107 protein-coding genes, 1 tRNA gene and 1 riboswitch (1 of these 109 running past the window's edge) are annotated in these 115,343 nt (G+C 42.1%); of the genes, 16 read left to right on the forward strand and 92 right to left on the reverse strand.

Annotated features, from left to right (window positions below; all coding sequences use genetic code 11):
- From miaA to ACYQ3Q_RS02010, 12 genes are all read right to left on the reverse strand, one after another.
- Nucleotides 1-363 carry the start of a tRNA (adenosine(37)-N6)-dimethylallyltransferase MiaA gene (miaA, locus tag ACYQ3Q_RS01955; protein WP_459926985.1) on the reverse strand. Its footprint begins 579 nt before the window's first position, so the window shows 363 of its 942 coding nt (coding positions 1-363); its start codon is at nt 361-363; its stop codon lies off the left edge, out of view.
- 14 nt (nt 364-377) lie between these two features.
- Complete coding sequence (locus ACYQ3Q_RS01960) at nt 378-1,175, reverse strand: class I SAM-dependent methyltransferase (protein WP_459926986.1); 798 nt, start codon at nt 1,173-1,175, stop codon at nt 378-380.
- A gap of 91 nt (nt 1,176-1,266) precedes the next feature.
- Nucleotides 1,267-3,249, reverse strand: a complete 1,983-nt coding sequence (mutL, locus tag ACYQ3Q_RS01965) for a DNA mismatch repair endonuclease MutL (RefSeq protein WP_459926987.1) — start codon at nt 3,247-3,249, stop codon at nt 1,267-1,269.
- Nucleotides 3,246-4,580, reverse strand: coding sequence for a histone deacetylase family protein (locus tag ACYQ3Q_RS01970; RefSeq protein WP_459926988.1), 1,335 nt, complete (start codon nt 4,578-4,580; stop codon nt 3,246-3,248). Before ACYQ3Q_RS01970 ends, mutL begins: the two co-directional genes overlap by 4 nt.
- The gene (locus ACYQ3Q_RS01975; protein ID WP_459926989.1) at nt 4,577-6,244 is read right to left on the reverse strand and encodes a hydantoinase/oxoprolinase family protein; all 1,668 of its coding nucleotides are present in this window, start codon (nt 6,242-6,244) and stop codon (nt 4,577-4,579) included. Before ACYQ3Q_RS01975 ends, ACYQ3Q_RS01970 begins: the two co-directional genes overlap by 4 nt.
- 190 nt (nt 6,245-6,434) lie before the next feature.
- Nucleotides 6,435-8,987, reverse strand: coding sequence for a DNA mismatch repair protein MutS (mutS, locus tag ACYQ3Q_RS01980; RefSeq protein ID WP_459926990.1), 2,553 nt, complete (start codon nt 8,985-8,987; stop codon nt 6,435-6,437).
- A 129-nt stretch (nt 8,988-9,116) separates the two neighbouring features.
- Nucleotides 9,117-9,545 (reverse strand): YlbF/YmcA family competence regulator, encoded by a 429-nt coding sequence (locus ACYQ3Q_RS01985; RefSeq protein WP_459926991.1) that lies wholly within the window; start codon nt 9,543-9,545, stop codon nt 9,117-9,119.
- Between the two features lie 75 nt (nt 9,546-9,620).
- Nucleotides 9,621-10,952 carry a tRNA (N6-isopentenyl adenosine(37)-C2)-methylthiotransferase MiaB gene (gene miaB / locus ACYQ3Q_RS01990; protein WP_459926992.1) on the reverse strand — a complete coding sequence of 444 codons (1,332 nt, stop codon included), beginning with the start codon at nt 10,950-10,952 and terminating at the stop codon, nt 9,621-9,623.
- Nucleotides 10,953-11,099: 147 nt separating this feature from the next.
- The gene (locus ACYQ3Q_RS01995; RefSeq protein ID WP_459926993.1) at nt 11,100-12,356 is read right to left on the reverse strand and encodes a D-alanyl-D-alanine carboxypeptidase family protein; all 1,257 of its coding nucleotides are present in this window, start codon (nt 12,354-12,356) and stop codon (nt 11,100-11,102) included.
- Between the two features lie 25 nt (nt 12,357-12,381).
- Complete coding sequence (locus ACYQ3Q_RS02000) at nt 12,382-13,227, reverse strand: DegV family protein (protein ID WP_459926994.1); 846 nt, start codon at nt 13,225-13,227, stop codon at nt 12,382-12,384.
- Nucleotides 13,228-13,391: 164 nt separating this feature from the next.
- Nucleotides 13,392-13,514, reverse strand: a complete 123-nt coding sequence (locus ACYQ3Q_RS02005) for a hypothetical protein (RefSeq protein ID WP_459926995.1) — start codon at nt 13,512-13,514, stop codon at nt 13,392-13,394.
- A gap of 60 nt (nt 13,515-13,574) precedes the next feature.
- Complete coding sequence (locus ACYQ3Q_RS02010) at nt 13,575-14,006, reverse strand: acyl-CoA thioesterase (RefSeq protein WP_459926996.1); 432 nt, start codon at nt 14,004-14,006, stop codon at nt 13,575-13,577.
- A 158-nt stretch (nt 14,007-14,164) separates the two neighbouring features.
- On the opposite strand from ACYQ3Q_RS02010, the gene ACYQ3Q_RS02015 reads away from it, so the two are divergent.
- Together ACYQ3Q_RS02015 and ACYQ3Q_RS02020 are read left to right on the forward strand one after the other, a co-directional pair.
- On the forward strand, nt 14,165-14,359 hold the full coding sequence (locus tag ACYQ3Q_RS02015; RefSeq protein ID WP_459926997.1) for a DUF896 domain-containing protein: 195 nt from the start codon (nt 14,165-14,167) through the stop codon (nt 14,357-14,359).
- Between the two features lie 105 nt (nt 14,360-14,464).
- On the forward strand, nt 14,465-14,752 hold the full coding sequence (locus ACYQ3Q_RS02020) for a hypothetical protein (RefSeq protein ID WP_034142229.1): 288 nt from the start codon (nt 14,465-14,467) through the stop codon (nt 14,750-14,752).
- A gap of 224 nt (nt 14,753-14,976) precedes the next feature.
- Here ACYQ3Q_RS02020 and ACYQ3Q_RS02025 read toward each other — a convergent pair whose 3' ends face one another.
- From ACYQ3Q_RS02025 to ACYQ3Q_RS02055, 7 genes are all read right to left on the reverse strand, one after another.
- Nucleotides 14,977-15,729, reverse strand: a complete 753-nt coding sequence (locus ACYQ3Q_RS02025) for a DeoR/GlpR family DNA-binding transcription regulator (protein ID WP_459926998.1) — start codon at nt 15,727-15,729, stop codon at nt 14,977-14,979.
- A 24-nt stretch (nt 15,730-15,753) separates the two neighbouring features.
- Complete coding sequence (pyk, locus tag ACYQ3Q_RS02030) at nt 15,754-17,487, reverse strand: pyruvate kinase (protein ID WP_459926999.1); 1,734 nt, start codon at nt 17,485-17,487, stop codon at nt 15,754-15,756.
- An 18-nt stretch (nt 17,488-17,505) separates the two neighbouring features.
- Nucleotides 17,506-18,516, reverse strand: a complete 1,011-nt coding sequence (gene gap / locus ACYQ3Q_RS02035; RefSeq protein WP_034142226.1) for a type I glyceraldehyde-3-phosphate dehydrogenase — start codon at nt 18,514-18,516, stop codon at nt 17,506-17,508.
- 218 nt (nt 18,517-18,734) lie between these two features.
- Nucleotides 18,735-19,883, reverse strand: coding sequence for a PRK06851 family protein (locus ACYQ3Q_RS02040; protein WP_459927000.1), 1,149 nt, complete (start codon nt 19,881-19,883; stop codon nt 18,735-18,737).
- A 189-nt stretch (nt 19,884-20,072) separates the two neighbouring features.
- Entirely contained in the window at nt 20,073-22,121 is a 2,049-nt protein-coding gene (locus ACYQ3Q_RS02045; protein WP_459927001.1) for a heterodisulfide reductase-related iron-sulfur binding cluster, read from the reverse strand.
- Nucleotides 22,122-22,182: 61 nt separating this feature from the next.
- Complete coding sequence (locus ACYQ3Q_RS02050; protein ID WP_459927002.1) at nt 22,183-23,172, reverse strand: electron transfer flavoprotein subunit alpha/FixB family protein; 990 nt, start codon at nt 23,170-23,172, stop codon at nt 22,183-22,185.
- Nucleotides 23,173-23,186: 14 nt separating this feature from the next.
- On the reverse strand, nt 23,187-23,960 hold the full coding sequence (locus ACYQ3Q_RS02055; protein WP_459927003.1) for an electron transfer flavoprotein subunit beta/FixA family protein: 774 nt from the start codon (nt 23,958-23,960) through the stop codon (nt 23,187-23,189).
- Between the two features lie 977 nt (nt 23,961-24,937).
- On the opposite strand from ACYQ3Q_RS02055, the gene ACYQ3Q_RS02060 reads away from it, so the two are divergent.
- The gene (locus tag ACYQ3Q_RS02060) at nt 24,938-25,600 is read left to right on the forward strand and encodes a Crp/Fnr family transcriptional regulator (protein WP_459927187.1); all 663 of its coding nucleotides are present in this window, start codon (nt 24,938-24,940) and stop codon (nt 25,598-25,600) included.
- Nucleotides 25,601-25,644: 44 nt separating this feature from the next.
- Here the strand turns inward: ACYQ3Q_RS02060 and ACYQ3Q_RS02065 are convergent, their stop codons facing one another.
- The 7 genes from ACYQ3Q_RS02065 to ACYQ3Q_RS02095 all read right to left on the reverse strand — a co-directional run bounded on the left by ACYQ3Q_RS02065 (nt 25,645) and on the right by ACYQ3Q_RS02095 (nt 31,757).
- On the reverse strand, nt 25,645-26,238 hold the full coding sequence (locus ACYQ3Q_RS02065) for a 4Fe-4S dicluster domain-containing protein (protein ID WP_459927004.1): 594 nt from the start codon (nt 26,236-26,238) through the stop codon (nt 25,645-25,647).
- A 246-nt stretch (nt 26,239-26,484) separates the two neighbouring features.
- A complete protein-coding gene (gene phoU, locus ACYQ3Q_RS02070) occupies nt 26,485-27,144 on the reverse strand; it encodes a phosphate signaling complex protein PhoU (protein WP_459927005.1) in 660 nt (219 codons plus the stop codon).
- Between the two features lie 115 nt (nt 27,145-27,259).
- Entirely contained in the window at nt 27,260-28,012 is a 753-nt protein-coding gene (gene pstB / locus ACYQ3Q_RS02075) for a phosphate ABC transporter ATP-binding protein PstB (RefSeq protein WP_459927006.1), read from the reverse strand.
- A 30-nt stretch (nt 28,013-28,042) separates the two neighbouring features.
- Nucleotides 28,043-28,888 carry a phosphate ABC transporter permease PstA gene (pstA, locus tag ACYQ3Q_RS02080; protein WP_459927007.1) on the reverse strand — a complete coding sequence of 282 codons (846 nt, stop codon included), beginning with the start codon at nt 28,886-28,888 and terminating at the stop codon, nt 28,043-28,045.
- Complete coding sequence (gene pstC, locus ACYQ3Q_RS02085; protein ID WP_459927008.1) at nt 28,885-29,766, reverse strand: phosphate ABC transporter permease subunit PstC; 882 nt, start codon at nt 29,764-29,766, stop codon at nt 28,885-28,887. The genes pstA and pstC overlap by 4 nt, the downstream gene beginning before the upstream one ends.
- 318 nt (nt 29,767-30,084) lie before the next feature.
- The gene (locus ACYQ3Q_RS02090; RefSeq protein ID WP_459927009.1) at nt 30,085-30,957 is read right to left on the reverse strand and encodes a phosphate ABC transporter substrate-binding protein; all 873 of its coding nucleotides are present in this window, start codon (nt 30,955-30,957) and stop codon (nt 30,085-30,087) included.
- A gap of 107 nt (nt 30,958-31,064) precedes the next feature.
- Nucleotides 31,065-31,757 carry a response regulator transcription factor gene (locus tag ACYQ3Q_RS02095; RefSeq protein ID WP_459927010.1) on the reverse strand — a complete coding sequence of 231 codons (693 nt, stop codon included), beginning with the start codon at nt 31,755-31,757 and terminating at the stop codon, nt 31,065-31,067.
- 261 nt (nt 31,758-32,018) lie between these two features.
- Here ACYQ3Q_RS02095 and ACYQ3Q_RS02100 point away from each other — a divergent pair, with 261 nt between their 5' ends.
- Nucleotides 32,019-32,777: a methyl-accepting chemotaxis protein gene (locus tag ACYQ3Q_RS02100; RefSeq protein ID WP_459927011.1), complete on the forward strand. Its 759-nt coding sequence runs from the start codon at nt 32,019-32,021 to the stop codon at nt 32,775-32,777.
- Nucleotides 32,778-32,820: 43 nt separating this feature from the next.
- On the opposite strand, the gene pepV is transcribed toward ACYQ3Q_RS02100, so the two are convergent.
- The 11 genes from pepV to trxB form a co-directional block, all read right to left on the reverse strand.
- The gene (gene pepV / locus ACYQ3Q_RS02105; protein WP_459927012.1) at nt 32,821-34,224 is read right to left on the reverse strand and encodes a dipeptidase PepV; all 1,404 of its coding nucleotides are present in this window, start codon (nt 34,222-34,224) and stop codon (nt 32,821-32,823) included.
- A gap of 169 nt (nt 34,225-34,393) precedes the next feature.
- Entirely contained in the window at nt 34,394-36,400 is a 2,007-nt protein-coding gene (locus ACYQ3Q_RS02110) for a penicillin-binding protein (RefSeq protein ID WP_459927013.1), read from the reverse strand.
- Nucleotides 36,401-36,754: 354 nt separating this feature from the next.
- Nucleotides 36,755-37,696 carry a rhomboid family intramembrane serine protease gene (locus tag ACYQ3Q_RS02115; protein ID WP_459927014.1) on the reverse strand — a complete coding sequence of 314 codons (942 nt, stop codon included), beginning with the start codon at nt 37,694-37,696 and terminating at the stop codon, nt 36,755-36,757.
- Nucleotides 37,697-37,712: 16 nt separating this feature from the next.
- Nucleotides 37,713-38,456 carry a nickel pincer cofactor biosynthesis protein LarC gene (larC, locus tag ACYQ3Q_RS02120; protein ID WP_459927015.1) on the reverse strand — a complete coding sequence of 248 codons (744 nt, stop codon included), beginning with the start codon at nt 38,454-38,456 and terminating at the stop codon, nt 37,713-37,715.
- A gap of 18 nt (nt 38,457-38,474) precedes the next feature.
- Nucleotides 38,475-39,230, reverse strand: coding sequence for a nickel pincer cofactor biosynthesis protein LarB (gene larB, locus ACYQ3Q_RS02125; RefSeq protein ID WP_459927016.1), 756 nt, complete (start codon nt 39,228-39,230; stop codon nt 38,475-38,477).
- Nucleotides 39,227-40,054 (reverse strand): ATP-dependent sacrificial sulfur transferase LarE, encoded by an 828-nt coding sequence (gene larE / locus ACYQ3Q_RS02130; RefSeq protein ID WP_459927017.1) that lies wholly within the window; start codon nt 40,052-40,054, stop codon nt 39,227-39,229. The genes larB and larE overlap by 4 nt, the downstream gene beginning before the upstream one ends.
- A gap of 184 nt (nt 40,055-40,238) precedes the next feature.
- Nucleotides 40,239-40,520 (reverse strand): ferredoxin family protein, encoded by a 282-nt coding sequence (locus ACYQ3Q_RS02135; RefSeq protein ID WP_034142187.1) that lies wholly within the window; start codon nt 40,518-40,520, stop codon nt 40,239-40,241.
- Nucleotides 40,517-41,809, reverse strand: a complete 1,293-nt coding sequence (locus ACYQ3Q_RS02140; RefSeq protein ID WP_459927018.1) for an FAD-dependent oxidoreductase — start codon at nt 41,807-41,809, stop codon at nt 40,517-40,519. Before ACYQ3Q_RS02140 ends, ACYQ3Q_RS02135 begins: the two co-directional genes overlap by 4 nt.
- Before the next feature lie 12 nt (nt 41,810-41,821).
- Nucleotides 41,822-43,159 (reverse strand): FAD-binding protein, encoded by a 1,338-nt coding sequence (locus tag ACYQ3Q_RS02145; RefSeq protein WP_459927019.1) that lies wholly within the window; start codon nt 43,157-43,159, stop codon nt 41,822-41,824.
- Nucleotides 43,159-43,992 (reverse strand): electron transfer flavoprotein subunit beta/FixA family protein, encoded by an 834-nt coding sequence (locus ACYQ3Q_RS02150; RefSeq protein WP_459927020.1) that lies wholly within the window; start codon nt 43,990-43,992, stop codon nt 43,159-43,161. The genes ACYQ3Q_RS02145 and ACYQ3Q_RS02150 overlap by 1 nt, the downstream gene beginning before the upstream one ends.
- A 147-nt stretch (nt 43,993-44,139) precedes the next feature.
- Complete coding sequence (gene trxB / locus ACYQ3Q_RS02155; RefSeq protein ID WP_459927021.1) at nt 44,140-45,057, reverse strand: thioredoxin-disulfide reductase; 918 nt, start codon at nt 45,055-45,057, stop codon at nt 44,140-44,142.
- A gap of 246 nt (nt 45,058-45,303) precedes the next feature.
- On the opposite strand from trxB, the gene ACYQ3Q_RS02160 reads away from it, so the two are divergent.
- Nucleotides 45,304-48,060 carry a UPF0182 family membrane protein gene (locus tag ACYQ3Q_RS02160; protein WP_459927022.1) on the forward strand — a complete coding sequence of 919 codons (2,757 nt, stop codon included), beginning with the start codon at nt 45,304-45,306 and terminating at the stop codon, nt 48,058-48,060.
- A 264-nt stretch (nt 48,061-48,324) separates the two neighbouring features.
- Here the strand turns inward: ACYQ3Q_RS02160 and ACYQ3Q_RS02165 are convergent, their stop codons facing one another.
- The 8 genes from ACYQ3Q_RS02165 to ACYQ3Q_RS02200 all read right to left on the reverse strand — a co-directional run bounded on the left by ACYQ3Q_RS02165 (nt 48,325) and on the right by ACYQ3Q_RS02200 (nt 55,371).
- Nucleotides 48,325-49,587 (reverse strand): hypothetical protein, encoded by a 1,263-nt coding sequence (locus tag ACYQ3Q_RS02165; protein ID WP_459927023.1) that lies wholly within the window; start codon nt 49,585-49,587, stop codon nt 48,325-48,327.
- Between the two features lie 69 nt (nt 49,588-49,656).
- The gene (locus ACYQ3Q_RS02170; protein ID WP_459927024.1) at nt 49,657-50,622 is read right to left on the reverse strand and encodes a phosphodiester glycosidase family protein; all 966 of its coding nucleotides are present in this window, start codon (nt 50,620-50,622) and stop codon (nt 49,657-49,659) included.
- Nucleotides 50,623-50,986: 364 nt separating this feature from the next.
- Nucleotides 50,987-51,412: an OsmC family protein gene (locus ACYQ3Q_RS02175; RefSeq protein WP_459927025.1), complete on the reverse strand. Its 426-nt coding sequence runs from the start codon at nt 51,410-51,412 to the stop codon at nt 50,987-50,989.
- A gap of 141 nt (nt 51,413-51,553) precedes the next feature.
- On the reverse strand, nt 51,554-52,207 hold the full coding sequence (locus tag ACYQ3Q_RS02180; RefSeq protein WP_459927026.1) for a hypothetical protein: 654 nt from the start codon (nt 52,205-52,207) through the stop codon (nt 51,554-51,556).
- Between the two features lie 185 nt (nt 52,208-52,392).
- Nucleotides 52,393-52,674 (reverse strand): hypothetical protein, encoded by a 282-nt coding sequence (locus tag ACYQ3Q_RS02185; protein ID WP_459927027.1) that lies wholly within the window; start codon nt 52,672-52,674, stop codon nt 52,393-52,395.
- Nucleotides 52,675-52,966: 292 nt separating this feature from the next.
- Nucleotides 52,967-53,545: a hypothetical protein gene (locus tag ACYQ3Q_RS02190; protein ID WP_459927028.1), complete on the reverse strand. Its 579-nt coding sequence runs from the start codon at nt 53,543-53,545 to the stop codon at nt 52,967-52,969.
- Nucleotides 53,546-53,747: 202 nt separating this feature from the next.
- Nucleotides 53,748-54,563 (reverse strand): ATP-binding protein, encoded by an 816-nt coding sequence (locus ACYQ3Q_RS02195; protein WP_459927029.1) that lies wholly within the window; start codon nt 54,561-54,563, stop codon nt 53,748-53,750.
- Between the two features lie 43 nt (nt 54,564-54,606).
- Entirely contained in the window at nt 54,607-55,371 is a 765-nt protein-coding gene (locus ACYQ3Q_RS02200; protein ID WP_459927030.1) for a DnaD domain-containing protein, read from the reverse strand.
- Between the two features lie 222 nt (nt 55,372-55,593).
- On the opposite strand from ACYQ3Q_RS02200, the gene ACYQ3Q_RS02205 reads away from it, so the two are divergent.
- Nucleotides 55,594-56,184 (forward strand): HD domain-containing protein, encoded by a 591-nt coding sequence (locus ACYQ3Q_RS02205; protein WP_459927031.1) that lies wholly within the window; start codon nt 55,594-55,596, stop codon nt 56,182-56,184.
- A 13-nt stretch (nt 56,185-56,197) separates the two neighbouring features.
- Here the strand turns inward: ACYQ3Q_RS02205 and ACYQ3Q_RS02210 are convergent, their stop codons facing one another.
- From ACYQ3Q_RS02210 to ACYQ3Q_RS02270, 13 genes are all read right to left on the reverse strand, one after another.
- Entirely contained in the window at nt 56,198-57,931 is a 1,734-nt protein-coding gene (locus ACYQ3Q_RS02210; RefSeq protein WP_459927032.1) for an MBL fold metallo-hydrolase, read from the reverse strand.
- A 208-nt stretch (nt 57,932-58,139) separates the two neighbouring features.
- Nucleotides 58,140-58,778: a response regulator gene (locus ACYQ3Q_RS02215; protein WP_034145863.1), complete on the reverse strand. Its 639-nt coding sequence runs from the start codon at nt 58,776-58,778 to the stop codon at nt 58,140-58,142.
- Nucleotides 58,753-59,916 carry a sensor histidine kinase gene (locus tag ACYQ3Q_RS02220; RefSeq protein WP_459927033.1) on the reverse strand — a complete coding sequence of 388 codons (1,164 nt, stop codon included), beginning with the start codon at nt 59,914-59,916 and terminating at the stop codon, nt 58,753-58,755. The genes ACYQ3Q_RS02215 and ACYQ3Q_RS02220 overlap by 26 nt, the downstream gene beginning before the upstream one ends.
- 117 nt (nt 59,917-60,033) lie before the next feature.
- Complete coding sequence (locus ACYQ3Q_RS02225; RefSeq protein WP_459927034.1) at nt 60,034-60,921, reverse strand: hypothetical protein; 888 nt, start codon at nt 60,919-60,921, stop codon at nt 60,034-60,036.
- 203 nt (nt 60,922-61,124) lie between these two features.
- A complete protein-coding gene (locus ACYQ3Q_RS02230; RefSeq protein WP_034145865.1) occupies nt 61,125-61,919 on the reverse strand; it encodes a methyltetrahydrofolate cobalamin methyltransferase in 795 nt (264 codons plus the stop codon).
- 120 nt (nt 61,920-62,039) lie between these two features.
- Complete coding sequence (locus ACYQ3Q_RS02235) at nt 62,040-63,002, reverse strand: acetyl-CoA decarbonylase/synthase complex subunit delta (RefSeq protein WP_459927035.1); 963 nt, start codon at nt 63,000-63,002, stop codon at nt 62,040-62,042.
- 15 nt (nt 63,003-63,017) lie between these two features.
- A complete protein-coding gene (locus ACYQ3Q_RS02240) occupies nt 63,018-63,779 on the reverse strand; it encodes an ATP-binding protein (protein ID WP_459927036.1) in 762 nt (253 codons plus the stop codon).
- A gap of 21 nt (nt 63,780-63,800) precedes the next feature.
- The gene (locus ACYQ3Q_RS02245; protein WP_459927037.1) at nt 63,801-65,711 is read right to left on the reverse strand and encodes an ASKHA domain-containing protein; all 1,911 of its coding nucleotides are present in this window, start codon (nt 65,709-65,711) and stop codon (nt 63,801-63,803) included.
- A gap of 105 nt (nt 65,712-65,816) precedes the next feature.
- Nucleotides 65,817-67,142, reverse strand: a complete 1,326-nt coding sequence (gene acsC / locus ACYQ3Q_RS02250) for an acetyl-CoA decarbonylase/synthase complex subunit gamma (protein ID WP_459927038.1) — start codon at nt 67,140-67,142, stop codon at nt 65,817-65,819.
- Nucleotides 67,143-67,236: 94 nt separating this feature from the next.
- The gene (acsB, locus tag ACYQ3Q_RS02255; protein ID WP_459927039.1) at nt 67,237-69,417 is read right to left on the reverse strand and encodes an acetyl-CoA decarbonylase/synthase complex subunit alpha/beta; all 2,181 of its coding nucleotides are present in this window, start codon (nt 69,415-69,417) and stop codon (nt 67,237-67,239) included.
- Nucleotides 69,418-69,433: 16 nt separating this feature from the next.
- Nucleotides 69,434-71,452, reverse strand: coding sequence for an anaerobic carbon-monoxide dehydrogenase catalytic subunit (gene cooS, locus ACYQ3Q_RS02260; RefSeq protein ID WP_459927040.1), 2,019 nt, complete (start codon nt 71,450-71,452; stop codon nt 69,434-69,436).
- 70 nt (nt 71,453-71,522) lie between these two features.
- Complete coding sequence (locus tag ACYQ3Q_RS02265) at nt 71,523-72,287, reverse strand: ATP-binding protein (protein ID WP_459927188.1); 765 nt, start codon at nt 72,285-72,287, stop codon at nt 71,523-71,525.
- Nucleotides 72,288-72,765: 478 nt separating this feature from the next.
- On the reverse strand, nt 72,766-73,623 hold the full coding sequence (locus tag ACYQ3Q_RS02270; RefSeq protein ID WP_459927041.1) for a DegV family protein: 858 nt from the start codon (nt 73,621-73,623) through the stop codon (nt 72,766-72,768).
- 397 nt (nt 73,624-74,020) lie between these two features.
- On the opposite strand from ACYQ3Q_RS02270, the gene ACYQ3Q_RS02275 reads away from it, so the two are divergent.
- The 7 genes from ACYQ3Q_RS02275 (at nt 74,021) to ACYQ3Q_RS02305 (ending at nt 79,480) form a co-directional block, all read left to right on the forward strand.
- Nucleotides 74,021-74,097, forward strand: a tRNA-Pro gene (locus tag ACYQ3Q_RS02275).
- A gap of 184 nt (nt 74,098-74,281) precedes the next feature.
- Nucleotides 74,282-74,824, forward strand: a complete 543-nt coding sequence (locus tag ACYQ3Q_RS02280) for a GNAT family N-acetyltransferase (protein ID WP_459927042.1) — start codon at nt 74,282-74,284, stop codon at nt 74,822-74,824.
- 53 nt (nt 74,825-74,877) lie between these two features.
- Nucleotides 74,878-74,992: riboswitch (FMN riboswitch) on the forward strand.
- A 132-nt stretch (nt 74,993-75,124) separates the two neighbouring features.
- Entirely contained in the window at nt 75,125-76,249 is a 1,125-nt protein-coding gene (ribD, locus tag ACYQ3Q_RS02285) for a bifunctional diaminohydroxyphosphoribosylaminopyrimidine deaminase/5-amino-6-(5-phosphoribosylamino)uracil reductase RibD (protein ID WP_459927043.1), read from the forward strand.
- Between the two features lie 47 nt (nt 76,250-76,296).
- Entirely contained in the window at nt 76,297-76,950 is a 654-nt protein-coding gene (locus ACYQ3Q_RS02290) for a riboflavin synthase (protein WP_459927044.1), read from the forward strand.
- Nucleotides 76,951-76,993: 43 nt separating this feature from the next.
- Nucleotides 76,994-78,196, forward strand: coding sequence for a bifunctional 3,4-dihydroxy-2-butanone-4-phosphate synthase/GTP cyclohydrolase II (locus ACYQ3Q_RS02295; RefSeq protein ID WP_459927045.1), 1,203 nt, complete (start codon nt 76,994-76,996; stop codon nt 78,194-78,196).
- 54 nt (nt 78,197-78,250) lie between these two features.
- Nucleotides 78,251-78,712: a 6,7-dimethyl-8-ribityllumazine synthase gene (gene ribH / locus ACYQ3Q_RS02300; protein WP_034145876.1), complete on the forward strand. Its 462-nt coding sequence runs from the start codon at nt 78,251-78,253 to the stop codon at nt 78,710-78,712.
- Between the two features lie 147 nt (nt 78,713-78,859).
- Nucleotides 78,860-79,480, forward strand: coding sequence for a sigma-70 family RNA polymerase sigma factor (locus ACYQ3Q_RS02305; RefSeq protein ID WP_459927046.1), 621 nt, complete (start codon nt 78,860-78,862; stop codon nt 79,478-79,480).
- Nucleotides 79,481-79,577: 97 nt separating this feature from the next.
- On the opposite strand, the gene ACYQ3Q_RS02310 is transcribed toward ACYQ3Q_RS02305, so the two are convergent.
- Nucleotides 79,578-79,775 (reverse strand): spore coat protein, encoded by a 198-nt coding sequence (locus ACYQ3Q_RS02310; RefSeq protein ID WP_459927047.1) that lies wholly within the window; start codon nt 79,773-79,775, stop codon nt 79,578-79,580.
- Between the two features lie 16 nt (nt 79,776-79,791).
- Nucleotides 79,792-80,001, reverse strand: a complete 210-nt coding sequence (locus tag ACYQ3Q_RS02315; RefSeq protein WP_459927048.1) for a hypothetical protein — start codon at nt 79,999-80,001, stop codon at nt 79,792-79,794.
- A gap of 206 nt (nt 80,002-80,207) precedes the next feature.
- Here ACYQ3Q_RS02315 and ACYQ3Q_RS02320 point away from each other — a divergent pair, with 206 nt between their 5' ends.
- A complete protein-coding gene (locus ACYQ3Q_RS02320) occupies nt 80,208-80,732 on the forward strand; it encodes a DivIVA domain-containing protein (RefSeq protein WP_459927049.1) in 525 nt (174 codons plus the stop codon).
- A 223-nt stretch (nt 80,733-80,955) separates the two neighbouring features.
- Here ACYQ3Q_RS02320 and clpB read toward each other — a convergent pair whose 3' ends face one another.
- From clpB to ACYQ3Q_RS02350, 6 genes are all read right to left on the reverse strand, one after another.
- Complete coding sequence (clpB, locus tag ACYQ3Q_RS02325; protein WP_459927050.1) at nt 80,956-83,550, reverse strand: ATP-dependent chaperone ClpB; 2,595 nt, start codon at nt 83,548-83,550, stop codon at nt 80,956-80,958.
- A gap of 41 nt (nt 83,551-83,591) precedes the next feature.
- Nucleotides 83,592-84,581, reverse strand: coding sequence for a DnaJ C-terminal domain-containing protein (locus ACYQ3Q_RS02330; RefSeq protein ID WP_459927051.1), 990 nt, complete (start codon nt 84,579-84,581; stop codon nt 83,592-83,594).
- Nucleotides 84,582-84,877: 296 nt separating this feature from the next.
- Nucleotides 84,878-85,807 carry a diacylglycerol/lipid kinase family protein gene (locus tag ACYQ3Q_RS02335; protein WP_459927052.1) on the reverse strand — a complete coding sequence of 310 codons (930 nt, stop codon included), beginning with the start codon at nt 85,805-85,807 and terminating at the stop codon, nt 84,878-84,880.
- Nucleotides 85,808-85,949: 142 nt separating this feature from the next.
- Complete coding sequence (locus tag ACYQ3Q_RS02340) at nt 85,950-86,828, reverse strand: DegV family protein (RefSeq protein ID WP_459927189.1); 879 nt, start codon at nt 86,826-86,828, stop codon at nt 85,950-85,952.
- 83 nt (nt 86,829-86,911) lie between these two features.
- Nucleotides 86,912-87,493 carry a flavodoxin family protein gene (locus ACYQ3Q_RS02345; protein WP_459927053.1) on the reverse strand — a complete coding sequence of 194 codons (582 nt, stop codon included), beginning with the start codon at nt 87,491-87,493 and terminating at the stop codon, nt 86,912-86,914.
- A gap of 471 nt (nt 87,494-87,964) precedes the next feature.
- Nucleotides 87,965-88,780 carry a GNAT family N-acetyltransferase gene (locus ACYQ3Q_RS02350; protein WP_459927054.1) on the reverse strand — a complete coding sequence of 272 codons (816 nt, stop codon included), beginning with the start codon at nt 88,778-88,780 and terminating at the stop codon, nt 87,965-87,967.
- 169 nt (nt 88,781-88,949) lie between these two features.
- Here ACYQ3Q_RS02350 and ACYQ3Q_RS02355 point away from each other — a divergent pair, with 169 nt between their 5' ends.
- Nucleotides 88,950-90,275, forward strand: coding sequence for a M18 family aminopeptidase (locus ACYQ3Q_RS02355; protein WP_459927055.1), 1,326 nt, complete (start codon nt 88,950-88,952; stop codon nt 90,273-90,275).
- A gap of 1 nt (nt 90,276) precedes the next feature.
- Here the strand turns inward: ACYQ3Q_RS02355 and ACYQ3Q_RS02360 are convergent, their stop codons facing one another.
- The 11 genes from ACYQ3Q_RS02360 to ACYQ3Q_RS02410 form a co-directional block, all read right to left on the reverse strand.
- Entirely contained in the window at nt 90,277-90,645 is a 369-nt protein-coding gene (locus tag ACYQ3Q_RS02360; protein ID WP_459927056.1) for a DUF192 domain-containing protein, read from the reverse strand.
- 80 nt (nt 90,646-90,725) lie between these two features.
- Nucleotides 90,726-91,637: a type II secretion system F family protein gene (locus tag ACYQ3Q_RS02365; protein WP_459927057.1), complete on the reverse strand. Its 912-nt coding sequence runs from the start codon at nt 91,635-91,637 to the stop codon at nt 90,726-90,728.
- 28 nt (nt 91,638-91,665) lie between these two features.
- Nucleotides 91,666-92,625 carry a type II secretion system F family protein gene (locus tag ACYQ3Q_RS02370; RefSeq protein ID WP_459927058.1) on the reverse strand — a complete coding sequence of 320 codons (960 nt, stop codon included), beginning with the start codon at nt 92,623-92,625 and terminating at the stop codon, nt 91,666-91,668.
- A 34-nt stretch (nt 92,626-92,659) separates the two neighbouring features.
- Complete coding sequence (locus ACYQ3Q_RS02375; protein WP_459927059.1) at nt 92,660-94,012, reverse strand: TadA family conjugal transfer-associated ATPase; 1,353 nt, start codon at nt 94,010-94,012, stop codon at nt 92,660-92,662.
- 14 nt (nt 94,013-94,026) lie between these two features.
- Nucleotides 94,027-95,268, reverse strand: a complete 1,242-nt coding sequence (locus ACYQ3Q_RS02380) for a CpaE/TadZ family protein (RefSeq protein WP_459927060.1) — start codon at nt 95,266-95,268, stop codon at nt 94,027-94,029.
- 11 nt (nt 95,269-95,279) lie between these two features.
- Nucleotides 95,280-96,038 (reverse strand): Flp pilus assembly protein CpaB, encoded by a 759-nt coding sequence (gene cpaB / locus ACYQ3Q_RS02385; RefSeq protein ID WP_459927061.1) that lies wholly within the window; start codon nt 96,036-96,038, stop codon nt 95,280-95,282.
- Nucleotides 96,039-96,126: 88 nt separating this feature from the next.
- A complete protein-coding gene (locus ACYQ3Q_RS02390) occupies nt 96,127-97,167 on the reverse strand; it encodes a pilus assembly protein TadG-related protein (protein WP_459927062.1) in 1,041 nt (346 codons plus the stop codon).
- 42 nt (nt 97,168-97,209) lie between these two features.
- On the reverse strand, nt 97,210-97,605 hold the full coding sequence (locus tag ACYQ3Q_RS02395; RefSeq protein WP_459927063.1) for a TadE/TadG family type IV pilus assembly protein: 396 nt from the start codon (nt 97,603-97,605) through the stop codon (nt 97,210-97,212).
- Entirely contained in the window at nt 97,602-98,123 is a 522-nt protein-coding gene (locus tag ACYQ3Q_RS02400) for an A24 family peptidase (RefSeq protein WP_459927064.1), read from the reverse strand. Before ACYQ3Q_RS02400 ends, ACYQ3Q_RS02395 begins: the two co-directional genes overlap by 4 nt.
- A 129-nt stretch (nt 98,124-98,252) precedes the next feature.
- The gene (locus ACYQ3Q_RS02405; protein WP_459927065.1) at nt 98,253-98,429 is read right to left on the reverse strand and encodes a Flp family type IVb pilin; all 177 of its coding nucleotides are present in this window, start codon (nt 98,427-98,429) and stop codon (nt 98,253-98,255) included.
- A gap of 311 nt (nt 98,430-98,740) precedes the next feature.
- Complete coding sequence (locus tag ACYQ3Q_RS02410) at nt 98,741-98,977, reverse strand: hypothetical protein (protein ID WP_459927066.1); 237 nt, start codon at nt 98,975-98,977, stop codon at nt 98,741-98,743.
- A 298-nt stretch (nt 98,978-99,275) separates the two neighbouring features.
- Here ACYQ3Q_RS02410 and ACYQ3Q_RS02415 point away from each other — a divergent pair, with 298 nt between their 5' ends.
- Complete coding sequence (locus ACYQ3Q_RS02415; protein WP_291300832.1) at nt 99,276-99,584, forward strand: zinc-ribbon domain containing protein; 309 nt, start codon at nt 99,276-99,278, stop codon at nt 99,582-99,584.
- Between the two features lie 70 nt (nt 99,585-99,654).
- On the opposite strand, the gene ACYQ3Q_RS02420 is transcribed toward ACYQ3Q_RS02415, so the two are convergent.
- From ACYQ3Q_RS02420 to ACYQ3Q_RS02490, 15 genes are all read right to left on the reverse strand, one after another.
- On the reverse strand, nt 99,655-100,515 hold the full coding sequence (locus ACYQ3Q_RS02420; protein ID WP_459927067.1) for a nitrilase-related carbon-nitrogen hydrolase: 861 nt from the start codon (nt 100,513-100,515) through the stop codon (nt 99,655-99,657).
- A gap of 28 nt (nt 100,516-100,543) precedes the next feature.
- Complete coding sequence (locus ACYQ3Q_RS02425) at nt 100,544-101,494, reverse strand: LysR family transcriptional regulator (RefSeq protein WP_459927068.1); 951 nt, start codon at nt 101,492-101,494, stop codon at nt 100,544-100,546.
- Nucleotides 101,495-101,873: 379 nt separating this feature from the next.
- Nucleotides 101,874-103,379 (reverse strand): cobyrinic acid a,c-diamide synthase CobB, encoded by a 1,506-nt coding sequence (locus tag ACYQ3Q_RS02430; RefSeq protein WP_459927190.1) that lies wholly within the window; start codon nt 103,377-103,379, stop codon nt 101,874-101,876.
- Between the two features lie 255 nt (nt 103,380-103,634).
- Nucleotides 103,635-103,856: a hypothetical protein gene (locus ACYQ3Q_RS02435; protein ID WP_034142385.1), complete on the reverse strand. Its 222-nt coding sequence runs from the start codon at nt 103,854-103,856 to the stop codon at nt 103,635-103,637.
- A 34-nt stretch (nt 103,857-103,890) separates the two neighbouring features.
- The gene (gene dsrB, locus ACYQ3Q_RS02440) at nt 103,891-104,949 is read right to left on the reverse strand and encodes a dissimilatory-type sulfite reductase subunit beta (protein ID WP_459927069.1); all 1,059 of its coding nucleotides are present in this window, start codon (nt 104,947-104,949) and stop codon (nt 103,891-103,893) included.
- Nucleotides 104,950-104,988: 39 nt separating this feature from the next.
- Nucleotides 104,989-106,212: a dissimilatory-type sulfite reductase subunit alpha gene (gene dsrA / locus ACYQ3Q_RS02445; RefSeq protein ID WP_459927070.1), complete on the reverse strand. Its 1,224-nt coding sequence runs from the start codon at nt 106,210-106,212 to the stop codon at nt 104,989-104,991.
- Nucleotides 106,213-106,246: 34 nt separating this feature from the next.
- Nucleotides 106,247-106,435 carry a ferredoxin family protein gene (locus tag ACYQ3Q_RS02450; protein WP_034142382.1) on the reverse strand — a complete coding sequence of 63 codons (189 nt, stop codon included), beginning with the start codon at nt 106,433-106,435 and terminating at the stop codon, nt 106,247-106,249.
- A 204-nt stretch (nt 106,436-106,639) separates the two neighbouring features.
- A complete protein-coding gene (locus tag ACYQ3Q_RS02455; protein ID WP_459927191.1) occupies nt 106,640-108,133 on the reverse strand; it encodes an FAD-dependent oxidoreductase in 1,494 nt (497 codons plus the stop codon).
- A 29-nt stretch (nt 108,134-108,162) separates the two neighbouring features.
- Entirely contained in the window at nt 108,163-108,327 is a 165-nt protein-coding gene (locus tag ACYQ3Q_RS02460) for a hypothetical protein (RefSeq protein ID WP_459927071.1), read from the reverse strand.
- 160 nt (nt 108,328-108,487) lie between these two features.
- On the reverse strand, nt 108,488-110,101 hold the full coding sequence (locus ACYQ3Q_RS02465; protein ID WP_459927072.1) for a (Fe-S)-binding protein: 1,614 nt from the start codon (nt 110,099-110,101) through the stop codon (nt 108,488-108,490).
- 57 nt (nt 110,102-110,158) lie between these two features.
- Nucleotides 110,159-111,046 (reverse strand): respiratory nitrate reductase subunit gamma, encoded by an 888-nt coding sequence (locus ACYQ3Q_RS02470; protein WP_459927073.1) that lies wholly within the window; start codon nt 111,044-111,046, stop codon nt 110,159-110,161.
- An 807-nt stretch (nt 111,047-111,853) separates the two neighbouring features.
- Nucleotides 111,854-113,017, reverse strand: a complete 1,164-nt coding sequence (locus ACYQ3Q_RS02475; protein ID WP_459927074.1) for a THUMP domain-containing class I SAM-dependent RNA methyltransferase — start codon at nt 113,015-113,017, stop codon at nt 111,854-111,856.
- A 146-nt stretch (nt 113,018-113,163) separates the two neighbouring features.
- Nucleotides 113,164-113,886, reverse strand: coding sequence for a DUF2786 domain-containing protein (locus ACYQ3Q_RS02480; RefSeq protein ID WP_459927075.1), 723 nt, complete (start codon nt 113,884-113,886; stop codon nt 113,164-113,166).
- A gap of 20 nt (nt 113,887-113,906) precedes the next feature.
- The gene (locus ACYQ3Q_RS02485) at nt 113,907-114,206 is read right to left on the reverse strand and encodes a hypothetical protein (RefSeq protein WP_459927076.1); all 300 of its coding nucleotides are present in this window, start codon (nt 114,204-114,206) and stop codon (nt 113,907-113,909) included.
- A gap of 77 nt (nt 114,207-114,283) precedes the next feature.
- Nucleotides 114,284-115,045 carry an alpha/beta fold hydrolase gene (locus ACYQ3Q_RS02490; RefSeq protein WP_459927077.1) on the reverse strand — a complete coding sequence of 254 codons (762 nt, stop codon included), beginning with the start codon at nt 115,043-115,045 and terminating at the stop codon, nt 114,284-114,286.
- Nucleotides 115,046-115,343 lie beyond the last annotated feature (298 nt).

Consider the following 115,343-nt stretch of genomic DNA (forward strand, 5'->3'; position numbering starts at 1 on the left):
AATTTCCTCTGAGCCGTGTTGCGAAAAATCATAGGGATCTAATAAGGAACGAATATAAAGTCCTGTTCCACCGACAACAATTGGAATATGGCCCCGTCCCCTAATCTCGGCGATCAACGAGGTTGCCTGGGATTTAAACTGAGCAGCCGTAAAAGGTTCCGTGGGATCTAAACAATCAATCAGATGATGAGGGACAAGCTGAAGCTCTTCTGTAGTCGGTTTTGCTGAACCGATATCTAATTTCTGATAGACCTGGACGGAATCTCCAGAGATTATTTCTCCACCGATCGTTTGGGCAAGTGCTATACCCAGTGCGGTCTTACCAACGCCAGTCGGACCGATAATTACTACAAGTGGATACACTTAAGCTACCTCCATTATACTAGAATGACACCATAATCGACTGGACTGTACTGGCCTCCGAGTAATATCTCAAAACCAAGGCGTTGGAACTCTGAACTATTTTTCCGTTCCTTTAAGACAACCCTTTTCCGAGCGATTCGGCAAGCCTCATAAATTGCCTTATGGTCGAGTGGTTTATGGTCAGACCATTGGTGTAAGGGTTGGATTGATTTTGATTGTTGGAGAGTCTGTCTGAACATGGGATCAAAATATACGATATCGACTGAACTTGTGGGTATTCGTCTTAAGAACTCGATGTGATCTCCCCAGGAAATTTGAATTCTATGTGAAGCTTCTGCTAAAGTAGCCCAAGCGACTTGTTTTTCTTCATTTTTTGAATTTGTAATAAGTTCATTAATATGGCTTAAACCATCTTGTACCATAGCAGCTAAAACCGGGGATTGTTCAAAAGCAAGGACCTTTCCAGTTTCACCAACAGCCCATGCTGCAATCAAGGCATCCGATCCTAAACCAAGAGTAGCATCGATCAAGGAGTCACCAGCGATAATTTTTGTCGCTTCAAGAAACCGATCTGACTCACCTCGCCGAAGATTAATCAGACGAATCAGGGCCATGCTGGGATGAAAGGCTAGCCGTTCTGTTCCATTTATCAAGAAAACACCACGTCGAGTGATGGCTAGTTCTGGAAATCTCTCTTCCCCTCTCGGTGTTGTGGTCCAGGTACATCCGGGTTGTTGAAGAAACCAATCAAGTCTCTTTTGGAGTTTCGAATCTGAATGCGTTATTTTAATATGGATGGGGAGTTCATTCACTAGCTAAAAGCCCTCCCTTGTAAACTTTCATAAAAGTGCGTCTTCTTACGCTTAGTATGTCCTTGTTACTACGCACACAAACTTCCCAACGTTAAGTGCGATAAAAACGTCTTTCCAACTCCGCACGGGACATTTTAACCATGGTAGGGCGACCATGGGGGCAGGTATAAGGATTCTGAGTTTGATAAAGTCGTGCAATCAGTTGTTCCATTTCCAGCAAGGATAGTGAGTCTTGGGCTTTGATGGATTCTTTGCAAGCCAAAAGATAGATCCACTCTTCCAATAGTTTGTTTAAGTTGGGTGCTGTGTTCCTCAACAACACTTCTTCGATAAACTCACGCAGCAGCTTGTCAGGTTGAGATATTCCAGTCTGGACCGGTACACCTCGTAATAAGTAGGTACGGGAGCCAAATTGTTCTAACACAAATCCCATTTCATTAAGAATCCATAAATGCTCTAAGAGAACCTGTTCTTCCTGGAGCGTAAACTCCATGGGAAGTGGTATAAGAAGTGACTGACTTGCTTGTTCTGCTTGTTTGAACTCCTTTAATAATCGTTCATAGTTGATCCGTTCGTGAGCTGCATGTTGATCAATCATAAAGAGAGTTTCACCATCAGTTGCCAAGATATAGGTATTGAAAAGCTGAGCTAAAGGCCAGATTTGAGAGAGAATATCTGGGGTGTTTTGCTCAGATATGTTAGAACCCGTATTCTTAACAACACTAGGCATTTGCGGCGGAAGGGTACCGAAGAATTTTGCTTGATCAAAGACTAGGGGTTTCTGAGGGCGAGTCTCGGGGTGATTCTCAGGTTGAGAATCGGATTGAGTATTGGTTTGAGCATTAGGTCGACTTTCCTTTGCATTTGTTGACAAAGGTTCGGCTATCTCACTGATTTGCAACGCTACATTAGGGGTTGGTGTCGAGGTTGACATAGAGGTTGACCTAGGGGTTGACATCTGAGTGCCCTTTGGGGTTGCCTGGGTTCTTATAGCAATGGAGCTAGTTGCATTTGTTGCTGAAACATCCATTCTAGGTGGGAGCGAAAAGGTAGATCTGGTCGTCTCAAAGGTCGGCAAGGGCTTACTATTTATGAGAGTTCGATAAACAGCCTGACTGATAAAATGGGTTAAGGCTTGTTCATTCTTGAACCGGACATCCATTTTTGTGGGATGGACATTCACATCATAATCTGATGGCGGAACACGCAGGTGTAGCACTACTATGGGGTGAAGCTTAGCCGGAATCAGGGTGTGATACCCTTCCTGCAAAGCACGGCTTAAAAACGACGAACGTATACTTCGTCCGTTAATCATAAAAACTTGAGTTTGCTTAGAAGTTCGGACCAGATTCGGTGGACTGATAAAGCCTTCCAAGCACCACTCTTCGTGTTGTGCACTGATTGATATAAGTTGCCGCGCGATAGTATGCCCGAAGATAGATCCAATCGTTTCACGTAACTGACCACGCCCCGAGGTTTGCAAAACAACTTGCTGCGGGTGAGTCAGAGAAAATGCAATCTCTGGGTGCGCCAGCGCGATGCGCCCGATCGAATCACTAATCAGCCCAAATTCCGTCGGGGTAGATTTTAAAAATTTCAATCTCGCTGGAGTATTATAAAACAAATCTCGAACTGTTACTGAGGTTCCAACCGGGCACCCTACTTCTTTAAACTCCCCTTCTTCTCCACCTTTGAGTGTTAGGCTCAATCCGGCAACTTCGTCAGCAGGACGTGTGGAAATTTCCATATTAGAAACCGAGGCAATGCTCGGTAAAGCTTCCCCTCTGAACCCGAGGGTTCGCAAATGATCGAGATCTCCAATTTGAGTGATCTTACTCGTCGCATGACGAATGACAGCTAACGGTAAATCCGAAATCGCGATTCCGCAGCCATCATCCTGCACTCGAATTAAAGGAACACCATTCCCCTCAATGGTTATGTCAATGTGTTTGGCCCCTGCGTCTATAGCGTTTTCTACCAATTCCTTAACCACAGAGGCTGGTCGTTCAACCACCTCTCCAGCAGCGATTTGGTTAGCAGAGTGTGTATCCAGAATATGAATCACCGGTGTCAAAATTCGTTCAGTCCTTCCTTACTATCCCAAACAACTAGTTTGTCATGAAGCTGATTCTGCAGGAGTCCGCTTCTGATTTTCTCGCTAGGCCTATGCGTGTGCTCCCAAAGGTCATAACCCGCTTGCTCGCACTCTGGGCAGGCTTGAAACGGAATTCTGACTAAAATAGATGTATGGGGAGCGCGCCGACTTTCTATAAAGACTGTACCAGCACAATGATTACATTGTCGGATGTAATCCTGGCGGGTTTCTTGGAACCCTTCTGTATCATAGTAAATTGAATTGGGAATATTGATCCAATTTCCTCTCGGGAAGGTGGGTTTGTTTTGAACACTGAACTTAGGTTGAACCGCTTGATGCTGTTTTTTAAGAGCTTCAAAATATGGCTTCAAATCTGCCCACGCTAAAGTGGGGCGAGTAAGCTTCTGGGGTTCTCGAACATGATGATAATCTTCTCCAGCGAGGGCCAGTAAAATGGCCAGGTTAAGATAAGGAAGAGCTCCTTCGATGGAATATCCACCTTCCAGAACTGCCAAATCCGGTTGAAGAAGTTCCGTAATCCGACCATATCCCCCTGCCGTTAGATTCATTGAGGCGAGTGGATCTGTAAAATGATTGTCCTGACCCGCCGAATTAATGATCAGCTCAGGAGCAAAGGCTTGCAGACGCGGGAGCACCCAATTTTCCATTACATAATGATAGCCTTCATCTCCCGTTCCAGGCGGTAGTGGAATGTTTAGAGTCTGATCCCAGGCATTGGGACCCCCTTTTTCATAGACAAAGCCACTGCCTGGAAAAAGTGTACGTCCATCTTGATGGATAGAAATAAATAGAACATTCGGATCGTGATAAAAAATATCTTGAGTTCCGTCTCCATGATGGACATCCGTATCTACAATCGCAATCTTTTTTACACCATACTTGGCCCTTAAATGGTTGACCAGGATTGCCTCGTTATTCAGGGTGCAAAAGCCACGGTTCCCCCAAACGGTCGCTCCTGAATGATGTCCTGGTGGACGTGCCAAGACGAACCCATTAGAAATTTCGCCACGCATCCGTGATTCGCCTAATAAAATGGCGCTTCCCGCAGCAATTAGATGGGCATCTAAGGAGTCCGTATGCGCCTGTGGGTTGGGGAATAAGGCTTGAGCCCGTAACCCCTGATGCAAAGATGCCACACGGGGTGAAAACTGTTTAATTTGGGGTAAGTCAAGAACCCCCTCTTCGAACAGTTGCTCTTGGGTGTAGAGGAGGCGTTCTTCACGTTCAGGATGGGAGTCTCCTAACGACCAATCAAAGGCTGGAAAAAACAGAATTCCGGTTCGTTTCATAGTATTACCCTCCCGATTACACCAGCCCGCTGATGAGCGGCCCCATGAACGATTTGGCCCACGGTACGATAATTTTGAACAATAGGGAAGAAATCAAAGGGCTCTTTTTCTACAGCATAAGTATCTATGCCATACTCCTGCACTTGCCGTTGCACAAGGGTATCCAAAAACTCCTCCACTTCTTTGTGAGGTCGAAGTGAGCCTGTCCATTTACCCTGTTCTCCAGTCTCTTCCACGCGGTATTGCTTCATATAGGTATCAAGATGGAGAGTGCAATCAAAGGTAGGTCTTGCCATAGCTGTACCAAGAGCATTGGAGATTTCTGCGCGATAGCCAAGCTTTACTGGAGTTCCCAGACGTTCTCCTAAGGCAGTCGAAATTCCTCGAGCAGCTCCGCCGGTGACTAAGGTGTGGAAGACATGGTTTTCCTGCGGATGGAGAACCTCCCACACTTTATAGGCTGGTTCTTCTTGCCACTCTCGTTTTAGAGAATCCACAGCCTCAGAGATTCTTTCCACAACTTGAGCAAGAATGGCACTGGCCAGCTCCTTCAGCAACTGAGGGGTTCGACCTTCTGGTGGTAAAATTGAGGCCAGACCTTCTTCAGCTAGTTGGAGATTACCATAATCTATCAGCCCCAGATACCGCATGGCATCCGTCGGAGTAGGTACATTCCCTCCTAGACAAAACGCAGGACCGAGGCGATAACTTTCGAGAACAAACCCTTGATCGGTAGCACGAACGACAGAGTCTCCCCCTACCGGAATGGAGCGAACGGATAAGGAGCGGACCAGTGTTGTGAAGGATCCAATTTGAGCTCCTTTAGAACTAAGTAAAGGCACTCCTGCTAAAACAAGACCCATATCTGTGGTTGTTCCGCCAATATCAACGACAATGGACGACTCCACAGCGTCGATTTGGGTTAGAGCTGACAGAACACTGGCAGCGGGCCCAGAATAGATGGAATCGATCGGGCGAATCTTAGCAAGTGGTAAGCATCCGCCATCGGCCTTTAAGATAAAAATGGGGGCCTGAATTTTTCGTGCAGCAACAGCGGTTTGTAATTGTTGGGCAAATTGGTGATAGAGATCCGACACTCCTAAATTGAGATAGGTTGTCAAACTTCGTCGATAGAAATTTGCTTGACCCCACTCATGTCCTAGAGCAATACGTAAAGATGGGTTAATTTGCTTTAGATAACTAGCAAGTAATTCCTCGTGAAGATAGTTCCGATGGGAGAATTTCCCTACTATGGCTACGCGGGTTGGCTTCTCGAGTAGGTCTGGCGATAGCAGTTTCTCCCATTCCTTCTGGTTAGGGGATTCAATTTCTCTGCCTCGAAAATCCATTTCTCCTGAGAGCTCCAGATAGTTTACCGGCCAGGGAAGAGCATCCATTCTCATCCCCTTGCCAGAAAACAGCATTAAGTTAACAGAGGGAATTTGATCTTGGAGAATGGCATTCGTTACAAGAGTTGTACTGACTGTGATGCGGTCAAGCTCCTGTCCCTCTCTAATAGCTAACTTATCAAAAGCTTCCATAAGAGTATCTACTAAATTTTCTGATTGGGTGGGTACCTTGGCTGTTTGTTGGATACGACCATTGGCTATCAACACTGCGTCAGTGTAAGTTCCCCCCACATCGATACCTACTTGAATAGGCATGGTTACACCCCCCTTTATCGAGGTTCGATGAACGATGCTCGAGGTTCGATCTTTAAACCCTAACATCCTATGACGAACCGACGAACTTTAACTTTTAACTATAACTTAACCTTAATCTTGGACTCTGTCCACTAACATGAATTTATTCCAACTAAGAATTCGAACCTCGAACCTCGCGCTTCGCACCTCGCTAAATTGCTTCAGAGGATTGAATGCGCTCCTGTAGGTCAAAGAGATATTGAAGTGCTTGGCGAGCCGTCATGTCTTCTAAGTGGATTTGTTTAATTTCTTGTAAAAGCGGATGAGTTTGTGGAACGTCAAACAGTGTAAATTGGGTCATAACTTGGGTCGGAGCAGAGCTTGCGTGTACTGGCTCGGATGATTCTAATTCCTTGAGCAAGGTCTTGGCACGTTTTAGTAGTTCTTGAGGGAGACCTGCCAAGCGCGCCACTTGAATACCATAACTACGATCTGCGCGACCTGGCAGAATTTTATGTAAAAAGACAATGTCTTCTCCCTGTTCCTTCACCCCAACATGAAGATTAAATAGCCCGGAAAAATCATCCTGTAACTGCGTCATTTCATGGTAATGGGTGGCAAAGAGGGTTTTGGGGTTAAACTCAGGCTGTTGAACTAAATACTCAGCCACGGCCCAGGCGATACTTAGTCCATCATAGGTGGCTGTCCCTCGTCCGATTTCGTCTAAGATAATTAAGCTTTTTGCAGTGGCATATTTCAAAATATGCGCTACCTCTTGCATCTCAACCATAAACGTACTTTGGCCAGCCGCTAAGTCATCTGAAGCACCTACTCGTGTAAAGATCCGGTCTACTTGAGAGATGATGGCCTTTTGGGCCGGTACGAAGGATCCGATTTGGGCCATCAAAACGATTAAGGCGACTTGGCGCATGTAAGTCGATTTTCCGGCCATATTGGGTCCTGTAATCAGCGCTAAATGGTGGTTCTGGGAAATAAGCGTGTCATTGGGGACAAATTTGCCTGGTTCGAGCATGACTTCCACAACAGGGTGACGACCTTCAGTGATATGAATCTCCCCATCATTAGTGATCTGAGGACGGACATAGTGATTGCGAATAGCGACTTCAGCCAAACTGACCAAGACATCCATCTCCGCTAAAACTTGAGCGATAGTCAGAATCTGCTTGGTATTTTTTCGAACACTCTCTCGAAGGACTAAAAAAAGCTCATACTCTAGTTCTTTAAGTTTATCATCAGCGCCTAGAATTTTTTGTTCATATTCTTTGAGTTCAGGAGTAATGAAACGCTCAGCATTGGAAAGAGTCTGTTTACGTTGATAGTCTGAAGGAATAAGGTGGGCATTGGCATGGGTAATCTCGATGAAATAACCAAACACTTTGTTATACCCGATCTTTAAAGAGCGAATCCCCGTACGTTCACGTTCGAAGCTCTCGAGTTTGGCAACCCATTCTTTTCCACCTGTCGAAATACTGCGTAATTCGTCCACCTCTTGGGAATACCCTGTTTTAATAATATTCCCATCCCGAATCGATAAGGGAGGAACAGGATTAAGCGCCTCTTGCAGGGTTGTGACGAAGGTCTCAAAGCCCTCCAATTGAGGAGCCTTGATTTTCAGAGTCTCAGCAGTGCTCGCCATCAGGAGTGTTCGTATTTCAGGAAGCAACGCTAAAGTTTGGGTTAAGGATAACAAGTCCTTGGCATTGGCGGTTCCGTAAGAAACCTTCCCTATCAGACGTTCGAGATCATAGACCTTGGAAAAAAGCTTCAACAAATCTTTGCGCAGAAAAGAGTCCGAGGCTAATTCATCTACCGCGTTGAGGCGCCGCTCTATATCATCCTTCAATAGCAATGGCTTATCAATCCAATGCTTCAGAAGTCTACCGCCGAAGGCGGTCTGAGTGGAGTCAAGAACAGACAGTAGAGTTCCTTTTCGCCCTGCCCCTCGGAGGGATTCTGTAAGTTCCAGGTTGCGACGTGTCCACTGGTCTAAAAACATCCACTGCTCGGAACGGAAAGTTTTTATTTCAACGATATGGCTAGGATCAACGCCGGGCATTGTTTCCAATATGTAAGTCCATAAACTAGCGGCAGCACAGGCTGCAACCGGAAATTCTTGCAAGAGAGTCTGTTGACCTTCAAAATGATGACTTAAATCGCGACTATAAAATGTATTACGATCCCGCAGACTACAAAAATACCCTGTCCAAAGCTTAGGTTTTTTAATTAGCTCAGGCGGAAGTAGGACTTCTGCTGGATTTATCCGAGAAACTTCCGCAAGCAACACATCGAGCTCAGGGGTTTGAAAAATTGTAAATTCTCCCGTGGATAGATCAAGAAAGGCTAGTCCCCAGTCCTGCTCGTGAAATACACTGGCTAGATAATGATTAGAGCGTTCTGCAAGGGATTCAGTAAGGGTTCCTGGCGAGACTATCCGGATAATGTCACGCTTGACGATGCCTTTAGAATTTTTTGCGTCTTCTACTTGTTCACAAATAGCCACCTTGTGACCGGCTTTGACGAGCTTTGATAAATAATTATCGAGAGCATGATAAGGAACGCCACACATGGCGATACGTTTCCCATCCCCTGCATCTCGGCCAGTTAAAGCGATTTGTAAGATAGGCGCAGCAAGCTCTGCATCGTCTCCGAACATTTCGTAAAAATCACCTAACCGATAAAAGAGAATTGTATCGGGTGTTTTGGCTTTAATTCCACGATATTGTCGCATCATAGGGGTGGTCATACCATGTCTTCTCCCTTTTAAAAGTTTGTTGACTAATGATTCTGCTACTCAGAGACGATAAATCCTAAAAGGGAAGAGCTACTGATTTAGCTCTTCCCTTTCGATCTCGATTCTGCGGTATTTTCAAAATTAATTCCCGCAGCCGCAGCCTCCGCCGCTGCCACACCCTCCTGGTTCGCATCCGCCTGGAGCACAACCATCATCTCCACAGGAACAGCCATCAGAAGAACCTGCTATAGCTCCGGCAAGAATAGCATTAACACCATCTAACATTTCGGTAAACTTGTCTTGTGCTTTCATGTACGCGGCGATAGCGAGATTCGCTTCTACCTTAGCTTCAATTTCATCGACCGCATTTTTATCAATTTCAGTAGGCTCAGTGCCGCCTTGTTGTACCTCCATAAAGCGTTCTTGAGCTTTCTGTAATTCTGCAATCAATTCTTGGGCTGAAACATCAGCAGCCATTGCATCCTCTGCACTGTGTAATTCGGCGAGCTCGGAGCTACGAGCGATGGCATCTGCCAAGAGCCGGGCATTTTCAATAATTTCGTTTGTCATTGTATGACACCTCCGCATAATACATTCTACATAGGACAGAAGATTCCTGCTTCAATCGCAAAGTTAAACAGAATTCTACTTAGATCTTTCAATTTCTCCGGTAAGTGTCCAAGATCCGGCGTCTAGTATCTTCACGTTTACCAAAGACCCGATGAGTTCTGGCTGACCATTAAAAACGGCCAGTTCGTAGCCGCGGGTTCGTCCAGTTAAACGCTCAGGATTTGTCCTACTTGGACCTTCCACCAAAACTTCATAGGTTTTTCCAATCATTTTTTGCCGCCATACCAGACTCTGCTGGTTTTGCACGCTCATCAACTTCTGTAAACGTCGCTTTTTAACATCTAGAGCAATTTGATTCTCCATTTCGGCAGCAAGCGTACCAGAACGTTTGGAATACATGAAGGTAAAGGCATGACTATAATGAACTAAATTCATGATTTCCAGAGTTTGCTCGAAGTCTTCTTCCGATTCGCCGGGAAACCCAACGATTACATCTGTTGTAATCCTAGCCTGGGGAAGGAGTTCATAGATTTTTTCTACTCGGCTTATATAGTATTCCCTAGTATATTTCCGATTCATGCGCTGGAGTATGAAATTACTACCGGATTGAATCGGTAAATGGAAGTGCTCACATAATTTCTGACCCTGAGCAACAGTTTCAATCAGCTTATCCGACAAATCCTTGGGATGTGAGGTAATAAAGCGTATCCGTAACAAGTCTGGAATTTGATCTACATCCTTAAGCAAGTCTGCGAAGTCATAGGCGGGAGAAAATTCTTTACCATAGGAGTTTACGTTTTGTCCTAGTAAGGTGACTTCGCGACAACCACTGTCCACAAGGTCTTTAATTTCTTGAATGATTTCCTCAGGTTTGCGACTCCGTTCCCTGCCTCGCACATGTGGAACAATGCAATATGAACAGAAGTTATCGCATCCGTACATAATATTAACGTTCGCTTGAAGTTTACCTTTCTCAGCGAGCGGAGTAGATTCCAGGGTTAATTTGGGTTCAGTCCAAACTTCGGCGACTTTTCCTCCTTGTTCTACCTGATGTAAGAGATCCGAAAAATTGTGTAAATTATGAGTCCCAGTCCAAATATCTATAAACGGTGCTCGTTTACGCAAGCGTTCCACGGCACCCGGTTGTTGAACCATACAGCCACTAATTGCAATTTTAAGACGGGGGTTTCTTTCCTTTAATTTCTTAAGCTCTCCTATTTTGCCGAGTATTCTATTTTCTGCGCTCTCCCTTACGCAACAGGTATTTATGATCACTAAATCTGCATTTTCAAGTTCTTCGGAACTCTGATAGCCTTCTTGCCTAGTAATTTCCGTCAAGGTTTCAGCATCACGTTCAGACATTTGGCAACCATAGGCAATGGTAACTACCTTCTTACCCTTTTCCAAGTTAGTCAACTCCTAAATCATACCTTTCTTGTTATAATCATATTATATAGTTTTTTTACTGAACGGACAATTTTTAGTAAATTCTGTCTCACGATAACAAAAGCATTAGACATCAAATCTAATGCTTCTATCACTAATTTATAGATCCTAACTTGACTCTCTTCGTTTCAAAAGACGTGCCTGTCTTTTCAAATAACGAGAGGCGTTTCTTTTATGATTGATAAAAACAAAAATGCCTACGATCACAATCGCTCCAAAAAACCAAGTTGTTTGAAACGAACGCACGGTCTGATATGGCATTTTTGGTTGAACTGCCCGAGAGGTTTTCAAAGGAAATGTGTCTAAATGCGTAATACCATCTAAAACTGCAACTTGAGCAACGACTTGTCCTTCTTCTACTGAGGATAATGTACCCAAATTTAAAGGGGATACACGAAGATCTAACGTTTTCTGCTGTTCGTCAAGTTTCTGGGTAATATAGAGAGGACGGTCAAGAATGAGGTCAACGGATTCACTATCAACCGTAATGGATGCAATTGCGGCACCTTTAGGTTTATAAACTATAGTTTCAAATTGAGTAAATCCATATTCAAACATGTTTTCCATATCTGTGTAGATTTCTTTTCCTGGAGATTTGAGAATTACACCGATTAATTGACGTCCATCCTTGGAAGCTGATGCCACAAGACAATTTTGGGCAGCAGCCGTATATCCCAATTTGATGCCATCAACAGCTTCATCCATCCATAATAGTTTGTTTTGATTGACCAAAAGTGAAGGCACATTTTCCTTTGAGCGAGAAATGGTTTTTGACTTAGTACGGACATACTCGGCGAAGATAGGATTTTGATAAGCGACACGGGCTATAAGGGCAAGATCATGTGCTGTGGTGATATGTCCTTGCTCTGTTAAACCACTCGGATTACTAAAATGCGTTTGATGAGCTCCAATTTCCTGAGCACGCTGATTCATCATTTCAACGAAGCGCGGTAGGTCACTACCGATATGCTCAGCAATAGTTACTGCAGCATCATTGGCTGAGTTTAACAGTGTAGCATGGAGAAGGTCCTGTAAAGATAGTTTTTCCCCTGGTTCCAGGTATATCCGTGTGCCATATACAAGCTTATTATTTAACATAGTAGGACTTGCTGTCACAATGTCATTCAAATTACCACGTTCAATAGCTAATAATCCAGTCATAATCTTGGTTGTGCTGGCAGGTGCAAGAGGCTTATCAGGGTTTTTCATAAAGAGCGTTTCTCCTGATAATACATCAATCAAATAAGCCCCTTCTCCCTGAACTATTGGCAAAGTACCCTTTGAAGATGACGAACCTAAGGCAATTATCGGGGTATAGCTGAACATCAAAAATAAGGCTAGCAAGAAAGCTGCGATGGATTTCAACTAAGTTTCTCTCCTATTCTGTGTTTTAACGTTGATAAAAAAGTGCCAGTGTACCTGGACCCGTGTGGCTTCCAACGACACAGCCCACTTCACTGATTATGACATCCTTTACTTTGAAGTGCTGATGGATTTCATTGGCTAAGATCTGAGCATCTTCATAACATGTTGAATGTGATATTCCAATCACTTGCTGTTCGGGGAACGTGATTTCATGTTCCATAACTTCGACTAATTTTTTAATTGCGGCACGACGAGTACGGACTTTAGCATAAGGTTCTATCTTGCCATCTGGGGTAAAATGCAAAACGGGCTTGACATCAAGCAATCCACCTATAAACCCAGCCGTTCTGCTGACTCTTCCCCCTTTAACGAGGTAGTCTAGCACGTCTAGGGTAAAAACATAACGCATTTTTTGGCGGAATGCAAGTATTTTTTCTTCCGCTTCCTCCCAGGAAGTTACGGAAGATAGAGTTTTTTGGGCAAATAAAGCAAGCAATCCATACCCAAATGATGCACCCAGGCTATCGATAATATGCACTCGCTCAGGAGCAGACGTCATTTTGCGTACCATATGAGCCGTCGAAACAGTTGCACTCAAGCCTGATGAAAGATGAATAGCGACCACTTCGTATCCAGCGGATAAGGCCTTTTCATATTCTTCCAATAGGTTGTTAGGATTTGGCTGGGATGTTTTAGGTAATTCCTTAAACTCGTCAAATTGCGCATAAAACTCTTTGTTGAAAAGGTTAACCCCTTCCAGAAAGGTCTTGCCATCAATAGTTACGGGCATTGGTACAGTAACGATCCCTGCAGAGACTGCCATGTTGAAGGGGATATCCGACGAGCTGTCTACTATCACTTTGAAGGACATAAAAAACCTCCTTCTCAATAAAACTCCTAAATTCTGTAATGTATAAGTATTCTCGGTCAACAAGAATTATCCTGCATGAAGTTAGACAAAAAATAAATGCCCATCAATATTGATGGGCATACTTGATCATCATTAAATTCTCTTTATATAAGTATACGTTTTTTCTACGCTAATAATTTTTGGATAATTGCATGTTGTCCAAGAGAAGCCATCAAGGTTGGAAGTTCTTGGTTCTGTACGACCCTGTAATTAACTTCTTCTCCTTCAATCCACGTAACTAAATACATAGAATCCCTTCTCTCTTTGTACTTTGTATACATGATAACATACCACAAAGAGTAATGCAATCAGTTTTGGCAGATCCTTGCTTGGTTTTCCAGCACGTTTTCTAAACTTTTCCATATTCCATAGTTACGTACATCTGTAGCGCGACCTGCCTTGTTAATAAATACATGGACCGTCTTTCCTTCTGCCATCAAAGTTTCTTCATGGAAAACTCGATAAGAAAATGTTACTCTTCTAGAAGTCATCTGTTCTATCTCAGTAACAATAATCAACTCATCGTCATAGCGTGTTGGTTTTCGATAGCGGCAACTGGCTTCTACGACAGCTAATCCTATACCCTGTTCCTCAAACTTAGTATAAGGTAGATTTAATTCCCGGAACAATTCTGTTCTTCCAACCTCAAACCAAATAAGGTAATTTGAATGATAGACAATCCCCATTTGATCAGTTTCAGCATAACGAACTCTTAAGTGTGTTTTGGAAAGCAATCCCATTTAAAAATCCTCCTAGGTATCTTATATAAAGCAAATAGTATTTTGGCATATTATAGCACTCTTGGCTTAGTATAGGAATTATTTGAATTATTTTCGAAGCATGTTATAATGCAAAAAATGATAACCTTTACTATGGTAAGATGAAAGGAGATTCTTAATTGAGTACTTCACCTATCAATATAATTATTGAGCGTATCAACGAACTATCAAAAAAGAAGCGCGCCACTAGTTTAGAAGAGTGGGAACGCGCCGAGCAGGAAGCATTGCGACAGGAATATTTATCATTTATTCGTGATCAAGTTAAAGATACCTTAAGTAATGTTAAATTTACAGAGGATTCTCCCGTACAGTAGTCAGTTTTGTCACCAGCCAAAGAAGATGTATTTGTTTAGACTATTAGGCAAATAATATCATTAGATTAGTAGTCTGATGATTATTATTAAAAGGAGGAGATCCTTTTGCCTGAACGTATTTTGAAGTATGGAGGAGTAAAATTCCGCAATCTTGTTCCCCCTGTTAAGATTAATCGGTTTGTCAATCAATTACCTCGTTTCAAACGAGACTCTCTCTTCGAAATTGCGAACGAATTAGAAGGAGCGGGTTTAATAGAGGTTTTTAATGACCGTGCCCATAGTACTATCGATAAAGATACTATTGACAATCAAATGACTAATACCGGAAATTTTGATCACGAACTCCAAGGCTTTAAAAGACATACTAAGGACACTTTAAATCTACCTAAATAGTAGCATACTTTAAATCTATCTAAATAATAGCTAAACTACAACTCTAATTCTGCATAGATAAACGCGTATAGTCGACCGTGGTCGGCTATACGCGTTTTAGTGTATCTGATTTCCAGACCTCTACATCCTAAGTAAGGGTTATAGGGTTACTTATGTGTCAGAAGTCTCGATGTCAGCTTAGCTGAAAAGTGTAGCTGATAGAATTATCGGTTTAGACACAACTATTAGGCAAGTAAAACATTAACACCTAAAAGAGTAAGCTCTTCCTTGTCCGATGTCGATAGTCCAGAGTCTGTTACGAGTGTATGAACACTGTCCCAATGGGCAAAGGTATGATAACGAACTTGCCCTATCTTGGCACTATGGGCAACAAGAATAACGTCTTTTGCTACTTTAAGCATCGTTTGTTTGACTTCAGATTCTAACATGTTCGCCGTCGATAACCCTCGTGCGACATTTACGCCGGTTGCTCCTAAAAACAGTTTATCAGCATTGAAGCCCTCTAAAACCGCTCGGGTCATAGGACCGACCAGAGCGAAGGTATTTGTGCGAACTTCTCCGCCTGTCATAAGGACTGTAATCTCTTCTCGATTACCTAGAACACTAGCAATTGGTAGAGAATTGGTGATTACAGTACATTTTGTGTGTATAGCCTGGGCAACGGCTAGAGTCGTCGTCCCAGCGTCCAGAATAATGGAATCTCCTTCATTAATCAAGGTTGCAGCTAATTGACCTATTCTAGCCTTTTCTCGCTCAGCCTCTCCCATGCTCATCATCAACAAAGTATCCATTGGGGTAATCGGAGGATAAATCGCTCGTCCGTGTTGGCGTTGAATTAAACCCAACGCAGCAAGGTTCTTGAGATCTCGACGAATGGTCATTTCAGATACTTTTAACCGCTGTGCTAATTCTGTAACGGTTAAATTTCCATGTTCTTGAAGTAAGAAATGAATCTCATCCTGCCTTTCAGAACTCACGAATTCCCTCCTCTCACTATTATTTTATAGAATACTAATCGAGCCTTCATACATCATTCCGGATAAGGAGTCGACCGTCAAAGTCTGACCATCGATAACCTTAGAAAAAGCGTCAAAAGCTCCTACAATTGCCGGAATTCCATATTGTAACGCTGCAATAGCAGCGTGTGATGTCAAACCACCCTCAACAACGACCAAGGCTCCAGCTCGAGCAATGAGTGGAACAAACCTTGCATCAGTAGTTTCTGCAATTAGAATATCTCCATCATTAAAATCGTCTCGCTCTGGATTCCGCACTTTGCGTGCGATACCGGAATAGGACTTACGTCCAATACCTGTCCCTTTAGCCAAAATATTGCCCATGATCTGTACTTTGATCATATTTGTGGAGCCTACTTTACCAATCGGAACGCCGGCTGTAATGACTACCACATCCCCCGCATTAATGATCTTCTTGTTGAGGGATGTATTGACAGCTACAGACAACATTTCGTCCGTTCCTGTGCTTTGTGGGACAATAAGAGGTTGAACACCCCATTGCAGGGATAGCTGCCTGGCGGTTGTTTCAAAGGGCGTCGCGGCAACAATTAAAGCGCTGGGGCGGTACTTAGAAATCATTCGCGCAGTCAAGCCTGAGTGGGTTGGGGTCAGAATTGCAGCGGCTTGGAGGTCATTGGCAATCGTATAACTGGCAAAACTAATGGCCTCAGCGACATTAATTTGGGGTTGTCGAATAGCTTGTCGGTCTGAACAGATCTGTTCGGTTCTCTGAGCTATCTTATCCATCATCTGAACTGCTTCCACTGGGAAAAGCCCTGCTGCAGTTTCACCGGATAACATAATGGCATCAGTTCCATCTAGAATTGCATTAGCAACATCACTAGCCTCAGCCCTAGTGGGTCTCGGCTGACGAATCATCGAATCTAACATCTGGGTTGCGACAATAACGGGTTTACCTAGTAAATTACACTTACGGATCATTTCCTTCTGTCTGATCGGAACTTCTTCAACCCGTATCTCAACCCCCAGGTCTCCGCGGGCAACCATGAGACCATCCGCGACTTCAAGAATCGTATCCAGATTGTTGATCCCTTCTTGACTTTCAATCTTGGCAATGATGTGCACATTAGCTTCCATTTCCTCAACAACCCTGCGCACATCCAAAATATTGATTGCTCTACGTGTAAAAGACGCTGCAATAAAGTCTATCCCTTGGGAGATTCCAAAGCGTATGTCTTCAATATCTCTTTCCGTTACTGCAGGTAGATCAATCAGCGCGCCTGGCGCATTAACCCCTTTTTGAGACTTAAGAATTCCACCATTTCGAACCGTTGTGCGAATGATTTTATGATCAATCGAGGTGACTTCTAAATCGATTTGTCCATCATCAATCAGAATATGAGTACCTGGGTTGATTTTTCTCCATAAATCAGTATAAGTAATTCCAACACGTTGCTGGTCACCTAGACTCAGATCTGTATCCAATAAGAATTCAGATCCATTTTCAAGAGTAATACCCCCCTCAGGAACTTTACCAGTCCGTACTTCCGGCCCTTTAGTATCGAGAAGAATGCCCAGATGCTTCCCGATCCTAGCAGCTTCCTCTCTCAAAATCTTGATCCTACGACCATGTTCTTCGTGGGTTCCATGTGAAAAATTCAGACGAGCTACATCCATCCCTGCAGTTAGAAGAGCTTGAACCTTTTCCCGAGATTCACTTGCCGGACCGATGGTACAGACGATTTTAGTTCTCCTCATGGTGCATTACCTCCAAGCCTACAAGCCTTTATTTACAATGAGCTTCACTAGATCCACAATGCGGTTAGAGTAGCCACTCTCATTATCATACCAAGCTAAGACCTTAACCATGCGATCCCCCATCATCATCGTCGATAAGCCATCGACGATTGAACTGGCCGGATTACCGTTAAAATCAATGGAGACTAGCGGTAATTCGCAAAATTCCAAGATTCCTTTTAAAGGACCCTCAGCAGCTTGACGTAAAGCAGCATTGACTTCTTCTTTGGTTGTAGGTTTAGTCAAGTTTGCCACAAAGTCAACTAAAGAGACATTAGGCGTTGGAACTCGAACGGCTAAGCCATTCATTTTACCTTCTAATTCAGGTAGAACAAGAGTAACTGCTTTGGCTGCACCAGTGGTTGTTGGTATCATGGATTGGTATGCAGCTCTGGATCTACGCCAATCTGAATGTTCAAGGTCTAAAATGCGTTGGTCATTGGTGACTGAGTGAGTGGTAGTCATCATCCCTTGTTCAATTCCAAACTTGTCAAGTAAGACTTTGGCTACAGGAGCGAGGCAGTTCGTAGTACAGGATGCATTAGAAATAATATGGTGCTTCTGGGCATCATATTTATCTTCATTGACCCCTAACACGATTGTGATATCTTCATTCTTTGCTGGTGCAGATATAATAACCTTTTTGGCTCCAGCCGTAAGATGTTGAGCAGCAGCGTCACGTTTTGTAAAACGTCCGGTTGACTCGATGACGATATCTACGCCAAGTTTACTCCAAGGTAAATCTTGGGGATTTCTCTCTGCTAAAATCTCAATGCGTTTACCATCAATAATCATGGTCCTTCCATCGATTTCAACCGAATTCGGAAGAATTCCATGAACTGAATCGTACTTGAACAAATGTGCTAGTAAATCTGGGCTTCCTAAATCATTAATAGCTACCACTTCAAAAGGAACAGATTGTTTTAGTGCTGCCCGTAGTGTAAGTCGACCAATTCTACCGAAACCATTAATTGCTACCTTTAAACTCATTTGTTGACCTCCTCATATAATCCGGCCTTTAAATCCGGTTCGTGCATTAAACAATGCTTATATTATCACTATTCTGTGCAAATAAACAAATTCCTGCTGATAAAATGTTTAGATACACAAGAATTTAGTTTTAATAGATTTATAGTACCCTAAATTCAGAAAAACTTGCAAGGCATCTGCTTTGCAAGTTTTTAAAGGTGCTTTTCGTCTAGTCACCATCAGGTGAGATCTTGCGGTTTGGAACTCTCTTTGTGAACTGCAATTGCTGGTTCATCTTGGTAGGCTAAAATTCTTTCAAGGACAGATTTATACTTCTCTTCAATTCCCAAAAAGTTCATAGCAGGCACATAATAAGTTTCTAGTAAATCATGGGTTGCTTTGGCTTTTTTAGAATGACCTAAGGCTCGTGCTATATGTTGGTTTACTCGGATTCGACAATCCGTTATCTCCTCTCCACACTCCTTCATAAACTGATCACCATTTAGGCTCTGCTCAAAATCTAACGTAATAATATTACCACTATAATTTGAAGTGTAGGCATAGGGCTCTGAGTTAATCACCAAAGCAATTCGAAGATCCGGAAGAATGATCAAATCGAGTTGCTCAGGATTAAGGGTATTATGATAGTATTCAACATCTAAGCCAAAGGTTATGGCCCGTTCGGCAATTCTAGCCAGGAATGTAGACTTACCTGTTCCTGGCTGACCAATTAAGGTGTAGAGCGTTTCCGTACCCTTAACTAAGGTGTCTATATACTCAGTTTTCCCTTGCGGCGTGTGGGCCCAGGCAAACAGATGTCGTTGATTTCCAGCATTTTTGGGCGTTATTTTAAACATCTCTCGCTCTATTTTTAAAGTCAGCAGATTAATTTGATTCCAATTCTGGTAAGACGATATATAATACTTCCACTCATCTAAGGCAATCTTGGCTTCTTTTAAGGCAAAGTAGGCTCTTTGAAAATAGCTTGATACTTTTAGATTGCAGTTTTTGATTTCCTCTCTAGACTGTTTCAACATTTCTTCATTCCAATAATCCCCAAGGTTAATGATTTCATCGACAGCACCTGGGTTTTTAGGATCGACAACATGGGGGGCAGTTCCATCTAAGAGGGCAATGTTAAGTTGGGGAATGACAATCCCGTCGATTGAGCCGTTATCAGAGGAGCAACAGTGGTATTCAAGGTCGTAACCTTGTTCTAGCATAGTTTGGCCAATTTTCTTCATAAAGGATGATTTACCGACTCCCGGTCCCCCTTTTATTACGAAAATATGATTTGCATTTTGTTGAATCATGTATTGATAGTATGAGTAGAATCCTTGAGAAGTAACTGCTCCGGGAAACATCTTTTTGATATGTGCACTGGACATGTTGAATTCTCCTTTCACATTAAAGCGTCTGCAAACCATTTTTATTCAGATGATCAGGTTTTAGTTCCTTATTTTTAAAAATAAATTTCGGATCTTCACCCTAAGACAGCCCAGCGAGGCGCATAAGAAAGACCCACTGATCAAGGATCAGTGGGTCTTTCTCTAGTCATTTACAGCGTTTGTCTTATATCACAGCGATTTTTCTAAAATTTCAGCAATATCTAAGGCCTTGAGCTGTTCGCCAGCTTCACGAGCAGCAATTCCATCGACGATCATGGTGAGACAGAACGGACAGGCAGTACCGACATAATCAGTTTTCACAGCGATTGCTTCATCTGTGCGCATCTCATTAATCCGTTGTCCTTCATGTTCTTCAAGCCACATTCTTCCACCACCAGCACCGCAGCAGAAACTCTTTTCACCGGTGTGTTTCATCTCCTTGATTTCTAAGCCAACTGCTTTAAGCAATTCACGAGGTTGTTCGTAAATCTCGTTGTAGCGGCCTAAATAACAAGAATCATGATAGGTGACCGATTTATTGTCTCCTTTTGAGAGCTTTAGCTTGCCTGATTTAACGAGATCTAAGAGGAATACAGTATGGTGAATGACTTCGAAGTCTCCGCCCAATTGAGGGTATTCGTTTTTCAAGAAATTGTAGCAATGTGGACATTGAGTAATGATTTTTTTGACCCCATAGCCTTTCATCACTTCGATATTTTCGGTGGCTAAGGAATAGAATAAATACTCATTACCTAGTTTACGAGCAGAGTCACCGCAACATTTTTCTTCATTGCCTAGAATTGCAAAACGAACACCTGCAGCTTGAAGTAATTTTACAAGGGCAGCGGATACTTTTTGATTACGAGCATCAAAAGCTCCGGAGCAACCAGGCCAATATAAATATTCTACTTCAGGGTCCTCTTCATAGGTTTTTACACCGAGACCTGTGAGGAAATCGGCCCGAGTACTCCAGCCAATACCCCAAGGGTTACCATTATTCTCCATGTTTTTGAATGCCAATTGAGCCTCTGATGGGAAGCGTGTTTCCATCAGAACGAGATTACGGCGCATATCGATGGTCTTATCGACATGTTCCACAAAAACAGGACATTGTTGTTCGCAAGAGCGACAGGTCGTACAGGCCCATAGGTCTTCTTCAGGAATCACTTCGCCAATCAGAGCCCTACCAGTCCACTCTTCGGACTCATCCGCATCGCTAGCCGCAGCGGCTTCCTGCCCCTCTACTGCACCTGCTACAGCTACCTTTTTCAGAGGTAAAAGAGCCTCTCCGGTTTCCTCCATAAGAACACGCATATCCTGAATAATCCCTTTAGGATTTAAGTGCTTTCCACTCAAGTAGGCAGGACAGTTATCTTGACACCGACCGCACCGTAAACAGGCATCTGTGTTAAATAACGTTTTCCAAGAAAATTCTCGCAACTGACTTTTTCCAAAGGTTTCTAAACTCTCATCTTCAAAATCGATAGGATCTGGGATACCAATCGGTCCACGTTTGCGGAAGAACTGGTTGAGCGGTCCAAGCAAGACGTGGAAAAGCTTGGAGTATGGGAAATAAGCTATGAAAGCCATCGCAAGGGCGAGATGGAACCACCACAGAAATACGTGTAAGGACAAGAGTTGGGCTTCATTGAACATTGCTTTGAGGGGAATGGCCATCCACTGTCCAACAAAGGCATATCCTGCCCAAGGATCTGGTAATACGGCAATACGTGCTCCTTGAATGACAAAACCCGTGACTAAAATCGCGAAGAGTAACGCGAGGGTTATAGCATCGTCAGCTTTATTGTCTAAGCGATCTGGTCTCTCGATGTAGCGACGGTAAGCTGCGATAAGGATTCCAATCACAGCCAAGAGCCCAAACAAGTTAGCAGTTACTTTAATGAAAAGATAAAGCCAACCGTTAAAAATCATTAAGGCAAAGTCTGCTTGGAGGGTTATAATGGCGGTAGCAAAGGCTAGAAATAAAAAGCCGAAGAAAATGGTCGCATGCATTAAGCCTGGATAGGGATCTTTAAATATTCGTTTGTGAGCAAAGGTATAGACTAAAACGTCCTTAACTCCTGCTCCGATATCCTTCCATCGATTCTCGGGTTGGCCTAATTTCCAAAGCTGGAGTCGTTTATAGACACCGTAGCCAAAGATTATGAGTGCAACGATAAAAAACAAATAAAGCCAATGCTCTCCTTCAACATTCCAATACACTTGACGTGTTGCCATTCTTCCCTCTCCTTACTTTTATTAACGAAGCGCCTTAGAAAGGCGCTTCGCTGAATTTCCTTTATTCATTAACAAGTTTCTTAAACTCTGCTGTCAATAAGGGAACAACTTCAAAAAGGTCTCCGACAATACCGTAATCAGCCACATTAAAAATGTTAGCTTCGGGGTCTTTGTTAACGGCTACAATGAATTTTGAGGATCCCATCCCTGCCAAGTGTTGGATTGCTCCCGAAATCCCACAAGCAATATAGAGTGTTGGAGCAACAGTTTTTCCTGTTTGTCCAACTTGGAACTTATGTTCTTTCCACCCGGAATCTACTGCAGCGCGTGATGCTCCAACAGCAGCTCCGACAACATCGGCAAGATCTTCGAGTATGCCATAATTCTCAGGGCCTTTCATTCCACGTCCACCAGATACAATAACATTTGCCTCTGTAAGCTCAGGACGCTTAGAAGCTGCGATAGCAACTTCCTTAAGAATGGCAACTAAGTCAGAAGCGTCAATTTCTGCTGCTTCTTTAACGATTTCAGCCTGACGTCCAGCTTCAGGTGCTGTGGCAGTGAAGGTATTAGGGCGGATGGTTGCGAGAATTGGTCGTACTGCTGACGAAAGATGGGCAAAAGCTTTACCAGCATAAATAGGGCGTTTAAAGGTCAAGAAGTTAGTTGCATCAGTTTCCATTCCAGTGCAATCTGAGGCTAAGCCAACACCTAAACGTTGAGCAAGACGAGGAGCAAGATCCTTTCCAACAGCAGTGTTACCCATTAAGACTGCCTGAGGTTCATGCTTACTAATCAGTTTGTTAAGAACAGAGGTATAAGCACCAGTAGTATATTCTGCTAACTTTGCATCATCAACAAGGATAACCTTGTCTGCTCCACATTCAGCAACAGTCTGAGCAAGTCCATCAATACCTTGTCCGAGAATTACGGCGACTAAAGCTTCGCCTGTTTCATCCGCAATTTTACGTCCTTGACTGAGTAATTCTAATGAAACTTTACGGATTTGCATGTTGCGTTGTTCGACTATAATCCAAATTCCTTTAGCCATGTTAATTCCTCCCTTTACAGAACCTTAGCTTCTTCACGCAAGAGTCGTGCTAATTCATTTGCAGCTTGTGCAGCATCACCGGCAAGTTTTCGTCCACCTTGGCGAGCACTAGGTAAACTGTATTTATCAATATTCATTTTCAAACACAAATCTCCAGCGTTAATTCCAAGGTCAGCAAGGGTCATAGTTTTTAAAGGTTTTTTCTTGGCTTTCATAATCCCTGCAACAGAAGGATAACGAGGTTCATTTAGGCCTTTTTGAGCAGTAATTACGACTGGTAAGCAAACTTCAATTAGCTCAGTTCCACCGTCTATTTCGCGGGTTGCAGTCACTTGAGTTCCAGCAATTTCAAGTTTTAGAACACTGCTGACTGAAGGTATCTTTAAGGCTTCTGCTAAACGAACAGCAATTTGACTAGCGCCATCATCGATCGCGATACGTCCTACCAAGATGACGTCATATGGGATTTGGGCGATCGCTTTAGCGAGGATTTCAGCTTTAGCACATTCATCAGTATTATCTAAAGCAGGGTCGCTAACTAATACGCCTTTATCTATTCCCATCGCTAATGCGGTGCGAACAGCTTCTTGGGCACGGGCGCCACCCATAGTTACTACGGTTACTTCGCCACCGAACTTTTCTTTAAGTCTAATTCCTTCCTCAATGGCAAATTCATCGTAAGGGTTAATAATCAAATTTACCCCATTGGCATCGATTTTACCGTTAGCATCTAGTACGATTTTAGCCTCAGTATCAAATGTTTGTTTGATGAAAACGACAATATTCACACTGTTTCCCCCTTACTGCAACAATATTACTCTTTAAGAATGTGGCTTCTAACAGCCGTTAAAAGTTCGCCTGTGCCTAAGAACGATAAGCTGACCTAATTAAATACTTGTAACCCTGCTATTTTTTCCCATAACACCCCCCAAAACCACGTGAGAAGGAATTATTTTCCAGAACGAATATTATAGACTCTGGCCAGACACAAGTAAGTTAAAATTTCCAGCAGAATCACTGGTCAAAAAGAAAAGAAATAAGATTTGTTTCACATATGCAAGTAAGAGCATTTTCACCCTTACTATTTTGAACGTAACTTTTTGCACAAACTATAATAATCTTATTCTTCTCACTTACTAAGACTAGCACTGAGGTCACAATAAGTCAATATGAGAATAATTAATATATTATATAATGCAACTGTAATGCATTGTCAAAGAATATAAGGACCGTTTCGTAGAGGTGCCCTGTCTCAATAAAAATTCTAATCGAGCATACTAACCTTCGAATTTGACCATAGAAATACTGGATGGTAAGATGTAAGAATTCTATTCCGGGAAGAAAAAGAGTGTGCTTTTGAGCACACTCTTTTTTTAGGGATTTTTACGAGGAAGTGGTTTTTGAATATTTCGTGCTTTATGCGTGTCAAACTCTTGGAAATGAGGATCTCTTACAGTAACCGGTGATTTTGGTCGTGAAACCTTCTTGTGGGCACCCATAGATAACCACCTTTCGTGTCAAGTTCATTTTCGAAACTAAGATTATCATTTCCTTATCTAAAATACCTATGCTTTGATTCTGAGAAAAAATCGCTTTCTTAGAGCTGATTGAATTTAATCTTGCCGTATAACACGTGTTATAATACCCTTGTCACGAATAAGCAATTCTTAGCTGGATTACTTATGAGTCTATGAACGGGGGGGGTTACGTGTCCAAAGAACAGCAAGTTCGAGAACTTATCGAACATAAACTCGTTTCGGGTAATATGCCATCCGAACTTATAAGTTTTTGCTTAGCCCACGGTCGAATTCGTCACTATGCGCCTAAACAGTATCTATACTTTGCAGGCGATGAAGGAAATACGATTTTTTTTCTGGTTACTGGTAGAATTCGCTTGTACTTAATGGGTGAGTTTTCAGAAAAAATTATTCGCATCCTTAGTACCCCAACTTTCTTTCCTGAAGTTATCCTAGATGGAAAACCTTATCCACATGCCGCGCTCTGCATCGAAGAGACTGACGTTTTGGCAATTGATCGACAAACATTAACTCGTTTCATAGAAAATAATCCTTCAGTACTCTGGGTGTTCTATCGAGAACTTGCTTTGGATTTGCGTCGTACCTATCGACAAATTCGGAATCTATCTCTTGGCGATGCGCGTTTGCGCCTGGGGGCTAAGCTTTTTGCTTTAGCGCATGTGCACGGAAAAGCGTCCCCAAGCGGAACCTTAATTACTATTCCCCTCTCCGCGACAGAGCTTGCCGGTATGTGCAGCCTAGCTCGTGAGTCAGTTAGTCGCATTTTAGGAGAATTAAAAGACATCAAAATCATCATAATTGAGAAAAAAAATATTACCGTTCCCAATCTTGAGAATTTACGTGAATGGATTCATGAACGTGCTTCTCGTACTCGATCTTCTTTGGATTAAAATCTTTATAAAACTCTGCAAGTGGTCTTTGACTCCAGCAGCAGTTAGCTGAACTTATCATTCAAGAAATGCGTCAATCTTTCTTGTGGTCCACCCTCATTAATATAACTCAACATCGTTTCCGTGATCCAGTCCACAACTTCCTGATCAGTAGTGACTTGCCCAGCCAACTTGGCAAACTGTGGATGTCGGCCTACTCGTCCACCAAGACGCAATGTCCAGCCACTTTCTCCTGTAGTTAGCGTTCCTGTAGGACAGACGTTTTGACAATTCCCACAGGAAAGGCAAAGAGTATTATCGATAGTTATCCCGCTTGACTGCCAAGTTATGGCCTTTTCTAGGCAAGTATTAATACAAATTTTACACCCTGAACAGGGGACATTTGTAATTTTAGGAGTTACATATCCGGAAATCCCAAAGTCTTTAATATTAGGGTGTGAACACCCATTGGGGCAACCAGCTAAACTTACTTTTGGCAGATGATGATGAAGAACTGGACGAAACTTATCTTCAAGGGTTTCTAATAAGTTCAGGTCATTGAGCTTCTTGCTAAGTGCATGGTAAAGCGTGTTCCAGTCACGAGCTAATTTAGGGCAATTCGGGCGGCAATGATCTAGCTGATATCCCTTCTGTTGCATATTAATAATTCCCCCAAAGATTAATAGTTCTCATGTACTAACCGTCTGGGGATAGTCTAACAAATATTACAGGTCCAAGATGTGGTTTGAATCACATTGTTAAACAATGGTACTAAGTCAAAATAAAAGCAAATCACTATCAATAAGTGATTTGCTTTTATTTTGCATAATGCTGTTTATCCGCCGTATTAATACCCATTTCTTAAGTGGTGTTCGATGTTAGTTTAGCTGAAACAGTTCACTGTTTTACTCGTTGAGGTCCACTCTCTCACCTGTACAAATATACACTATTTCTTCGGCAATATTTGTACAATAGTCTCCCAAACGTTCTAAAAAGCGACTCGCAAAAAGTAGGTAATTGGCTTGAGTTACCTTATTGGGATCCGCCATCATGATAGCCCGTAATTCTCCAAAGACTTGAGAATATATTTGATCAATTTCATCATCCATCATGGACATCTGGGCTGCTGTCTGACAATCATCTTGCACATAGGCTTTGAGCCCAAGGCTGAGCATTTCATTGACCAAGGTACTCATCCGTGGAATGTCAATTAGAGGCTTAATTAATTCCTCTTGACCGATTCTAATTGTCAATTTTGCAAGATCAACTGACAAGTCGCCCATTCTCTCTAAGTAAATAGAAATTTTAAAACCAGCGACAACCTTTCGTAAATCACGGGCAAAAGGCTGTTGAGTTGCAATGAGAAGAATGCATTTTTCTTCAATGATAGCTTGTAAGTCGTTGACTTCAAGATCCTTTACAACAATAGTATTGGCTAATTCCATATCTTGATTTATCAAGGAACTTACAGCAAGACTGATTTGTTGTTCTACCATATTCCCTAGGTCTAAAATTTTAATGCGCAGTTCCTCTAAGTCATTATCAAATTTCTGGCGAGTTGGCATGTCTTAGCCCCCCTCTCATATCTAGAGGTCGTACTACTCATCTTTCTTTATCCATCTAATGAGTAGTATACTAGACAGTATTATATCAAATATAAGTACTAAATAGAACAAGCGCTTAACCGAATCGACCAGAAATATAATCCTCTGTCTTTTTCTTGCCTGGTCGGGTAAATAATATACTCGTTACATCTTCTTCAATTAAATCCCCACTTAAGAAGAACGCAGTACGGTCTGAGACTCGAGACGCTTGATGCATATTATGAGTGACGATAATAATTGTGTACTTATTTTTTAACTCAGCAATTAGCTCTTCAATCTTCATCGTAGATATAGGATCAAGGGCCGATGTTGGCTCATCCATTAATAATATTTCTGGTTCTACTGCCAAAAGACGGGCAATACAGAGCCGTTGCTGCTGACCACCTGATAGTCCCAGAGCAGATTTGTGTAGCCGATCTTTGACCTCATTCCATAATGCTGCATCTTGAAGACTTGTCTCGACAATCTCATTTAAGCGTTTCTTATCGGTTTCTCCATGAATACGGGGACCATATGCAACGTTTTCATAAACTGATTTGGGAAAAGGATTCGGGTTTTGGAAAACCATTCCTACTCGTTTACGAAGTAAGACAACATCAGTTTCAGCAGCATAGATATCCTGTCCATCAATCCTGACTTGGCCTAAAATCTTCACATTCGGTATCAAATCTTGCATTCGATTGAGAGAACGCAGAAAGGTAGACTTACCGCAACCAGAGGGACCAATGAGGGCAGTCACGCTTCTCTCTTTCATAGCCAAGTTAATATTATTTAAGGCCTGTTGCTCACTGTAAAAAAGGTCGAGGTTACTGACCACGATCTTATCCATATAAATTTCTCCTTAAACACATATTGGATACTACACTTTATTTTTCCCCAAGAGTCGATTTTGCAACCACCGGCTAGGTATTGTTAGAAAAACGTTAAAGACTATAACCATGATGATGAGTAATGCAGCAGTACCGTCAGCAATTTGATCGGCGTTTGTCCCAGGCAAAGGATTGGACTTAGCTGCAAATAAATGCACTGCTAATGTCTCACCTGCGGCCAACGGATTCACATCAAACGGTATGCGTGAAACATTCATCCCAGCAGTAAAGATTAATATAGCCGTCTCACCTAAAGCTCTACCTGCGACAAGTGTTATACCCGTAATTAATCCTGGTAGGGCAGTTGGCAAAATAACCTTGCGTATTGTTTGCCACATCGTAGCCCCTAAAGCCAAGCTTGCCTCCCGATAACTTCTCGGAACCGCTTGTAAAGACTCTTCTGTCACGCGTACTAAGATCGGTAGATTCAGTAAGGCAAGAGTGGCTGCTCCCCCCAAAATGGTGAATCCTAAACCTAGCATGTTCACAAAAACGATCATTCCAAAGAGACCGAAGACAATTGAGGGAACAGTGGCCAAGCTTTCCGTACTTAAACGAATAATATCAGTTAATTTATTCTTAGGCGCGTATTCTGACATGTATATTCCTGCGCCTAAGCCAACGGGCAGTGAAAAAACTAGCGAAAGCAATAGAATATAGAAAGAGTTAAACAATTGACCTCTTACACCGTCAGGTCCATTAAAGAAGTCACTAGTAAGATGAGGTAGGCCCCGTCCTAAGATCTGAATTAAAAACGCAACTAATAAGGAGACAATAGCGACGGCTACAACCCAGAGCATCAGCGTAGCAAAACGATCGGCTTGACGAGCTTTCAATGAGTCGCCCCCTTTCTTGAGGCTGTACGAACTAGAATAATCATAACCAAGGCAATGATCAACAGGATAAATGCCATTAAGAACAAGGCGTTGTTCCACGTTGATCCAAACGGTGTGTTCCCCATTTCCATGACGATATTACTGGTTAAGGTTGACGTTGGACTCCCTAAAGAAAAAGGGAAACGAGGGGAATTGCCAATAACCATTTGTACAGCCATAGTTTCTCCGATGGCCCTAGCCATAGCCAAAATGATCGCTGTTAATATTCCAGGGGATGCCGCTGGTACAAGGACCCTGCGTATGGTTTGCCAACGTGTTGCCCCTAAGGCTAGCGAAGCTTCTTTATAGGTCCTTGGCAAGGAGCGTAAAGCATCTTCCGAAAGACTTATCACTGTTGGCAAAATCATAATGGCTAATACGATTCCTGCTGCCAACATACCATAACCAGTTGGTGAGTCTGTGAGTTTTCGTGTTATGCCTACGACAACAGTTATCCCTACATATCCGTATACTACAGATGGAATTCCTGCAAATAGGTCTGTAGCTGGACGCATAATTGCCCGTACCCATGGTGGGGCTATCTCTGCTAAAAACACTGCCCCAGCCAGTCCAATAGGTCCTCCAAGCAATACTGCTATTAGTGTCGTCCCAATCGAACCAGCAATAAATGTCAGTGCTCCAAACTGACCTGTGTCGGGACTCCATTTGCTACTTGTAAAGAATTCTAGGATGCTGACTTCTCGAAACGTAGATAACCCCTGCATTCCTACAAACCAAATTATACAAACGATGATTAATGAAACCAACACAGCACTACTAATAAAAAGATAGCGCGATAAACGGTCACTGAAATATACCCAGGACTTACGGTGTGGCAACCTGTTACACCTCCATATTATCTAATTTTTCAAATTGAGAACGATACTTGTAATAGTAAATTGTAATGATTAACTTGTTATAAGTTTAACTCATTTGTGTAAATTGTAGATTAAGTGAATGTAAAGTTTAGGTTAACATTGACAAAAAGACACCCTTTTTATAGCCTTCAAAGTTTCATAGTTTAATGATGATTTGACCTTAGGTTGAGCATACAGAATTAGGAGCAAGAGATACCTTGCTCCTAATTCTGTAGATCGATGTATATCATAGCTCGAGTTGTCAGAGATTTGGAAATGACTATCCCTGTTGGTATTATCTTATTTCTTCATTTTACTGATGGCTATAAATCCTGTCTTCTCGACATTCTTTTCTTGGAATTCCTTGCTCATGACATAGTCTAAGAAGAGCTTTACGGTTCCAACAGGTTCTCCTTTAGTATACATGTGTTCAAAGGCATAAATAGGATACTGACCACTAGTAACTGTTTCAACACTGTACGCAACACCATTATACTTGAGAGCCTTAACTGTGTCTTTCAGGTATGCTGCATCGATATAACCAATAGCTCCGGGTGTTTGAGAGACACCAGTCATTACATTACCATTGGAATCTTGGGAGGCGGCGGCATCAGTAAAGTCTTTACCGTCCATCACGATCCTTGAAATTGTCGCACGGGAACCAGAAGATTTAGAGCGTCCGATAATGGATATCGGTGTATCCTTACCGCCAACATCTTTCCAGTTATTAATTTTTCCAGTAAAGATGTCTATAAGTTGAGCTTTAGTTAAGTCGTCAACAGTGACATCTTTATTTGCAATGATCAAAAAAGGTGCTACTGCAACTTGATGATCGACCAACCCTTTGTCTTTCAGCTCTTCAGTAACAACCACATCGGAATTCCCAATATCAACAGAACCGCTAGCCACATTATTCAAACCCGTAAACGATCCACCACCGCTTAAGTTTACCTGTACACCAGCATTATTTGCCATAAAATCATTGGCAGCTAATTTAACAAGTGGTTGAAGTGCAGTCGAACCTGCGGCAGAAATAGTTTTCTTGTCAATAGAGTTTGTAGAACTTGGAGTTGATGAAGGTGTTGTTGGTGCTGCAGTTTGGCCACATCCTACTAAAACCAGTAGAGCCATTAAGGTAGTACTAACAAGGATTTTCGATTTCATTTTAAACAATTTTATTTCCTCCTTAAATTTCCGTTGTACAAATTCCTCAACACAAATTGATTATAATGGATGATTGTAAAGTCTCAATGAAATCAATGTAAAGTTTAAGTTAAATTTCAGTATTTCTCTCGGTGTGTAAAAGTGTACCCAACTCCACGCACCGAGTCGAGAACTGGTCCTAAAGATTTTAATTTATTGCGCAAATGACTGATATGGACATCAAGTGCTCTGGTACCTGAGCTGGATAGGTCACCCCAGATTTTCTGAATTAGATATTCCCGACTGAATACTTGATAGGGATTTGATACGAATAAAACTAGCAATTCGAATTCCTTGATTGTTAAATTTAGAGGTTGTTCTGCAAGGGTAACTGTGTAGCTTTCTTTCGCTATCTCCAATTCTCCCCACCTCAAAGGACTAGCTTTAGTATCAATGTTACGTTGAACCTCTCTAAGTCTTGCCTTTATCCTTGAAGACAATTCTCTAGGACTAAAAGGTTTAGATAAGTAGTCGTCGGCACCAAGCTCAAGTCCGATTATAATGTCCATTACATCATCGCTGGCACTTAGAATTATTATCGGTATATATTGGGTTTCTTTCTGTGTGCGCAGTGTTTTAATAACATCAAATCCATTGATCAGTGGTAGCGTAAGATCAAGTATAATAAGGTCTGATTTATCTCTCCTAGCGAGTTCTAACCCTTGTTCTCCGTTTAAGGCGGTTATTACAGTAAACCCATCTTTTTCTAAGTTAACTTGGACTAGTTCTTTAATTTGAAGCTCGTCTTCTATGAGTAAGATTTTGGCCACACCATAACTCCCCCCAATAAAGGCCCTCCCTTACAATTTTAAATTTGAAAGAACAACTGCTTATATCATAATCTTTGTATGTAAAGTCTGAATGAACGGAATGTAAAGTTATTGTTAAATTTGACTATCCGATTTTTTGCTTCATTCTCAAATCTGAGGCTAGTAGAATCAAATGATCTACAACCCGTTCTGTAGTAGGAAGGATATACATAGTGCAATAAACTCGAATTATGTAGCAGTTGTACAAGAAGGAGTTTTCGAATGTTTAAGTCGGTAGATATAGGCCAACAAAAGCTATACCGTTTACTTAGAGATGGGAAAACGATCACCACCAAAACGGCTTCAACCACGGAAAATGGGCAAAAAGCTCTTGCAGAGGCGGTTGAAGAAATGGACAACATTAATCGAGGTACTCGATTAGTTAAAGAAGCCATCAACTTACTAGCTGATGGCTCTGAACAAATCGCAGATATTGCTCATTTAATAACTGGGATCACTGAACAAACAAATCTATTGGCCTTAAACGCCGCAATTGAAGCTGCACGGGCTGGGGAACATGGGCGCGGTTTCTCTGTAGTCGCTGAAGAAGTTCGTAAGTTGGCTGTAAAGGCTAAAAAAGCAACTGGACAGATCACAGCCTTAGTAGTCGTTAACAGGGATAACATCAAACAAGTTATTACAGCTTTGGAAACTGATATCGTACATGTTGACGCTGGAATTAAAGTAGTCAATACCGCCTCTTTGAGTCTTGGCGACATATTGGATATGGTTCAAGAAGTCGCTGGACAAGTCAGTGGGATCGCCGCTTCTATACAGCAAATGGCTGCGGGCAGCCAACAAATTGTCGCTGGGGTTCAGCATATTGGCGCAGTTAGTCAGAGCACAGCTGGACAGGCTGCTTATGTATCTGAGGCAATTGACGAATTCACTGCTTCTATTGATCAGATTAACTTATCTTGTCATAGTTTATCTGACTTAGCTGAAAGCTTACAAACAGGAATTAGTAATTTCAGGATCTAACGATGTTTTTAGGATTATTCACTTTGTGACTATTATCAGAGATCTATCGATTCTCAGGATCAGCCGCTAAATTAAGAATTGCTTGCGCATAGACTTTAGTCGTTAAAAGGAGACTATCGATCGAAATATATTCATCAGGACAATGAATCACTTCAGGTTCACCTGGAAAAAGGGGACCAAAGGCAACCCCTTGAGGGAGCGCTTTTGCATAGGTTCCACCACCAATGGCAAAGGCAAAGGGTTCGAGACCCGTTACATCCGCATATGCTTTGAGCAGTGATTGAACCAAAGCACTCTCTTTGGGAACATGATGTGCTTCTTGGTGGTTTAAAACTTTGATTATTAGTTGCTCATTCTCAGCAATTTTTGCAATCGGAAGAAAAACGTCGTCCCGCTTAAAAGTAACTGGATAACGAATATCGATGACATAACGTGTCTCGTCTGATGATAATTCAAAAACGCCTAGATTGAGGGATAATTTGCCAGAGGGTTCATCACTCAGAGTAATACCAAAACCCTCTCCTGCAGAGCCTGTGCCAGGGTATTTCAAGACATTATCTAGAGAGCGTTTTTCTTCTGAGTTTAGTGGTAATGTCTTAAGAAACTGCAAGGCATAAACAACGGCATTCTTACCATTTTGCGGAAGACTACCATGGGCTCCGACTCCTTTAAAGGAGAGCTTAATCTCCTGATCCGTTGCTTGACTATCGATTATTCCACTAACCCCTTCAGGAAATGAGAAACTTTTCAGCAAGTTTTCAACCACTTCATTCGATAGTTCCTTTAAGGTTACTTCACAAAGATCTGGGACAACATTAGCCCGTTCCCCACCTTGTATGCGTACTAAATGAGGAAAAACAGTTGAATGAGATTGACTTAACTCCAGATGAAGAATCCCCTTTTCGGCATGAATTAAAGGGAATTCTGCATCGGGCGCAAATCCTATTTTGGGTACCTCTTCCTTTTTAAGATAATAATCCATATCCGCCCAGCCAGACTCTTCATCCGTACCTAAGATCAAACGCACTCTCATATTTAAAGGAATTCCAGCATCTTTTATAGCTTTCATGGCAAAAAGTGCTGCTAGAGTTGGTCCTTTATCATCTAAGGCGCCTCGACCATAAATTTTCCCAGCGTTTATGGTCGCACCATAGGGAGGGACAGACCATCCATCCCCTTCTGGAACAACATCAAGATGGCCTAAAATCCCTAAAAGTTCCCCCTCGCCCATTTCAATATGACCTGCGTATCCGTCAACATTTTTGATAGTAAAGCCAAATTTTCCTCCTAAGGCAAGGGTCCATTCTAACGCCTCTTGAATTCCAGGCCCGAATGGAGCACCTGGAGCAGCATGCTCAACATCTTTAACACTCTTAATCTGGATACAGGTCTGTATGGCAGAGATTAAGTCCTCTTTGATTAAATCAATAGTTTGGTTCAGACGCATCGTTTATTCCTCCATGATTTCTTATTCACTTTCAAGTCGCCACTGCTTATTAATGAGTGTTGTATGTTCAGCTTTAGCTGAACGTACAACACTCACAACTCATCCTAGGTTGCCCCGATTTAAGATAATGTAGCATAAGATCAAAGTCCGAGATTGGAAACGTTAAGGGCTACTGAGATAAGGGAGAAAACTTGACATTGATTGTTGTCCCCTTAGTAACAACTTTTCCTGCTTGTGGTGATTGTTGTTGGACTAAGCCGCTCCCAGTAAAGTTAAAATGAAGCTCTGACTTTGCTAATGTTTCTCCAACCTGGCGCATTGTCATACCTAATAACTCTGGAATTATAACCTCCCCCTCAACAGGCGTTCGTTCTGGGATTACGGGTTGGGGTGTGGGTCTAACAGCAGTATCGTTGGGTGAGATGGTAACCGTACTCTGTGTATCATTAGCTACGGGTAAACCATAATACTGTAAAGCTCCCTCAATAATCCCTTTTGCTCTAGGTCCTGCTAAGGTTCCCCCTTGATGTCCCTCTTCCGTTCTTGGGGTATCAATTATAATTAAGACTGCAATTTTGGGATCTTCTGCGGGAGCATAGGCTGCAAATGTTGCAATATAATCTGTGCTAGAATATTCCCCTGTTTTTGGATCTACTTTCTGAGCAGTTCCTGTTTTCCCCGCTACATTGACACCAGGAATTTTGGCCAGTTGGCCAGTTCCATCATTAACGACTTCTTTGAGGATCTGTGTCATTTGTAAAGCAGTCGATTTCGAGATTACCTGGCGTACGGGATAAGGTTTTTGTTGTTTAAGGAGTTGTCCATCGGGATTCGTGATTTTGTCAACAACATATGGGCGATAGAGAGTACCCCCATTGGCAACTGCAGAAATTGCAGACAGTAATTGGATCGGCGTAACTGAATTGGCTTGTCCAAAGGACATCGTTGCAATGTCGATTTCTCGAATTTTATCTTGTGGAAGGAGTAATCCCGTTTCTTCTCCGGAAATATCGACCCCTGTTTTGGATCCGAAACCAAAGGCTTTTAGATAAGTATTAAACGACTCTTTACCCAACTTCCTTCCAACCTGAGCGAGTACAACATTCGATGACAGTTTCATCCCTTCCGAAAACGTGACGTTACCGTGTGGTTTCTGATCTGAGTCCCAGTTTGTAATTCGTCGAGGTGGAATGTTTAGGTAGCCCGGATCTTCAAAGGTTTCATTCAGATTAATAATTCCTTCTTCCAAACCAGCTGCTCCAGTAATAATTTTAAACGTTGATCCTGGCTCGTAGGACATACTAATCGCTAAGTTTCGACGGATTTCTGGTGTCACTTTATCATAATCAGTTGGATCAAAGGAGGGGCGAGATCCCATGCCTAATAAACGCCCAGTCATCGGGTCCATAGCTAAAATCGTTACACTATTGGCTTTGGTTGATTGATATGCTTGATCAAGTTCTTGTTCAATAAAATATTGAATGGTTGAATCAATGGTTAAAGAAATTGAGTTTCCATGGCTTGACGGTGCGCTTTGATGGAGAGTATCTTGTATAAAACTGGCTTTAGTATCCCGCTCTTGGGATTGGAAGCCAGGTTTACCAAACAACTCCTTATCATAAAAGTATTCGACTCCTTCTACCCCATGCCCCTCACGATTTACAATCCCAAGTGTTGAAGCCGCAAACATCCCCATGGGATAGATACGCCTTTCTTCTTCATTTTGACCCACCCCTGGGATTTTTAGAGCCATAATTTGCTCAGCTTTCTGAATATCCACCTGATGGGCCAAACTAATCCACGCCAAATCTTTATTCAGTTTATCAAGAATGGCCTTAGAATCAATTTCTAAGATAGTTCCTAGTTTTTTAGAAATCTCTTCTTTTGTGCTTTTTAATTGTCCTTTGCTGATCAAATCACTTAAGATTTTAGGATCTGCGTAAATTTCTTTGACTGGAATACTTTGAGCTAAAACATTGCCCTGAGCATCATAAATAGTCCCTCTATCCGGCGGTAGACTTTGATCGGTTGTTCGACGCTCGATTCCTTTAGCCTTGAGGTCTGGCGCTTGAACAACTTGTAATAATACGAGCCGACCCAAAACAAGTAGGATCCCCATTAACAACACTACTTGAACCCATCGATCTCGAGAAAAATACTTCGTACGGTTGCTCATTTTCCAAACTGCGTCCCTTCTTTATCCACTTTGAAGACTTCCACTACTATAAAGGTGGAGTTCTATGTTCTTCACTCTCCTAGCTTTATTATAGCATCTAACCACGTCGTTCCTAGTCCTATCTATAAAGAATATATTACAAAGCTTAAGCGCCAGACGAGCAATTCTTTATACTTTAATTAAGAAAGAGAACTCACGTTTTCTTAACTAACGATGGCATTTTTAAAAGCCACCTTGCTAAGAAACCGCAAGCTCTTGACTGTATTTTGTCCCCTCAGAGTGGAATAATACATCAATTAAGAGAGGTATATTTTTGAAACTTTGGAACACTTAAGCCAATCTAGATTACACTCTTTAAATAGATCTAGTTAGTAAAATACTAATCATGGTTCCCATTAAAAGTCCACCTAAATGAGCAAAATTGTCAATCCCAGGCACGATAAATCCAAACGCAATATTCACTAATATGACAATGACAAGATTCACTCCTAAGCCAGACTTCCAGAGATTAGGTCGTTTGTAACTATAATAAAGTAATGCCCCAAGCAGACCGAAAATTGCCCCTGACGCCCCCGCTGAAAGCGCAGGAGAAAATATAAAACTGGCAACTGAACCCCCTAGACCTGCGCAGAGATAGATCAAGAAATAGTTCCGATGCCCAAAAATCTCCTCTGCCAAGGACCCTAATGCCCTTAAAGCATATAAGTTAAAGAATAGGTGCATGACCCCAATATGTATAAACATACTAGTTATTAGCCGCCAAACTTCCCCCTCTTGGATAAGGGTGTTCACTTTAGCTCCGAAGGCAATCAGGACGCGTTGCTCAGTTGAACCCCCAGCAAGGGTCATCAGTCCAAAAACAATAAGATTAACGACTAAAAAAGCATAAGTAAAAAATGGCATAAAGCGCTTCTCAGCATGGATTACTTGTTCCAAATACAAAGGCTTACCACTGGCAAGTTGCCTAATCCAGCGGGGAACTATTGGGTCCTCTGAGGGAGGAAACGGAAAAAGGTTCCCGTATGGAGTATCCCAATACCAAAGCTGAAGATTGGGGAAACGGTGTTGCTTCAAAAGCGAAGAGTCGATCCCTTGGGGGCAAATAACTAGGACATCGAATTTGGGAAAATCAGCAAATCTCTGAATCCACGGCTGAAAATCATCCGGGAGTTCACTATAATCACCCAGGAAAAGTCCCCGCCGTAACGACTCATGAGTCGCGCATACCCAATTTCTTTCTAGAGAATGAATTTCCCAGCCTGATTGAACGAGATTGTTGATGACGAGTTCCAACATATTAACACCTCTAGTCTTAAATCTCTCCTAAAACCCCGCGTAGCAAACTAGGAATGCCATAATCATTTTTCCCCGATCCATACCCTATGTTAAGCAAGGTCATTTCTGGAAAGCTAGATTGTTGAGCTAAGGCCCTTATGAGAGCAGCACCCGTCGGTGTAATCAATTCTCCTGTGATCCCTGATTCTTGGAATTTGAAGCCGCGTAAAAGTAAGAGTGTAGCCGGGGCGGGTAAAGGTAATGTTCCATGGGCACAATGCACAAAACCATGTGACCAGGGGAGTGTGGAGACTCGTATCATTTCAATATGTAACTGATCTAAAGCGATACAGGTCCCTATAATATCAACCAAGGAGTCGACTGCACCTACTTCATGAAAATGAACCTTTTCGATGGTTGTCCCGTGAACAAGCGCTTCAGCTTCAGCCAAAACATTAAAGACCTGAAGAGCATTTTTTCGAGCGCGTTCAGACAATGATCCACTATGGATCATTGTTTGAATGTCACCGAGATGGCGTTTATGTTTGTGTTGATGTTTATGTTCGCCGTGATTTTCTGGTAGGTCTTCTAAGACAACATCAATGTCTGTAGCTTGAATACCGTGGACTTGGCGAGAACTTACCTTAAGTATAAATTCCGTTAATCCGATGGAGTGAAGTTGATTCACAATCTCTTTCGAATCTGCCCCTAAAGCAAGCAATGATCCGAGGGCCATATCACCGCTGATTCCAGCAAACGTATCCCAATATAAAACTTTCAAGTCCTTGTTCCTCCTCAATTATCTCGATATTCGTCGTACAATGGCAGATGCTAAGGAGGCTGCCCCAAAGCCGTTGTCAATATTAACAACTCCGATTCCCGAGGCGCAGCTATTTAGCATACTGAGTAAGGCTGCTAAGCCTTGAAAGTGGGCACCATATCCTACGCTGGTCGGTACTGCGATCACAGGCTGCTCCACTAATCCACCGACCACACTGGCCAAGGCCCCTTCCATTCCTGCCACGACAATTAATACTTCTGCACGTTCCATCAGCTCACGCTGCCCAAGCAAACGGTGTATACCCGCTACACCCACGTCAAATAATGTATCTACTTCGTGCCCCATATAGCGAGCTGTCAGATATGCCTCTTGTGCCACAGGCAAATCTGCGGTACCAGCCGTCATAATAAGAATCCTGCCTGGAATAGTCGGTTCAGCTAAAGGGCGAAGCAGAAGACAGCGTGCCAGGGGATCATAATGAGCATTCGGAAAATGGAGCAAAATCTTGTCGGCACTATTCTGTTCTAAACGAGTTGCCAAGACATTTTGAGACTTAGCACCTAAGTGCGTCAAAATGGCTATGATTTGATCAGGCTGTTTTCCCTGACAGAAAATTACCTCAGATTGTCCCGTACGCAAGGCACGATGATGATCTAAGCGTGCAAATCCTAAATTTTCATAAGGAAGATCCTTTAATTGACGTAATGCCTCGTCAGGGGAACATGCACCCTGCTGAACAGATTCGAGTAATGCCTTTAACGTCTCTTCTTTCATTGTAAATCCTCCGCTTGGTTGGGGTTCAAGCTGCCTGAACGCAGACCCATCAAATCTAATGTGACATATCGAAAGCCTAATTTTAAGAATGGGGTCGTAATATCTGCTAGTTCCTGTAACAGCTTAAAGAACTCACTAACTGGAATCTCAATCCGGGCAATATCACCATGCACCCTAACCCTGTATTCAAGATAGCCTTTCTGATGAAGAATCCCCTCAGCTTGCGCAATTCGTTGAAGAAGACTTGTTGTGATTTTATCTCCATAGGGGACTCTCGAGGCCAGACAAGCCATAGAGGGCTTGTTCCAGGTCGGTAAATTCCTACGTCGCGATAAAACCCTGATTTCAGCTTTTGTTAGACCTACTTCCAGTAACGGGCTAATAATATTTAACTCCTGAAGAGCAATCCGACCAGGGCGAAAATCTTGGGCGTCAGAAGCATTCGTACCCTCAATAATTGTAGCGCATCCAAATTGTTCTCCGAAAATCCGGAAGGTCTCGAAGAGTTTCTTCTTGCAGAAATAACATCGATCCTTGGGGTTATCTCTGAACTCCTTGAGCGAGAGAATATCGGTGTCGATGACCGAAACAGGAAATTCAAAATCTCGAATAAGAGCCAAAGCTTCTTTTTCTTCCTGAGAAGAAATCATCGCCCCACGCGCAAAGACGGCCTGACAGTTTTTATTCAAAACCTCTCGAGCGATTGCCAATAGATACGTTGAATCCACACCTCCGGAAAAAGCAACCATGACGCTATTGAGAGATTTTATACGATCAATCAGTTGTAATTCTTTGTTATGAGCTTCTTCAAGTGTTGTGTCCATTATCTTAATTCATCCATCCCTTCCTATTCCTACCCCTCTATTCTACCTATTCGATAAATGACTGTAAAGCTCAGAAATTCTTAACGATTACTGTAATGCAATATAATTAAAAGAGCAGGGAGGCTAACAAACCCCACTGCTCTTCTTTTTCGTTGGATAATCACTCAAAAATAATAATCAACGATCACCCGTTTTTCCAAGATACGCCAAAGCCGCCTCTAGGGTATTTCCAGTCAATATTACCAAATGGACAGCCGATGAGACAGGTTCCGCACTCCAGGCATCCTTCGTACCCTACAGCAATACGTTTTTCCTCTTCATCCCAATCATAAACATGGGCCGGGCAAAACCGTGTACAAGGTTTATCTTGACACTGCTTTAAGCATACATTAGGATCAACGATCTTAATGTGACATAATTTATCAGTATTAAACCGCACTAAAAAAAGTTTATCATCTAATTTCATAACAGCGCCCTCCATGCCCCATAGATATCCTTAATTAAACCGCCTTTGGAACGCTTTTCGAAGGCCATCTTGATAATTTCTTTTTGGCGCTCTTTCTTAGGTGTCCCATCCGCTGTTAAATACATCTTTACAGCTTGGGAAAATAACTTCGGATAGACTTTCAAGAGGTGAGTATTTTCCTCAAAGAATTTGCCCATATGTCGATAATGGTGAAGGTCTTTAAGAACGAAGGAATCACGCAAGCGTGTTTCATAGACTGTCATGGCTTGATCACTAACATCCCCAGTTTTAATAGCTTGAGCAGCAACTTCTCCGGCAATCTTACCTGAGATCATGGCTAGATTCGAACCTTCACGGTTTAACGAATTCATCAGCATTGCCGTATCCCCTACCACAAGGACTCCCTGACGATGGAGCCTAGGAACTTGAGTATATCCACCTTCAGGTATAAGGTGAGACAAGTATTCCTTAGTTTCGCCACCTTGAAGAAGACGTCTAACATAAGGTTTAGATTTCAGATTCTCGAGCAGATCATTGGGAGTCCAGTTATTTCGAATTAGGGGTTGTAAAATGGTTCCAACTCCGATTGAGATAGACTCTTTATTGGTATAAATAAAGCCTACTCCCATCATTCCGGCCGTTGAATCCCCATATAATTCTATCGTAGCTCCTTGTCCTTCCTCAAGACAGAAGCGATCTTCAATCTTCTCTTTAGGTAAGGCGATAACTTCCTTGACTGTTACTGCCACTGATTCTGGTTTTAAAGGCTTAGCAAGGCCTGCTTTTACTGCTAAGAAGTTATTTACCCCTTCCGCAATAATCACTACTTTTGCTCCTAAATCCCCTTCAGCGCGTCCAGTACGAACCCCAACCACATCGTCGCCTTTGTATAAAAGATCTTCAACAATCGTTTCTGGAATAATCATGACTCCTGCTTTTTCAGCTTGTTGCGCTAGCCAACGATCAAATTTCACTCTAAAAACAGAATGCGCATTATAGGGTTCACTAGCCCAGGCAGGGTCTCGATATCCCGCTAAGATCGACTCATCGCCGCTTAACATGGCAATTCGTTGTTCTATGATCGGACGCTCTAAAGGTGCCTCTTTCCAAAAATCAGGCACAATTTGGTTGGTTGCTTTTGTGTAAAGGATACCGCCCATTACGTTTTTCGTTCCTGGATAATCTCCACGTTCAATTACGACTGTCTTCATGCCAGCCTGAGCAGCACTGAGCGCGGCAGACAGGCCAGCAGGACCGCCTCCAACGACGATCACATCAAAGTTTTCCATGTTTGCCCCTCCTTAATTTGCCACGCCGTGCTGAAGGCGTTTCTTGAATTCAGCAGTTAGTGCCGGTACTATTTGGAAAAGATCGCCAACAATACCATAATTGGCTACTTTTAGAATTGAAGCCTCGGGGTCATTGTTGATGGCAATAATGAAGTCAGAGGTTTCCATCCCGACTAGATGTTGAATTGCCCCTGAAATTCCTATGGCGATATAGACTTTTGGGCGAACCGTAACCCCTGATTGCCCGACTTGTTGATCATGAGTCAGCCAGCCTGCCTCCACTGCTCCACGTGAACCAGCAATGGTAGCCCCTAAGACCTCTGCAAATTCTTCGGCAAGTACCATGTTCCTTTTAGCTGCTAGACCTAGACCAACTGCAACAATGATTTCGGCCTTATCCAAGAAAGCACTCTTTGCGTCTGAGGAGATAAACTCCAGGACTTTTGTCCGAATATTAGTTTCATCAAAAAGAATTTCCTCATGAATGAGTTCACCTTCACGACCATCAACACGCTCAGGCATTGCCATAACTCTTGGGCGAACCGTCGCCATTTGTGGTCGGCTGGTACGACAGAGAATCGTAGCCATTATATTTCCCCCAAAGGCGGGACGGGTCTGTTGAAGGAGTTTCGTCTCTGGGTCAATACCAAGAACTGTACAGTCCGCAGTTAATCCAGTTTGCACTCTAGTAGCTATAGCGGGAAATACATCTCGCCCCATAGAAGTGGCACCCATTAAAATAATCTCAGGTTGATATTTTGTAACCAGACTCGTTATTGCTTCAGCATAAGGCTCCGTACGGTAATCTTTAAGCACAGGATGATCAACCACATAAACTCTCTCAGCACCATAAGCAAAGGCTTCAGGAATCACACTATCTACTTGATAACCGGTAATCACTCCACTGAGTCCACATCCGATGGCATCGGCGAGCTTGCGCCCTTCTCCTAACAGTTCCCAGGATACTGGAGCTACTTTCCCATTGGTATATTCAATAATTACCCAAACTCCACTCCAGACATCTCCGCCGGCAACCGGGACAACTTGGTCGGGAATCGTCTTCTTTTGGTTGTCTTGGGCATAATCTTTCACGGTATCCGGGAGCGGATCCTTCAAATCAAATCTGGCACCCGCTTCAGGATCAAGAGCTTGTATAGGTTTATTGGCTTGATCAGGAAGATTAAGTGCTAGAGCATTTGTCGGGCAGACTAGAACGCACTTCCCGTTATTATCACATATTTTCGGATTAACGACGGCGATTCCATCAATGAGGTCAAGAGCTTCGATGGGACACTCCACGATACATGCCCCACACCCAATACATTTTGAATTGTCAACGGCGACGGTCATTAGTGCTTCCCTCCCTTCGCTAGGGGATTAACCATAATTATGTTTTGCTGAAATATCTTTTGAACAATCGATGCCGCAGTTCCGACAGGGTCTTTCGTACCGTCCATGATTTCTCCCCCACTGCGACCAGGCGGTGCAAAAATTCTTGAAACACTGGTCGGAGATCCTTTAAGACCCATTTGTTTAGTATCAAAGGACAGGGACTTGACATCCCAAACCTCGGGCTCATAGGCGGCAGCTTTCATCATATTTGGTAAGCTGGCGTAGCGTAAGTCATTAAGCTCTTTTTCAACCGTAATTAGGGCAGGTAGCTGAGCTTGAACAACTTGACGACCACTCTCAGTCTTGCGTTCTACAGTGACCGTCGTTTCTGTAAGTTCTCGTATTCTTATGGCATACGTCAATTGAGGGAAACCTAAGCGCTGAGCAATTCCAGGACCTGTTTGAGCAGTGTCACCATCGATTGCCTCTTTTCCCGCAAAGACGAGATCAATCGGATCGATTTCCTGGATCTTCTGCAAGGCGGTTGAAATGATATAAGCCGTCGCTAAGGAGTCAGAGCCTCCAAAAGCACGGTCGCTCAGCAAAATCGCTCGATCAGCCCCAAAAGTCATGGCTTTTTTAAGAGCTTCTTTAGCTTGAGGAGGACCCATACTAACGATGGTTACTTTACCGCCAACCTTTTCCTTAAGGCGAATGGCCTCTTCCAAGCCATGCGCATCATAGGGGTTAATAATCGATGGCACGCCCTCGCGCATGAGGGTATTGGTAATAGGATCAATCCGAACCTCGGATGTATCCGGAACTTGCTTAAGGCAGACCACAAAGTGCACGAAAAACCCCTCCATATTCCATCTTGATTTCAAATAGTGAAACAATTAAATATATTTAATCCTATTACATAGCAGCCTAAATATCAAGGCTAATTTCGACATTTTTTTCGTGATTTCAAAATAGTTTTTTCAAAAATGCCTGAAGGACTAATTATCCTTTTCAGAGAGATACTTTTCTACTTCAACTGCAGCCAAAGCACCGTCCCCAACAGCGGTCGCTACTTGACGCAGTGGTGTATTACGAATATCTCCCGCAGCATATACCCCTGCTATATTGGTTTGTAAGCGATGATCGGTAAGAATATATCCTCGATCATCTGTCTCAATTTCCCCATTAATAAATTGAGCATTAGGATCTGTTCCCACATAAATAAAAACGCCATCAGCACGAATTTCTCGTTGAGCGCCACTTAGCACATCTAGAATCCGCACGCCCTCTACATGATTCGAGCCAAGGATTTCCTCAATCTTAGCATTAAGTTCAAAACGAATTTTTGGGTTTTCTTTAGCTCGGTTCATGGCAATCTGAGAAGCACGGAAGCCTGTGCGACGATGGACAATAATCACCTCATCCGCAAACTTGGTAAGATATGTCCCTTCTTCAATCGCTGCATCTCCACCGCCTACAACAACAACTGTTTTTCCTTTAAAAAAGGCCCCGTCACATGTAGCGCAATAGGAAACGCCCCCCCCACGGAAAACATCCTCACCTGGCACACCCAACAGACGTGGTTTAGAGCCTGCAGTGATAATTACAGAACGAGCTTCAAGGACTTGAGCATTGGTATGAACTTTTTTTATACTTTCTTTAAGATCGAGTTTTTGAACTTCTTCAAAAATAAATTCAACCCCAAACGACAAGGCTTGCTTATGAAATAAATTCATAAGCTCATACCCATTAATTCCATCTGGAAATCCTGGATAGTTCTCAATGTTTTCCGTAGAAGCTGCTTGACCGCCTGGCATAGCCAATTCCACAATAGCTATTTTAAGGCCCCCTCTTGCAGCATAAATTCCAGCAGTAAGCCCTGCCGGGCCAGCACCAACAATTATAACGTCATACATGACTTGCAACTCCTTTTTAATCTATTATAGTCTTCTGCATACCCCTAATGGGTATTATAGTAATTATACCATATCTTATAGTGTTTTTAAAAAAGAAATTAGCTATTATTCTAAAAATGTATGAAGGGATTTTGATTTTGTGGGAAGAATATAATATATACCACCTATCACCTATCACCTATCACCTTAGTATGGCACATAATTTTAGAGTTAATCAAGATTTCTATATTAAAGGAGGAGTCACTATTGCACCGTTTTTACAAACTGGTTGTTACCTTAATTATACTATTCTCAGTCTTGCTCGCCTCTAGTGGTTTATACGAAGATTGGTTATGGTTTAAAGATCTCGGTTATACTCAATTATTTTGGACCCCGATTTTAAGTAAAGCACTTTTTCAAGCAGTAAACGGAACAATTCTCTTTATTTTCATTGCTGGAACTTTGTTGTCTATTCGCCATGCAATCGTCACCTTCATAAATGAACGATTACGTCTTCGTTTGCGATTAGTTCAGGATATGAACCGCCCAGCCTTTAACCTAAGTCAACGACGGGTTACCGTATGGTTATTGATTATATCTGCAGTCATTAGTTTTGGGATTAGTTTTGTACTAGGTTTCAAAGGCTGGTTGGATGTTTTATCGTTTACGCATGCTACCCAATTCAATCAGGTCGATCCAATTTTCGGTAAAGATTTAGCGTTTTATTTCTTTCAACTCCCATTCTTACAGACCTTATTTAATGCTTTTTTTGGCCCATTATTTTTGCTGACATTTTTTACAACGATTTTTTATATTGTCACTGGAGTCATCCGTTTCCGATCAAGAAGGCTCTGGCAAAGAGGAGCAGTCACAGTTGGATCAGATCCTAGGAGGCATCTAGCATTATTAATTGGAATCCTCTTAGGATTAAAAGCTTTCGGATATTATCTTGATATTTTTCAGTTACTGTACTCTATCCACGGACATGTGGTCGGCGCCGGATTCTCAGACTTATATGCGACACTTCCTGCTTTGAAACTTTTAATAGTTCTCAGCCTGCTAGGATCTTTACTAGCCTTCTTCGCTCTTAAATCAAATGATTCTCGCTTATTAACCGTTCCTGTCTCAGGAGTTTTCGTGGTCGGAATCCTCATGAATAGTATTTTCCCTGCGCTTGTTCAACAATTTCTCGTCCTTCCTAATGAACTTCGCAAAGAACAACCGTATATCCAACATGAAGTGCAATTGACACGGTTTGGTTTTGGTTTAGATCAGATTCAAGATATTGAGTATCCCGGCAACTCACCCATCACGGTGAACGTGTTAAAAGCCGAGGTAGAAACGCTCAACAACATTCGACTTAACGATGCCCGACCCATGTTACAGACCTATAATCAGAAACAGGGTATTAGACTTTATTATAAATTCAATGACATTGATATCGATCGATACACTGTCAATGGTGAATATCGCCAAGTTATGATGGGTCCTCGAGAAATATCAACCCCCGATTTGGACCCTAAAGCCAAGACGTTTGTCAATGAACGTTTCAAATATACACACGGTTTTGGAGCCTCCGCATCGTTCGCTAATGCCGTTACTTCTGAAGGTCTCCCCTCCTTTGCCATAAAAGATGTTCCACCTGTAAGTGAGTTCACAGAATTTAAAATGACCGAACCTAGGATTTACTACGGTGAATTGACTAATAATTGGGTCGTGGCAAATACCTCAGTGAAAGAATTTGATTATCCTCTCGGAAATTCGAATGCTGAAAATTCCTACCAAGGTAAAACCGGACTCCAGTTAACCCCACTAAATAAGTTGATGCTCTCCTTACGCCATGGAACCCCGCGCTTTTACCTTGCTAGAGAAGTGACATCTGAGAGCAAATTGCTTATATACCGCAATATAGAGGAACGTGTTCAAAAGCTAGCGCCATTTCTAACCTATGATATGGATCCTTATATGGTCATAGATAATGGGCGTATTAAGTGGATTATTGATGCCTATACCACATCTGATGCCCTTCCTTATTCTAATAGGTATCCTAATCAGGGGTTTAACTACATCCGAAATTCAGTCAAAGTGATTATAGATGCCTATGACGGAACCGTTGACTTTTATACAATTGATCCTCAAGACCCAATTCTAAAGACCTATATGAAAATATTTCCGGGAGTTTTTAAGGATTTTTCAAGTCTGTCCAAGAACTTAAAAGCCCACCTTCGATATCCTGAAACCCTTTTTAGCGTTCAAAGCAACATGTTAAAAACCTTCCATATGACAAACACTTCCGTTTTCTACAATAAAGAAGACGCTTGGGACATTGCTAAAGAACTGTTTGATGCTAAACCTCAAAACGTAGCACCTTATTATACCATCATGAAAGTTCCAGGTGAAGATAAACCTGAGTTCGTGCTTATGCTTCCATTTACCCCGGCATCAAGTGCTACGAACACAAGAAATAACATGATCGCTTGGATGGCGGCTCGAATGGATGGAGAGCATTATGGTGAGCTATTACTCTATAAACTGCCTAAAAATATCGAAATTGACGGTCCGTTACAAATTGAGTCTCGCATTGACCAAGACACTGAAATATCCAAACAGCTTTCCTTATGGGATCAGAAAGGTTCAAGCGTGATTCGAGGTAATCTCTTGGCTCTTCCGATCGGTGGAAACTTTCTCTATGTTGAGCCAATCTATCTGCAGTCGGATAAAGGCGGAAGTATTCCTGAAATGAAACGAGTTGTCTTAGCTTATCAAGATCGTTTGGTAATGACCGAAAATATTGGTTCAGCCTTAACCCAACTGTTTGGTGAAGGAGCACCTCAACCGACAACACCAGGGCAAAGCATACCTACTCCTGCTGAGTCACCCCAAACCCCAATAACCGATTTGGATGAACCGAACCTAGTGTCAATCATTGACCAAATGAATCAAATTCGCACCTTACTTGACAGTCTGGAAATCCAGCTTAAAGGATTACAAAGTACTCCTAGTGAAACCCCACTAAATGAATAAATTAGGATTTCTAAACTAATTCTCCGCTAGGGGTGCCTCTTTATAGAAATGCAATTTCTATAAAGAGGCACCCCCTTTTAATCCTCTTTTTGGGGTTTCTAAAAACAAATGAGAGAGTTTAATCAGCAATTAATTCTACTGATTAAACTCTCTCATTTGCTTAACAAGTGAAAGGGAGTTGCCTTTTCGTGAATGTCCTCGGACTTCATTATGAGACAGCCCCTAGACTTAGCAGAGTATCTAGTGAACCATAAAAGCTATTGTCTAAGGTTTAAGGGGTATCAACTCTACTATTGTGGACGTTCCTGAGCGATTCAATTGGATAAGCTCTGCACCATCTTCTGAGATGTAATTCTCATCCCCTTGTAATTTAAGCTCTTTCAGTTGACCATTCGTTACTATATTAGCAGTACTTTGATCATAGATGACTACCTGACCCTTTGAACCGATCAGCGTCCTAACATTGTTAAAGGGTAGGGACCCTTCCCATTCAGTCTTAAGAGCAGGATTGCTTGCCAGGTCTAATCTGTCAGCTGTTGTCTTAATCCTAATCAGTTTATTGTTTTCAATTTCGCCAATAAACACCTTGCCTTCTCCAAGACCTATTACCCGATCTTTGCTATTTTTTGAAATCACGATACGCTTTTCTCCACTTAAAGCAATGACCTGTTGGGTTCCTCCTACTTTACTGTTAATATACAGTGTTCCATATCGATCTGAAGCAGCCATATCATCTATGGTCTCCCCAGATCGATTTATTTGACGCACGTTTTTCATGACGTCAATTTCCATGAGTAGTTCAGTCGATCCATTCTTGACAGTAAGGTAAATCAAATTGGTTGAAGTTGAGACTACTAATTCTTCAATTTTCCCACCTGCAGGGAACGTGTTAATGGTTTGATTGAATCGATCATCAGGCGGAGTATCCTCATCACTATTTGGAAGTGCCAGTGTATAGAGTTCAGTAATCTGAGGATTTCCATACCGCTTTTCAACCTTAGGTTCAACTGGAACCTCTTTAGGGACTTCTATTTTAACTTTTTCATTAGGGTCTTCAACTTTCGGATCTTGGGGAAGTACCCCTGCTTCTGGGTTTTTAGCCGGAGTCTGGGTTACTGGCTTAGTGGGTTGTACGGTAACATAGGTTACTGGATTAGGATTCTTCTTAGCATAAAAATAGAGTAGAGTGTCTCTGTCGGGCAACCATTGGTAGGTGAGCACACCTAGTGTTTTATCAGCTGCCGAGGGTAGCTCCTTTTCGAAGACGATTTTTTCTTTCGCTAGGTTAAAAATCTTAAGTGTCCCGTTATCTGTATAAGCCAAATAATCCTTAGCATAGGATATCTGAATATTCTTAAGATTAGAGCCTGGGATGGTTACTTTAAGTTGCGTTGTGATTGGTTCATTGATATCCCCTTTAGGAGCAAGTACCTTGGCAACTTGCATGTTCAAATAGGAGTAAGCTCCAAATTGCAGGATGAGCGACACTAATATCCAAACCAATATAATACGCAGTTTCTTTTTCATGCGAGGTCTCCTTTAAAGCATAGTGAACTGTTCAGGTTTAAAAGCTGAACAGTAAAGAAAACTAAGTTGTTAAGGGGTCACTACAAAGGCTGTGGGAATATACCGCTCCCCGAAAATGTTCCAAAGTTTATTCATTACTTTACCATCATAGACGAGTTCTGAAGAAGATCCACCATCAAGATTAATAGCATTGACTGCCTTATAATCAACAAATACATTCATGAGATCACGTAAGGTGGCCCCTATACTCCAGGTCGGTTGTCGTCCATCAATTACGACAAAAATTACGGTTCCATCCGCCATTTGTCCGATTCCAGTGCGTGGAGCAATCCCCCATCCACCGTCTCCCGTTATTACAGGTTTGCCATCTACTATTAAATTTGGTTCAAAGGTCACTGCTTCGCGAATATTTTTCTCTACTAATTGCTTTGCGGTCATTTTACCGAGGACAAGTTTCCCTTTATCATCGAATCCGACAATATTTACCGCTTTGTCACCAACATTGTTGTGGACTAATTTTCCCTCTTGCATGGTTAGACCGTCAGGAAAAGCTCCGTTTCCTTTTCCATTAGGGTCATAGAACCCCCCGGCATTAATCCCGGCAATAGCTCCCATGTCCTTAACAAAATCGCTAACTCGTTCTCCTGTAACTCCAATTTCTTTGGTTACGGCCAATTTTACTCGCTTAGGGTCTTTTATCAACATTACTTTACCTTTAAAGCTGCGGCCTTGAATATCTTCAATAGTTATTCCAGAATTTTTATCAGTCATCACTTGCTTGCGTTCGAAAGCTTGTCCACCACTTGATTCTTGAGATGAACTTCCATTCATAATCCGATTAATTTCATCTGGAGATAAAAATGCCTGTACTACCTGAGGATGTCGTGACGTAGCAACTGCGCCAACAGCTACAGTTTTGAGAGATTGAAACGGTCCCCAGAACAAGACAAATGGAATAAGGATTGCTGCGAAAATGATATTAAAGCTTATAAATAACAAAATCTTCTTTATCCTAATTCTACTCTTTTTTATCATGCAAGTTCTATCTCCTTCTTTTGTAACAAATTAAACTTTTCTTTTATGATACTAGAATAGATTCCATTCTCATAAAAAACAACCGCAGATTTTGAGATGTGCGGTCAGCGAATCACTACAAAATTTTAATGCTAGTTTAATGTTTTTAATAACACCGTTCTCAGTATAACAAATCATGTATGTTCTATCAAGGATACCTATTAAGTATCTGGAAAAAATAATCAATTACTATCCTCCAATTAATCCCATTTGCTGTACATAGTTCCATTATGATGACCTCAAAGACCACGTTTGGTGGTTTAAATAAGAAAAGAACCGTCCTTTTAAAGATAGAACGGCTCTATTCTCACGCAAAACAGCTTCATTATGACCCCTTAAGAGGGTTTATTTCGATCCTGTAGGTTAGATTGGCTGCTTTATCAATCATGTTTCCCACACTACAATATTTGCCCATCGAGAGTTGTACTGCACGTTGCAGTTTAACTTCAGGAAGAGCTTCACCCCAAAACTTATAAACTATTTCAATATCCTTGAAAACCCTCGGATGATCGTTAGCACGTTCACCTTCTACGGTAGTTTCAAAACGTTGTATTTTAACCTGCATCTTTTCAAGAATTGTGACAATATCCATACCGCTGCAACCGGCAATTGACATTAGAAGTAGTTCCATTGGGCTAGTTCCATGCCCAGTTCCTCCTGCATTAACACTAGCATCCATATTAGTCATCATCTTACTACTTCCTTCTCCTTGAAAAAACATTCCTTTAATATGTTTTACAGTTACTTTCATGACTAGACTCCTTCTCTGTCATAGTAAATTAAATTGCTTTATGTCTTTACACCTAAACACCTATTTCAAATTACTAGTTCCCCTTAACTTTCGACCATGATAGGTAATATCCTTACAGATTAAAAGAAAACTGAGTTCTAGCTATTTGGCAACTGCGTCTATCTGGTCCTCATTTGAACAAAACTCTATGTCTTGGCGCATTAACGATTGATCAGGTATTTCAGTGCCTAAACGCAACGGAAAAATAAGAACTATTAAAGCCAACCCTCCAATAGAAAGCGCTAGATACTGCATTGATAAAACTGAAAAGATTACAATCACCAGCTTCGAAGAGGTACCTATAGCATAATTAAACGGTTTGACTAAGCTAAGATTAGCGCGTTGACGTTGATCAAGCGTTACCTCAGATCCAGTATTATTCGAAGGAATCCAAACAGGCTTACCCTCTGAATCCACCGAGTTGATCAGCTGATTTCCAGTCTCGTAAAAGGGATCTAAAGAAGAAATATATATAAACCCTTTAGTCGTATAAATTTTATCAAGCTCTACAGCTGTACCTGTGATAGCAGCTTTAGTATACGTTTTTTCAATTCTCAAAATATCTTCTTGACTAACATTAATCGGGCCATTATTCGTAATAATTGTATATAAGCCGCGGTCAACCAATTCTATGTTGGAAACTTTAGCATCTGCTAGCAATATTCCAATCATGGATAGTAGGATAATAAACAGACTAATTAGTATTGTAGCTCCAGCTATCCGTTCACGATCAATTCTTCTTACTCCAACTAACACTCTTACACGTCCTTCACTTCTACAATTCATATTTGGCGAATTATAATTAACCTTTTAGTATAGTTTACGTTACCATAGTTTGCCCACAAAAACCATTGTACTATAAATAATTTAGTGAAACAAACGTATTTAAATATATTAACCGCAAAGGAAAGGCATTTTGCCTTTCCTTTGCGGTTAATATATTATAATTCTGGTGTTTTAAGCTCAGAAAGAGGCATTTGTACGGTTCGTTCGTTCTTTCTATCAAGAATAGGGATACTTTTAATGTCAAAAAAGCGTTGTGCAATAAAAAGTATGAGTTCGGCACCAATAATAACAGCGGATGACTCAAAAACGCGTCCACTTAAGAGAGGTTGAGTTAAAAAAAGCGTGGAACTCCCAGCCACTGAACTGATAGGAGCAAAAATTTCGATCCCCAAACTAATGGGTTCCCCTTTAAGGCCTCTTGGCTGACTACCGGACATTTTCACCCCCCTTCATTACAATATATGGAATACGGGTACTTCGTGTACCTTCGATTTATAGCTCAACTTAGGATTGTGCATTTGCAACATATGGTCAGTTTTTGTTGTGGTCTGCCAAATAATCCAGAACACAGGTGAGAAATTAAGAACTTGATGCTCCTTAATTTCTGCCTCTTTGCACTAAAGTGAAGGCATGGATAAATTCTCCAGTCGATCTGCAAAATGAGCAATACTTATGCGTGGCACACCAACAAAAATAAGTGCTAAGCTTAGCACTTATTTTCTTAATATATTATTGTTTCTTGACAGTGGTAGGCACTTTGACCGTCGTATCAACATTGAAGCGAAAACTTGCTTCTGTAGCTTGTTCTACTCCCCCTTCAGGGTTAGGATTAATTCTCAAGGTTACTAAATGCTGCCCGTTTGTTGAACTCTTTCCTAATGCATCACCTAAGACATTAATTTGACGAAAAGCGACGCGGGCCATGGCGCCTGGTTCTAACGATGGTAAGTTTCCTGGAGAGGTTACTTTCTTAGTGTTATCCCCAACCAAAGTTACTTGCAATTCCACTGGAATGTTCGTCATTTTTTTAGCCGATGTGTTCTGGACTGTAGCGATAAGATCAAATGATTTGGTGGTAATTACTTGTGCCCCTTTTAAAGTTACACTGCCATAAGTGAGATCCTTAACTACTGAAGCTGGTTCCACGGTCACCCCAAGCATTTTGATCTCCGGAATCCCATTGTTCTTAGTAGCACTTGCCTCTGAATTTTGCCAGAATGAAAATCCTGCAAATCCAATGAGACAGATTACAAGAACGCTAGCGACCATGACGATGTATTTGCGGTTAATCGTAATGATTTTTGACAAGCTTGAACACCTCCTATATCTATTAATTTTAATCTTTAAAAAAACCTATGCATGTCTCTCAGTAGACATGCATAGGTTTGGAAAATATTTTTATCAAATTCAATGAAGACACCCACTTCTATAAGTGGGTGTTCCTTATTTTGCTTCGGTGGGGGTAGAGTCCCCCACCGAAGTCTCAATGTTCAGCTTTAGCTGAACGAGTTCACTTAGTTTTTCTTTCTCGTTCTTGATAAATCTGAAGACGGATATCATTGTGGACAGTTAAGCGGAAAATTCTTGAACACTGAATAATTCGTGATGTTGTTCGAACCCCTATATACTCCTCCATTTCATCGAGTGAAAGATTTGAAGTAATCACTGTGGGAAGTTGTTCATTCATCCGATAATTAATGATTGAATAAAGTCTATTCCGGGTCCAATCCGTATAATTATGAGCACCTAAGTCATCAAGGATAAGGATGGGAATTGTGCGGGCAGTATCTAGTAAATCTAGCTCATTAATCTCAGACTTGTAGGTTGCTCTTAACTCATCCAACAGATCAGGAACAATCAAAAAAAGGACTTGTAATTTAGATTCTATGAGCTTATTGGCTATGGCTGCGGCAAGAAATGTTTTCCCTGATCCAACTGGACCAGTAAACATTATTCCTAGACCGTGGGGATTCTGAAGGCAATCTTCAACAAACCGTTGAGAAGCATTGAACGCCCTGGTAGCACCTTCTCGATGTGTTTGATCTTCAATTTCCTGTGTATAATAATCGAATCTGAATTTTTCAAAACGACATTTCATTAATTCCCTCGAGATCCTCGCATGGCGGAACTGATTTTCCCGTTTTTTCGTCTTCATACAATCACATGGATAAGCTAAATCCCCTTCAAGAAAGATACCTCGATCTTGGCAAATAGAACACTCGAACGTTTTAGTAGGAATCGGCGCCGGTACATCCCTTTCTAAATCGGCCTTGAGTGCTTTATTAGTGATGCCCGTACTATTTAAGATATCTTTAACACTTCTCATATTAGATATCCTCCTCAATATTCACAAAAAACCTTACATTGTTTTAAAGATAAAAGTTCTCATATTTATTAGGAGTTGTTTTGCGGGTCTGACTCTTAGGCTTGGTATTCTTTTTATCCTGACGAGCCTGAAAATACGCATCTTCGGTTTCTATCTCAGCACGCGTTTTTAAACCCTTTTTTTCCCATTCCCGAAGTATCGAGTCTAAATAGCGAAAGTTTCGTATACCGGCGCTCACGCCTCTTCTTAAGGCTTCAATAATCAACTCTTCTGAAAAATGGGACGACAACCAACGTTCAAGGTTTTGACATTCTATTTGAGTTAGCGGTCGACCTAGCTCCTGTTCAAATGTACGAACTAAATTTTCCATAGGCAAGTTAATTGGCGGAGATATTAACTGGGGGGTAGTATGAGTTTGTTTAAGTGTACGTTCTTCCTCCAACTGTTGAGAACGTTCTATCGCCCATAGCTCAGCAAGTTCCTCTATCAGACCAACCAAACTATAACTGTTACTCCACTTTGATTCGCTCGGATTCCAGTACCTTTCAATCGTTAGCAATTTTCGTTCCACCAACTGACCCAAACTCTCCTCAATATTGGAGGAAGACGCAGTCATTCGACCCGTTAAAGTAGCGATTGAGGGATAAGGATTTGATTCTGCTTCGCAGAGAATCTGAATCAAAATCATCATCTCAAGATCATTCAAGCCAATTTCTTTATAATGAGTTAAGAGATATTTTGGAATTGAAACGTTACCTGAAAAGAAAAGAGCTTGTGTAAAGCTCCCATAAACACTAACCTTATTCATTTACGTCACTCCCCATGTACCGTTCAAAAATATGATAAGAAGATAATTCTCTTATTGTGCAATATGTCTGTTTATAAGATTGAATCGCGGAAAAATTGACTGTTCTCTTCTTTATTTTGACAAAAAACAGTGAATACCTCTTAATATAAATGCCATTTTATGGAAGGATAATGCTAGTCCTTTGGCGTATATAGTTGGCATACGAATAAAGGAGGAAAATACATGGACTTTCAACAACAACTTATACAAATCGTCGATAAATCAGGAGCTCACTCAGCTTGGGGAGTTAAACATTGTTTCAGAGTATATCATCTGTCCAAAGAACTTTCAAGTCACTTATCACTTGATGATGAAGTTCTTTATACGGCTGCTATGCTACATGACACAGGAAAATACCCTGTTTATGCCCTAAAGAATATTGACCACGCTTTACGTTCCAAAGGGGTTGCTGCAAATATCTTGCAACAAATGATGTTCACTCCGATCAAATTACCAATAGTTTTAGACGCCATAGAAAACCACATGTATTATTCGGAACCTGGTCGGAGTGACGAAGCAGTCTACTTACGCGAATCTGATATTTTAGATAATTTAGGCAACATAGGCTTAATGCGTTTATTTAGTTTGGTCGGGCAAGATGAATTAGTCCAAACCCCTGAAGATGCCATCGAAAGAGCTCGCCTCTTTGCAGATGCTCTTCCTAACAAAGTCTCCACAAAAGCTGGCAAACGTTTAGCCGTAAAGCGACGTGAGGAAACCCTCCGCTTCTTAGCTGGTATAAAACGCCAAACATCGGAATATGCCTGGCTTTAACACCCTTAATTCTTTAGTGTCGTGTTTTACGTTGTTCTTCAAGCCATCGGGTCATGCTATCAAGGAGGTTGACAACCTTTTCATAATCACGGGTTCGTTGCCCTTCATCAATAAGCTGTTTAAGATGGTTCCTAAGCCGTACATATGCCCTGTTAACATGTGTGCGAGAAAGGCCTGTTTTCGACTTGTGGTCTCGTGGGTAACTTTGTTGAACAGAAGGTTGGGTTGATTTAGTAAATTCTTGTTCATATGCAACACGTCTTTTTTCCTCGGTAATGCCCTGAGGCTCTGATCTTAACCAAGCTTTTGGAGTAGGATGAAGAATGATCTGATCGGGCAAGAACTCAATCATTTCTCCTAGTTGGGGAATAATGGGTTTCTTCTCGAACAATTGTAGTATTTTCTCAGCAAAAATAGTTTGGGATTCTAACTCTCCATGAACCAGAATAATTTGTTCAGCTTTTTTTTGTGAATTAGAAAGCCAATCCAGCAATTCTCCTTGGTCCGCATGCGCCGAAAGGCCATCCATATGACTGATACGTGCTTTGACCGCTACCTTCTCTCCATGTATGGTTACGATCTCTGCGCCATCTGAAAGCAGACGACCTAGCGTTCCTTGGGCCTGATACCCTACAAATAATACGGTAGCGTTCTCACGCCAAAGGTTGTGTTTGAGATGATGTTTAATCCGTCCTGCGTCAGCCATACCGCTAGCCGCAATAATAATGGCTCCTTTTTCAATCTTATTTAGAGCCATTGAATCTGCAGCGGTCTGACTGAAATGAACATTTGGCATTTTCAAGGGATTACTACCCTGCTTAATCAGGTCTTGTGTTTCTTGATCAAAATGGGCTGTGTTTTCTTGGAATATCTTTGTTGCTGCGATGGCTAAAGGACTGTCAATATAAACTGGTAAAGTAGGTATGCGCTGCTCGTTTTGCAACTTTCGGAGATAAAAAAGTAAATCTTGGGTACGTTCAATTGCAAAGGCAGGAATAATCAAATTCCCTCCAGCTTCATGAGTTGAACGAATGGTTTCTGCAAGTTGCTCCATACGGTCAATAGTTTGATTATTTTCTGACTTTTCGGAGTGGAGTCGATTCCCATAAGTAGTTTCCATTATGACAATATCTGCTTCATTGATAATGCTTGGATCTTCAACATAAGGTTGGTTACTATTTCCTATGTCTCCAGAAAAAACAATAGTTTTTGTGAAGTCTTGTTCTTTAACATAGAGTGAAACATGTGCCGCACCCAAAATATGTCCAGCATCAGAAAATTTGAACGACAAGGTTGGAACTAAGTCAACGAGTTGTTGATAAGAGGTTGCCTTAAAGTACGATATAGTATCAATGGCATCTTGGACGGTATAGATTGGATTTAAGGGTTGAAGTCCTGCTCTTAAACGCTTACGATTCTTGCGTTCAACTTCCATTTCTTGAATATGCCCACTATCTGGAAGCATGATAGAACATAATTTTATGGTTTCAGGGGTTGCCCAAATTGTACCTTTAAATCCGGCTTTAATAAGTTTTGGAAGCATCCCAGCATGATCAGTATGGGCATGAGTTAAAATAACTGCATCAATGCTCGCGGGATTATAGGGGAATTCATTGTAATTTAACTCTTTGAGTGCCTTAGAGCCTTGAAACATTCCACAATCAATTAGGATGCGTGATTCGCCTGATTCGACAAGAAAGGATGAACCCGTGACAACTTGTGCAGCGCCGAAAAAACTAATTTTCATCAAATCAATCCTCCAAAAAATAGCGCCTCGCAAAGCTTTTCTAATCTGAATTAGAATAGAAAATGCTTCATAGACGCTTATAAAATAACTATTAATTCTATGCATAGCAGTTCACTCTATATTGTTTGTGATTTGAGTTTAAACGACTTCCTTATAATATTTTACCTGTTTGTCTGAAGATTCGCAATATAATTAATGCCTAGGATTTTTAATCAAGCAGGAAAAACTTAAGCTTAACAGCTTTTAAAGCGGCTTGGGTGCGGTCTTCTACCGCTAATTTTCGGTAAATGCTGGATAAATGGTTCTTTACGGTCTTTTCACTAATAAATAATGAGGTACCAATCTCACGGTTAGATGATCCTTGTACAACATAGTGGAGAATTTCCATCTCTCGATCACTGAGTCCACAAGTGTCTTTCACGGGGCTCGGATGACTCAATTGCCCCATTAACTTACCCGTAACAGCAGGAGATAAGATGGGTTCACCGGAATATACCTTGCGAATTGAGTGAATTAATGTTTTAGAATCCACGTCTTTTAAAAGATAGCCTGCAACACCAATTTGAAGAACTTGAAATATTTTCTCATCAGAATCATCAACAGTGAGAACCAATATTCCAATATCCGGGTATTCACGACGGATGACACGCCCAGCTTCTAAGCCATTCACCACAGGCATATTAAGATCCATTAATAAGATATCGAATTTCATCTTTCGTGCGACATTAATGGCACCTTGTCCATCCCCTACTTCGGCAACGACTTCGATTCCTTCTTCAAATTCTAGTATGCGACGTAGTCCCTCTCTTAACAGGGGGTGATCATCGGCAATCACGATCTGTATCAAGTTGTCGTACCTCCTCCTGATTCGATGGAATTGACAATTCGATTAAAGTCCCCTTCCCTAAAGTAGATTGGATAGAAAAACGCCCTGAGAACATTTCTACTCGTTCGCGCATTCCGACAAGTCCAAAATGTTCACCGGGTGCATTCATCGCAGATTTGACCTCAAACCCTTTGCCATAATCATGAATCCGCGCAATCATCCAATCCTCTCGATATATAAGCCATACTTCGACCTTAGGCGAGCAGGCATGTTTTGCAACATTGGTCATTCCTTCTTGAACTAAACGAAAAAGGGCAACTTCCATAGCCGGAAGAAGTCGTTTTTCACGTCCCTCAATCCGCAGCTTACAGTTAATCCCATAATTTTCCTGGAAATTGTCTAGGTATTTCGAAATAGCTGGTACAATTCCTAAGTCATCCAAAGCCATCGGTCGAAGATCGAAAATTATTCTTCTTATATCTTGGAGATTTGCCCGCACTAAATTTTTCAGGTCCATTAGCTCGGCTTTGACTCGGCTAGGATCTAACTCAAGTAACTTTTCGGCAATTTCCAAACGCAAAACGATATTCGCGAGGGTTTGAGCAGGTCCATCATGAATTTCTCTCGCCACTCGTCGGCGTTCTTCCTCCTGTGCTCTAATTACACGTAAACCCATCTCAAACCGTTGTTCGTTGGTCTGGGTATGAAGGGCCTCAGCTAAACCACCTTGTAATAAGCTGATTGCCATTCCCACCTGAGTCATCAAATTTTGAGCACGCTCGATTGTTGCTTGCATCTGACGAAGGGATCGTTCAAGATCATCTCTGCGTTTACGCAATTGAACTTCCTTATGCTGCAAGAGTTGTAATTTTACCTGTGCATCTTTTGCTTCTGCATAAGTCTCGATCATTTCTTCTTGGGTGTGTATGTGATGCGCACGATTTACTTCCATCAGTTTATGACGCATGCGCCGATCAATTTTTTCTTGACTGTCCACTTGGGAAATCACTTCTGCAATGTTAATTTTTAGCTGAGAGAGTTCATTAATCAGTCGAGTAGTCTCAGTCCGTGACGTTTCAGCGATGAAGAAAATTTCTTCTTTTCCTGTTTCAATCGCTGATAATGTTTTCTTTAATATTTCTCCCAACTGATCCAACAAAACTATTCCTCATTTCAATCTAGATTAATGCCTAAACCTTCTCTACTATAACTTAATTCGACACTGAAATAGTATTTCCTACTTCTTCGCAAGAAATATACAAGATTGTTACTAAAGTTAGGACCTTTTTCCTAAACGCTGACATTGTCGTATTTTTCTCTCTAATCTACGAGGAAATTTAAGATCTTCTGTAGTGCATAGGACGACTTTCCAACCTTCCTTAATATAAATCTGCATATCAAAAGGCTGGTAAGGATCCTGTAGACAAATCAGAGTATCCTCAACTTGGGCTAAAAATGTCTGACCCATTAGCTTGGAATTCCAAGTTACTTTTTTGTTTGCAAAAGTAAAACTTAGGACATGTTTGAGACGTTCCGCCTGCTCATAAACTTGTGGAGTGCTCATCAATCCATTCGATTGGAATTGGGTGTGTGTTGGTTTAAGTTCCTTATTAGGGGTAGCTTTAGTTTCTGAAATTAAACCGCTAACATCCTCATCCTCTATAACCGCTTCACTGAGAGTGACCTTAAGTTCTCCTTCTGCACTATCATTAGATATTATAACCTCTTCTCCGTCTTCCTCAGTAGTTTTTTCTGCTACTACTTCTACGACTTCTTCTGTAACTTCCTCAGTAGCTTCTTCTGTAACTTCTTCGGTAACTTCTTCTCTTATTTTTTCGGCCGCTATCTTATGGGATTCCATCACCTTCGAAATTCCTTCGTGTAGCATCCTGTTCATCGTATCACGAAACGTAGGAAAGTTATTAATCACACGTGCGTCAGGAAGTTGCTGTTCAAGTAGTTGTCTCAATCCATCTTCTAAATATTCTGAAGGAAAGGTAGATAAACCCAATAATACTGATGCTATTTTCGTAACAATCAAACTACCCTGTTGAAATTCCGCATCTGAATCTACTCCTGATAGTAAACATACAGTAAAAATTTTTTCGGTAATTTGGTTAACCCATTCTTCAATTCGTGGATCATGATGAAAAATAGTCTCCAAGTTTACACCTCCAGATAGATTATATCTCTTGATAGCTATGCTTGTTTTCTGTTGGGTATGAATAGCAAACGAAAATGTCATATAAATTATTCTGGAATTGTTAAGCTCCTCAGAATTAACTCTGAGGAGCTTAACAAATTCTATAAATTACGAGGAACTTAACTAATTAAAAATTGGCTTCTCTTGAACAAATCTTAAGCAAATTAGCGTGCTCTGAAAACTTTCAAATAGGAATCAGCATAGACGCTCCTATTTAGAAGGATCTGACAGGTAGCTGCTACGTCAACGAGGTCATCATCATTAGCATCCATAATGGCTGCATCAAGTCCAGAGGCAATAGCCATGGCCATGTACGTCCGATTGATCAAATTGCGATCCGGTGATTTCTGCGAAACATTGGATAAGCCAAGAACTGTTCGTGGTGCTGGGTTTGCTAACATTTTTACCTGACGTAAGGATTCTAAAACTTCAGGCGCATGCTCCTGAGCCACGTTAACAGGTAGAATCAATGGGTCAATATATAGATCTTCCATTGGCACGCCGTATTCATCTGCAGCTGCTACTAATTCCATAGCAAAGGCTACCCGGTTTTCAGCGTCTTTAGGAATACCTTTCTTGTCCATGGTCAAACCAATAATACCCGCGTTATATTGAATCGCCATCGGGAAAACACGCTCGATTTTGACTTGTTCTGCAGGGCAAGAGTTAATAATCGCAGGGCGTTTACAAACTTTCAAGCCGGCTTCAATAGCGTTATAGTTTGTAGAGTCTAAAACGAGTGGCAATTCAGATACTTCTTGAATGACATTAACCATCCACTCATAAGCTGCGACTCGCTCTTCCGTGGGAATAGCTGGACCCGAGTTTACGTCAAGGTAGTGAGCTCCTCCTTCTTGTTGCTTCACTGCCCAGTATTGGAGTGGTTTTGGATCCTTATTGCGAAGTGCTTCTCCAATATCAGTAAACATCCCGTTAATCCGTTCGCCAAAAATAAGCATTCGGTCACGTCCTTTCATATTAATAAAATAAAAAAATTAAACTATGGGGAAGTGATTTTCACGGATAAATGTAACTTACTTCAGATGGAGTTTTAACTCCATCTGAAGTTTAATGATGACCTATTGGTTGAACATGTCAGCAATATTCTTCTGGACTACCTTTACTGCTGCAGGGTTACGCATAACAAGGATACTAGCACCGACTTGTAGTACTCCGGAAGCGGTTACGGCCTCCCAAAGCAATCCACGGTCTTCAAGATCGCCCCAGCCAGGAAACTCTTCGACTGATGCATAGGCTTCTTTGCAGCGATTGGCTTCATAACCAACAGTACAAATAATGGGCATGGAAAGCATTTTGTCACCGGCTAAGGCTCCGAGACGTGCCCGCTCCATGATAGAATAAACATATTCAATACCGAATCCAAGACCAGCCACTGTAGGGTCGATGACGATTTTGTTGAGTGGTAATCCCATTTCATGGATTAAAATATTGAGTTGTTTACAGATATTAATATCAAGTGGGGAACGCGCAATCAACGTGTGTTTGTGAACCATGGCAGCTGCTGCAATGGACTTATAGTTATCCTGTTCAGCAATACCGATCAGAAGATTTTCTCCGGTTGCAGCTTCTGCGATAACCGTCATTATTTCGTTATTTTTTTCAGAGTCGTCGCAACCTTCAACAATAAGGGGAACCCCCACAGCTGCTAAGACTTCTTTTACGATACGAGCACAATCTTCAGGCGAACGGTTTTCTCCTTCAGGGTCTGCACCGTTAAGTTTCAAATAAATGAGATCTGCGCCAAATTCGTCGACACATTTTTTCGCCCAAGCTGCTGGATTATTGACGACATCTCCAATTTGGCATGTAATGATATCGCTCCAAGTTGGGACGACATCAGTGACCTCCATGGCGATCACTGGACGGTTCTTCATTTCTCCTTCAAAATGGAGAAAAGGTAAGGCACTATCTCCTCCAACTGTAATTATGGAGGTTCTTGTTCCTCCCTGTTCAGCAGTTGCGCCTAGGACTACCTCTCCAACTTTACTGGAATACTTTTCTTTCACTAATGTTACGGACATGAACTTCTCTCCTTTCTAGTTAAAGATTCCGGCACGGTTCAGAATGCTTTCCACAGCCTTTACCGAGACGGCATCATCAGGCAAATCATATAATGGTTTACCTGCCAAGTCATATTCCACAACTAATGGATCTAACGGAATATCTCCGATCAAAGTGAGACCTGTTCGTTTGATTTCTTCACTCAAGGATTCCAAGCTACCTTCGGTTGTCTTTGTGACAATTAAGTAGATGGTTTGTACTGCAGACTTTAGTCCTCGTATCAGATCGTGGACCCGTCCTGCCGAACGAATACCTCGTGCAGAAGAATCACTGATCACAAACATGGTCTCGATATGGGGGATAGTTCGTCGACTGATATGTTCCAAACCAGCTTCAGAATCTACGGCCACAAAGTCATAGTTCTCTCCTATGTTCTCAAGATGTTTGCGCAAGAGATCATTAGGATAGCAATAACACCCTGCTCCTTGTGGGCCTCCCATAACTAGTAGATCAATTTCTTTTGACTCGACTAATGATTGTTGGAGTTTGTATTCGATAAAGATGTTTTTGGGCATTCCCTGAGGAATTGCTTTGGGATCCTTACTTTGTTCAAGCAATTCTGAGATCGTCGACGTGACAGATAGGCCCAAAGCTTCGCCAAGATTTGCATTGGGATCTGCATCGACTGCGAGGATTGAAGTCCCTTGTTTGCGATGAACCATTTGCCTTAACAATAAAGCGGTGAATGTGGTTTTTCCTACTCCACCTTTACCTGCAACTGCTATATATTTAGACATAAGTGACCTCCATAATAATAGTTATTGAAAAGATGGAAATAGGGAGATATCCGTATGGGGTAAAAACAAGGCTGCCATGTATTCGTCCATATAGGTTGCTCCAACTGAAAGCTCAACATAGGTCATTTTTCGTCCCAATTCTTCTGCTTCACGCCAGGCGTTCTGAGAAAGTAAGGCAAGACGCGCACCTTTAACGGAAGCGTTGCCAATAAACACAAACTGGTCTGGCTCAAGATCTGGAAGCAGGCCTATTTGAACGGAATCATGAATATTAAGGTAATTTCCAAAACCGCCAGCAATGACAATTCTGCTAATCATTTCAAGATCCACTGCAACCATGTTTAATAAGGATCGGATTCCAGCGTAAATCGCCCCTTTGGCACGAATAACATTCTTGACATCGTTTTCAGTGATAACCACATCTTTTTCCCCACCGGCTTGATGAGCCCAAGCTAGGACAAATTCTTTATCGTCGGTAGTGGCCCGTAATCGTTCCGAGCCTGATTTATGCCCTATCTGGAAATTCCCAGCGCGGTCGATAATACCGGCACTGAGTAGTTTGGCTATACAATCCACAAGCCCCGATCCGCATATTCCTACAGGAGTTTGGTTATTGATCACCTTCAGGGATACATCCAACGATTGGGGATCAATGATAATCCGCTCAATCGCACCAGGCATAGCTCGCATACCAAAGGTAATACCGCCACCTTCAAAGCTCGGACCTGCAGAACAAGCGCAAGCAACAAGCCAATCCTGGTTTCCGAGTACAATTTCTCCATTTGTCCCAATATCGATAAAGAGGATAATGTCTTCCCCATTGGCCAAATCCGTGACAAGTGTTCCAGCAACAATATCTCCACCGACATAACTCGCTACCGAAGGATAACAATGCACCAAGGCCTCAGGTAACATATGAAGCCCAATTTCTCGAGCAGGGATAGATGGAACAGTTGTCATTGTTGGAATATAAGGCTCTAATCGTATATAGCGTGGATCAATACCTAAGAACAACTGTGTCATAGTCGTATTTCCGGCTACCATGGCGCTAGAGATATTCGTTTTACTCAAAGACTGGCGCGTTAGAATCTTGTCGAGAAGGCCATTGATGGTATCGACTACAGCGTTTCTAATCTCTTGTAAGTTTTGCTCGTTTTCAACGGCAAACACGATACGGGATATAACGTCATCCCCAAACTTCGCTTGTTTGTTGTAAGTACCCTGTTGATCGACAATCTCTCCCGTTAAGAGATTGACGAGGTAAACGACAACGGTTGTGGTACCAATATCAATTGCAAGCCCATAAGGAGGAACATCATTTCCGGCTTCAAGGTGTGTAACCGTAAATCCAGCGTTAGTATCAGTCAGAGTGATGGATACATCCCAATTTGCTTTACGGAGTGACTCTGGCAGATGTTTGAGAACGGATAAGGGAATATGAATGGGTTTATCTCCCGTTTTCAATACTCGACGGAGTTCTATACTCAGACGAGCCCAATCACTGGAGTTTTCTGTCAAGGTTGGTTTGGAAAGTGAAATCCTGTGCTTGATTGCTAAGGGATGATGCCCGAATTTTTCGAGTAAATCTTGTTCGCTTTCCTGTAAGAACCCTTTTTGGACATCCCCCATTAAAACTTGATGTTCTTGTAACCTTGATTCTGGAGGCACTTCAATTGCCATATCCCCTTGGACCAAGGTTTTGCAGGCAAGTCGTACCCCTTTAGAAAGTTGTTCAGGTGTCAAATTTCCGGTTCCACTTACTGTGGGATCCCCACTTAAAACGACAACTTTACAGGCTCCACAAGTCCCCTTACCACCGCATCCAGATTTAATGAATATTTCCGCTTTAGCGGCTGCATTGAGCAAGGATGTACCATCAGGTACTTCAACAACTCGGTTCTCGGGCATAAACTTTACTTGAAATTGGGACATCGCTTTCACTTCCTTACTTCACCAGAAATCCCACTAATCATTATATTTTGTATAGAAAACATCAATCAGATCTCAGCATTGCATCATGGTATCTAGCACTAAAAATTAAGTTAAGGATTTCGAGAAAGAAACAATTCCGCTAGACTCCCGTGGTCCTACAACTGCTTTCCAGCCAGATAGTTCAGAAAGTTTACCTGAAATAACAGCAACATAGCCTGGAATAATAACATTACGGTGTTTTACCTTATCGGCAATACCACAAGCCACCATCGCTTCGACGATTTTCTCTGGTTCAAATTTACCAGCAGCATAAGCTGTGAGAACAGAGGTTCCGTCAGTATCGATCGGTAGAATGTAGCTTGGAATCTTGGAGGTTTCTACTTCACCTTCGACACTATAGTAGGTTAAGGAGAAGTTTGTCGTAATGTAAAATGGTGAGTTCTCATTGACATTCCCTACAGAATGCAGTTTAGGCTCAACTTGAATCGGTTTCTGCGGATCAGTATATATGTTCTGTCTTAAGGTCATAAGTGGTAAAACGTGAGCCTTCTTGCTGGTTTTCAAGACAACAGCGCTGGCATATTTAGCCACATAAACAGTGGCCTCCATGACTTCTTCCATTGGCTCTGTATTGCTTGTGAAAGCAATGACTGGATAGCCGAAGGGCCGGAATTTTTTCTTAATAGCTAAACGTCGTATATGGGTAAGATTTGCTAAAGTCTGGACTGGAGTCCTGGCACCAGGATCTAAGACGAATTCTTTATAGCCCAAGGCTGTAGCTTTAACGACGAGTTCTTCGAGAGCATTCAAGCCATCTGCCTTAATAATAACAGGAACGGAGTTATCTTTAGCCAGGTTGACCATAGCTTCATAATTATCAGCAGTTGCCGCTCCGATTAGGGGTTTACGGGATGCCAACGGCTCAAGGGCAACTTTCAAAGCTCCAGCATCACTGCTTAACAAGAGCAATGATTTTTCTGTTGCTTCAGCTACAGTAGCAGCTACCTTAGCAAAACGGGCAGCGTCTCCCGATTCATGTATTATAGCCACTCCATCTATGGTGTATTGGAGACCAACACGCTCGAATTCTAAGCCCTTGATCTCTGCGATTTTAGCATTCAATTCCTCATCATTTAGGGTATCAGAGACCTGAATTAGCAACGTGGTTGGGTGATAAAACGTCTTATCATGACGGAAAAGGACTGTTTCATCTCCGAGAACAGACTCTTTACCAAATTTTATGGCTTTGATTGGAGGGGCAGCAGCCGAATCCAAATTCTCTCGGGAAGCATCAGTCACATACGGGCAAGCGTCTAGAGCTGCTTTTCCTGAAGCTAATGCCATAGCAAAGGCTAGGCAAGTTGGTACGCCACATTCTCCGCAGTTTTTCTTGGGTAGTTGTTTATAGATTTCTAAACCTGTAAGAGCCATTTTAAATCCCCTTTCTAATCGATATAGGCCAATAATACAGACTGGCAAGGCCCTTGGAGATGTACCGTTAGGGCCTTGTCGTCTAGTGGGTCAATTACATTAGTGATTCAAGGGCAAAGCAAGGATGTCCATTTTCCTCAAGGAAGGGTACGATTTCCTCTACAGTGGTGCCGACAGACTCGTCCGCAATCTTGTCTATGAAGTCTGCTCCTAAACCTTCATCGATGGATCGTTGAATAAAGTCCTCACGCAAAAATTCTTTGAGTTCTTTTGGCATCCAGACGATACGCGCAAGTCCACCGTCAGCAGGAATGAATTTTTTACTGAGTAGATAAGTTCTGCCAATTCCCATGAATCCTGGAGTTTGCATTCCACCACCGCAGGTTCCTGCTAGTGAGGAGAATGTCATACCGCAAGGGGTCATTCCTGAATGTTCACGAGTCGTCAGCATGAGACCATTTGCTTCAGGAACGATGGCCATGATAGCCTCAAAGCAACCGCAAGAGGTCATGGGTTTATCCATGAGAGTATAGAGATTAACCTCTTCTAAGGTGTTGTTCGAAGCCTTAAATAAATAGTCGTTTGTACTTTGCCACATACCTTTTAACTCATCAATTGCTGGCCCTTTAGGAATAGGTTGGTTTGGTCCGTTAGGTGAGATCTCATAAGACGCCTTGGCATCTAACCAGCTCACTGCACCGCACAAGCCAACCCGTTCAGGGGTAACAATACAAACATGGTTTGGTGCAAAGGATTGACAAAGTAAACAGGAATAGAAGTCTTCGACAGACTCATCTGTTAAGCTCCTCATCCGATCGTCACGAGCACGATATCGTTCGCGTGCTTTGACGAGACCTTCCTCAACTGCGACCTGGTCAGTAATAAGAGTTACTTGAACACGGTCAACGATGGCTGGGAATTCTTGTTTTAACTTCGCCAACAGGAGTTCACCTAGGTGCTTAATTAAGAAACCTTTCGCTCTAGCATCTTTGGAAATCCGTACCCAGCACAAATCACGCTGAGCAACGTGCCAGACACCCTCTCCATAGTTGGCAAAGTAATGGATTCGACGCTCCAAAACTCCTTCAAAATCGTCCTGCATCTTACGTCCGTATATGTCAATCTTGATTCCCAAGGGGAGTCTGGACCCTTCTGGAACACTATCGATTTCAGGCCCAATAACCGTGACCTGACCGTCAACGACTTCATCAGGGCCAACTGACTGTACAAGTTCAAAGGCGGTAGAACGTCCACCACCGAATTCCACGTAGGTTTCTGCTTTGCGGATGGATTCTCCCTCAAAAGCAGGACCGAAGTTTACCGGAATTGGAATTTCAATGTTGGTTAATTTAATTCCGCGAACTTCCATTGCCAACGGAACGATCTTCTCATAATCAGGCTCAGAAATGTACCAATCAGGGATTTGCATATCATCACTGAGTACCTGATCCGTAAAGACTGGGAAGCCCATGAAAATTGCGCCCATTGAAGCAGCTAGTTTAACATCATCTAACTCACCAAAATTTAAAACGAAAGCCCGAATCCGACGACGCTGATAATCACGATGATTTTCTCGTTCTCCAGCTGGAATTCCACCGAAAGCGAGTCCTGCACGGAACGCATAGTTCACAGCATGAATAATTTGAGTAAAGTTTCCTAGTGGGAACGCTATATAGTCTTCCCCAATTTTAACGTTTTCTTCAAGCAATTGTTCGATGATCTCATCGCAAAGGAAGATCATAAAGCCTTTACCCATCAGATTATCGACGATTTTCTTGGCAGCTTGAGAGTCTTTGGCACGACCGAGAATAACAGCAACACCAGGAATTGTCCAGTCAACCATTTTAATCCCGTGTTTCCGTACAATCGGGTCACCTAAGAATCCAGTCCAAGGTTTAACTTTGGGTTCTTCCCCCCGTAGATAATTAAGGGTCTCAATGACTTCCGCGGCATAAAGGACGGATTCACCCCAAAGCCTGGCGTTATCAAAGGTAAGATCTGTACGAATTTGACTACGCATGCGATTTAAAATTGGAACTAACTCACCCAGTTTAGTAACCTTTTCACCAGAAAGACAGGCGATAACTGGTAGATGATAAGCGGTATCCGGATAACCAATAATTTGCTCGCTTCCAAAGTCTTTAAGAGCCCGATTTAATAGGATTTCTGCATAAGTCATAGCAATTATGGTGCCATCGTAAACTCTACGCAAGAGTTTTTTGGGTTGATTGCTGGGGTCCTTAATTGCGTCTGCGTAAATTTCCTCCATAGACATAAACATTCCTCCTTTCTTACCAACCTTGGGCTATTGCCGTATTATTTTTTTCCGCAGTCTTTTGATGAACATTTAGCTTCCAAGTTCTATATTCTAGAGCATTGATAAGCTTTTGAGCGCCAAGCACTGGATCAACTTCAAAGATAAAGTTTCCGCCAAAGACGTCATGAGCGATTTGAGTCGTAATACCATAGACAAGGTCGCTTCCTTCAACGGGAGGCATGGAGCCAACATGGACTGGTAGTCCCATTGTCACTGCCCAACTTCCGATAGCGACTGCCTTTTCATGCATAGCTTCTGGAGCAGATGCCACAAAAGGAACTTTTGGTACATCGACACCGAGTTCATTAGCCATAGCCATGGCTAAATCGATCCCGCGGCTGTTATCGACACAGGAGCCAACATGGAAGACTAACGGTAAACCTGTTGATAATTCTGGATTTGCAGCTTCTAATGTTTGAATGAAGGATTTAAGACCTTCGCCAGCATAGGTATCCACTGCCAACGGAGACATGAGTCCAAATTTTGCAAAGGCGCCCGAGGAACAGCCAGTGGCAATTACAAAAACGTCATTTTTGACGAGTTCTTTTAAAACTGTAATATGGGACTCGTCTTGTAATCGTTTGAGATTGTTACAACCAGCCATGAGAGCGACCCCTTTAATCTGTCCACTCTGAATAGCATCCGTTAGTACTGAGATCGGTCGATCAGGGTTAATTTTTGAGAAGATTTCCTTCAATGCTTCCAAGCTGAAGCCAGCAACAAGCTTATGACGTTCAGTAGGAATAGAAATCTTCTTAGGATCCCTATGTTTATAAGCTTCAATAGCTATAGCAATTAGCTTTTTGGCATCTTCCATAGCTGTTTCCGTATTGAAGGAGATGTGTTGAGCGTTGGGGATCTTCATAATAGCTTCGGTTGTTACAACTTTAGTATGGAAACATTCAGCCACGGTTTGCACGGAGGGATAAATACACTGAATATCAACCACCATCGCATCTAAAGCACCCGTCATAATCGCCATTTCTTGGGATGCTGAAGAAGTTGCCAGATAGACGCCTTCACGCATCAACAGCTCATTACCAGTACAGCAGATTCCCACGATATTGATTCCCTCAGCTCCAACTTTCTCGGCTTCCGCTTTCATTTTCCGGGCAGCAGCAACGACCATTTCACTCAACACTGGATTGTGTCCGTGAACAGCAATATTAACCATTTTCGGGTTAATTACTCCCAGATTGGCTTCAGAGACGATGGGTTCAGGGATGCCAAACAAAACGTCACTCAGCGTTGTGCCGATATATTCTCCACCTAAGTCGGCGAGAGCAGCTTTAAGTCCACCAAAAATGATATTTACTGGATCGCTGTCAACGCCCATGGCCGTTTGAGCTAAAAGTTCTGTGACAGTACCGTCAATAGCTCTTGGCATAATGTTGGTGTGTTTAAACTTTCTGCGTCGTCCCTCTGTCAAAAAAGCATCCAAAAAGGCCAGTGGTCGATCTTGGTAACGACCGAAATCAGAATACCCGATCTCTACTACATCTCTAAGGATTTCTTTTTCCTCACGGTCTAGAGTGGCAACCCCTAAATCCTGAGCTAATTTCATGAGCTTTGCGGACGATTTTATTTCATAATCATCGGCATGTCCCTCAACTAAAGCATGTGCGGTATGAAGAATATGGCGAGCGTGCTCAGAGTGGGACGCCGTACCCCCAGCAATATATCGAACAAGATTACGAGAGACAATCGTGTAAGCGGATGCTCCGCAAATTCCTCGACTGCCAGGACCATCCTCTTTTTTCACACGACAGGGACCAGCAATACAAATTCGGCAACATATTCCTTTATATCCAAAGGCACATTGTGGTTGTTGAGCAACTACACGGTCATAAACCGTCTCAATCTTTCTATCCTCAATCAATTTTAACATTTGAAGTGCGCCAGGGTCGGTAGTACGAATGGGATTCTTAGGGTCAACGACTCGCGGTGCGTCGGATGGTCGGGCAGTATGGGTTAAATCCCGATATCTAGGCATATTACACCCTCCTCTTTATTAAGATCTCGTCTCATACTAATACTCACATCTCTACTTACGAAAACCTCTGTCATCTCCCTTCATCGATGATTTTTTGATAAATGGTATTAATAATAACTCCCAGAGACCCACCAGGCAACTCGTCACTGCCTGAATTAATAGACATTTCCAACAGCTCGTCACTGTAAGGGATAATACCGATTAGCTGTTCTGAAGGAAAGTGGTCTCTAAGAAAAATTTCATCTTTAGAATTGCGTACTTTATTACCTACCACAACCACACGTGGAATTCCCAACTCAAGCGCCAGTTTTTGAATAACTCTTACTGTTTGGACACTAACTTTAGAGGGTTCAGTGACAATGACTAGAATATCAACCCCTAAGGCAGTACCACGAGTAAGCTGTTCAATCCCTGCCCCCATATCTAAAATCACAGTATCTTGTTCTCCAAGAATCAATGAATTGACCAAGGCTTGAAGAAAACTATTTTCCTTACAATAACAGGAGGTTCCTCCCCCTTTGATATTGCCCATCCGGAAAAAACGAATCGTACCCATTGAAATGCTGTAATCATCGAGTATATCGTCAACCTGAGGATTAAGTGGGTAATAAGTTCCACTTCCACCCATTCTGGCTTCAATAAGTTCTTTCATGTCGACGATCGGTTTAAGATCTGAGAGAACGTCCTCAGAGAGACCTAGGATCGTCCCAAGGCTGGCATCTGGATCAGCATCCACTGCTAAAACAGTGATCCCTTTTTGCGAGAGCCAGTGAGCAAGATTGGCTGCAAAGGTAGTTTTACCAACCCCACCTTTACCAGAGATTGCTATTTTCAACATGCCTCAACTCCTTCTAGATTGATATTTATGAGACTTCTCCTGCAATCTAATCTCCCCTTGATATAACCTATTCTTTTTTTGTTTTAAAAATCCTGCCAAAGTTTAAAATTTGTTGACTAATTTTTCAGTTTTTCAAGAATAATTTAAAATTATAAGGTAATGAGTTAACATTCACAAATAGTAAATGGATATTAATCAAATTTTCAGAATATATTTAATATTCTAATTAAATAAACAAACCTTACTGAGTCAATTTAAAATGCAATAACGCATAATTTCGTATGTGCTTAACCCTCTATGAGATTATTATTCGTTAGAAAACTAAGTTTTCCTTTTTAAGAGAATCTTTTTTCCGTTCTTGTCTGGGTATTAAAAATTTTCAGTTTTCTCTTCGGGAAAGTGAGCACTTATAGAACTCACTAAGTGATCATAATCTTAACGCTGAGGCAAGCAACTTCAGCAAAAAAAGATAGTTTTATATAACAGGCCAAGGGTGAAACGTGAGACCAAATGCTCCAGGTCCGACATGAGTAGCAATAACGGCTCCGGCTTCAAATAAACGAACTTCATGTTCTGGAAATCGAACCTTAAGTTCTTTAAGTAGGGTTTCTCCGTCTTCAGGTATATTAACGTGCATAACACAAATACGGTAACGTTTTCCTGAAGCTAAGGCACGATTTAATTCGTCAAGTACCCGTTGCCACGCCTTAGAACGCGACCGCACTTTATCAAAGACATCGATTTGTGCGTTTTGATTAAAGTAAAGAATCGGCTTTATTTGAAGTAAAGTTCCAACTAGTGAAGCTGCACCACCAATCCGTCCTCCTTTACGTAAATTTTCAAGCGTATTGACTATAAAATATAATTCTGTCTGTTGATTAAGAATTTTAAGCTGCGCCATGATATCTGAACTACTTAACCCTTGCTCTGCCCATTCTGCTGCTGCCCAAGCAAGTACACCAAGACCCAAAGCAGAAGACCTTGAATCAAAGATGTGAATATTCGGACTGGAAGCCTGTTCTTTCGCCATCAGAGCTGACTGGATTGTTCCACTGATCGCCGCAGAAATATGAATGCTTACAATATCCTCAACGCCTTCTGAAAACATTGAATTATAGGTTTCCAAGAATGTGCCAACGGAAGGTTGTGAGGTTGTCGACAAACCGGAGATATGACTTAGTTTTTCAAAATAAATCTGATTGGTTAGTTCTGTTTCCGAAAACGTTTCATCACCAATATTAACATTAAGGGGTACGACACGAATCTTTAATTGCTCCAGAATTTCCTTAGAAAGATATCCAGTAGAATCCACGACAATTCCAATTTTCCCCATTTTCTTCTCTCCCTCTAGATAAGAACCTATTAAGGGTTTTTTTATACGATAGCTTGTATAAAGTATATATGAAAATAAAACATGTAGCAATCTAGAGCTAAATAAACAATAATTCATAAATTAATTAAGGTTAATAACTTATTAGATAACAAATATTCTGACAATATTATGGTATTTCCTACAACATAACTTAATATTTTGAAAAATTAATTATAAGATATTCTACAATATATTTATAAGTTTGGCAATGAATTGTCATTCATTTAATATTGTTTTAGTTACAAATCTTTTTAAATCAAATCAATAGCTATTTCCGGTTCTTTTAGTTCGTACAAATAACCAATTTGGGTTGACAGGATTACCTCGGTTTGGTAATATGAAGTTCGTTCTAATACTTCGGGGCGTGGCGCAGTTTGGTAGCGTGCTTGGTTCGGGACCAAGAGGCCGTGGGTTCGAATCCCGTCGCCCCGACCATATATGCAAAAAGGTCTGAATTTATCCGCTTTTTAGGAGAGTGAATAGATTTAGACCTCTTTTAATTCTTACCACAGTTGAAATAGCGTAAGGCCTTGTTTTTTTCCAGTTTGATTTTTGCCTAAAATCAATGCTAAAATAAGTCTCATGAATCATACTAACTATTACTAAGGAGTTCTGCTTGATGCTAAATGGTCTTAAAGCCTCCATTCGCCCGATAGAAGAAGATGATCTTGACGCAATCTATCAATGGTACAATGATCAAGAGGTGAATTTATGGTCTAGTGGGGCTTGGCCCTTGAATACGCTACAAAACAAAGATCAACTTGCGGTAAAGTTTCTTGACGGGTCTCCCGATATCCACCGCTATATAATTTTAGATGAAAACGAACAACTGATTGGAACCATAGGCTTTAAAGAAATCAATATCCCTGCTCGCTCGGTTGCGCTCTTTGTTGTTATTGGGGATAAAAAATATTGGGGCAAAGGCTATGGTACAGATGCCGTAATCACCTTTGCGCGCTACCTCTTTAACCAGTGGAATTTTCACCGAATATCTCTGGATACTTGGGATCAGAACATCCGAGCCATTAAGGCTTATGAAAAAATTGGTTTTGTAATTGAAGGCCGTCAACGTGAGGCTCGTTACGTACTAGGAAACTACCATGACGCTATTCTGATGGGTTTATTACGAGAAGAATTCCTTGCCTTGCACGGAAAAATATAGGGTTGCGAAAATCTACAACCTGGAGTAAACTATAGGAAATTTAATAATCCGTAATATTCCTCTGGGGTTGGGTGAAATTCCCTACCGGCGGTAAAGCCCGCGAGCCGTAAGGCAGACCCGGTGTCAATTCCGGGGCCGACAGTAAAGTCTGGATGAGAAGAGGAACAGCAAATTTAAGCGTTTGAGCGCTTTTTTTGAGCTGTGACTTTATGATCAACACCTGGAGTTAGAACAGGTGTTTTTTATTTTTTACTAATTCTTTTTTTGGATACACTAAATCTAGTTTAAGAAAGGAATCCTATGCTTAAATCGAGTCCTTCAAATTTACACGACCAAAAATTTATGAAAAGAGCACTTGAGCTAGCGGTTAAAGCTGTCGGTAGAACCAGTCCGAATCCTCTGGTAGGATGTGTGATTGTCAAGGATGACCAAATCGTAGGAGAGGGATATCACCATAAGGCTGGTTCCCCTCACGCTGAAGTTCATGCTCTTACAGCAGCAGGAGATCAGGCTTGTGGCGCTACGGCTTATGTGACCTTAGAACCTTGTTCCCATTTTGGCCGAACACCACCTTGTGCTGACGCCCTGATCAAAGCCGAGATTAAACGTGTTGTCGTTGCCATGAGAGATCCAAATCCTATCGTAGCAGGTCGCGGTATCGATCGTTTACGTAACTCTGGAATTCAGGTAGACGTTGGTCTCCTGAACCAAGAAGCCACCCTAGTTAATGAAGTCTTTATTAAAGCAATAACGACCGGCTTACCCTTTGTCTTATATAAATCTGCTATGACCTTAGATGGCAAAATTGCTACAGAGACAGGAGATTCTCGCTGGGTTAGTTCGGAAAAATCCCGCCATTATGTTCACCAACTCCGTGATCACTATGATGTCATTTTGGTGGGAAGTGAAACAGTTATTCAAGATAATCCCCAACTCACCTGTCGACTTCCAGGGGGCAAAGACCCTGTGCGGGTCATTGTCGACGGACAATTACGCTTACCAGAAACTGCTCAGATTCTTTCCGCTTCCCAACAAAGCCCTTGCATCATTGCCACAACTCTTGCAGCTTCAAAGGATAAGGTAGATTCTTTGCAACGTGCTCATGAACTGGTTGAGGTCTGGCAATATGACACTTCGAGGTATGTCCCCCTCAAAGAACTATTAATGGATCTCGTCCGTCGCGGTTGGACTAGTGTCTTATTAGAAGGGGGCGGCAGATTGGCAGGATCACTGATTAATGAGTCCTGTATTGACAAAGTCGAATTTTTCATTGCGCCAAAACTAGTTGGCGGGCATGGTCCCTCTCCCCTATCAGGTTTACATATCCAGCGTATGGCAGAGGCCTTGACACTGGATAACGTGCAAGTTGATATGGAAATGGGCGATCTACATGTTACTGGATATCTCCGCGAAAGTGACTATTAGGCATATTATAAATCACTTTAGCCAAGCTGCATCAAGGAGGGATAGTCTTGTTTACCGGAATTGTGGAAGAACTGGGTACTGTCCGCGGCCTTCGCCTCTTACCAGAATCGGGGCAGCTTACACTCGAAGCCAAAAAGGTACTAACGGGAACTCAGATAGGAGATAGCATCTCAGTCAACGGAGTTTGCTTAACGGTAATTCGGCAGAGCGATCGCGATTTTACAGTGGATGTGATGGCTGAAACGTTGGCAAAAACTAATCTGGCTGAGCTTAAAGGTGGTAGCCAAGTTAATTTAGAACGAGCGTTACAACTTCAAACTCGATTAGGTGGGCATTTGGTCAGTGGGCATGTTGATGGCGTTGGTACAATACGTCGTATATCCCCAGTAGGCATTGCTCTAGTCTATGAAATCAACGCCCCTCCTACCCTACTGCCTTTTCTGTTGCCTAAGGGATCCGTAGCCATTGACGGCATTTCTTTGACCGTCATTGATGTGGAATCCGATTTCTTTACAGTTTCTCTTATTCCTCATACCTTTGATCAGACCACATTGGGACTAAAGAGCATTGGAGCAAGTGTTAACCTTGAAACAGATCTGATCGGCAAATATGTCGCACGATTTATGGGAATGAACAAGGACTCAGATAAAATGAAAAAAGATCTTTCCTTAGGCTTTTTAGCTGAACATGGTTTTATTTGAGGTAATCTACAAATCGAAGAAAATTATTAAAGGAGTGAAGGACATGCCATTTAATACTGTTGAGGAAGCCTTGGAAGATATTCGACAAGGTAAAATGATTGTCATGGTAGACGATGAGGATCGAGAGAATGAAGGGGACCTTGTCATGGCTGCCGAAATGGCAACCCCGGAAGCAATCAACTTCATGGCGACTTATGGAAGAGGGCTAATTTGTGTTCCGATGACTGGGGATCGTATTCGGGCTTTACAACTTGAACCGATGGTCACTAACAATACAGATCCACACGAAACAGCCTTTACCGTCAGTGTCGATGCTGTCACAAGTACCACTGGGATATCCGCCTTTGAACGTGCTGCAACCGTTAAAATTTTAGCAGATCCCGAGAGTGAACCCAGCAAATTACATCGTCCAGGACACATCTTTCCACTTAAAGCTAGAGAGGGTGGAGTTTTAGTTCGTGCTGGGCACACTGAAGGTTCCGTGGATTTAGCGCGACTTGCTGGACTTCAGCCGGCAGGCCTGATTTGTGAGATTATGAATGAAGACGGAACCATGGCTAGAGTACCCGATTTGTTTCTTTTTGTGGCTAAGCATAATCTAAAACTAATTACCTTGAAAGACCTGATTAGTTATCGTCGCCAATCAGAAAAACTTATTGAAAGGGTGGAAAGCATCCATCTTCCGACAGAATTCGGAGACTTTAACGCCGTAGGTTATCTTAGTATTATTGATCAGAAAGAACATTTAGCAATCGTTAAAGGAACTGTTGATGATGGTGCTCCTGTGCTCGTCAGAGTTCACTCAGAATGCCTTACTGGAGATGTTTTCCATTCTAGGCGTTGTGACTGTGGAGATCAACTTAGTCGTGCTTTGGAAGATATTGAACGCGAAGGTCGCGGTGTGTTACTCTATATGCGCCAAGAAGGCCGAGGAATTGGATTATTGAATAAACTTAAGGCCTATAAACTTCAAGAAGAAGGCAAAGACACAGTTGAAGCCAACCTTGCTTTAGGCTTTCAAGAAGACTTGCGTGATTATGGTGTAGGAGCACAAATTTTAGCAGACCTGGGAATATCCAAAGTACGTTTAATGACCAATAACCCCCGTAAAATAGTAGGTCTCGAGGGGTATGGCTTAAATGTTGTACAACGCGTCCCTCTCGAAACTGTGTGCAAACCCGAAAATTCAAAATATCTATGCACTAAGAAACAAAAAATGGGGCATTATTTAACAAGTGTTCAATAGTAGATTTGAGGATCATTAATAAGGTAAAAATAATTGTAGAGAAGGGAAGTTCCTATGAAAACATATGAAGGAAATCTATTAGCCCAAGGACTTAGAGTCGGAATTATTGCTGCACGATTTAACGAATTTATCACAAGTAAATTAGTCGGAGGTGCCATGGACGCTCTGCGCAGACATGGTTGTCTGGACGATGATATTGAACTCACCTGGGTACCAGGCGCCTTCGAAATTCCACTTGTAGCTCAAAAAATGGCCAATTCTAAACGTTATGATGTCATAATTTGCTTAGGTGCTGTTATTCGAGGAGCTACCCCTCATTTTGATCTTGTCAGCAATGAAGTCAGTAAAGGAATTGCCCAGGTAGGCCTACAGACTGGTGTTCCTGTGATTTTTGGAGTTATAGCTACGGATAGTATCGAACAAGCGATTGAAAGAGCAGGAACTAAAGCTGGAAATAAAGGGTTTGACGCTGCTATGACAGCTATTGAAACAGCAAACTTACTTAAATCCTTTTAAGCGTAAGAATTTGAAGGATCTGAACCTTAAGTTACTTTATTTACAGGTTTTGGAGGATTGTCCACAGAAATACTCTTGTCAAAAGAGATCATCTCTATTAGACTCATAGAGGTGATCAAGTATAACTTTTGATAGGAGATGAGTGTTATGACTTCGAACATTGGAGCCCTAGATAAAGAAACGGCCATGCTTGAAGCAGCACGCTCAGGCAATAAAGAAGCATTAAACGAAATTATTGAACACTATGAACCGGAAGTGCGTTTCATTGCGTGTAAATATTTTTTACCAAGGGCAGAATATGACGACCTAATGCAAGAAGGCCGGATTGCAATATACAGAGCCGTTTTATCTTATGATCAAACTTCAGAAATTCCTTTCCTTCATTTTTTACGAATGGTTATAAAACGCAAACTCATTGATAGCCTTCGCAAGTATACTCGCCAGAAACACGTTAACTTAAACGAAGCATACTCCCTTAACAATGTCTTATCTGAAACAGAGGAAACAAGTTTCTTAGAACTTTTACCGAACGCTGAAGATCCTGCATCAATGGTTATTGCTAATGACGAAGCGATTACAATGATTCAAGGCCTAAGTAAGAACTTCTCAGATCTTGAACGTCTAGTCTTTAAGCATTATTTCATACAAGGGTTTAAACAGCGTGAGGTGACTCAACGTCTGGGACTTAATCCAAAATCTTTGGACAATGCAATCCAACGCATTCGCCACAAAACTGCACTTTACCGTGCGCGTCAAGTGGCAGGTTAATCTTTAGTTAATTCATTTAACCATGGTCGGAAAACTTAATGGATAATATTAAAGAACCGAGAACATTCGTTCCCGGTTCTTTAATATTATATTCGTCTCAGGCTATACCACCGCTTTGATTAATCAATTTGCTCACCTTACTATGGGCATTGGTAGCTTCGTTAGCTAAGCGTAAGTAGATATCTCTTAAATTACCATTATGAGCACGCGTAGCTAGTGTCATATAGCCCATTGCAGCAGCAGCAGCGTCCTTTTCATAATCATAAAGCATATCCAAATCCGTAAATTGACTCATTTCAAAGCTCCCCTTTCTATTGAAGTCCCACCATTTCTTTTTTAAAATATCCGATGACATCCTCTAAACCTTTGGCTTGTTCTTTAAAAAACCCTTTAACTGCAGCATCTTTTGCCATCTCATTGTACATTTGGCACTTTTTCATGACAGTTTCGTTTTCGATAATACTTCGGGTTAACATGCCTTGGTCAAAAATCTTCTTCATTTCCAGCTCATTTAATTGCATCCTAAAATCCCTCCCTTTATAACATTAATTTACATAACAGTTTCAGGATGTGTAAAAAGATCGCAAATTATTCACTAAAAATATAAATTATTATTATTCTAGACAGACAGATCCCAATAAGTTAAACTGGAAAGAAAATAACAAAATGATCCTTACTTATTTATAGTATGCAAGTTGTGAAGTATAAAAAGGAGGGTATGGAAACTATGGACACACTAGAATTCAAACGAGTTTTCCGTGGGTATGATTCGGAGGCTGTCGATCAAGCATGGGCAGAAACAGACCGTCAATTATCGGAAGCCAATGCCGCCAACAAAGAATTACGCTTACAAATAAACAGCTTACGGGAACAAAACTCGGAGTGGGGCAACCGTCTTAAGTCCTATGAACAAATTGAAAAGGACCTGCGGGATGCCCTTCTCAGCGCCCAAAGGGTCGCAAATCAAATAAAAGATGATGCAAATAAACAGGCTAACGAGGTTTTACAATCTGCTCAAAGTGAAAGAGAAACATTAATCAGTGAAGCCACACTGCTTTCAGAGTCCAAGGAAATAGAAGTAGAAACTATGCTCCTGGAAAAGCGGGCGGAAATTGTCCAGCTTGAGGAGCAAATAGAAGGATTATGGGAGCGGAAAAATCAACTCAAAAGTCAAGTAGATCAGGCCATTCGTTATTTAGAAATGGCCAAAGAATTGTTCACACCTGAGCAAACGACAGATAATAACCTCTAAATCGTTACCTTAAACTGCGAGTACTAACTAAAGACAATGACCAGTATGAATACAGCAAGCAAAATAACTTCAAGCTGACATTGGAAGTTGAAACGAGGCCGAAACAGATGCCTGATGCACTGTTACGGCCTCTTCGAGATTTTTCTCCCTAAACTCATCCTCATTGTACAGGGAAATATAACTATTTTGAAACTCTATAGATCAGTGGAATCTCAAAAATGACTTAGTGGTTCATCTTCTGGGAAAACGAATATCCCGCTCCATCAACATCCACTTGAATTTGTTGCCCTTCCTTAATTTCACCCTGCAGGAGTTTAAGCGCTAAAGGATTTTGCAGACGCTGTTGGATGACCCTTTTGAGCGGCCTTGCTCCATATACAGGGTCATACCCCTCATTAGCCAGTTGCTCACGAGCCATCGGAGTTAATTCCAGCGAGAGTCTGCGTTCACTTAAACGTTTACTCAACAACTCAAGTTGAATATCTACGATCCGTCCGATATGCTCACGTCCTAAAGGATGAAAGACGATCGCTTCATCAAGCCGGTTAAGGAATTCTGGACGAAAGTGCCTTCGAAGTTGTTCGTTAATGGCAGAACGAACTTCATTTTGAGCTGCATTGCGGCGGATCAGTTCCTCTATAGACAAGATGATATTACTAGTTAAGATGACCACCGTATTTTTAAAGTTTACTATGCGACCTTGACCATCCGTTAAGCGACCATCATCTAAGAGTTGTAAGAGTATATTCGTCACGTCACCATGTGCTTTTTCAATTTCGTCAAAGAGGATGACACTATAAGGTTTACGACGAACAGCCTCTGTGAGTTGTCCACCCTCTTCATATCCGACATATCCCGGAGGGGCTCCGATGAGACGCGCGACTGTATGTTTTTCCATATACTCAGACATGTCAATCCGCACAATCGCTTGTTCATCATCAAAGAGGTACTCGGCTAAAGCTCTGGCCAGTTCTGTTTTTCCAACGCCCGTTGGACCCAAGAAAAGGAATGAGCCTAAAGGTCGATTAGGATCTTGTATCCCTGCCCGTGCACGGCGAACAGCATCAGAAACTACTCGAACTGCCTCCTCTTGACCGATCACCCTTTGATGAAGACGTTCTTCCATATGGACGAGTTTTTCCATCTCACTCTCCATAAGCTTGGCAACAGGAACATGAGTCCAGGTTGCCACGATTTCAGCAATATCTTGCTCCACTACTTCTTGCTTTAGGAGTGAATTCTGCTTGGCTTGAAGGGTGAGTTCTGCGGCTCGAAGTTCTTTTTCTAGCGTTGGGATTATCCCATACTGGAGTTCGGCAGCCTTATTGTAGTCCAATTGCTGTTGTGCTTGCTCCATAAGCGTACGCGAGCGGTCAATTTCTTCTTTTAATTGTTGAATTTGGGCTAGAACTTCTCGTTCCCCTTGTAACTGCCCTTCTACTCCAGTTCGTTCTTCTTTGAGATTTGCTAACTCTTCTTCAATCTTTGTTAAACGATTTTTACTGGCGTCATCTTTTTCCTTCTTAAGAGCCTCTCGTTCAATTTCCAGCTGCATTATGCGGCGTTTTATTTGATCTAATTCAAAGGGATCGCTCGTAATTTCCATGCGCATACGTGCTCCGGCTTCATCGATCAGGTCAATCGCTTTGTCAGGAAGAAATCGGTCACTGATATAACGATCCGAGAGTATTGCTGCGGCAATAATGGCTCCATCCGTGATTCGTACTCCATGGTGGGTTTCATAGCGTTCCTTAAGACCGCGTAGGATAGAGATGGTATCCTCAACAGTAGGAGCCTCGACCATAATCGGTTGAAAACGTCGTTCGAGAGCTGCATCTTTTTCAATGTGTTTACGGTATTCAGCGAGGGTCGTTGCCCCTAGCATGCTAAGCTCTCCACGCGCCAGCATTGGTTTTAACATGTTGCTGGCATCCATAGCACCTTCAGCAGCACCTGCTCCAACAACGGTGTGCAATTCATCTATAAACAAGATCACATCATCACGATCTTGAATTTCTTTTAGGACAGCTTTTAAGCGTTCTTCGAATTCCCCTCGGTATTTTGCACCTGCGATTAGGGTCCCCATATCCAGAGAAATAACTTGTTTATCCTTGATAGTTTCTGGAACGTCTCCCCGTACAATCCGTTGAGCTAGACCTTCTACAATCGCGGTTTTTCCAACCCCAGGTTCCCCGATTAATACGGGGTTATTTTTAGTACGACGGGATAGAGTTTGGATAACTCGACGTATCTCCTCATCACGGCCTATGACTGGGTCTAGACGACCGCGACGAGCAAGATTTACTAAGTTAAGCCCATATTGTTCTAGCGCTGCATAAGTGCCTTCAGGATTAGGACTGGTAACGCGCTGAGTACCTCTGATTTCTCGCAAAGCTTGCAGTAATTTCTCTCGAGTCAGTCCTGCTTGCTTAAGGATTTTTTCGACAGGTCCTCCAGCCTTTGTCAAGATGGCCAAAAGTAAATGTTCTGTGCTGACATATTCATCTCCAAAGGTCGCCATCTCATCATGAGCAGCCACCAAGACTGTGCGCAAGCGTGGGGAAATACTAATTTGCACGTTTCCACCGCTGATGCGCGGAAATCGATTAATCTCTTGACGGATTGTTGAGATCAGTACACCCGTCGCGATGTCTAGTTTTGTCAAAACTTGAGAAGTAACACCCTCTACCTGCTCTAAAAGGGTGAGCATTAAATGTTCTGGCTCTATTAGGCTATTGGCATTGCGTTCCGCCATAGATTGGGCTTCTGCGATTGCTTCCTGGGATTTCTGGGTAAGTCGATTGGTATCAAAAGACATAATTGCTCACTCCTTATTAGGTTTGTAGTTTAGGTTAAAACTCATCCTCTATTATTTGCTAACTCTTGAAGGGTCGCTAGTTCCTGCTCACTCAAGTCATCTGGTAGAATAATGGAAAGTTCGATAAAGAGATCTCCTCGTTGATCAGGACGCTCAATATTTGGCATTCCTTTTCCCTTCAAGCGGAATTTTTTGCCGCTCTGAGAGCGTGGAGGGATCTTGAGAAGAACTTCTCCATCAAACGTTCGGACACTAACTTCACCGCCAAAGATCGCCTGATAGAAATCAAGAGGCTGCTTGGCCCTTAAATCATCTCCTTCACGGACAAAGTGAGTATGAGGACTTACAGTAATATTTAAATAGAGATTCCCACCTGGTCCACCCGCAATCCCAGGGCCGCCTTGACCAGTGAGTCGCACCTTTGAACCAGTGCGAACCCCTTTCGGAATTTTGGCTTCGATTTGTTTTTCCCCAGTACGGATGAGACGTGTCGTTCCATTAAACGTCTCTTCGAGGCTCACTTGGACTTCAACTTCTGTGTCCTGACCGGCACGAGCACGCCCTACTGTAGAGCCGCCGCTAAAGCCACGGCCTTGCCCACCGCCCCCTCCAAACAGGGTAGAGAAGAAATCAGAGTATCCTTCCCCTCCAAAACCACCAAAGCCACCCGTTCTTCCAGCGCCACCGAACATTTCTGCAAAATCTTCTGGGGACATGGTGTGGCCTTGACTCCCGCTACCCCCTCTGCCGGGATTCGTCTGCCAACGATCCCAGTTGTAATCTCCTCGTCCTCCACGTTTCTGCCAGTGTTGATAATCCTGCCGGAGTTCATCATATTTGCGTCGTTTCTCTGGATCGCTAATCGCTTGATAAGCTTCTGTAGCCTCTTTAAACTTTTCTTCAGCCACTTTATCTCCTGGATTAACATCTGGGTGGTATTTTTTAGCTAATTTCTGATAGGCTTTCTTAATTGTTTTTTCATCGGCATCAGGAGATACTCCAAGACCTACATAATAATCCTTAAAATCCATAGTTTCACCTCATTTACTCTGCATACGCAGGCTCACTTTCAGGTTATTGTTATACTCTTTTGCAATTTGAATTTTCTATTTCATCAATGGTATTTTTTCCTTGATAGCTAAATTATAATCGATAATCATTCTAAGGTCAATAATGGTCAGAGATCTTTTTGACCATTATTGACCTTAGAAATAGAACTGATATTTAGATAGGTACAAACAACAGTCTAAATGGGATAGTCACGCATCCCAAAGCTATGCATAACTACCCCATTAACTGTTCTAATTATGAGATTTAATGCTCTCGATTACCCCCATAAGCAAAGGGTTTTGGGATGAAGGGTAAACGTGATGGGTGCATATCCGGGTTGCTCTCCATCAATATCTAACAGTGATTTTTCAGTCGATGTTATGACAACAGATTGTCCACGATACACGTCTACACCAGGAATTTTCAGATGTGCTCCACGATATATCTTAGGCAAGTGCCGAAGGAGGGTTAGAGTTGAAAAATCCCCAAAACAGACCACATCGAACAGCCCATCATCTAATTCTGCCTGGGGTGCGATCATCATCCCCCCACCAATAAACCGACCATTTGCTACCATAATGCTGTTTTGTCGTCCTTCGGAAATTAATTTACCGTCGATTTCACAACGCATAACTTTATTCCGGTAACGAAGGATACTTATCACTGATCCAATTAGAAATGAAAGTTTCCCACCCAGCAATTTACTTTGTTGGTTTACACGAGCAACTGTCTCCCCACCTAATCCGACATCCGCAACGTTAATAAAATAGCGGCTCTCTTGCTGTCCATGATCCTTTTGGAAAAACACTTCTCCAACATCGACCTTGCGCTTGCGTCTCTGACTTAAGATTGCCAAAAAACCCTCAATTCCCTTCGGAATCATAAGTGTGCGTATTAAGTCCCCTCCGGTGCCATGAGAAAAAAGAGCTAATTCTGCATCAGGATTAATCATTTGACCGTCCGTAAAAAAACCATTAACCACTTCATTCATGGTACCGTCTCCCCCGACAGCTATAATATGAGTATATCCCTCTAGCAAGATTCTTTGCGTCATTTTAGTTGCATCTTTTGGCCCCGTGGTGTACTCATATTGTATTAAATATCCCTCTTCTTCTAGTCGTTTTAAATACACTGGCCACTGTTTCAAAGTACTCCCATTGGCTGATTTTGGATTAACCACGGCGTACCAGCGCTCTTTTTCTAACATATAAACTCTCCCTTATCGACAGACCCACTTAATAATTTTTTAAATAATCTCGAAAGAATTCGACAGTAAATGTGAAATTCCCTTTAGATAGATGCTAGGTCACGAAACTATTTGAGAGTTAAGAAAAACCTCAGTCTTACGACTAAGGTTCAAGTACAGGAGAAATTATGATTCCGACAAGCCCCGGGCCCGTATGAACGCCCATAACTGGACTAATCTGATTAAATAACAGTTGCTTAATGTTTGGAAGTTGACGAGCGTTTTCTAATAATTTACGTCCTTCCTGCTCTGCCCCGCCATGGACGATGGCTACGTTGTAGCGTCCCTCTCGAGTGCTTTCTACCAAGATATCATATAACTTCCTAAGGGACTGATCCCTGCCACGGACCTTTGCTGATGTAATGTATTTCCCTTCTGAATTCACGGATATAATGGGCTTAATATTTAGTAGCTCTCCGATGGTGCCTGAAACATAGCCAATTCTGCCACCACGTTTAAGATATTCTAAGGTTGAAAGGACAAAATAGAGTTTAGTTTGTTTTGAAACAGCCTCAGCTACATTTACAATACTTTGAAAATCATGAGACTCTCGAAGTTTCTGAGCTGCTTCCAACACTGGAAAACCAAGCCCCATGGATAGTGCTTTGGAATCTAACACTTCAATGACCATATCCTTATAGTCTTGCGCCACTTGACAGACAGTATCATAGGTACCACTTAAGCCGCTGGAGATATGTATAGAAAGGACATGGGTGAAGTTCTCATCCCTTAAGCGATTAAATAGATTAGCAATTTCAGCGGGTGAAGGTAATGAAGTTGTGGGAACTTCAACCTCCATATTGTCATAAACCTGATCTGGACTGATATTAACTCTGTCGAGGTATTCTCGATCTTTGTAAACAACATGCAAAGGAAGTATCTCGATCCCAAACTCCTTGATCATTTCAGGATCTAAATCACTGGTACTATCTGTTACAATAGCAATCTTAGGGTGGATTAACGGTTCAGAAGTTTTTTGCATGAGACACATTTCCTTTCCATCATACAATATAAATTTATTATAGCATAATTTCCTCCAGAATGGACTAGCTAGTTTTCGCAATATTAGGATATTAAGAAACCCTGAGTAGTCTTTCGCACTTCTTCTAAGTAGCTTGGATATTCCTCGATCTCGCCAGCTTTATCGATTCCACTATATAAACAAGGTTTAGTGTAGTGAATATCTAACATATGAAAGAATGTTTTAATTGAGCGTTCGGCACAAAAGAACACATCTTGTTTACGTGTTCCCGCCGCAGAAATAAATAGCCCAGTTCGCTTAAGACCTGAGGGAAGAAGAAACGTTTTGTGGTGCAAATATTTAAGTGCCCAAAATGTTTGCATTCGATCAATCATGATTTTTGTTTGGGCGTTTACTCCCATAAAAAAGATTGGAGCAGCGATAATTAAGCGGTCAGAACGAATGATTTTTGCTTGGAGCTCAGGAATATCATCCCTAATTACACAGATGCCATTAATTGAACAGGCTCCACAACCTTGACAGGGAGTTATTTTTAATTCCGAGAGATCTATGATTTCCGTTGTATGACCCTCTGCTCGCGCAATCTCCATCCCCTCTAGAAGTAAGCGAGTGGTGTTACCATTTCGCCGCGGGCTACAAGCAATTCCTAAAACAAATAATGACATAATTCTTCACTCCATTCTCATAAACCCTAATTTCACTAATCATACTAATTCCCAAGTATAAAAGCGAGTTCCTTAAATTTTTAAGAAACTCGCTTTTAGATTTGGGTCTTAAAGAATAGGTTTAAGCTAACTTGGTTACACTTTAGGATTAGAATCCGGGTCAAAATACCGCACCCTTTCTGTAACTACTTATCCTTCTTCATGAACTTGCCTTTGAGTTGGTGCAGACTTAATAGATTCAAGTCCCACGGACTCCAAAATCGCATTAATCATTAATTGTTCTTTTGTCATAGAGATTATTTCCTTTCGTATTTTTTTGGGTTATCTTTACATTATATACCTTAATCCCATAAATTTCAAGGACTATTTAAAAAATTTTAAAAATACTTGCTTGTCATTTGTTTTAACGAAAACGACCCGTATTTCCGCTAAACTTAGGGACTCAACTATCTTATGCGCTGCGACGAGCATTTATGTCAACTGAATACACATTTCTAATTGTATAGCACTCGGGAATATTTTATACGTACAAAGAAACGCAAAAATCCAATCCTTAGGCTGATTTATCAAGGAAAACGGGTCATTTGACCGTTGAAGTAAAGCAGAAATCAGCTCATCGGCGCCAGCAGCAGAGGCACTCCAAACGTCAATCAGAATGTCCTTTTTCTCCCCAGCAAACATGGCACCCGCAGTTCCTGACATATTCATAACTGCAAAATAATTAATATGACGCCTAAGGTAATCTTCCCTGCGTTGCCAAGCTGGCTTAAAGGCACGGCTACGGTTTTCAAAGTATAAATCTACATGAACTGATCTTACAGGAATTATTCTCGACGCACTATTATTATAGTCAGTTCTAACTTGTGCGTGGTAGAGGTGAAGTTGACGCACAGGAGCAAAGCCTACGGACTGATAAACCTTGAGCGCGTGATTTTGTTCCAATACCTCAAGGTAAACCCGTTTAAGATCAAGGCGAGATGCGCGATCGAGTTGAGTTCTCATCAATACTTCGCTTAACCCTTGGCACCGGTAATTTGGGTCAATACATGCCGCAGCGATCCATCCATCACTACCGTCCACAGATAGCAAACTTAAACCGACTACTTGTTTATCAATATAAATGCCTATCGAATTCTCTAAAGAAGCTTGACTTAGATCAAGCCAAACTCTCATTTGCTCGTGGGAAAACGACATATTATAGCAATATCCTTGCCAACAGCGGTTCCAAATCTCTGTCAATTTACTGTGATTAGTATATTCGAGTGATGCTAACCTATAGTTTTTCAAGTTTATCTTCCATTCATGGATATCAATCCTAAGATATCTACTTTTATCTTTCTGTAAGGGAGTTCAAATTTCCTGCTAAGCAATTATACCATTATAATAGATTAGGAAGGAATGTCCTTTCAGCAACTCGTTCGCTAAAGATAAATTCATTTGAAAGGTGTAAGATAATATGACTGCTTTTATTACTGATGAAGAACGGATGTTTGCCCAAGAACTGCTTAATTTTATTGATCAGAGCCCGTCTGCTTTCCATGCTGCGCATAGCGTAAAAAAAATCCTTGTCCCACAAGGATTTCAGGAGTTATCACTTAAAGATAAATGGTCGTTAGTTCCAGGTGGGAACTATTTTGTAAGCCGCAATAACTCTGCCTTGATCGCTTTCACAGTCGGTCTAGGTGGATTGGAGGATTATGGTTTTCACCTTATTGCTGCGCACACTGACAGTCCTAGTTTCCGCGTTAAATCACTTCCCGAAATCCAGGTTGAAGGGCGTTATCTCAAATTAAATGTGGAAGCATATGGTGGTCCCATTCTCAATACTTGGCTGGACCGACCGCTATCATTAGCAGGACGGATAGTCCTGCGTGGAGAGACTCCCTTCTCCCCACAAATTAAACTCTACAACAGTGAACGACCTTTGCTGGTGATACCTAACCAATCCATCCATTTGAATCGCAAGATTAATGAAGGAATTGAATTAAACAAACAAAAAGACATGCTCCCCTTATTGTCTCAAGTTTCGGATGATTTACAGAACGATAAGCGCTTGGTTTATCACCTTGCAGAAATAATGAACTGTCCTGAAGAAGAAATCTTAGATTTTGATCTCTTTCTCTTTGAAACTATAAAAGGCAGTTTTGTTGGACTTCAGCAAGAGTATCTCTCCTCAGGTCGACTTGATGACTTAGCAATGGTCCATGCCGGGGCTTGGGCCCTTGCTAAGTCAGAACCTTCCTTAATGACCAATGTACTAGCTTGCTTTGATCATGAAGAATGTGGCAGTACTTCTAAACAAGGAGCGGCATCTCCATTTCTAGCCCATGTCTTAGAACGAATCCTCTTAGCACAAGAAAAAGGCCGAGCAGCTTATTTTCAAGCTTTAGCAAACTCTTTCCTCATTTCTGCTGATATGGCCCATGCTCTACATCCCAATGCCGTAGAAAAGCACGATCCAGTCAATCGTCCTATCCTCAATGGCGGCCCTGTGATAAAAATAAGTGCTAACCAAAGTTACACAACCGATGCAGAAACGGCTGCAGTGTTCACAACCCTCTGTCAAAATACCCATGTTCCTGTTCAAATATTTGTCAATCGTTCTGATGAACGAGGTGGATCAACCATAGGACCTATTTCTAGTACGCACCTTGATATTCCTTCAGTGGATGTCGGAAATCCGATCTTAGCCATGCATTCAGTTCGCGAGCTTGGGGGTGTTAAAGACCATTTGGCTATAGCCAAAGTGTTTTCGCAATTCTATGAGACACCTAATAGGTAAACTAGCCATAGAGTATATTTTCTTGCCATTTTAATTTATCCCCGGGCAGTGTTTTAGTTGAGTTCCCCCACCCTACCGGAAACTCAATCACACTTCGAGCCCCTCGAATATAGGGTGAAACCTTCCAGGGCCTCAGTTCATCTATGAGCTCACATACCTGTCCTGTGCTATCTAAAAACCAAACAGAAATTGCAAACTGCATACCTAACATGTGAACTTGCTGACACGGCATGAGCCAAAGCCCTTCTCCTGGTGCTAAAAATGTGCGTCCCAGCAGTCCATTAAAACGAGGCCAAAACGAATCTGCTTTACAAACACACTCACCAACGATCTCCCCAGTGCGTAGGTTACGCAAATGCCCTGATTTCATCCTTCGCTTCCCTCCTTCTTTGCTTAAATTTCTCATCTTCCAAAGTCTCCTAGGTCATGAGTAGGTTTTCAGTTCACTAATTACTTAAATATTTCTATAATCTGGATAACAGCGGGTCCCAGAACAATAATGAATATGCTTGGAAAGACAAAAAAAACCAAAGGAATCATAATTTTAACAGGGGCCTTTTGGGCTTTTTCCTCTGCTCGTTGCCGCTGTTTCTGCCTTATTTGTTTGGCTTGATTGCGCAGAACCGAACCGATGGATATTCCTAATTGATCTGCTTGTACCAGTGAAGCAACCACATTACTGAGATCTTCAGCCGGTTTGTTACGCCTTGCTAAGTCGCGCAGAGATTCCCTACGTGGGCGTCCCATCTTAATTTCTTGCAATACCCTCAGAAATTCTTCCGCCAGAACCCCTTTTTGTTTCTCTACAACTTTGAGTAAGGCAGCATCAAACCCAAGGCCTGCTTCCACACTGACGGTTAGAAGATCGAGAACATCGGGCAAAGTATGCTGGATTTCCTTTTGCCGCCTTTTTGCTTTCTGCTTCAACCAGGAATTAGGAAATATATAGCCTATTAAGAAGCCGATGATCCCCATTTCTAAGCTGGTTAAAAATCCAGTATTCATTAATGAAAACATCCCAAAAAGGAGAAGCGCAAGTAATATGCTCAGTGCATATTGTAAGGCTTTCCATTCAACTTCAGCCCATTGGCCTAACAATCCTGCAGCACTAAGTTGCTCTGTTGTACGTTCCGGTCTTCCTTTAGGAGCAAGGAGTGATAAGCGCTGCGCAAATTGATGGAGCATCGGACGCAGCATCCGCTCTTTAAGCGAGCGTCTATCTTCTTCGAATTTAACTTCTCCCTGTCCTAGTGCCCGTAAAATCCGTTCTTGGGCTTTAATTTCTTGCTTTCCGAAAAAAAAACCGATTAGCGTAAAACAAATGGTACCAAATACACTGAATAAAATGATCAATAATAACATAGTGACTCACTCCCTTGTTCATAGTTACTTAAACCTCGATCGTAATGATTTTTCGAATGATCAAAAACCCTATGAATTGAGAGATCAGCCCTCCTGCAAGCATAGCCAATCCAATCGGATTGGTGAACAGTACGGAAAGATAGCTCGGATTGATCACGCTCAGAACAACAGCAATTCCGAAGGGAAGAATGGCGATAATATATCCGGAAATCCGACCTTGAGCGGTGAGCGTTTTAATTTCTTGCTGGATGCGAAGGCGCCCCTGGATTGTGGCATGAATATTCATAAGTACCTCGGCCAAGTTCCCTCCAGCCTGGCGCTGAATCAGCATAGCCGTTATGAGCAGGTCTAAGACATCGCTGCCGACTCGTTCAGATAAATGGATCAAGGCTGCTTCAGTGGCAGTTCCGTACGTCATTTCTCGCAAAGCAAGTTGAAATTCTCCAGAAATAGGATTAGGCATTTCCTGGCTGACCATTTCCATGGCTTGTAAGAGACTAAAACCAGAACGTAGGGAATTGGCTAAAACCAGCAAGGCATCCGCTAGTTGATTGTTAAATTGACGGCGTTTCTTCTTTTGAGCAGATTTTAGCCATATCCTAGGAAGCGCCCCCCCAACGACAGCAAGCAGAATCCCAACATAAATTTCTTGCGAGAGTATACTGCCAATCAGGAAAAAGAAAACGGGTAAAAGGCCTTGGAGGACCAAGAATTCTCCACCTTTGAGGGGAATGTTTCCCCGAATCAGTTCAAGGTCCAATCGTTCGCTCCAGCGACGAGGAGTGAGACGACCTAAGAGCGTCAGCAGTTGTTTTAGGTCTCGTTTATCTGTCCCTTTTTTTATCGGAATTCGCAACGCTGTGAACCGCTGAAGTTTTGCCTCAAGTGTTTCTGCACGGCGTGGAAGGGCAAGAATTGCGAGGTAAACTGCTAAAAATGTGGCGACTACCGAAATGAGTATGATAGTTAGAGCCATCCCATTAACCATACTCGCCCTCCTTACATGACATTTATTAAGGAAACTATGAATTTGAAAATATACTGTCTGGAAGGATTTGCCCTGCAGCAATTAGTTTATCAACAAAATGTGGCCGAATTCCGGTCGCCCGGAAATGTCCTTGAACTTTACCTTGCTTGTCAATTCCAGTTTGCTCAAAACGGTAAATGTCTTGAAGCACAATTACATCCCCCTCCATTCCTAGAACTTCGGTGATATGGGTTAATTTCCGGCTTCCGTCTCGCAAGCGGCTCTGTTGGACGATGACATCAAGGGCACTGGAAATTTGTTCACGAATCGCTCTAACTGGTAGATCCATCCCGGCCATCAACACCATGGTTTCTAGTCGGGAGAGCATATCGCGCGGAGTGTTAGCGTGCCCAGTGGTCAAGGAGCCATCATGACCGGTATTCATAGCCTGTAACATATCCAGAGCCTCCCCGCTGCGAACTTCGCCCACAATGATACGTTCTGGTCTCATCCGCAAAGCATTACGCACAAGATCTCGGATCATAATCGCCCCTTTACCCTCAATGTTGGCTGGGCGAGTTTCCAAAGTGACGACATGGGTTTGACGCAGTTGTAGTTCAGCCGCATCTTCGATTGTAATAATGCGTTCATCTTCCGGAATAAACGCGGAGATTACACCTAGAGTTGTTGTTTTCCCTGAACCCGTCCCCCCAGAGACAATGATATTTAAGCGTGCTTTGACACAAGCATTGATAAATTCCGCCATCTCCGTGGTTAAGGTCCCGAAGCCTACAAGGTCTTCCATGCCAAAGGGAACTTTAGAAAACTTCCTAATAGTAAGGATCGGACCATTTAGGGACAGTGGAGGAATGATTGCGTTCACCCTGGAACCATCCGGTAAACGAGCATCGACCATAGGCTGACTTTCATCAATGCGCCGCCCTAAAGGAGCAACGATTTTTTCAATAATATGCAAGACGTGTGCATCATCGTAAAATGTGACCCCTGCCAGCTCAAGTTTACCTTTCCTTTCAACATAGACTTGGTGTGGTCCATTAACCATAATTTCATTAACATTAGGGTCTTGAAGTAGTGGTTCAATCGGACCAAATCCCAAGATTTCATCCATAACCTCTTGTACTAGGCGCTGACGTTCCATGCGCGGAGGGGTTAACCCCAAAACATCAGCCCGAGCGTCAAGTGTACGTTCTATAATCGGGTGTAGTGTCTCAGCATTGAGGTCTTGGGTGTTGATCTTATCTAAAGATTGGATTACTTCATGATGCACTGTGCTCTTAAACTCACGCCAGGGATCAATGGTTGAAGTAGGACGAACCGTTCGAAGCTCATTCCTAGATTCCTCATGAGGTTGAACCTTCACTTTTTCTAAGCGTTTAAGCAACGACATTTGCTCATTCCTCCCTAAAATCCAAACACTCTACGGAGCTGTTTTATGGGACTTTGACTTCGTCGCGCTTGTTCCTTAAGCGTAAGTTTTGTGTCGACGACTTCCGCTGAAGTGAGTTTTCCTGCCATGGTACGAATTGCTTCGGAAGCTTTGCTTTGTGGGTATGACGATACAAAAGGCACGCCTTGATTGAGTGCGGATACCAGGGAACGTCCGTCACTCGGGATCTCATAGCTAATTTTACAATTGAGACTTTTCTCCACATCACGGGGATCCATCCCCATTTCTTTACTGGTGCGGTTAAGAACAACTCGAACTTTGGGGGTATGATGAAGCCCCTCGATAACCTCAAGGCTGAGTTTAGCATTTTTCAGGGTCGGTACATCCATGGCCACTACAAGCCAAATTTGAGTTGCCAGGTCGAAGGTTACCAGACCCACTTCTTCAAACCGACTGAAATTATCACAAATTATATAATCAAAATTTTGTCTGACCTCGCTAAGGATTTGTTCGACGTGCTCGGCGGTAACCAGTTCGGCATATTCTGGGCGGGTTGGGGCAGCTAACACTTGAAGACCCGATGAATGATTCAAAAAGTAAGATTGGATCTCGGAAAATTTGATGGGCCCCGATTCGATCAAATCAGCAATTGATCGTTTAGGAACAAGGTTTAAGAAGACTGCAACATCGCCAAATTGGAGGTTGAGGTCAATCAAGAGGACCCGCCATTTACCTGTACTGGCCAATTGAACAGCCAGATTAGTAGCCAAAGTCGTTTTCCCGACCCCGCCCTTGGTACTAAAGAAGGAGATGATTTCTCCATTCCTTTTTTTAGGGTTGAGGGACACCTTGGGCTGTTCCCCCATAACTTCCTTTTTTATACGATCCATTTCATAGACCTTAGCAATGACACTCGCCAGTTCGTCACCCGTAAAGGGCTTGACAATATATTCTCGAGCTCCAGCCATCATGGCCCGACGCAAATATGCCTGCTCCCCTTGGACTGACATGATAATCACAGAACTTCCAGGAACTCGTTGGGCTATGAGCTCAGTTGCCCGTATTCCGTCCATTTCGGGCATATTAATATCCATCAAAATAATGTCCGGCCTTTTTCCTTCCGCGAAAATTATCGCTTCAGATCCGGATCCTACTTCACCGACGACCTCTATATCATCTTCAAACTGGAGAAGCCGCCTGATGCTGTCCCTAGTGTCGGTGATATCGTCCACGATTAAGACGCTGATGCGTTTCATATCAGCCCTCCTTACTTATACTTGTTAATATAGTTAGGATCCATAAACACATACCCGTTAATCGGAGTATCTTGCCTAATGTCCGTATTTGCTGGGTTACGTAATAACAAACGAAGACTTCCTTTTTCACTGCCGAGCGTAACCGCCATCGCTTGTGGCACGCTCAGTGCTAACGTGTGAGATTTGGTGGCATCACCCTTGCTCTTATCCTCACCGATACTTTCTCCCACGCTCAAAACTAAAACATCTTGAGCAGCCAGACTAGTCACTGTCACAGCTTGTGAATTTGCGGACGAGTCTTTAATATCCATCGTCACAAGAACATCGACGTGATCACCAGGTTTTAATGAAGAGCCAACTCCACTTACTAAATTAATCGGAATCGCGACTGCCCTTTTTCCGTCCGGCACGGTTAGCGCGGTTGTACTGCCTGTGGAAATCCCATTACTCGGATTCTGCTGAAAAGTTTGACGTTCGAGCATCGTACTTACAATCAAATCTCCGGCTGAGAGATTCAACAGGGCCACCGAGCCCACAACATTTTGGATCGTTGAATAACCACCTTGGGGGTAACCCTGACTCGGAACATCCTTGACCACCAACTGGCTAGCGTCTATGACAGTTCGAGCAGGAATATTTGTCTTCACGATCACCAAAGGCTTAAGAACGGTGGTTGGATTTTTAGTCAAACCGTTTAAATAAACATACATAGATCCTGCTGCGATCAGTCCACAAATCAGAGCCAGGAGAAAAAAACCTTTTCGCTGCACGTTGATCACCTCTCAGTATACAAATCATCACTTTTACTATGCTAATTAGACTGGCATTCTTCAAGTTTGTGTCAGAAGAAGATGCGGGTTAATTACGGATGAGTTTCGGTGTGTATAATCCGAAATCATTACTAGCTACTCCATTCTCCATAGCCTGTTCTGTGTTTAATAAATCCGCTAGGTTGGCCAAGGAATGGCCATTTGAGGCGAGTGTCTGGATAAACCAACCGGTTACGACCGAATCATTTCCGTTTCCGGCAACCCCTTCTAGGAAGAAAGCAGCAAATCCAACAATTTGCACTTGATGAATGGAATTACCACTTTCAGAAATAATCTTGACAATAGGGATATGCACGATCTGAGGAGCATTTCGATCATAATGGTCAATTGTATTTTTGGGTAGGCGTGTATCGCGACTTAAGCGAGTGTTAATTCCATCTGCCGTTGGCCCGCTCATATTTCCGTGTTTGACATCCAGAATTTGTCCCACTCGCAGCGTTCCCTGATACCCGTTGGCCAAATCCGATTCATAATTGTTGGCACCAGTACCACTGAGTTCCAAGGCGCCGTACCAGCCGGAGGCTCCAGACTCGTTGCCATATTTCTTCACACTATTATTCTTATCCTCATCAAGGTACCAATCTGTGGTTCCAGACCCTCCTCCAGATTTGAGGACATACTTTTGTCCATAGATAAAGTCTTGTTCCTGGACGCTAAGAGGAACGGCTCCGAACAGTCCTAGCGGTGGAACCATCATGGCCTTGGAGGATACAGAAATACTTTTTTCGGTAATCCCTAAAATTCGACCGAAGTAAGTAGGAACTTGCTTGGTGGCTTGAACAATAATTTTGGCGTTATTCGCCTCAAAGGAAACGCTAACAGCAGGTGCCCCATTTTGTGTCGCATAAGCTCTCGCTTTTTGTTCCGCAAGGCTGGGATCATTGGGGAGCTCCTGTACTCCAGCGAGTGATGCTGCATCCACTGAATTCTGCAGCTTGGCCTTGTGGGCATACAATAACCCAATATCTGTTACAATGGCGCAGAAGCCGAGAAGGGCTGTTAAGGACAGCGCGACCAGCACGACAACACTCCCGCGTTCCTGAGGGTAATTTGATTTTATTTGAACCATGACCATCCTTCCTTCGTTGAGAAATGGGCACTTGGGTATTTTCTATTCGAGTCGCATAACAATGCTAGAACTTACAACAACCGGATTAGGTATCACAGCGCTGATGATTGGAATCACTAATTGTACCGGATAAGAGACTTGGATGGTCACCCCTTGACCAGATAGACGTAGAGCTTGATTCGGTGTTATATTGATCACTAAGCTAGCGGGATCGAGAGATGTTGCAGCATTTTGGACAGAAGTATTTATTTCTGAATCAGTTCCTCCAATGGTTGCCACCCGCCCGCCCTCCCTTGCGGCATTGCTAACCGTAATATAAGCATAGCCAATGCGCCCCATCTCGATTACTCCAAACAGTAACAGGAAAAACAGCGGCAAGACAAGAGCCATCTCAACTAAAGCTTGGCCATGCTCTCCTGTCCTGAGCTTTCGAATCATGACCATCCACCTCTCAATGGTAAAACCAAGGCAATCAGGGTTCCTAAGGCAATCGCGATTCCGTATGGGAATTTTTCTTGTCGCTCGTTCTTCATAGTTTCACTTAAATCCTGAGGTTTTTGTAGTATGGGGAGAAAGAGCAAGAAGTGCTTCAGGGTATTTCCTAGGGCTTTACGACGAGCAAGCAGAAAGACTGAGAAGAGACCCCCTATGAGTGCTCCGTAGAGAAAACTGGTCAACACAAACGGGGCTCCACCAAAAGCTCCGATCACGGCTAGCAACTTTACATCTCCAGCACCCATGCCTCCCATAAGATAAGGTAGAAGGAGTAAAGCAAAACCGAGTGCTGCGCCTATTAGACTACTCGTAAATCCGGTGAATCCCCTTTGAATCGTATGGAGCAGGAGTGCCATGAAAAAGGCGGGAACGAGCAGTTTGTTATAGATTTTGTGATCACGCCAGTCGGTAAAAACAGCGATGCCTAAGGTCAATCCCAGAGCAACCTCATTCACTCCCACAAGAATTCCCCCCTCTTTTGATTAAAGAACCCTACTGCGGGCAGTAGGGTTCTTGTTTTTTTATACAACTGAATGATGACAATATGATATGGTGATTACTATGGGTAGAATTCCACATAATTGTTTTCGTCAAGGTGCTATTGTAGTAAGGGTACCATTTACTCTATTGAAAACTCCACCTATGCCCCCACTCAATGTATTAAGGGCTACGATGAGGACTACCGCTACCAGCCCGATAATAAGACCATATTCGACCATTCCTTGACCTTCTTCATCCTTAAGGAGTCCTATTAATTTTGCTTTCATCCTTAAAACCCTCCTTTATATTCTGTGTTTCGTGTTTTTATTATAGCGCCGCGACTCTCGATCGAACATAAGGCAATAGTCACGATCTAAGAAGAAATGGTCCTAGTCCTTAGTCCCTGTATTTAATTACCTTTAGATAAGGCGATGATTTCGCCTAATTGTCAGCGTAGGAAATGACCGAGTTGACCTTTTGTCAAACTCAAACAAGGTAGGTCCCAGTACGGCCCTACCTTAAGGTTCGAAACTAAATACACATTAAACTAAACCAAGTTCCCAATTTCCTTCTTCTCTACCGCACCCTAGTATTGTTACTAATGAAATGTCAAGAGACAGCTCTGTATAAAGGCTGTCGCATGATCCCTATGCACAGCCATGACTTGATCACGTTCTGCTCCAAGAGGTATAAAGATCGCAACGATCATCTCAAAGTTATATATTTTTTCTCCTGAAGACTGGCAGACTATATAACCGTTCTGGTTGAATAAGTCCTCAAGTCTTTGCATGCCCAGGATACGATCTGGTAACGTCTCACAATTGTAGTGCTCCATTTTGCCTATCCCCCATCTTGCCTGAATTCTTTGAAATGTTTATTGGCTTAATGTTATGCGATAAATCACTACTTTATTTACGCACCAGATACTTCCTTAATATTTTCTATTACGTTTACATAACTGGAAAATATTGTTCTAATTTGAAGGAAAATATTGACTAATCTTTATTATTTAGCTATAATTAAGATGCTCGGAGTACTTGTGGATTTACTCAAACCTTCTCGATTGCCTAAGGGTGTGGGAAGATTTATCTGAAGTTCCCATGTCGCGGGTAATAAAATTTCGGAGGTTTTTTATGTTTAATGACAAAATTTTAACTTGTAAAGACTGTGGTCGTGAATTTGAATTCACAGCATCAGAACAAGAATTTTATGCTGAAAAAGGGTTTACTAATGAGCCTGGTCGTTGCCCTGAATGCCGTGCTGCAAGAAAAGCACAAACCAGAAATAACGGTGGCGGAGGATATTCTCGTCAACCACGCGAAATGTTCCCAGCTATTTGTGCTACCTGTGGAAAAGAAACAACTGTACCATTCCAACCTTCTGGTGATAAACCAGTATATTGCCGAGATTGCTATCAACCTCGCGCACGCAACAATTGGTAAATCGATAACAATAAAAACCTTTCCAAGCTTAATTGCTGGAAAGGTTTTTTGCATTCTAAAGAATAGTTCATCAATTTTGTCTACCTGTCTTTATATCTAGTTCAATAAGTTCATGATAAAGCTCCTTACGTCGATCGGCGAGAAAAAAGCTATCTCGCATCGAAGATCGTTCAGGACGCCGAATGAGATTTATCCGATCAGCTGAAAGAGTAGCAGCAAGTATACCTTCTTCACTCATCTCAGATTGATTTAATTGGTCTCCCTTTGGGCCAACGACTAAAGCGCCTCCGCTAAATTCTTTAGACCTTCCATTACTGCCTACTAAATTGCAGGCACCAAGATAAACTGAATTATCATAAGCACGTGCGCCAAGATAACGTAACCAAATTTCTTTTCGATCCCCAGCGACTAATGGGGATGCATGCGGAGCAAATAAAATTTCAGCACCTTTAAGAGAATAGATCGCCGCTGTTTCAGGAAAATGCCAATCCCAACAGATTCCTATGGCGAAGGTTGTTCCGTGTGCACTAAAAATTGGAAAGTGGTCTCCCGGATTAAAAAAGTCTAATTCACTTCGTCCTAAATGCACTTTACGATAGACAGCGGGTTCCTCACCCGGGGAAAGAATCACGTGGGAGATGTAAGGTTTATCTTGTTTAGAACCTTGCTCAACTAAACCCACTAAAAGAGTAAGTCCTAAGTCAGCTGAGCACTCTCTTAACTGTCTAATCCATGAACTCTCCAAAGATTCTCCAATTTCTAACGCATCTTGTGGCGAATAGCCATTGAGCGCACATTCTGGAAAGCACAGCAGAGATATCTCCTGTTTCTGAGCAGTTTGAGCCAAACGCGCAATAGTCAAGTAATTCCGCTCAGTCTGTCCTACAAATGATTCCATTTGAACAAGTCCTATTCTACAATCCTTTTTCATTCTCTCTGTCCTCGTCCTGCTCTTTGAGCTAAATTAGCTTATTGAGATCCTCTAACTCGATATGGTCTTTGCTTAATACTTCCGATAGTAATCTGTGATCGTGAAGTAGATTGATTAAGATGCGCTCATCTTTAGTCTGAGTGGTTCGTGCATTCGTCAGAATACTAAGAGGTCGATATATTGGAGCTTCTTGAATTTTTAAGGTCTTAAATATCTTTTGATCCACTTCTCGACTAACCGTCAAGGATGAGATAATTGTAATTCCTAATCCAGCTGATACCAATTGCTTGATTGCCTGAGTACTCCCTAGTTCCATTGTGACGTTCAATTGATCCGGATCTAGGCCTCTCTCTTTCAAAGCCATTTCCATCACTTTGCGAGTTCCTGATCCGTCTTCTCTGGTCACCAAACGCTCGTGAGGAAGTTCTGCTAAAGTAATGCTTTTTCTAGATGCCCAGGGGTGAAAATTAGGGATTACGACGACTAACTCGTCTTCCCAGAAGTTTTCAACTTTAAGGTCCTTATGCTGGGGAACAGGTCCCTCAATGAGTCCGATATGTATTTTTTTCTCCAAGACATCTTGAGAAATTGATTCGGTATTGGCAATTTTAACTTTGAAGTCTACGTCAGGGTGAGTTTTATACAAAAACGCCAGAATATTGGGAAGAATATATTCACCGATCGTTAGAGTAGCACCAAGGTAAATCAGCCCTCTCTGATCTTTAGCGAGTGCACAGATCTGTTCTTTAGCATTCGCTAGTATATCTAAGACACTCCGAACATGCGCATAGAATATTTTACCCTCTTTTGTTAATGTAACCCCTTTATTAGTACGATCAAAAAAACGAGCACCATATTGGTTTTCCAGATTTTGAATTTGTAAACTAATGCTGGGTTGACTCATGTGAAGCTTCTTAGCTGCTAAAGTGATATTTTTTGTCTCTGCCACCTCTTTAAATACAAGAAGGTGTTGTTCCATGATGAAGTATCCCCTTCCTCGATCCCCTATAGTTAAAATGCTTAACATTAGTTGTGTATTCCACATAAGAGAAACTCTAAGTTTGCCCTTAGGTGCAATAGTCTAAGAAGATGATGGTTATTAAATGAGCTTGCATAAATTCAGTCATCCACTATTATTATAATACCATTCGTTGGAGTTATTAGCCATATAGCCTCTCAATATTTAGTAAAATAAAAACGGAATCTTTGGAGATCCTCGCTATTTTTGTCTACAAGCCTTCGACTTAGATAGATGCTGAATAATAAGGGACATCAAAGTCTGACTAGGATGAAAAAGCCTCCCTGCCGGAAGGCTTTTTCTTATTATTGAAGCATTACTTATGTGTTATACTTCAATATTAAATAACTTGAGGATTATCGAGATCATTACTAAAATCACAATGTCCAGTTAGCTTTTCTGTTTGGATCCACTTTTTCCGACAGTAATTCATTGCTAACTTAACCATGCCCTCAGCCCATTCAGGGCTACCTACGACATGAATGTGATTATAGGCAGCAAAAACGTTCTTATAACAAATTCCGTCATTTTGCCCATTTATCCCATGCCCTCGCTGAACCTTATACCCAAACTTTACATCTGGAGACAAGTTTATGATTCGCGAATTATGAAACTCATGCCCCTTAACTACTGTTCCATCTGCAAACCATGACTGATTAGTCGTTGCTTCCATAAGCGTATACCCATGACCTTGGGGCTTTGCTTCCATTTGGGTATCGAAAGGAAGTAATCCGACCATTTCATGGTTTTGCGAAGAGACTTGAATTGAGCGACCCAGATACATAAGTCCCCCACACTCAGCATAAATTGGCAGACCCATTTCTCCAGCTCGTCTAATATCTGCACGCAAGAGCTTATTTTCTTCGAGCTTAGCAGCAAAAACCTCAGGAAATCCCCCTCCAATATAGAGAGCATCAATATCCTCAGGAAGTTGACTGTCTATAAGAGAGTTTATAATGACAATATCAGCACCTAAGGCTTTTAAAGATTCGATGTTTTCCGGATAATAGAAACTAAAGGCTGTGTCCTGAATAACCCCAATTTTAGGTGTGACACTTTTATCTATCATAGAGTATTTTGCTATATTGGAGACTATAGTCTGAGGAAACAGAGGAAGTTGAGGGGTGTTTTGAGCTAACCTGAGAACTTCTTTTAGGTCCACATGTTCACAAATGACATCCGCAAAGTAATCAAGTAAGTTTTCTGTCTCATCTATTTCACCATTGGTAACAAGTCCTAGGTGACGATCAGGAATGCATAAGTTCATGTCTTTAGGGATAGCACCCACCACTGGGATTCTACAGAACTCTTCGATGGCCGCGCGAGCCATTTTTTCATGGCGAGGCCGTGCCACTTTATTTAAAACAACACCAACAATTTGAACATCCGAATCAAAATGTTGGTAGCCCATCACCATAGCCGCAACACTACGGGTCATACGAGTGGCATCCACAACTAATAAAACGGGCGAACGGGTGATTTTTGCAATTTCAGCCGTCGAGCTACTTCCACTCAAATCTAAGCCATCATAAAGTCCCATTGCGCCTTCAATGATTGTAATAGATTTATCCAATGCTTGATTAGATATAGACTTGCATAGTTCATGTTTGTTCATAAAAAAAGAATCCAAGTTGCGACAAGTACACCTAGCTGCAGCCGTATGCCAACTAGCGTCAATATAGTCTGGCCCTTTTTTAAAGGGTTGAACTGCCATACCTTGTCGAGCAAATGCTCTGAGTAAACCTAAGGTAAAGGTTGTTTTTCCGCTTCGACCCTGAGGTGCTCCAATTACTAAGCGAGGGACATTATTGATACTGCATTCATTCATATCTGCCAAGGAAACCATCGTACCCACACCTTTCTTTGGAGAAATTTCAGTCAGGAAAAATATACAATACCGATTTCGCAATTTGAGAGATAGTTTAAAGGAATCATCCTTATCATAATACTAGCTTCATAAGGATTGTCAATCATAAAATTGACCATCCTGAGGCCCGTTCTTATAATGCAGACTTCAATTAATCTGCATTATAAGAATATGGACATTTAGGATGGTCTAATTAGGAATGCGTTAATCCATTCTAATAGATAAGAATCAAGATTAGTCTGGAGTTTGAACCTTACCTTTTAAGCAAATAAATGTTGTCGTAATGTAGAGATATTCAACGAGATCTTCTGCAGTAAGTTCCTTTACTGCGTTATCAACATCGCTTTTTGTCGCACCAATAGCTACTGCGACGTCTCTGCTCTTAGCTTTTTGGACTTTCGCAAGGTATTCCAGAACCTTGGCTTTGACTGCGGGATCTGCTGGTCCTCTTGCCATTTTAAATACCAACTTTCTAAATTTTTCCCTCAGATTAGTACTTAAATGATGCTGAAGTACGGAAGGTTTCTCTGGAGAAAATATAATCATCAATCAACATATCTGAGAATGGTAGCTCAGCCAAGCTGAAGAATTTCTCCCAACCAATCCGCTCAACCCACTCACCCACGCGCTCTCCCTTACGAGCATTAGCAATCCAGAGTTCAATAATTTTGCGAATTGCTTCAGTCGTCTCAGGCCAACGAGGAGCAGTGTTAGGAAGGAATGGAATTACCATACGGGAGAAACTAGGGGCTGAACGAGCATTTGAGGTTTTACCACCAATAAGAATCGCAATACCATCGTTCTTAGGATCGTAAATCTCCATTCCTGGGGACATGGTATAGCAGTTACCGCAATACATACATTTATCTTCATTAACGATAACACTCTTGTTCTTCGGATCTGGACGAATAGCTCCTGTAGGACAGCTAGCTACGAGACTTGGAATCTCAGTCCCTTTACGAATCACATCATGGTTGATACGAGGAGGAGTTCTATGAACACCAACAATTGCGATATCGCTGCAGTGTGCTGCTCCGCACATATTTAAGCAACAAGCTAAGCCCATTTTTAATTTAGCAGGGAGTACCATGGTATTGAAATACTCATATAAATCATCCATAACGGCTTTAACGACACCGGAAGCATCGGTAGCCGGAGTATGACAGTGTACCCACCCTTGAGTGTGAACGATATTGCTAATGGATTGACCTGTTCCACCAACACAGTAGCCTTTGGATTCTAAATGGTCAAGTAGTGGTTGAAGTTTAGCTTCATCCGAAACTAAAAATTCAACATTGTTCCGGGTTGTGAAGCGTAGAAATCCGTCACAATATTCGTCAGCGATTACACATAAATCACGGACAAAATCAATACTGACTAAACGAGGGGAACCCACGCGAACACTGTACAGGGCTGCGCCACTTTCAGCAACATGTTTGAGTACACCGGGTTGGGGAATCTCATGATATTTCCACTGTCCATAGTTTTCTTGTACAATCGGAGGAAGCATCTTTTTATAATGCGGAGGTCCTTGATCTAAAACTGCCATCATTATCCACCTCTCGTTAGCTACTTATTATTTTGAAAATTAGAGTTTCGATCCATCGAGTGCCGTTCCAGACCGATCAAGATCATCTTGATCCCAGAATACATATGGGTTAGCACGTGGGCGGAAGACCATTTGCGGTACAGGCTCGACTTCAATTCCTTTGAGGAATTTGGTCATTCCTAAGCGATAGATTGTTTCACCAATCCGCTCGCGCGATTTACCGTGCTCATCCCACCACTCCCAGATACGACGCATGAGATCCTTAAAGGGCTCAAAGTCATCTTCTGTCTCCATTTTCATGAATGGAACAATTACCCATGACATAAAAGCGGACTGAACAATGGTGGACTTTCCGCCAATTAAGATGGTAGCACCTTTTTCTTTTCCTGGATGAATAGCTTTAGTCATCATATTAATACAATGCATGCAACGTGTGCAATCTTCACCAACTATGCTGAGCTCTTGAGTCTCTGCATTGAATGTAAGACAGCGAGTTGGGCATTTGTCACAGACCATTCCTTGAACATCAAACTTATTAGCAACATACTCTTTTACAGCGTCTTGGTCAATGATTAAAGTATCACGCCAAGTACCGATAACAGAGCAGTCGGAGCGAGCAATAGAGGAAGTACAGTCATTAGCGCAACCTGAGAACTTAATTTTGCTCTTATATGGCCACATAGGACGATGAAGCTCATCCATGAATTCGTTCGTAATATTATAACATGCTTCAAGGGTATCATAACAAGCATGCTCGCAACGACCAGGTCCAACGCAACAGTTAGGGGTTCTTAAGCAAGACCCTGAACCACCGAGGTCAAAACCTGCCTCACTAAACTCATCAAAGATAGGCTGAATACTCTCTGTTTTGCATCCTAGAAGAATAATATCTCCTGTGGAACCGTGCATATTGGTCAAGCCGCTTCCATGTTTCTCCCAAATATCACAAACTGTGCGAAGTGCTTTCGTGTTGTAGAACCATCCAGATGGTTGAAGCAAACGGATCGTATGGAACTCAGCAACATTTGGGTAATTTTGAGGCTCATCGACATAACGTCCGATTACGCCGCCGCCATAACCCCTAACTCCAACAATCCCACCGTGTTTCCAGTGACCTCTGCGTTGTACATAAGATTTTTCCAAGACTTGGAGCAATTCGCCTGCAGCTTCACTTTTCACCGCAGCTCGCTTAATTTCCGTCACAAAACTGGGCCATTTACCTTTTTCGAGTTCGTCCAGTAGTGGCGTTTTCTTTTCTGTCATGGCACACCCTCCGTCTTCAAGTTTATGGGGTTTCTTACATTTCAACAATGCTGATAGCACCAGTTGGACAAACTGATGTACAGCTTTCACAACCCATGCACTCTGATTCGTCACCGATTACATGAGCTTTGTCCTCGCTAAAGCCAAGCAGGTGAGCTGGGCATCCTTCAGTACAAGCGTCACAACCTGAGCACACATCTTCATCGATTGATACAATAAACACAAATTACACCTCCTTAAACTTTTAAAGAGAACAATTAGAAGAACTATTAGAGAACTATCACATAGAGTACTGGGAGACTGGGAAATTTTTCACTTGTGTAAATTAACACTAGTCCATGTACTTAATTTAACACCTTGAGTTCTATTCGTACAATATATAATACAGATTGTACTATACAGAAAACTAATTATGAAATCTACAACTCTATTCTTGACTATTATAGGCATTTAAAACAGAGATACCTCCCTGTAGATAAGCCACCTGACGCACTTCTTTCCCTAGTAGCATACGCACTGCTTCATACCCTCTGATACCTAATCCACATACTGTGACAATCAATGAATCTGTTGGGACCTCTTGCCAACGCTCCCTTAGTTCTCCCAAGGCGATGACCTTTGTCCCCTCGAATGGCAGAGGGCTAGCATTCACTTCTTCCGGTTCACGCACATCAAGAATACATAACTTCTCTCCTGCATTTAAGCGCTTTACAACGGATTCAGCAGTGATTCCTTGCGCTAACCCCAGACGTATGTTTTCCAAGGTTGTAGCAGCGTGTATGAGCACATCAATTGCCGTGGCAAAGGGTGGCGCATAGGCTAGATCTAGATCGATTAAATCCTCTACTTTAGCACCAAACTTTAAAGCGGTCGCCAAAACATCAAGTCTCTTAACACTCTCACCACTACCACAAACTTGGGCTCCCAGCAATCGCCCGTTTTCCTTTTCAGCAATTAATTTAATCGTAATATTGGCATGCATGGGGTAATAATGAGTAGAGTCTAGTCCACTACTGACACTGGTTACGACGTTATAACCCTGTTTTCGAGCTTCTGCTTCACCCAAACCGGTGCGCCCAATATTAAGTTCAAAAGCTTGAAGAACAGACGTTCCCTCAACGGGGGCAAAGCGGGCGGGCATTCCAGCGATATGATCTGCTATGACTCTACCTTGTTTATTGGCGGTTGAGGCAAGCGGAATGTAAACAGGCTCTCCTGTAAGCAGATGGCGTTGTTCTGCACAGTCTCCGCCAGCGTAAATTGCTGGATCATTGGTCAACATGTGCTCATCGACTTGAATTGCACCTGTAACTCCAATCTTCAGTCCGGCTTCGCGAGCTAACTCCACTTCAGGGCGGACTCCGGTAGCTATCACTACCACATCAGTATCAATTGTTCCTTGTTCCGTCAAGACACGGCAGACATTTCCCTCAAGATCCCCTTCTAAACCAAGCACTCTACAGGATAGGCGAATGTCAACCCCGCTCTCTTTCATTTTACTCTCAACTAGTTTGGCCATATCAGCATCGAGTAACTTAGGCAGCACCTGAACTTCTGCTTCGCATAAAGTGACTTTTAATCGAGGACTTGCAAAGGCATCTGCCGTTTCAATGCCGATCAGCCCAGATCCCATTACTGTAACATGTTTGACCTTTTTGGCTTTGATTAATTCCTTGAGAGTTAGGGCATCGTGTGGATGGTGAAGCGTAAAGACCCGGCCCAAGTGCACACCTGGAATTGGAGGAATACTGGATTTTGCTCCTGTGGCAAGAACTAAATAATCATAAGGCACCGTCTCTTCAAGACCTGAATTGAGGTTACGAATATAAACCTTTTTTTCTTTTCTATCGATTTTTTCGGCTTTAGTTTGAGTAAGGACATTGACATCTTTTTGGTTTCGAAAAAAGTCTGTATTCCTCATCAAGCCATATGAGGTCTTCATTAAGTCATCTAATTGGGGTACCAGGTACCCACATAAAGTGGTAGTCCACATGCCCCATAAGAGATTAGACTTCCTTTTTCTAGAATAGTGATCTCAGCATCGGGATTTAGACGCCTTAAGCGTGCAGCAACTTTAGGACCGATTGCAACTCCACCGACAATAATTACTTTCATGCTCAACTCTCCCCCATTTATCTATTTTTTCACAATCTAAAGCTTAATGAACTCACAATTTCAATGTCCGGAAAGAACAATGAATCTTGAACAATGGACCATTTCAGATAGTCTGAAATGGTCCATTAAAAGCATCCAGTTTAAAAACTCTAAGATCAGATTACTCTAGAAACTCCAGGAAAGGTTTTTCCATACTTACAAGCGCATTTACCATGAGCTCTACTAAACCGCCATACTGAACGTTGTATTTCTCGGTGACTTCGTAATGTTCCAGAATAGCCCGCATAGCTCCTTTACAATTAGAACAAGGAGCGCAAATGTATTTTGGAATTGAAGCATCTTCAATAGTATCTTTGAAAGCTCCTAGGATCTGGTTGAATTTCATCCGAGAAGCTACATGATCTCTGAACTGAGGGAAGTTCTGGGAGTTCATAATGGCGAAACCGCTTCCCCCGCCACAGCAGTAGTTATCAACTCCATGGGGAGTCATTTCCCTAAACTGAGGAGCAATTGCTCTCAGGATATTCCGTTGAGGTTCAACAATCCCTAATTGTCTCACGACATTACAAGGATCGTGCAGGGTCACAGGGAAGTTATTTTTACTGGGATCGAGCTTTAATCGTTTGTTCTTGACCATATCCCAAAGCAGTGGCAGACAGCTTTCCACTGGAATCTTAGCATCTCCATACGCCATACGATCACCCACCATCATCGAAGCCTTATGGGCATGTCCACACTCTGCGACCACAATTCGGTTGACTCCAAAATCTTTCGCTACTTTCATCTGCATCAGAGCAATCTGTTTAGCCTGATAATCATCATACCACAGTCCATAATTGACACTGTCATACCCCATGATTTCACTACTAAGGGTCCAATTGATTCCTGCTGCGTCAAAAAGAAGGGCAAAAGCAACAGGGTTTTCCGGCCATGCCATAAACTCGCCTGCATTATGCAATACTAGAATATCTGCACCTTTTTTATCGACTGGAAACTTAAACTTAATGCCGAATTTTTCTTCGGTATCTTCTTCTAAAAACTCCAGGGTATCTAAAAAAGCCGGCTTGCCTAGGCCAGTCGAAGAACCAGTCTTAATCTGAAGCATTGTGCCTTTTGTATGCAGAGGAGTCGGCGCAATACCCATTTCTTGGCTGAAAATCTTACGAATTTCTTTAGTGAGGATGGCGTTATCCAAGCCTAGTGGACAGGTCTGAGCACAGCGTCGGCAGAGGTTACAGCGATAGGCTAATTCCCCCAAACGAGCAATTGTCTCCCAGTTTACATCGATATCAGCGCCAACAAAGCTGCCCAGCAGTTTTCCACTCGTTGTAAAATACTTTTTCAGAATTTTGCGCAGGACCTCCGAACGATAAATTGGTCGATATAATTCATTGTTCCCTGAGGCCGTATATATATGACAGGCATTGGAGCACGTATCGCATTTAGCACAGTATTCAAAAGACAATAAGAGCGGTTGAAGTACTCCATTATTAGCATCAGAAAAGATTTTTTCTAGGCCGCTGAGGAACTTTCGGACAAACTCGTCTTCTTCCTCTTTAGATTTGGGACGAACTAAGGTATCGATACCAACATAACCATCTAACGACGTACAGTATTTTTCTTTCCAGGCAGGCTTAGGATCCGTGAGCGGGGGTTCCATTCCGGGTTTATCATAGGGCGCTAATAAAGGCATTAACTGATCAAGTTCTAGTTTAATCAGTTGCTCATCCGATCGTCCCATATCTTTCGGACGTAAATCTTTTTGATTTATCATACTTAGATCTCCTTTTTCTATATAGTTAATCCTTAAGAATTGGAAGATTGGACGTTATTACTTGGATACGGTAGGTGGCTTAATATGAGGGGCAGACCAAGAGGTGGTTGGGCGAAAAGTCGAAGCTTTTTTGACCTTTTGCTCAACTGCACTGCCTTTAAGATTAGGACTATTATCCCATAGAACCGTATGGAAGGTAAAATACTTCCCAACATAGTGACTCATCTTACTGATAGGAATATAAGTTAGCATAATTCCAACCAAAATTATGTGTAAGGTAACTAGACCACTGGCTTCAAAAGGCGTAAAGGTGATGAGGTTCGAAGTTACTACTCTGGCACTATGAAAGGATAAATCACTGCCCCAGGTGAGAACCCCTGTGAATAGAGCTGCAAAAAGAAGTAAAAGGTTAAAGTATTCTTGTGGAGTTGTGTATTTTTTCAAGGTATTATCGAACATCCTGCGCAGAAATAATAATCCAGCCCCTAAAGTACCTATTGCGAGCCCGCAAATCCCTGTAACAAGCGATAAATAGTAAATTAATAGACCCCAAATACTTGGACTATTCGCAGCTACACTAATTCCATTGAGGACAGTTACCGCTCCTACGACCAATAAAATGGTCCAAGCCATGAGCAGGTAAATCCCTAAATGCAAGGCATAAGAAATCCACCAAAAAGGTCGTTGGTTTTCAAACAACTTTTTGATGAAAAGGATCTCTTTTAACATTTCTATGACTTCTCTCACATGAGAAACCTCGTGAGGCTTACTCCACCACGCTACTTCCTCATAATAGGAACCCCCATGTTCAAATCCCTTTTCTTTGGGTACAGGATAGAGTTCCATTCTCCCATGCAAGGGCATTTTGGCAAATTGATAAACTTTGTAAACAGATATTCCGACGAAAAGGAGTATGGATAAGTACGCAATTAAACTAAGAAACATAAACCCTCGACCTCCCTACACTTGTTATTATTTTAACTATTTTAGTCTAAGTGAGTTTTTGGTGCTTGTAAAATTATCATTTCTCATAATACCATCGCATAAATTGATGACAATATTTGTCTTAGCAATTAAGAATTGGATGAATTATCTGATACGTTTTTAAATCCCTCATTAGAATCAGAAAGAGCATCTCCGAAGGATATCCTTACAGAAATGCTCCTCAATATTTTAGTTCAGATCTTTAGAAAATCACACCAAGGGCAATAAGAATAAGAATTGCGATTGCAATAATCCCTACGCCAACACAACTTCCTAAACCGCAACCTGCTCCGTATCCGTACATGAAATTTCCTCCTTCCAAAGTTGACATGGATCTAGATTCTTATTTTAAAACACAATACCCATTGCTATGAGCAGAAGAATAATAACCACTACAACAGCGATGCCGGACAACAAGTTTGGTCCACAAGCTCCGTCAACTACTCCACCAAAAGCCATTTGATATTCCTCCATTCTAATAATTTATGGTTTTCTTAATGTAGTTTATGGGGGGCAGAGGATATTGTTACATATTTTGGTATTTAATTATATATTTGGGAATGTTGTTCGTCATCGATTCTTGGGGAACAACAAATTCCTTTGTTGCCTTCCCCAACAAAGTCCTCCTTTTGTGAGGAGATATCTTCATCAAAGGGGGAAGTGCTCTTGATCGGAGGAACGATTGATCCGAATAAAGAAAGTTTAGAAATTAAAGAAACTTACGTATTATAGAAGAGAAGTCTAATGCTGAACGCATTAGACTTCTTCTTACCCATTAATATTAGGTTTTTGATAGAGCTCTCTGGGTGGACGCGGACCGAAAAACTGGAAATAATGACATTCGAGACGCCCTGTATATAGTTTTCTACTTTTGTCCCAGCGGCGTCCAATTAATCGTTCAGGAAATTGGTGAGTGGTTAGCATATGAAGCGACCAGTTCTCCATACGATTAAACGTTTCTCCAAGTTCCCGATAGAGTCCTTCAACATCAGTAACATCTCCAAGCCGCTCTCCATAAGGTGGATTGGCAATCATATGTCCATATTTGAACCTAGACCGCACTTCTGCCACAGGTAATCGTTGGAAATGAAGCACTTCGTCTACCCCAGCCTCAACAGCGTGCTTGCGAGCCAAAACTAAAGCTTTGGGGTCGATATCTGAACCAATAATATGTAGTGGTACATTCCGGTCCCATAGATCTAGCGCTTCCTGCCAAGCTTCTTGCCAAAGTTTTTTCGGGATATTTGGCCATTTCTCTGCAGCAAAGCTGCGCTTGAGTCCTGGAGCTCGGTTCTGGGCGATCAGAGCTGCTTCGATAGGAATGGTTCCCGTTCCGCAAAAGGGGTCAATTAAGGCACGATCCTTATTCCAGTAACTCAGTTGGATCATGGCCGCTGCTAAAGTTTCTTTTAAGGGTGCTTCTCCAGCAAGTTGTCGATATCCGCGCTTGTGTAAACCAAGCCCTGACGTGTCAATAGTAAGAGTGACCTTGTTATTCAGAAGGGCGACTTCAATCTGGTAACGGGGGCCTGTTTCTTCAAACCAATTTCGGCCATACCTTTCCTTGAGGCGCTCCACGATCGCCTTCTTCACGATCGCTTGGCAATCAGATACACTAAAGAGCTGGGACTTTATAGATTTTCCTTGGACCGGGAAATTGGCATCCTCCGGAAGCCAATCCTCCCACGGAAGAGATTTTGTTTGCTGAAAAAGTTCTTCAAAAGTTCGAGCTTCGAAAGAACCCATTTTAAGCAGAACACGATCAGAACTGCGCAACCAAAGGTTTGTGCGACAGATAGCTAACTCGTCCGTGGTGAACGAGACTTTTCCATTTTCGACAACTAACTCCTGATAGCCGAGAACTTTAAGTTCTCGAGCTACGATGGATTCCAAACCAAATGCCGCCGTTGCAATCAGCTCAATTTTTGCCATTTGGATTCACCTTTCTTAATTCCAGAAGTAATCCGTTCAAGACTTACCTCTTTGATATTGATTATTAAATATCTACTATCATAATTGCTGATCCTCCAAATGGCAAGTTTGTGGAAATTTTAATGAAAGTCATCTAGCTTCACTGATTATCTTAGCCTTCCATGAGCGGCAGAACTAAAACCCTTGCCATCACTATAGCCTTTAGAGTAGGCCACTTGACCAGCTGAAGTATTGACTCTGGTATATTGTGACGATTGACCGCGTTTTAAGTCCATGTCTTTATAAGTTTGAGTTACTAACTCATCTTTCATTAAAACCAGCCCCCATCCTTCCTTGCTCACTTGCTCGTTATATTGAGCTTCTAAGCCTGAAATCCATCCCTCAACATAATTATTTCGAACCCCTCTTTGCTGAGAGATCCCTAGGCGATGCCCATGCTGTAATAAATGATCTTTACGATAAGCCTTCATGAACTGGTCTGCCCCGAATCGTATGTAGTCCGTGGCGAAAGAAAATGCCATGATCGCTATTTCGGTATCCTCCTTCAGCCCCATGAATGCCAGCCTTGTATAGCCTTTGCATTTATTGAGATAAGAATAACACCTAAAATTTTGGGCAATGACCCTGCCCAAGCTCTTTTTCCACCAGGACAACTTTTCAAATTCCGTAGCATAATCATCAAGAACTTCTTTCAGTGGGGTACTTCCTGCTGAGTCTCTTACTTCAACTTCATTTATCCCGTTTTCCGCCATTAAACGTTGGGCCATTAAAAGCGCACTTTGTGCCTCATTGCTTGCTGGGTCACCACCGTTCTGCGCCAAATTAAGCAATGCCCTTACTTTATGCAATATTTTCTTGTCGACTGCCAATTAGCACACCTCGTTTTCTTTCAAATGCAGTCTTCTACTTTTACATATATTTCAACAGTCATCACTTCTAGCGTTTCTCGAACCTCAGATTCTTCATTATGAATAATCGCTAAGGGTTCATTGTCCATAAGTTCCCAGTCCCCATCCTCATTTTTGGATAGTCTACGTCGCTTCTTTTGTACGCTCCATGTATCTTCGAGAATAGTCTCTTCCACTTGTTCTCGAAATTTTTCCTTCATTAACTCCACCACATGAAATAACATTCCATCATCGTAATCATCAAGCGGTACATTCATATAGGCACCAATCGTTTTCAGCATGGTTGATAACCACCTCGAATTCTCTCGGACTTTTTAAAACTTGACCATTAATAATGGAATCACACGGAGCGCAAGTCTTAGCGGAGACCGCCTAAGAAACTTCGCATCGCCTGATTGACTAAATCTGGCTGTTCCAGCATAGCCATGTGCCCCGCATCCTGAACAATTGTGAGGGTTGATTGCCCTAATTCGGCGGCCAAGTATTTCGAATATTTGACTGGGGTCATTTGATCATCTTCTCCACAAATGACTAAAGTAGGGTGATTGATTTCCTTGATACGATCCATGATATTAAAGGCGTTACAGGCCCTAAAATCGGCTAAGAATACCCCCGTGGGAATTGTTTTCATCTCTTCAGCAGCTTCTTTCAAGACCATTTCAGAAGTTTTTTCAGAATAGGTATTTTTGATATTTTCTAGCGGGTGTTCACCTCTACTCAAAACGTCAAATGTATAGGGGTTCACTCGCAATCTAGCTCCACTGTCAACAATGATTAGCCCTTTTATAGCTTTAGGATAGGTCAAAGCGAGCTCCATTGCGATCGCTCCTCCCATGGAATGCCCGGCAATAACAAATTGTACAAGCCCTAAGGCCTGTGCAAAACTCCAAATAAACTCGGAGTAACCTTGGATTACATCATCGGCAGAGCCCTCTGAGCGGCCATGCCCAGGAAGGTCAAGGGCAATTAGATTATAACCTTCGATTCCTGCTAATTGATAGGCCCAATTTTTACCCGTTCCCCCAGCTCCGTGCACAAATATTACCGATGTCCGATCAGCCAATATCTCACCATTTTGGCGATAATAAGTGTTCTTACCCTGAATGTCTACAAACGGCACTATTGAACGCTCCTCTCGATACCCACAAATATTTTTCGGCACGAATCTTTGGTACTATTCTGAATTATTCTTAATCCTATTAAACTGAAGATCATTGAATAAGTCAATTACTTTTCTTGGACTATGCCTTCTATTACATCAATCTAGGCATTTAAGGAAAACCTAAATCAGCTCAACAAAAGTTGTTATTAAAGGAAAGGGGATTACAATTAATGAGCAATAAGAAAACTGACAAATCGAGAATGCATGCTGCAAATGTTGATGATCAACGACCAAATTCTGATAATGATCAGAAAAA

This window comes from Desulfosporosinus burensis (genome assembly GCF_054657535.1).

Coding starts and splice junctions, on each gene's coding strand:
- ACYQ3Q_RS01970 (WP_459926988.1), bottom strand. CDS start 4,580: ATGAAACGAACCGGAATTCTGTTTTTTCCAGCCTTTGATTGGTCGTTA.
- ACYQ3Q_RS01975 (WP_459926989.1), bottom strand. CDS start 6,244: ATGCCTATTCAAGTAGGTATCGATGTGGGGGGAACTTACACTGACGCA.
- mutS (WP_459926990.1), bottom strand. CDS start 8,987: ATGACCACCCCTATGATGCGACAATATCGTGGAATTAAAGCCAAAACA.
- ACYQ3Q_RS01985 (WP_459926991.1), bottom strand. CDS start 9,545: ATGACAAACGAAATTATTGAAAATGCCCGGCTCTTGGCAGATGCCATC.
- ACYQ3Q_RS02000 (WP_459926994.1), bottom strand. CDS start 13,227: ATGTCCTTCAAAGTGATAGTAGACAGCTCGTCGGATATCCCCTTCAAC.
- ACYQ3Q_RS02005 (WP_459926995.1), bottom strand. CDS start 13,514: ATGTATTTAGTTACGTGGATTGAAGGAGAAGAAGTTAATTACAGGGTC.
- ACYQ3Q_RS02010 (WP_459926996.1), bottom strand. CDS start 14,006: ATGGGATTGCTTTCCAAAACACACTTAAGAGTTCGTTATGCTGAAACT.
- pyk (WP_459926999.1), bottom strand. CDS start 17,487: ATGAGGAGAACTAAAATCGTCTGTACCATCGGTCCGGCAAGTGAATCT.
- gap (WP_034142226.1), bottom strand. CDS start 18,516: ATGAGTTTAAAGGTAGCAATTAATGGTTTCGGTAGAATTGGTCGACTT.
- ACYQ3Q_RS02040 (WP_459927000.1), bottom strand. CDS start 19,883: ATGTCCAGTGCACATATCAAAAAGATGTTTCCCGGAGCAGTTACTTCT.
- ACYQ3Q_RS02045 (WP_459927001.1), bottom strand. CDS start 22,121: ATGGCAACACGTCAAGTGTATTGGAATGTTGAAGGAGAGCATTGGCTT.
- ACYQ3Q_RS02050 (WP_459927002.1), bottom strand. CDS start 23,172: ATGGCTAAAGGAATTTGGATTATAGTCGAACAACGCAACATGCAAATC.
- ACYQ3Q_RS02060 (WP_459927187.1), top strand. CDS start 24,938: ATGCCATCCGAACTTATAAGTTTTTGCTTAGCCCACGGTCGAATTCGT.
- ACYQ3Q_RS02065 (WP_459927004.1), bottom strand. CDS start 26,238: ATGCAACAGAAGGGATATCAGCTAGATCATTGCCGCCCGAATTGCCCT.
- phoU (WP_459927005.1), bottom strand. CDS start 27,144: ATGCCAACTCGCCAGAAATTTGATAATGACTTAGAGGAACTGCGCATT.
- pstB (WP_459927006.1), bottom strand. CDS start 28,012: ATGGATAAGATCGTGGTCAGTAACCTCGACCTTTTTTACAGTGAGCAA.
- ACYQ3Q_RS02100 (WP_459927011.1), top strand. CDS start 32,019: ATGTTTAAGTCGGTAGATATAGGCCAACAAAAGCTATACCGTTTACTT.
- pepV (WP_459927012.1), bottom strand. CDS start 34,224: ATGCGTCTGAACCAAACTATTGATTTAATCAAAGAGGACTTAATCTCT.
- ACYQ3Q_RS02110 (WP_459927013.1), bottom strand. CDS start 36,400: ATGAGCAACCGTACGAAGTATTTTTCTCGAGATCGATGGGTTCAAGTA.
- ACYQ3Q_RS02115 (WP_459927014.1), bottom strand. CDS start 37,696: ATGTTGGAACTCGTCATCAACAATCTCGTTCAATCAGGCTGGGAAATT.
- larB (WP_459927016.1), bottom strand. CDS start 39,230: ATGAAAGAAGAGACGTTAAAGGCATTACTCGAATCTGTTCAGCAGGGT.
- larE (WP_459927017.1), bottom strand. CDS start 40,054: ATGGACACAACACTTGAAGAAGCTCATAACAAAGAATTACAACTGATT.
- ACYQ3Q_RS02135 (WP_034142187.1), bottom strand. CDS start 40,520: ATGAAATTAGATGATAAACTTTTTTTAGTGCGGTTTAATACTGATAAA.
- ACYQ3Q_RS02140 (WP_459927018.1), bottom strand. CDS start 41,809: ATGGAAAACTTTGATGTGATCGTCGTTGGAGGCGGTCCTGCTGGCCTG.
- ACYQ3Q_RS02145 (WP_459927019.1), bottom strand. CDS start 43,159: ATGACCGTCGCCGTTGACAATTCAAAATGTATTGGGTGTGGGGCATGT.
- trxB (WP_459927021.1), bottom strand. CDS start 45,057: ATGTATGACGTTATAATTGTTGGTGCTGGCCCGGCAGGGCTTACTGCT.
- ACYQ3Q_RS02165 (WP_459927023.1), bottom strand. CDS start 49,587: ATGAAAAAGAAACTGCGTATTATATTGGTTTGGATATTAGTGTCGCTC.
- ACYQ3Q_RS02170 (WP_459927024.1), bottom strand. CDS start 50,622: ATGATAAAAAAGAGTAGAATTAGGATAAAGAAGATTTTGTTATTTATA.
- ACYQ3Q_RS02175 (WP_459927025.1), bottom strand. CDS start 51,412: ATGAAAGTAACTGTAAAACATATTAAAGGAATGTTTTTTCAAGGAGAA.
- ACYQ3Q_RS02185 (WP_459927027.1), bottom strand. CDS start 52,674: ATGTCCGGTAGTCAGCCAAGAGGCCTTAAAGGGGAACCCATTAGTTTG.
- ACYQ3Q_RS02195 (WP_459927029.1), bottom strand. CDS start 54,563: ATGAGAAGTGTTAAAGATATCTTAAATAGTACGGGCATCACTAATAAA.
- ACYQ3Q_RS02200 (WP_459927030.1), bottom strand. CDS start 55,371: ATGAATAAGGTTAGTGTTTATGGGAGCTTTACACAAGCTCTTTTCTTT.
- ACYQ3Q_RS02205 (WP_459927031.1), top strand. CDS start 55,594: ATGGACTTTCAACAACAACTTATACAAATCGTCGATAAATCAGGAGCT.
- ACYQ3Q_RS02210 (WP_459927032.1), bottom strand. CDS start 57,931: ATGAAAATTAGTTTTTTCGGCGCTGCACAAGTTGTCACGGGTTCATCC.
- ACYQ3Q_RS02230 (WP_034145865.1), bottom strand. CDS start 61,919: ATGCTTATTTTTGGCGAACGGATTAACGGGATGTTTACTGATATTGGA.
- ACYQ3Q_RS02235 (WP_459927035.1), bottom strand. CDS start 63,002: ATGTCCGTAACATTAGTGAAAGAAAAGTATTCCAGTAAAGTTGGAGAG.
- ACYQ3Q_RS02240 (WP_459927036.1), bottom strand. CDS start 63,779: ATGTCTAAATATATAGCAGTTGCAGGTAAAGGTGGAGTAGGAAAAACC.
- ACYQ3Q_RS02245 (WP_459927037.1), bottom strand. CDS start 65,711: ATGTCCCAATTTCAAGTAAAGTTTATGCCCGAGAACCGAGTTGTTGAA.
- acsC (WP_459927038.1), bottom strand. CDS start 67,142: ATGGCTCTTACAGGTTTAGAAATCTATAAACAACTACCCAAGAAAAAC.
- acsB (WP_459927039.1), bottom strand. CDS start 69,417: ATGTCTATGGAGGAAATTTACGCAGACGCAATTAAGGACCCCAGCAAT.
- cooS (WP_459927040.1), bottom strand. CDS start 71,452: ATGCCTAGATATCGGGATTTAACCCATACTGCCCGACCATCCGACGCA.
- ACYQ3Q_RS02270 (WP_459927041.1), bottom strand. CDS start 73,623: ATGGGGAAAATTGGAATTGTCGTGGATTCTACTGGATATCTTTCTAAG.
- ACYQ3Q_RS02280 (WP_459927042.1), top strand. CDS start 74,282: ATGCTAAATGGTCTTAAAGCCTCCATTCGCCCGATAGAAGAAGATGAT.
- ribD (WP_459927043.1), top strand. CDS start 75,125: ATGCTTAAATCGAGTCCTTCAAATTTACACGACCAAAAATTTATGAAA.
- ACYQ3Q_RS02295 (WP_459927045.1), top strand. CDS start 76,994: ATGCCATTTAATACTGTTGAGGAAGCCTTGGAAGATATTCGACAAGGT.
- ribH (WP_034145876.1), top strand. CDS start 78,251: ATGAAAACATATGAAGGAAATCTATTAGCCCAAGGACTTAGAGTCGGA.
- ACYQ3Q_RS02305 (WP_459927046.1), top strand. CDS start 78,860: ATGACTTCGAACATTGGAGCCCTAGATAAAGAAACGGCCATGCTTGAA.
- ACYQ3Q_RS02310 (WP_459927047.1), bottom strand. CDS start 79,775: ATGAGTCAATTTACGGATTTGGATATGCTTTATGATTATGAAAAGGAC.
- ACYQ3Q_RS02315 (WP_459927048.1), bottom strand. CDS start 80,001: ATGCAATTAAATGAGCTGGAAATGAAGAAGATTTTTGACCAAGGCATG.
- ACYQ3Q_RS02320 (WP_459927049.1), top strand. CDS start 80,208: ATGGACACACTAGAATTCAAACGAGTTTTCCGTGGGTATGATTCGGAG.
- clpB (WP_459927050.1), bottom strand. CDS start 83,550: ATGTCTTTTGATACCAATCGACTTACCCAGAAATCCCAGGAAGCAATC.
- ACYQ3Q_RS02330 (WP_459927051.1), bottom strand. CDS start 84,581: ATGGATTTTAAGGATTATTATGTAGGTCTTGGAGTATCTCCTGATGCC.
- ACYQ3Q_RS02335 (WP_459927052.1), bottom strand. CDS start 85,807: ATGTTAGAAAAAGAGCGCTGGTACGCCGTGGTTAATCCAAAATCAGCC.
- ACYQ3Q_RS02340 (WP_459927189.1), bottom strand. CDS start 86,828: ATGCAAAAAACTTCTGAACCGTTAATCCACCCTAAGATTGCTATTGTA.
- ACYQ3Q_RS02345 (WP_459927053.1), bottom strand. CDS start 87,493: ATGTCATTATTTGTTTTAGGAATTGCTTGTAGCCCGCGGCGAAATGGT.
- ACYQ3Q_RS02355 (WP_459927055.1), top strand. CDS start 88,950: ATGACTGCTTTTATTACTGATGAAGAACGGATGTTTGCCCAAGAACTG.
- ACYQ3Q_RS02360 (WP_459927056.1), bottom strand. CDS start 90,645: ATGAAATCAGGGCATTTGCGTAACCTACGCACTGGGGAGATCGTTGGT.
- ACYQ3Q_RS02365 (WP_459927057.1), bottom strand. CDS start 91,637: ATGTTATTATTGATCATTTTATTCAGTGTATTTGGTACCATTTGTTTT.
- ACYQ3Q_RS02370 (WP_459927058.1), bottom strand. CDS start 92,625: ATGGTTAATGGGATGGCTCTAACTATCATACTCATTTCGGTAGTCGCC.
- ACYQ3Q_RS02375 (WP_459927059.1), bottom strand. CDS start 94,012: ATGTCGTTGCTTAAACGCTTAGAAAAAGTGAAGGTTCAACCTCATGAG.
- ACYQ3Q_RS02380 (WP_459927060.1), bottom strand. CDS start 95,268: ATGAAACGCATCAGCGTCTTAATCGTGGACGATATCACCGACACTAGG.
- ACYQ3Q_RS02390 (WP_459927062.1), bottom strand. CDS start 97,167: ATGGTTCAAATAAAATCAAATTACCCTCAGGAACGCGGGAGTGTTGTC.
- ACYQ3Q_RS02395 (WP_459927063.1), bottom strand. CDS start 97,605: ATGATTCGAAAGCTCAGGACAGGAGAGCATGGCCAAGCTTTAGTTGAG.
- ACYQ3Q_RS02405 (WP_459927065.1), bottom strand. CDS start 98,429: ATGAAAGCAAAATTAATAGGACTCCTTAAGGATGAAGAAGGTCAAGGA.
- ACYQ3Q_RS02410 (WP_459927066.1), bottom strand. CDS start 98,977: ATGGAGCACTACAATTGTGAGACGTTACCAGATCGTATCCTGGGCATG.
- ACYQ3Q_RS02415 (WP_291300832.1), top strand. CDS start 99,276: ATGTTTAATGACAAAATTTTAACTTGTAAAGACTGTGGTCGTGAATTT.
- ACYQ3Q_RS02420 (WP_459927067.1), bottom strand. CDS start 100,515: ATGAAAAAGGATTGTAGAATAGGACTTGTTCAAATGGAATCATTTGTA.
- ACYQ3Q_RS02425 (WP_459927068.1), bottom strand. CDS start 101,494: ATGGAACAACACCTTCTTGTATTTAAAGAGGTGGCAGAGACAAAAAAT.
- ACYQ3Q_RS02430 (WP_459927190.1), bottom strand. CDS start 103,379: ATGGTTTCCTTGGCAGATATGAATGAATGCAGTATCAATAATGTCCCT.
- ACYQ3Q_RS02435 (WP_034142385.1), bottom strand. CDS start 103,856: ATGGCAAGAGGACCAGCAGATCCCGCAGTCAAAGCCAAGGTTCTGGAA.
- dsrB (WP_459927069.1), bottom strand. CDS start 104,949: ATGGCAGTTTTAGATCAAGGACCTCCGCATTATAAAAAGATGCTTCCT.
- dsrA (WP_459927070.1), bottom strand. CDS start 106,212: ATGACAGAAAAGAAAACGCCACTACTGGACGAACTCGAAAAAGGTAAA.
- ACYQ3Q_RS02455 (WP_459927191.1), bottom strand. CDS start 108,133: ATGAGGAATACAGACTTTTTTCGAAACCAAAAAGATGTCAATGTCCTT.
- ACYQ3Q_RS02460 (WP_459927071.1), bottom strand. CDS start 108,327: ATGAAAGTAATTATTGTCGGTGGAGTTGCAATCGGTCCTAAAGTTGCT.
- ACYQ3Q_RS02465 (WP_459927072.1), bottom strand. CDS start 110,101: ATGATAAATCAAAAAGATTTACGTCCGAAAGATATGGGACGATCGGAT.
- ACYQ3Q_RS02470 (WP_459927073.1), bottom strand. CDS start 111,046: ATGTTTCTTAGTTTAATTGCGTACTTATCCATACTCCTTTTCGTCGGA.
- ACYQ3Q_RS02475 (WP_459927074.1), bottom strand. CDS start 113,017: ATGGCAAAAATTGAGCTGATTGCAACGGCGGCATTTGGTTTGGAATCC.
- ACYQ3Q_RS02485 (WP_459927076.1), bottom strand. CDS start 114,206: ATGCTGAAAACGATTGGTGCCTATATGAATGTACCGCTTGATGATTAC.